Raw genomic sequence first — 115,343 nt, 5'->3', positions numbered from 1 at the left:
TCAAACACCAGCGCGTCGCGCTGAGTTCCCCACTCACCGCTACCCGGTAATGCCGCTGTAATCATCAATTCTTTGTCATCGACGCGACGCTGTAATTCAGTCTGTTCTTCCTGCGTGGCGACAAACCAGCTTCCGCGTCCCGACAATTGTAGCGCATCGCCGTCAACAACTTGATTAAAGTCTGTTTTTTTCAAGCGTTCACTGACGATCTGATTAAACAACGCGCTACGGGCCGCCGACAACCAAAAACTGCGTTTATTGCGATCGCGCACCGGCGCATCGCTTTGCGCCCAGCGCAGCGCCCCTTGCAGGTTGCTGCCGCCGATCCCAAAACGCTGAGCGCCAAAATAGTTCGGTACGCCGCGCTCGCTAATCGCCTGTAATCGCGCTTCAACATCATTTCGCTCGCTCACTTCACGCAACACCAGCGTAAATTCGTTGCCTTTCAGCGCCCCTAAACGCAGCTTACGCTTGTGGCGCGCGTACTCCAGCACTTTACAACCTTCGAGCTCAAATTTGCTTAAATCAGGCATTACATTGCCCGGCACGCGCGCGCACAGCCACTGTTCCGTGACCGCATGCTTATCTTTTTGCCCGGCAAAGCTCACTTCACGGGCGTGAATTTTCAGGAACTTCGCCAGCGCGTCAGCGACAAAACGGGTATTGCAGCCGTTTTTCAGGATGCGCACCAAAATGTGCTCGCCTTCGCCATCCGGTTCGAAGCCTAGATCTTCGACGACGACAAAGTCTTCCGGATTGGCTTTCAGGACGCCATGGCCCAGTGGTTTACCATGAAGATATGTCAGATTCTCAAACGCAGTCATTTCGTTGCCTTAATGAGTAACGCCACCGCTTCACAGGCAATCCCTTCCCCACGCCCGGTGAAACCGAGTTTTTCCGTGGTGGTCGCTTTCACGTTAACATCATCCATATGGCAGCCAAGATCTTCGGCAATAAATACGCGCATTTGCGGAATGTGCGGCAGCATCTTCGGCGCCTGAGCAATAATCGTCACATCCACATTACCAAGCGTATAGCCTTTCGCCTGAATACGCCGCCAGGCTTCACGCAATAATTCGCGGCTATCTGCACCTTTAAAGGCCGGGTCGGTATCCGGGAAGAGTTTACCGATGTCACCCAGCGCCGCCGCGCCCAGCAAGGCATCGGTTAGCGCATGTAACGCCACATCACCATCAGAATGCGCCAGCAGTCCTTTTTCATACGGGATGCGCACGCCGCCAATGATAATTGGGCCAACGCCGCCAAAAGCGTGTACGTCAAAACCGTGTCCGATTCGCATTATGCATTCTCCAAATGGATTGTTCGGGAGAGATAAAACTCCGCCAGCGCCAGGTCTTCCGGGCGGGTGACTTTGATGTTGTCAGCGCGTCCTTCGACCAGTTGCGGATGAAAGCCGCAATATTCCAGCGCCGAAGCTTCGTCCGTAATGGTTGCGCCTTCGTTGAGCGCACGGGTCAGGCAGTCGTGCAACAGCTCGCGAGGGAAAAACTGCGGCGTTAACGCATGCCATAAATCGGTACGATCGACCGTATGGGCAATGTCTGTGCGGCCCGGTTCAGCGCGTTTCATCGTATCGCGTACGGGTGCCGCCAGGATCCCGCCAGTGCGGCTGGTTTCACTGATTGCCAGCAAACGTGCTAAGTCATCCTGATGCAGACACGGACGCGCGGCGTCATGCACCAGCACCCAACGCGCATCTCCTGCGGCTTGCAAACCGGCAAGGACAGAATCGGCACGTTCGTTGCCACCATCCACTACGGTAATTTGCGGATGCGCGGCAAGTGGAAGTTGGGCAAAGCGGCTGTCGCCTGGGCTGATAGCGATGACGACTCGCGTCACCCGGGGATGGGCCAGTAGCGCATCAACCGAGTGTTCAAGAATGGTTTTATTGCCAATTGAGAGGTACTGCTTAGGACACTCTGTTTGCATTCGGCGGCCAAATCCGGCAGCCGGCACCACGGCGCAAACGTCCAATAAAGTGGCTGCCATGTTAGATCCCTGGACGATTTATCGATTGTTTTGCCCTGCAGTCTGGGCGCGTTTAGACGCGTCAGGCACCAGACGATAAAAAGTTTCGCCCGGCTTAGTCATGCTGAGTTCGTTGCGCGCGCGCTCCTCAATGGCCTCTTGTCCGCCATTGAGATCGTCAATTTCAGCAAAGAGCTGATCGTTACGCGCTTTAAGTTTCGCGTTTGTAGCCTGCTGCGCAGCAACATCATCGTTGACGCGACTATAGTCATGTATGCCGTTCTTACCGAACCACAGCGAATACTGTAGCCAGACTAATAAAGCCAGCAACAGCAGCGTAAGTTTACCCATCCTGCCCCCTGAAAAACGGCATTAACATCCCATAACTTCCGTAGACGACTTTACATCAACGGACGGGAATGCCGCGACAACGCGGGCAAATGTACCACATTTGCCCGTTGTTACGTATACCCCGTGTAAGGAGAACATAATCTCATTGTTGGTTACGGTTTGAATTATGACCAGACAGTGAACGACATCGGCGATCGTTTAAAACGCACTTAGCCTAGCCCAAAAGCCAAAAGAATAGCGCGCTAAACATTCCACCCACCACCAGTAGGGTGCTGGTAATGCTCAGCAGCAGCTTTCCTTTTAATAGCGAGTGCAGGGCAATACCCGCCACAATCGCCACGGGCAGCAACGCGAGGAAGAAAGGCCAGGTATAAAGGAAGAAAAACAGTGTGTTAGGGCCATACATCAGACATGGGAACCCCAGCGCCAGCAGCCACGCTACAAAACCGACCACGGCCCCTGGTAGGGACCAGGTGGTTTCGTCGTCGGTAGCGAAGGTCTCTGACTCTGTAATAGTAATGTTATGGCTGTTACGCATATCTAATCCTGTGACCGTGACTGACCGGGCATGTAAGCTCGGGTGTCTCAGGATCTGATAATATCTCCCTGCCTCAGCAGGTCTAATAATTGGGGAACCAAATTTGTTACCAATTGTTCACCATCCAGATGAATCTCTGGCGATTCAGGCGCTTCGTATACCGAATCAATTCCGGTGAAATTGCGCAACTCCCCCGACCTGGCTTTTTTATACAGCCCTTTTGGGTCGCGCGCTTCGCACGTTGCTAATGGCGTATCGACAAAAACCTCAATAAAACGCCCTGCGCCAACGCGCTCGCGGACCATTTTTCGCTCGGCGCGATGCGGAGAGATAAAGGCGGTCAGAACTACCAGACCGGCATCCACCATCAGGTTAGCCACCTCGCCAACCCGACGGATATTCTCCTTACGATCGGCATCGCTAAACCCCAGATCGCTGCACAGGCCGTGACGCACGTTATCGCCATCCAGCAGATAAGTGCTGACGCCCAGCTTGTGCAACGCTTCTTCCAGCGCTCCCGCTACGGTAGATTTACCGGAGCCAGACAGTCCGGTAAACCACAGCACAACACCACGGTGACCGTGGCGTTGCTCCCGCTGTTGCGGTGTAACAGGATGGGCATGCCAGACGACGTTTTCGTCATGCAGCGCCATTATTTGCCTCCCAGCAGATCGCGCGCACCCCAGTGTGGGAAGTGGCGACGCACCAGCGCATTCAGCTCCAGTTCAAACGCGCTGAACTGAGAAGCGGCGGCTTGCTCCTGGATGATAGGCTCACGCACCAGCCCCGCGCCGACGGTGACGTTAGTCAGGCGGTCAATGATAATCAACCCACCCGTAACCGGGTTCTGCTGATAGGTATCCAACACCAGCGGTTCATCAAACGTCAGATTAACCAGACCAATGCCGTTCAGCGGTAACGCGTCGACCTCACGCTGGGTCAGGTTGTTAATATCGACCTGGTACTGCACGGTATCCACGCGCGCGCGGGTCTTCTTGCCGGCAACTTTGATGTCGTAGCTCTGCCCCGGCGACAGCGGCTGTTCCGCCATCCACACCACATCAACGGCAGCGCTTTGTACCGCTGGCAACGCTTCACCTGCATCCAGCAGCAGGTCGCCCCGGCTGATATCAATCTCATCTTTCAGCACAAGGGTGATCGCTTCACCGGCATGCGCTTGCTGTAAATCACCATCAAAGGTAACGATCCGAGCCACGCTCGACTCAACGCCGGACGGTAACACCTTGACGCGTTGCCCTACCTGCACGCGACCGGAGGCCAGCGTTCCGGCATAACCACGAAAATCCAGATTTGGTCGGTTCACATACTGCACCGGGAAACGCATCGGCTGGGTATCGACAATGCGCTGGATCTCAACGGTTTCCAGCACTTCGAGCAGCGTCGGGCCGCTGTACCATGGCATGCTGACGCTTTGCGAAGCCACGTTATCGCCTTCCAGCGCGGAGAGCGGCACAAAACGGATATCCAGGTTGCCCGGCAGTTGTTCAGCAAACGTGAGATAGTCTTCGCGGATGCGGTTAAATGTCTCTTCGCTAAAGCTCACCAGATCCATTTTGTTGATCGCTACCACCAGGTGCTTGATCCCAAGCAGCGTGGAGATAAAGCTGTGACGACGGGTCTGATCGAGCACGCCTTTACGCGCATCGATCAACAGGATCGCCAGGTCGCAGGTCGACGCACCGGTCGCCATGTTGCGGGTGTACTGTTCGTGACCGGGGGTATCCGCAATAATAAATTTTCGCTTCTCGGTGGAGAAATAACGATAAGCCACGTCGATGGTGATGCCCTGCTCGCGCTCGGCCTGCAAGCCGTCAACCAATAGCGCCAGATCGAGTTTTTCGCCTTGGGTGCCGTGGCGTTTACTGTCGTTATGCAGCGATGAGAGCTGATCTTCATAGATCTGCCGGGTATCGTGCAGCAAGCGACCAATCAGGGTACTTTTCCCGTCATCCACGCTACCGCAGGTTAAAAAACGCAGCAGGCTTTTGTGTTGCTGAGCAACCATCCAGGCTTCAACGCCGCCTTCATTAGCAATTTGTTGTGCAAGTGTCGTATTCATGACGGCTCCTTAGAAATACCCCTGACGTTTCTTCAGCTCCATGGAGCCCGCCTGGTCGCGGTCAATCACGCGGCCCTGACGTTCACTGGTGGTTGAGACCAGCATCTCTTCAATAATTTCCGGCAGCGTCTGCGCGTTAGACTCCACCGCGCCGGTCAGCGGCCAGCAGCCAAGCGTGCGGAAACGCACCATGCGCTTTTTAATCACTTCGCCGGGTTGCAGATCGATTCTGTCGTCATCAATCATCATCAACATACCATCGCGCTCCAGCACCGGACGCTCAGCCGCCAGGTACAAAGGTACGATGTCGATATTTTCCAACCAGATGTACTGCCAGATATCCTGTTCGGTCCAGTTAGAGAGCGGGAATACGCGAATGCTTTCGCCTTTGTTAATTTGTCCGTTGTAGTTGTGCCACAGTTCCGGACGCTGATTTTTCGGGTCCCAGCGATGGAAGCGATCGCGGAAGGAGTAAATGCGCTCTTTGGCGCGCGATTTCTCCTCATCACGGCGTGCGCCGCCGAACGCGGCGTCAAAACCGTATTTGTTCAGCGCCTGCTTAAGCCCTTCGGTTTTCATAATATCGGTATGCTTAGCGCTGCCGTGGACAAAGGGGTTGATGCCCATCGCCACCCCTTCCGGGTTTTTATGCACCAGCAGTTCGCAGCCGTAGGCTTTCGCCGTACGGTCACGAAATTCATACATCTCGCTAAATTTCCAACCGGTATCAACGTGCAGCAAGGGGAACGGCAGCGTGCCAGGATAAAACGCTTTGCGCGCCAGATGCAGCATTACGCTGGAATCTTTGCCGATGGAATACATCATCACCGGATTAGAAAACTCGGCGGCCACCTCACGAATGATATGGATGCTTTCCGCTTCCAGTTGCCGCAGGTGGGTAAGTCGTTTTTGATCCATAACCGTTCCTATGTAATGCCGTTATTTTGCTAACGATGCTCAGATAACCTGACTATAGGGAGGGCAAGGAGGCGAATGAAATTACGAATTGGAATGAGTAGTTCCTCAAAGGAATAACGATCTGGAAAAGCAAATATCAAAAAGTGCTTAAGCCACCGGATTTCGGGCATTTAGGAGCAAATGAAATTGTTTTACCGCGATCACGGTTTCATACTAGCGGCTAAAAATTTCTGCTTGGTATTTAAGGACTCACTATGTTTTCCGCATTGCGCCACCTGACTACCGCCCTGGCGCTCGGCGCGTGCTTTATCCTTCCCGCACAGGCAACATCTTCGAAGCCCGGAGATATCGCAAATACCCAGGCACGCTACATCGCCACATTCTTCCCAGGCCGTGTGACGGGTTCTCCGGCAGAAATGTTATCTGCTGATTATATACGTCAGCAATTTCAGCAGATGGGCTATAGCAGTGATATTCGGACGTTTAACAGCCGCTATATTTATACCGCCAAAGATAATCGTAAAAACTGGCATAACGTAACGGGCAGTACCGTCATTGCAGCACATGAAGGCAAAGCGCCACAGCAGATTATTATCATGGCGCACCTCGACACCTACGCTGCGCAAAGCGACGCCGATTCCGATGCCAATCTGGGTGGATTAACCCTACAGGGTATCGACGACAACGCCGCAGGGGTGGGCGTGATGCTGGAGCTGGCTGAACGACTCAAAAATGTGCCGACGCAGTATGGTATTCGCTTTATCGCCACCAGCGGTGAAGAGGAAGGCAAACTCGGCGCAGAGAACATCCTGAAGCGAATGAGCGCCGCCGAGAAGAAAAATACGCTGCTGGTTATCAACCTCGATAACCTGATCGTTGGCGATAAGCTCTATTTCAACAGCGGGAAAAGAACCCCGGAAGCCGTACGAAAACTGACGCGCGACCGGGCGCTGGTCATCGCACGCAGCCGCGGTATTGTCGCCAGCACCAACCCCGGACTGAACAAAGACTATCCGAAAGGTACCGGCTGCTGTAACGACGCAGAGGTGTTCGATAACGCGGGAATTGCCGTCCTTTCCGTTGAAGCGACCAACTGGAACCTGGGCAAGAAAGATGGCTATCAACAACGCGCCAAAAGCCCTTCATTCCCGGATGGCAACAGCTGGCACGATGTGCGTCTGGATAACCAACAGCATATCGATAAAGCGTTACCTGGGCGAATCGAACACCGCAGCCGCGACGTGGTACGCATCATGCTGCCGCTGGTAAAAGAGCTGGCGAAGGCAGGGTAATCCTGAAAAAAAGAGCCCCGGTAATGCATAACGCTTACCGAGGCTCATATTACCCTTCGTGCAGCCCGCACTCGCGCTTCAGCCCGAAGAAGCGCGTCTCTTCTTCCGCCATGCCCGGCTCCCATTTGCGGGTAGTATGCGTATCACCCACCGACAGATAGCCCTGGTCCCACAGCGGGTGATATTTCAGCCCGTGCTTTTGCAGATACTGGTAAACGGTACGGTTATCCCAGTCGATGATCGGCAGCACTTTAAACACGCCGCGCTGAATTGCCAGTACCGGCAAATGCGCCCGGCTGCCTGACTGCTCGCGGCGCAGGCCCGCAAACCAGGTCTGTGCTTTCAGCTCTTTTAGCGCCCGGTTCATCGGCTCGACTTTGTTGATGTCATTGTATTTCTCGATGCCCTCAACGCCCTGCTCCCACAGTTTGCCATAGCGTGCTTCCTGCCAGGCAGCACTCTCCTTCGCCCGATAGACTTGCAGATTCAGCTTGAGTTTGTCCGTTAACTCGTCAACAAACTGGTAGGTTTCCGGGAACAGATAGCCGGTATCGGTCAGAATTACCGGGATATCCGGGCGGATCTGATTCACCAGATGCAGGCTTACTGCGGCCTGAATACCAAAGCTGGAAGAGAGCACGTATTCTCCCGGCAAATTCTCCAGTGCCCACGCCACGCGGCCTTCGGCGTCCAGCTTTTCCAGTTGGCTGTTAGTTTCCGCCAGCGCCATAACGCGTTCAACTTTCGGCAGGTCGTTCAATGCGTGTAGATCAAGTACTGACATGATTACCTCATCTTATGCCTGATGGCGCTACGCTTATCAGGCCTACAAAACCGTCGCGTCACCAGGCAAAGGGAACTTATTCCCAGAAATCACGCGCTGGATCGAGCACCGGGCGAATGATGCCCGCACGCACCGTAAAATCGCCGAAGCCTTCACCCGCTTCACGCTCTTTCGCCCAGCGCCCGACAAGCTCGTCAATGGAATCGAGAATTTCCGCTTCCGTAATGTTTTCGCGATACATGCGCGGAATACGTGTTCCCATGCGGTTGCCGCCCAGATGCACGTTGTAACGCCCCGGGGCTTTGCCCACCAGACCCAGCTCCGCCAGCATCGCGCGGCCGCAGCCGTTCGGGCAGCCGGTCACGCGCATCACGATATGCTCGTCCGGGATGCCGTGTTTTTCCAGAATCGCTTCCACTTTGTCCGTAAACGACGGCAGGAAACGCTCGGCCTCCGCCATCGCCAGCGGACAGGTCGGGAACGACACGCAGGCCATCGAGTTTTCACGCTGCGGTTTCACCGCATTCATCAACCCGTGGTCGCGCGCCAGCTTCTCGATCTTCGCTTTCTGGCTTTCCGGCACGCTGGCAATAATCAGGTTCTGGTTAGCGGTGATGCGGAAATCGCCTTTGTGGATCTTCGCGATCTCCAGTAAACCGGTTTTCAGCGGACGTCCAGGATAATCCAGGATACGACCGTTTTCGATAAACAGCGTCAGGTGCCAGTTGTTGTCGATCCCTTTCACCCAACCGATGCGATCGCCACGACCGGTAAATTCATACGGGCGGATCGGCTCAAACTTGATCCCCGCGCGGCGCTCAACCTCTTCCTTAAAGGTGTCGATACCGACGCGCTCCAGGGTATATTTGGTTTTCGCGTTTTTACGGTCGGTACGGTTACCCCAGTCACGCTGGGTCGTCACCACCGCTTCGGCCACGGCCAGGGTATGCTCCAGCGGCAGGAAGCCGAACTCGCTTGCCGTACGCGCGTAGGTTTTCTTATTACCGTGCTCAATAGACAGACCACCTCCGACCAACAGGTTAAAGCCCACCAGCTTGCCGTTTTCGGCAATCGCCACGAAGTTCATGTCGTTGGCGTGCAGATCGATATCATTCTGCGGCGGGATCACCACCGTGGTTTTAAATTTACGCGGCAGATAGGTTGCGCCGAGGATCGGTTCTTCGTCGGTGGTGGCGACCTTCTCCTGATCGAGCCAGATCTCCGCATAGGCGCGGGTGCGCGGCAGCAGATGTTCAGAGATCTTTTTCGCCCACTCGTAGGCCTCGGCGTGCAGCTCGGACTCATACGGGTTGGAGGTGCACAGCACGTTACGGTTCATGTCGTTGGCGGTCGCCAGCGCGTCCAGCCCGACGGAGTGCAACATCTGATGCACCGGCTTGACGTTCTTCTTCAGAATGCCGTGGAACTGGAAGGTCTGACGGTTGGTCAGACGGATGCTGCCGTAAATCGTGTTGTCAGCGGCGAATTTATCGATGGCCTTCCACTGGGTGGTGGTGATCACCCCGCCCGGCAGACGACAGCGCAGCAACATCGCATGGCGCGGCTCCAGCTTCTGCTCGGCGCGCTCGGCGCGAATGTCGCGGTCATCCTGCTGGTACATGCCGTGGAAACGAATCAGCAGGAAATTATCGCCGTGAAAACCGCCGGTCAGACCGTCATTCAGGTCTTCCGCGATGGTGCCGCGCAGGAAATTACTTTCACGCTTCATGCGCTCGGCGTCAGTCAGTTTGCCTTCGACCACTAAAGGCCCTGGGTATTTTTCGCTCATTAGTAGACATCTCGCTGATAACGGCGCTCAACGCGCAGCTCACTTAAAAATTCATCCGCCGCTTCGATGTCCATTGCACCGAACTCAGCAATCACTTCCAGCAATGCTTTTTCGACATCTGCGGCCATGCGCCTGGCGTCGCCGCAGACATAAATGTGGGCACCGTCATTAATCCAGCGCCACAGCTCCGCGCCCTGTTCGCGCAGTTTGTCTTGTACGTAGATTTTTTCTTTTTGATCGCGGGACCAGGCCAGATCGATACGGTTCAGCACGCCTTCTTTCACGTAGCGCTGCCATTCGACCTGGTAGAGGAAGTCTTCGGTGAAGTGCGGGTTACCGAAGAACAGCCAGTTCTTACCTTCCGCACCGTCGGCGGCGCGCTGCTGCATAAAGGCGCGGAACGGCGCGATACCGGTGCCCGGACCAATCATAATCACCGGGGTCTGCGGGTTCGCCGGCAGGCGGAAGTTGTCGTTGTGCTCAATGAACACGCGCACTTCGCCCTCTTCTTCCACGCGGTCGGCGAGGAAGCTGGAAGCACCACCGGCGCGGGCACGACCTTCGATGTCGTAACGCACGACGCCGACGGTCACGTGCACTTCGCTTTCAACTTCCGCCTGTGAAGAGGCGATAGAGTACAGGCGCGGCGTCAGTGGACGCAGCAGGCCGATTAATGCTTCGGCATCAAGCTGTGCCGGGGAGAAACGCACCATATCGACGATTGGCGTGGCAGCCGCATACTGCTGAAGCTGGGCTTTATCGCCCACCAGCGGCAGCAGCGATTCACTGCGCGTCAGCGTGGCGTAGTTTTCCACGATATTCGCGGTGTTGACCGTCAGCTCAAAATGCCACTCCAGCGCTTCGGCCAGCGGCAGGATTTTTCCTTCCACCGTAACCGGCTCATCCCCTTTCAGCCACAGCAGTTCAACCAGCTCTTTCACCAGTGCCGGATCGTTCTGATACCACACGCCCAGCGCGTCACCCGGCTGATAACGCAGGCCGGAATCACCGAGATCGATTTCGATATGGCGGACGTCTTTTTCCGAGTTACGACCGGTAATTTTCTGATTCACCGACAAGGACGCCGTCAGCGGCGCTTCTTTGGTGTAGGGGCTGGTATGTACTTCATTTACCGCACCGCTCGCTGCAACTTGTACAGACGGTGCTGCAGGCGCACGCGCTTTCAGTACATCAACCAACCGGACACGCCACTGCGCGGCAGCGGCCTGATATTCGACGTCGGCATCGACGCGATCGAGCAGGCGTTCACCGCCCAGCTCAGCCAGCTTGCTGTCGAAATCTTTACCGGCCTGACAGAAAAATTCGTAAGAGGTATCGCCGAGAGCAAACACGGCGAAAGCAGTGTTATCGAGTTTCGGCGCTTTTTTCGATAACAGGAATTTATGTAACGCCACAGCTTCTTCCGCTGGTTCTCCTTCTCCCTGAGTCGATGCCACCACAACCAGCAACTTTTCATTGGCGATTTGTTTGAATTTGTAGTCGCCGGCATTGATCAGAGTGACATTGAGCTTCGCGGCAATCAGATCATCGCGCAGGGCTTCCGCCACACGACGCGCATTGCCGGTTTGCGAGGCGGAGATAAGCGTAATCCCCGGCATTTCGGCAACAGGCGCAGGAGCCGCTGCATTCGCCCCCGGCTGCTGATTCAGCACGCCCCAAAAATAACCAGAAACCCACGCAAGCTGCGCGGGAGTGAAATCGGTCGTGGCCGCCTGAAGGCGAGCCAGTTGCTCCGGGTTTAGCGGTAGCAGAGCGGAAGGTGGGGCCTGTGTCGTCATGCGTTGTCATGTTCCAGTAAGCAAAGCTGTTTTTCGTGCCCAAATGGCACCAAAAAAAGAAATGAAAATACTCTAAATAATTCGAGTTGCATGAAGGCGGCAAGTGAACGAATCCCAGGAGCTTACTGAAGTAAGTGACTGGGATAAGAGAGTGAAGCCAACACACATGCAGCTCGAAGTATGACGAGTATTAGGTTAACGGCGGGCATAGTAACAATTAAAGAAGGGATAGAAATAACAAATAACCAAATGAACTAACCTGTTTTAGTTATAGTTATTAACAGCGAAATCGATTTAATAAGCATTTGATATATAAATAGTTATTGAACATTATCTTTATGAATGGATTGTTCTGATACTCTGCGCCCTTTTAACTAATGATAAAATTTGCTCTTTACGGTACCCTACGGCGGTTTTTCGCATTCTTGAGAGTAAAAAATGTCCACCACCTTGTTTAAAGATTTCACCTTCGAAGCCGCTCACCGCCTGCCGCATGTACCGGAAGGGCATAAGTGTGGTCGCCTGCATGGTCACTCATTTATGGTGCGTCTTGAAATTACCGGTGAAGTCGATCCGCATACCGGTTGGATCATGGATTTCGCAGAGTTAAAGGCGGCGTTTAAGCCGACTTATGACAGACTTGATCACTACTATCTGAACGATATTCCAGGCTTAGAAAACCCAACCAGCGAAGTGCTGGCAAAATGGATTTGGGATCAGGTAAAACCGGTTGTCCCTCTGCTGAGCGCAGTGATGGTAAAAGAGACCTGCACAGCGGGTTGCGTGTATCGCGGCGAGTGATTGTGACTTTGCCGGATGGCGATGCGAAGCCCACCCGGCAAAATTTATCAGGCAATATTCAGGTATTTATGGGTCTGCATCGACAGACGCCAGTTACGCGCGATACAGGTATCAATGCACAGACGCGTCGCGTCTTCTTTCTGGCTGATTGGCTGTAAGGCAATAATTCGCGGCTTATCATCGCTCAACGTTGCCAGCAGTTCATCCAGCGCTTCAATATCGCGAACGCGGCCGACCGGATGTTTGATTTCATTCGCGCGCTCCAGCGCCTGTGACAGCACATCATAACCACCGCGCATATTCACCTTCGGCGATACGGTCACCCAGGTATTCGGCGTACAGCGTACTTCGTGGGTACCGCTGGTTTCAATCTGGCAGCTAAAGCCGTTCTTTTCCAGCAGGTCAGTCAGCGGCATCAGGTCATGAATGCAGGGCTCACCGCCGGTGATCACCACGTGACGGGCGGTATAGCTCTGACGCTGAATAACAGCCAGCAAATCTTCGCTGCTCGCCGCGCCCCACTTATCGCTCTCTTTCGTTTTAGCCAGGATGCTGTACAGGGAGACTTCCCGATCCTCAAGCTTATCCCAGGTGTGTTTGGTATCGCACCAGGCACAGCCAACCGGGCATCCCTGTAAACGAATAAAAATGGCGGGGACGCCGGTAAAGTAACCCTCACCTTGCAGGGTCTGGAACATCTCGTTAATCGGGTACTGCATAGCGTTCTCAATATGGGGATAAACGCTAATTATCGCAGATCCCCGCCAAAGTATCATGCCCCATCGATGCTTTACGAGGCGATCGCCGCGACAAAGCGTGCCGTTATCTGCTGCGGACGCGTGATAGCGCCTCCAACAACCACGGTATGCGCGCCTAATGCCAGGCAACGTGCGGCGCGTTCCGGGGTATCGACGTTACCTTCCGCCACAACCGGTAAGGTGACCGCCGCCAACACCTCACGTAAAAAACCGCAGTCGTTTTCCGCCAGCACATGCCCGGCAGTGTCCGCAGTATAGCCATAGAGTGTAGTGCCTACGCAGTCAAAACCCAGCCGCTCGGCTGTTATCGCCTCATCGACGGTAGCGATATCCGCCATCAGCAGTACGGACGGGTAGCGGGCGCGGATTTGCGTGACCAGCTCTTCCAGCGTTTGCCCACCGGGGCGCGGTCGCGCTGTCGCATCCAGAGCAATAATTTCCGGCTCAACGGTCATCAGCTCATCCACTTCCTGCAGGGTGGCCGTGATAAATACATCGCAGCCCGGATAATCGCGCTTGATAATCCCTATTACCGGCAGGGAGACACTCTCTTTGATCGCGCGAATATCTACCACGCTGTTCGCACGGATACCTGCCGCACCGCCCTGCGCTGCCGCCAGCGCCATACGCGACATAATAAACGGGCTGTGCAGGGGTTCATTTTCCAGCGCCTGGCAGGAGACAATTAATTTACCTTTCAGGGAATCCAGTACAGTTTTCATCACGATAAGATCTCTTCGACTTCATTTTTAATGATGGTGACATGCGGGCCATAAATCACCTGAACACCGTTGCCGCGAATAATTACGCCGCGCGCTCCGGTCGCTTTCAGCGCAGCTTCATCAACCTTGCTGCTCTCTTTCACCGTCACGCGTAAGCGTGTGGCGCAACAGTCCACCTCTTCCAGATTCTCTTTGCCTCCCAGCCCGGCGATGACTGCCGCTGCGCGTTCGCTCTGAGGCAGACCGGACTCCACCTGGGCAGCGCTCTCACGCCCCGGCGTCAGCCAGTTAAAGCGGTTAATCAAATAACGGAAGGTGAAGTAGTAAAGAAAGAACCACGGCACCCCAACCTGGGGGACGTACATCCAGTTGGTTTTCGCTTCCCCCTGTAGCACGCCGAAGAGGAGGAAATCGATAAATCCCCCCGAAAAGGTTTGCCCAATAGTGATATGTAAAATATGCGCCATCATAAACGCCAGACCATCGAAGAAGGCGTGAATGACATATAACACCGGAGCCACAAACAGGAAGGAGAACTCAATAGGCTCAGTGATGCCGGTCAGGAAAGAGGTCAGAGCCGCCGATAGCAACAGTCCGGCGACAAGCTTCCTGTTCTCCGGTTTTGCCGTGTGGTACATCGCCAGGCATGCGCCAAGCAGGCCAAACATCATGGTGATAAAGCGCCCGGACATAAAGCGCGAGGTACCAGCATAAAACTGCTGCGTATTCGGATCGGCAAGTTGAGCAAAGAAAATACGCTGGGTGCCTTCGACCAGTTGACCGTTGACGATTTCGCTCCCGCCCAGCGCCGTTGTCCAGAACGGCAAATAAAAGATATGGTGTAAACCCAGTGGGCCAAGCATACGCAGAATGAAACCGTACAGTAGCGTCCCCAGATAGCCCGTCGCATCCACCAGACCGCCCAGTCCAAAAATGAGCTTCTGGAAATGCGGCCATACCACCGTCATGATCGCCCCCACCACAATCGCGGCAAGCGAGCTGATAATCGGTACAAAACGCGAACCACTGAAAAAGCCAAGAAACTGAGGGAGTGAGACTTTATTGAAACGGCTATGCAGCGCGCAGGTGACCAGACCAATCACGACCCCACCAAACACGCCCGTTTCCAGCGTCTGAATGCCCAGCGTCATTCCCTGGCCCACAGCACCTGGATTCTCGTGCGCCAGCGTTCCGTTGAGCGTTAACAAAGCATTGATGGTGGCATTCATCACCAGAAAAGCCAGCAATGCCGCAAGGCCCGCCGTGCCTTTATCCGTTTTCGCCAGTCCCACGGCAACACCAACCGCAAAAAGCACCGACAGGTTGGCAAACACGATAGAACCCGCACTGGTCATGATCGTGAAGATTGCCTGCAGCCAGTCGACATTCAAGAAAGGGTAGGCCGTCAGCGTATTGGGATTCGACAAAGCCCCACCAATCCCCAACAACAACCCCGCTGCGGGCAATACCGCAATCGGCAGCATGAACGATTTGCCGAACCGCTGCGCTTTTTCAAACCATGCGCCTGACGAAGCGCCGCTAAATATTTGCATCATTTTTTCATCTCCCCGATCATTGATGAAAATTTTTACCATAATTAATTTTAAAAATGAAAATTACCATCAAAAACCAGGACGCCGATCATACTTTTTTAAAATGACTGGCATCTCTCCCCTGCTTTCCGCCACACTATCGGCAGAGAAACGCATTAAGGATTTTGCATGTCAGAAAATGAAAACCTGCTGCTGAGATTGCGCCAGGGCGTTGATGGATATAGTCGAACTCAACAAAAGCTGGGAGAGTTTGTGCTTAGCGATCCGGCAAGAGTGGTCTATCTGACGATTACCGAACTGGCGCGTGAAAGCGACACCAGCGAGGCGAGCGTCACGCGTCTGTGCCGTACGCTGGGGTGTAAGGGCTATAACGAATTTAAGATGGCGCTGGCACTCGACCTCCGGCAAGGAGAGCCGGTAGAGCACAGCGGTGATGAGATTGACAATGTGGTCAATGAATCCGTGCAAGCGCTGCAGGACACGGCAAAATTACTCGACAGAACATTACTGGAAGCAGCCGCTCTGGCGCTGCATCAGGCTCAGTCGGTACAAATTTATGGCGTAGCGGCCAGCGCTATTCTGGGGGAATATTTACATTACAAACTCCTGCGCCTCGGCAAACCCGCGCAATTGTTCAGCGACATGCACCGTGCTGCTATGAACGCTACAACGCTAAGCAAAGATACGCTGGTAGTGGCGATATCCAGTTCGGGATCCACGCGCGATCTGCTGCATGTCGTAAAGCTGGCGCGTAAGCAAGGCGTGCGCGTACTGGCGCTAAGTAATACACCGCGTAGTCCACTGGCATCGCTGAGTGATATTCAACTGGTCGCAGCCAAACCAGAAGGTCCGTTGAGCGCCGGCGCGCTAAACGCCAAGGTGGGTGTCATGCTGTTGGTGGAACTGCTCACCACGTCGCTGATTGGACTGGATGAAAAGTACAGCGATGTGAGCCAGCAAACGGCGAGTGCAACCTTACCACTACTACTTTAAAGGCATAAAAAAACCCGCCGCAGCGGGTTTTTACGTTAAGAGTTAAAGAACAGGATTACGCCTGACCTTTGATCTCTTTACGACCGTTGTACGGAGCTTGTTCGCCCAGCGCTTCTTCAATACGAATCAGCTGGTTGTACTTAGCTACGCGGTCAGAACGGCTCATAGAACCGGTTTTGATCTGGCCTGCAGCGGTACCAACAGCCAGGTCAGCGATGGTAGCGTCTTCAGTTTCGCCAGAACGGTGAGAGATGACAGCGGTGTAGCCAGCGTCTTTCGCCATTTTGATCGCAGCCAGAGTTTCGGTCAGAGAACCGATCTGGTTGAATTTGATCAGGATGGAGTTAACGATGCCTTTTTCGATGCCTTCTTTCAGGATTTTGGTGTTGGTTACGAACAGATCGTCACCAACCAGCTGGATTTTGTCGCCCAGAACTTTAGTCTGGTATGCGAAACCGTCCCAGTCAGACTCGTCCAGACCATCTTCGATGGACACGATCGGGTACTGTTTGGTCAGTTCTTCCAAGAAGTGGGTGAATTCTTCGGAGGTGAACGCTTTGTTGCCTTCGCCAGCCAGAACGTATTTACCGTCTTTGTAGAATTCAGAAGCTGCACAGTCCATCGCCAGAGTGATGTCTTTGCCCAGCTCGTAGCCAGCTGCTTTAACCGCTTCAGCGATTACAGCCAGAGCTTCAGCGTTGGAGCCCAGGTTCGGCGCGTAGCCGCCTTCGTCACCAACTGCAGTGTTCATACCTTTAGCTTTCAGAACTTTAGCCAGGTTGTGGAACACTTCAGAACCCATACGTACGGCTTCTTTCAGAGTCTTAGCGCCAACCGGCTGAATCATGAACTCCTGGATGTCGACGTTGTTGTCAGCGTGCTCACCACCGTTGATGATGTTCATCATCGGAACCGGCATGGAGTATTTGCCCGGAGTACCGTTCAGTTCAGCGATGTGCGCATACAGCGGCAGGCCTTTAGCAGCAGCTGCTGCTTTGGCGTTCGCCAGGGACACAGCCAGGATGGCGTTTGCACCGAAGTTGGATTTGTTTTCAGTACCGTCCAGATCGATCATGATCTTGTCGATGCCAGCCTGATCTTTAGCATCTTTACCCAGCAGAGCCTGAGCAATTGGGCCGTTAACAGCTGCAACAGCTTTCAGTACACCTTTACCCATGAAACGGGATTTGTCGCCATCGCGCAGTTCCAGTGCTTCGCGGGAACCAGTAGAAGCACCTGACGGAGCTGCTGCCATACCAACGAAACCACCTTCCAGGTGTACTTCGGCTTCAACAGTCGGGTTACCACGGGAGTCGATGATTTCACGACCGATGATTTTAACGATTTTGGACATTAGGTTTTCCTCAGTACAAGTTAAACTAAAACTCCAGACAAACAATGCACCCGAATGGGTGCATTGCCGTTCTAACTTTTTACTTCTTACTTCGCCTGACGCTTCTGATGTTCACTGGCGGCTTTCACAAAGCCGGCAAACAGCGGGTGCCCATCACGTGGCGTGGAAGTAAATTCCGGGTGGAACTGACAGGCCACGAACCACGGATGATTCGGTACCTCGATGATCTCGACCAACTGATCATCACCGGAACGGCCTGCAACACGCAGACCAGCAGCTTCAATCTGTTTCAACAGCATATTGTTGACTTCGTAGCGGTGACGGTGGCGTTCAACGATTGTCGGCGTGCCGTACAGTTGACGGACCAGGCTTTCATCGCTCAGCTGACACTGCTGCGCGCCAAGACGCATGGTGCCACCCAGATCGCTCTTCTCGGTACGGACTTCGACGTTGCCGTCTTCGTCACGCCATTCGGTAATCAGAGCCACCACCGGGTACTTACAGTCTGGCACAAATTCCGTGGAGTTGGCGTTGTCCATACCCACTACGTTACGCGCAAACTCAATCAACGCAACCTGCATACCCAGGCAAATGCCCAGATAAGGAATATTGTTCTCACGCGCAAAGCGCGCCGTCGCGATTTTACCTTCAACACCACGGTAGCCGAAGCCGCCTGGGATCAGGATAGCATCAAGACCTTTCAGGATCTCAACGCCGCGCGTTTCGACATCCTGCGAATCGATCAGCTTGATGTTGACGGTGACACGATTCTTCAGACCACCGTGTTTCAGCGCTTCAATCACTGACTTATAGGCGTCCGGCAGTTCAATATACTTGCCGACCATACCGATAGTCACTTCACCTGCCGGATTCGCTTCTTCGTAGATAACCTGTTCCCATTCTGACAGATTAGCTTCCGGACAGTTCAAGCTGAATCGTTTACAAATATAATCGTCAAGGCCCTGGGATTTCAACAGGCCCGGAATTTTATAGATGGAATCGACATCTTTCAGAGAAATCACCGCTTTTTCCGGAACGTTACAGAACAATGCAATTTTCGCACGTTCATTCGCCGGAACTGCGCGATCGGAGCGGCAGATCAGGATATCTGGCTGAATACCGATAGAAAGCAGCTCTTTTACAGAGTGCTGAGTCGGTTTCGTTTTGACTTCACCTGCCGCCGCCATGTACGGAACCAGCGTCAGATGCATAAACAGCGTGTGCTCACGGCCAATTTCTACGGCCATCTGGCGAATCGCTTCAAGGAACGGCAGAGATTCGATATCCCCAACGGTTCCGCCGATTTCGACCAGAACAACATCATGACCTTCACCGCCTTCCAGAACGCGCTCTTTAATTGCGTTGGTGATATGCGGGATAACCTGAACAGTAGCGCCCAGATAGTCGCCACGGCGTTCTTTACGCAGAACGTCAGAGTAGATACGCCCCGTGGTGAAGTTGTTGCGGCGGCTCATTTTCGTACGGATGAAACGCTCATAGTGACCCAGGTCCAGGTCGGTTTCAGCGCCGTCTTCGGTAACGAACACTTCCCCGTGTTGGATTGGGCTCATAGTACCCGGATCGACGTTGATGTACGGATCCAGTTTCATCATGGTCACGTTGAGGCCACGGGCTTCAAGAATGGCTGCGAGGGAGGCTGCGGCAATGCCTTTTCCCAGAGAGGATACGACCCCGCCGGTCACAAAAATATAGTTCGTTGTCATGCTGGACCTGAGAAGTTAGGGTGAAACGATGGAATTACCAAGACGGGAAAGTAGTATACCCGAACATGACGAGCGCCACAAACTTTCATTATCCCTCCTCTTCACCAGGCTCACATTAACATCGGGAGTGAGAAAATAGCCCCTTTGGGGTAAATGTTTTTGACGTAAATCAAGCGCTTGTTATTTAAAAAATCACACAAAACGCCCTTGACCGACGAAATCCCTTAGAGATCAATTTCCTGCCGTTTTACCTGTTGCCAGACTTCTTCCATCGTTTCCAGATCAACACCCGTCATTTCCAGACCACGAGCAGCGACAATTCGCTCAACTTCACGAAAACGTCGTTCAAATTTCTCGTTCGCTTTTTGTAACGCAGTCTCGGCTTTTGTCCCCAGATGACGAGCCATGTTGACTGTGGCAAACAGCAGATCGCCCATTTCCTCCTCCAGTTTAGCCTGGTCGACAACAGCCTGCTTTGCCTCAAACATGACTTCGTCGATCTCTTCATAAACCTTGTCGACAACCGGTCCTAATGTTTTCCAATCGAAGCCAACATTAGAGCAGCGTTTCTGGATTTTCTGGGCGCGCATTAACGCCGGTAAACTGCGGGGAATATCGTCGAGTGCGGAATGCTGTGCTTTCCCGGCGCGTTCTTCGCTTTTAATTTGCTCCCAGCGGATTAGCACTTCAGTACTGTTGCTGGCAGAAACATCAGCGAATACATGCGGATGCCGGCGTTCAAGCTTATCGCTGATGGCGGCGCAGATATCATTGAAATCAAAACGGCCTTCTTCCTGCGCCATCTGGGCATAAAACACCACCTGGAACAGCAGGTCGCCGAGCTCTCCGCGCAGATCGTCGAAGTCTTCACGCGCAATCGCATCCAGTACTTCATAGGTTTCTTCGAGAGTGTAAGGGGCAATAGTGGCGAATGTCTGCTCTTTATCCCACGGACAGCCGTTTTCCGGGTCGCGCAAGCGCTGCATAATACCGAGCAGTCGATCGATTTGGTTCATGTGAAAATCCTGAAATTTCAATACGGTAGGCCGGATAAGGCGATAGCCGACATCCGGCAACATGGCAATGCCTGATGGCAACGCTAACGCGTTTTATCAGGCCTACAAGATTATCCGGCCTACAAAATAATTAATTACCGTGCAACCGCCGCGCGTCGATCACATCCGGCACCTGGTTCAGCTTGCCAAGCACGCGTCCGAGCACCTGCAGGTTATAGATTTCGATGGTCATATCGATGGTGGCCAACTGTTGTTTGGTATCGCTCCGGCTGGCAACCCCCAGCACGTTCACTTTCTCGTTGGCAAGAATGGTGGTGATATCACGCAATAAACCGCTGCGATCGTTGGCCTGTACGCGAACCACCAGCGAATATCCCGCCGAGTAGCTTTCGCCCCAAACCGCATCAACAATCCGCTCCGGCGCGTGTGAACGCAGCTCTGCCAACTGTTCGCAATCGGCCCGGTGCACGGAAATACCGCGCCCCTGGGTGATAAACCCAACGATTTCATCGCCAGGAATCGGCTGGCAGCAGCGCGCGATGTGGTGCATCAGGTTACCGACCCCTTCCACCACGACGCGACCATCGTCTTTACGGCGACTCTGCGGCGCCTGGGTTTTCTGCTGAAGCTGTTTCAGCGCGGCTGCATCCTGCTCGGCAGCGCTGGGCTTATTAAACTGCGCCTGCAGGAAGTTCACCATCTGGTTGAGACGGATGTCTCCTCCGCCAATCGCCGCCAGCAGTTCATCCAGTTCATTGAAGCTGTAGCGCGGCAGCAGATGTTTTTCCGCCTCTTTCAGGCTAATGCCCAGGTGCGCAAGCTCATCGTCGAGGATCTGGCGGCCCGCAAGGATGTTTTTGTCTCGATCCTGTTTACGGAACCAGGCGTGGATCTTCGAGCGACCACGGCTGGTGGTCACATAGCCAAGGTTAGGGTTCAACCAGTCACGGCTTGGGTTTGGCTGTTTCTGGGTGATAATTTCAATTTGATCACCCATCTGTAACTGGTAGGTAAACGGTACGATACGCCCACCAATTTTCGCGCCAATGCAACGATGCCCTACATCACTGTGAATGTGGTAAGCAAAGTCCAGCGGCGTGGAGCCTGCAGGTAAGTCAACAACGTCACCTTTTGGCGTAAAGACGTAAACCCGGTCATCGAAGACCTGGCTGCGCACTTCATCCAGCATTTCGCCGGAATCCGCCATTTCTTCCTGCCAGGCGATCAGCTTACGCAGCCACGCAATGCGGTCTTCATGCCCAGAACGCGCCGCGCCTGACGCAGTCCCTTCTTTGTACTTCCAGTGCGCCGCCACGCCCAGTTCGGCATCTTCATGCATCTGTTTAGTGCGGATCTGGATTTCAATGGTTTTTCCACCCGGCCCCAATACAACCGTATGGATCGACTGGTAGCCGTTGGGTTTCGGATTAGCGACGTAATCATCGAACTCATCCGGCAGATGGCGATAGTGAGTATGTACTATCCCGAGCGCGGCATAGCAGTCCTGTAGACGCTCCGCCACGATGCGCACCGCGCGCACATCGAACAGTTCATCGAAGGCTAACTGCTTTTTCTGCATTTTACGCCAGATGCTGTAGATATGCTTCGGACGCCCGTACACTTCGGCTTTGACGCCTTCCGTTTTCATTTCTGAGCGCAGATGACCAACGAACTCTTCAATATAGTGTTCGCGATCGATGCGACGCTCGTGCAGCAGCTTGGCAATGCGTTTGTATTCGGCCGGGTGCAGGTAGCGGAAGCAGTAATCTTCCAGCTCCCATTTTAATTGCCCGATGCCCAAACGGTTGGCCAGCGGCGCATAGATATTGGTGCACTCTTTTGCCGCCAGAACGCGTTCATCTTCCGGTGCGTCTTTCACTTCACGCAGATGCGCGATCCTCTCCGCCAGCTTGATGACCACGCAGCGGAAATCATCCACCATTGCCAGCAGCATACGGCGGACGTTATCGACCTGCTCGGAAGAGACTGAATCGGTATGCGTGGCTTTCAGTTGGCGTATCGCCGCCATATCGCGCACGCCATGGATAAGATGCACAATGGATTTACCCACGCTTTCGCGCAGGATGTCCTCACTGACCACGTTGGCATCCGCCAGAGGAAATAGCATTGCCGCACGCAGCGTGTCGATATCCATGCTCAACATAGAGAGTATTTCTACCATCTCCACGCCACGCCATAGCAGCAAATCCGCATCAGGATGTCCCTGTGTTTGCTGCTGGCAGTACGCCCAGGTTTCGGCTAAGCGTTCACACGACTGCTGGCTGGAGATCCCCAGACTCGCGATCCATTTCTTGGGATCAAACTCACCAGCTTTATTTATATGTGCACTTCTTACCGCAACCATTGTCCTCTCCTTTAGGGGCCTGGCCTGTCGAAGTCGACAAGCCATACCCATTGTCTTTCATGCTGCATTACAACCCGAAATCCAATGGGTACAAATTTCATTACAAACGCTCAAACAGGACCATCGATTCCAGGTGTCCAGTGTGCGGGAACATATCGAGCATTGCCAGTCGCCGTATGGCATATCCCGCGTTGAGCAAAGCGTCGCTGTCACGAGCCAGCGTTGCTGGGTTACAGGATACATAAACAACGCGACCAGGGCTTAATTTTATAATATGTTGCATCACACCGGCAGCCCCCGCACGCGCAGGATCGAGCAATACTTTGTCGAATCCGTTTTTCGCCCACGGCTGCTGGGTAACATCCTCCTCAAGGTTTTCATGAAAGAATGTCACGTTGTGTAATCCGTTATTCAGCGCGTTTTCCCGGGCTTTTTCGACCAGCGCCGGTACTCCTTCAACCCCCACCACGCTTGCTGCCCGCACAGCCAGCGGCAGAGTAAAATTCCCCATACCGCAGAACAGATCGAGCACGCGATCTTCAGGTCGCACATCCAGCCATTCCAGCGCACAGGCGACCATTTTTTGGTTTACCCCTGCATTGACCTGAATAAAATCACGCGGGCTGAAGCTTAACCGTAGTCCATTTGAGTCATACCAGGGCGATTCTTCTGATACTGATTCCAGTATCTCGCTTTGCGGGGCCAGAAACAAAGACAGCCCCTGAGAATGCGAAAAGCATTCCAGTTTTTCTTTATCCGCAGCACTTAATGGCGCCGTATGGCGCAAAATCATCAACGCGCCGCTCCCTGCCTGCACCAGCTCAACATGACCGAGATGACGTAACCCTTGCAAACTCTCCAGACACGCCCTGATGTGGGGCAACAGCGCTTCAAGTTGGGGCACCAGAATAGGGCATTGTTTGACATCAATAATGTCGCTGGAACCGGATTTGCGAAAACCCATCTGCAATTTTCGTTCTTTTGGCCGATAGTTCAGGCTCAAACGTGCGCGACGACGATAGCCCCACGGGGTATCAGCGATAACATCCGACACTTCACATTTCATTAAACGCGCTAACGCCGCGCTTTTGCTACGCTGCTGCAACGGGATGCTGGCGTGCTGCTGCTGGCAACCGCCACAGACGCCAAAATGCGGGCAACGTGGCACTTCACGTTGTGGACTGTCGTTTAAACGTCGTTTTACTTGCGCGCGGGCGAACTGTTTTTTATCTTCGGTAATCACCACCTCTGCGCTTTCCTGGGGTAGCAATTCCGGTATAAACAACGCCTTTCCGTTATGGCGAGCGACACCCTGACCAAAAGGATCGAGGTCATTGACGGTAACGGTTATGATCTGACGCGTCGTCACGCGTCGTTTTGCAGAGTAGAATTGCGCCATCGACGAGATATTTCTCTATTTAACAGTGTGACCCTAATTGTCCCATAACGGAACTCCATGACCAACTACAGCCTGCGCGCACGCATGATGATTCTGATCCTGGCCCCGACCGTCCTGATTGGTTTGCTGCTCAGTATCTTTTTTGTTGTGCATCGCTATAACGACTTGCAGCGTCAACTGGAAGATGCCGGCGCCAGTATCATAGAGCCACTGGCGGTCTCCAGCGAATATGGCATGAACCTGCAAAACAGGGAATCCATCGGCCAGCTCATCAGCGTGCTGCATCGCCGCCATTCCGATATCGTGCGGGCAATTTCTGTCTATGACGAGAACAACCGGCTGTTTGTCACCTCCAATTTTCATCTCGATCCGTCTGAAATGCAGCTGGCGACCGGTTCACCGTTTCCCCGTAAGCTGAGCGTCACCCGGCTCGGGGATATCATGATCCTGCGAACGCCAATTATATCGGAAAGCTATTCGCCGGATGAATCTGCCATAAGCGACGCCAAAAATACGCAAAATATGCTGGGGTATGTAGCGCTTGAACTGGACCTCAAGTCGGTTCGACTGCAGCAATATAAAGAGATCTTTATCTCCAGCGTAATGATGCTGTTTTGTATTGGTATTGCGTTAATTTTCGGCTGGCGTCTGATGCGCGACGTAACCGGCCCGATTCGCAACATGGTGAATACCGTTGACCGTATACGTAGAGGGCAGCTCGACAGCCGTGTGGAAGGTTTCATGCTGGGCGAGCTGGATATGCTCAAAAACGGTATCAACTCGATGGCGATGTCTCTTGCAGCCTACCATGAAGAGATGCAGCACAATATCGATCAGGCGACTTCCGACCTGCGTGAAACCCTGGAGCAGATGGAAATTCAGAACGTCGAACTGGATCTGGCGAAAAAACGCGCCCAGGAGGCGGCCCGAATTAAGTCTGAGTTTCTGGCTAACATGTCGCACGAGCTACGCACCCCGCTGAATGGCGTGATTGGCTTTACGCGCCTGACGCTGAAAACCGAGCTTAACACCACGCAACGCGATCACCTGAATACGATTGAGCGATCGGCCAACAATCTGCTGGCCATCATCAATGATGTGCTCGATTTCTCCAAACTGGAAGCGGGCAAGCTCATTCTGGAAAGCATTCCGTTCCCGCTACGCAGCACGCTGGATGACGTCGTCACGCTGTTAGCGCATTCGTCCCATGATAAAGGGCTTGAGCTGACGCTGAATATTAAGAATGATGTGCCGGACAACGTCATCGGCGACCCGCTGCGCTTACAGCAGGTCATTACCAATCTGGTCGGCAATGCCATCAAATTTACCGAAGGCGGTAATATCGACATTCTGGTCGAGAAACGCGCCCTCAGTAACACGAAAGTGCAAATTGAAGTGCAAATCCGTGATACCGGCATCGGTATCCCTGAGCGCGATCAGTCACGCCTGTTCCAGGCCTTCCGTCAGGCGGACGCCAGTATTTCCCGCCGCCACGGCGGTACCGGACTGGGTCTGGTCATTACGCAAAAACTGGTCAACGAAATGGGCGGGGATATCTCCTTCCATAGCCAGCCGAACCGCGGATCCACCTTCTGGTTCCATATTAGTCTCGATCTCAACCCTAACGTTCTCATCGATCGCTCGACAACCCGGTGCCTTGCTGGTAAACGACTGGCTTATGTCGAACCTAACGCCACTGCCGCGCAATGCACGTTAGATATATTAAGTGAAACGCCGCTGGAGGTGATTTACAGCCCTTCATTCTCCGGGCTGCCGAAGGATCACTACGATATTCTGCTGATTGGCATTCCGGTCACGTTGCGCGAACCGCTCACCATGCAACATGAGCGGCTGGCAAGCGCAGCGGCGATGACCGATTTCCTGTTATTAGCCCTGCCCTGTCACGCACAGATTAACGCCGAGAAATTGAAACAAGGCGGCGCGGCGGCGTGTCTGCTGAAGCCTCTCACCTCAACCCGACTGCTGCCTGCGCTGACAGAGTATTGCCAGTTGAACTACAGCGCGGATCAGCCATTGCCAGATGAAAGCAAAATCGCCATGACCGTTATGGCGGTTGACGACAACCCGGCGAACCTCAAGCTGATTGGCGCACTGCTGGAAGATAAGGTACAGCACGTCGTACTCTGCGACAGCGGGCACCAGGCGGTGGATCGCGCCAAACAGATGCCGTTTGATCTGATCCTGATGGATATTCAGATGCCCGACATGGACGGTATTCGCGCCTGCGAACTGATCCACCAGTTGCCTCATCAACAACAGACGCCAGTTATTGCGGTCACTGCGCATGCGATGGCCGGGCAAAAAGAGAAGCTGCTCAGCGCCGGGATGAATGATTACCTGGCGAAGCCTATCGAAGAAGATAAGCTGCACAATCTCCTGTTACGCTACAAACCCGGCGCGGCCACATCGCTTAGGGCGCTCGCGGTTGAACCTCCGGAGCCGGTCGTCAATCCGAATACCACGCTCGACTGGCAACTGGCATTAAGACAAGCCGCAGGGAAAAACGATCTGGCGCGGGATATGCTGCAAATGCTGCTCGATTTTCTACCCGAGGTGCGCAACAAAATTGAAGAACAACTGGTAGGCGAAAACCCTGAAGGGCTGGTGGATATGATTCATAAGCTGCACGGTAGTTGCGGCTATAGCGGCGTCCCGCGCATGAAAAACCTGTGCCAGCTCATTGAGCAACAATTACGTAGCGGGACCAAAGAAGAAGAGCTGGAGCCTGAGTTTTTAGAGCTGCTGGATGAAATGGACAACGTTGCCCGCGAAGCGAAGAAGTTGTTGGGCTGATATTCGCCGGATGGCGGCGTGACCGCCTTATCCGGCCTGTAACTCAGCGTAACTGTTGCCCCGCTTTCAGCGTCGCAGCCACGTTGCGCGCGGTCATGCGTACGTTCTCATTCGCATTCTTCAGCGCCTCATCCAGCGAACAAATGGTATAGATGACGCTGAAAACCGCATCCAGCCCATGCTGGTGCACAACACCGACATCCGCCGTCAGGCTACCGGCAATGCCGATCACCGGTTTGTTGTAACGCTTTGCGATCTTCGCCACGCCAACCGGAACCTTACCGTGAATAGTCTGGCTGTCGATACGCCCTTCACCTGTCACCACTAAGTCTGCATCCGCAACGCAGGCATCCAGGCGTAACGCATCCGTCACGATCTCAATACCGCGGCGTAGCTGTGCGCCGCAAAACGCATACAGCGCCGCCCCCATACCGCCAGCAGCGCCACCGCCGGCCAGCTCCAGCACATTGACGTCCAGATCGCGCGCGATCAGTTGCGCATAGTGCGTAAGCGCCCGATCAAGACGCGGAATCATCTCCGTCGTCGCCCCCTTTTGTGGGCCAAAGACCACTGAGGCTCCTTCTTTACCGGTCAACGGGTTAGTGACGTCGCAGGCCACTTCGATACGACATCCGGCAAGACGCGGGTCTAACTGCGAGATATCAATCCGGGTGAGCGATTCCAGGCCCATCGCGCCATGAGCAATATCTTCATCTTGCGCATCCAGCAACCTTGCACCCAGCACCTGCACCATACCAGCACCGCCATCATTGGTGGCGCTACCGCCAATCCCGATGATGATATGCTCCACGCCCGCATCCAGCGCATGCCGAATTAGCTCCCCGGTTCCCCAGGAGGTGGTTTTCAGCGGATCACGTAAATTAGCAGGAACCTGCTCCAGCCCGCTGGCGGCTGCCATTTCAATAAACGCCGTGCGCTCATCGCCGGATAAACCATAAAAAGCCTGAATTGTATTGCCCAAAGGGCCGGTAACATCAACATGCACAAGGTGGCCTTGCGTAGCGGCAACCATCGCTTCGACCGTTCCCTCACCGCCATCTGCGACCGGGATCTTCACGTAATCCGCCTCAGGCCAGATCTCGCGGAATCCCAGTTCAATCGCCGTTGCGACTTCAAGCGCACTCAAACTTTCCTTATAGGAATCCGGTGCGATCACTATTTTCATAAAGCATCCTTACGCATGTTGACTGTGTTAAGCATACACCAGGAGGAAAACCGCTCCATTCATGGGAGCGGTCCCAGTTCGCTTAGCGTACCATGCACGGGCGCTTATTATCAAATGTCCAGTTCGGGATCAGATACTGCATTCCCATCGCATCATCACGTGCACCCAGTCCATGTTGCTGATACAGCTCATGCGCTTTCATCACCTGATCCATATCCAGCTCCACGCCCAGGCCCGGTTTCGCCGGAACCTGCACCATACCGCCCTTGATTGCAAAAGGTTCTTTGGTCAGCCGCTGGTTACCTTCCTGCCAGATCCAATGGGTATCGATAGCGGTAATTTTCCCAGGCGCCGCCGCCGCGACATGAGTAAACATCGCCAGCGAAATATCAAAGTGGTTGTTAGAGTGCGAGCCCCAGGTCAGCCCGAACTCATGGCACATCTGCGCCACGCGAACAGAACCCTGCATCGTCCAGAAGTGCGGATCCGCCAGCGGGATATCCACGGACTGCAACGACAGGGTATGCCCCATCTGACGCCAGTCGGTAGCGATCATATTGGTCGCCGTCGGCAGCCCGGTAGCTCGACGGAATTCCGCCATCACTTCACGACCGGAGAAGCCCTGCTCTGCGCCGCACGGATCTTCCGCATAAGCCAGCGATCCTTTCAGGTACTTACCAATTTTAATCGCTTCATTCAGCGACCATGCGCCGTTGGGATCGAGCGTGACGCGCGCCTGTGGAAAGCGTTTCGCCAGCGCCACAATAGATTCCGCTTCTTCTTCCCCGGCCAGTACGCCGCCTTTCAGTTTGAAGTCGTTGAAACCATATTTCTCATACGCTGCTTCCGCCAGACGCACTACCGCATCCGGGGTCATCGCCTCTTCATGACGCAGGCGATACCAGTCGCATTTTTCATCCGGTTGGCTTTGATACGGCAGCGGCGTCGCTTTACGGTTACCAACGAAGAACAGATAGCCAAGCATTTCGACTTCGCTACGCTGCTGACCATCGCCCAGCAGAGATGCGACGTTGATGCCCAGATGCTGACCTAACAAATCCAACATCGCCGCTTCGATCCCGGTAACCACATGAATAGTGGTACGTAAATCGAAAGTCTGCAAACCACGGCCACCGGCATCACGATCGGCAAACGTATTACGTACCGCGTTCAGTACGTTTTTGTACTCACCCAGCGTTTTACCCACCACCAGCGGAATGGCATCTTCCAGGGTCTGACGAATTTTTTCGCCGCCAGGAATTTCCCCTACCCCGGTATGGCCAGAGTTATCTTTAATAATCACAATATTACGTGTAAAGAACGGGGCATGAGCACCGCTCAGGTTCATCAGCATGCTGTCATGGCCCGCAACCGGGATCACCTGCATAGAGGTCACGACGGGGGTAGTAAATTGTGCGCTCATATTTAAATCCTTATTCAAAATTAGTGGCGGCCGAAAACGGGACGTTTACGGTCAAAAGTCCATCCGGGAATCAGGTACTGCATCGGGCCTGCGTCATTACGCGCGCCGCCGGGCAGCGCCTTATAGGCCTCATGGGCTTTCTGTATCTGCTCCCAGTCCAGCTCCACGCCCAGACCGGGCGCATCGGGTACCGCAATTTTTCCGTTTTTAATCTCCAGCGGATTTTTGGTCAGACGGCAATCGCCCTCCTGCCAGATCCAGTGGGTGTCGATAGCCGTCGGGTTGCCCGGTGCCGCGGCGCCAACGTGGGTAAACATCGCCAACGAAATATCAAAATGGTTGTTGGAATGGCAGCCCCAGGTCAGGCCCCAGTCATCGCATAACTGTGCCACGCGCACCGCGCCGGAAAGGGTCCAGAAGTGCGGATCGGCCAGCGGAATATCTACTGAGTTCAGCATCACCGCATGCCCCATTTCACGCCAGTTGGTGGCGATCATATTGGTCGCCACCGGCAGACCGGTCGCACGGCGGAACTCGGCCATCACTTCGCGGCCTGAAAAACCCTGTTCGGCACCGCACGGATCTTCAGCATAAGTCAGAACATCGTTCAGCCCTTTACACAGGGAAATGGCTTCATCCAGCAGCCAGGCCCCGTTGGGATCAACCGTAATACGCGCCTCCGGGAAGCGTTTTTTCAGCGCACGAGCGGTGTCGATTTCTTGCTCGCCGGGCAGTACGCCCCCCTTGAGTTTGAAATCTTTAAAGCCGTAGCGATCTTGCGAAGCCTCTGCCAGGCGCACCACCGCTTCACTGTTCATCGCTTGCTGGTGACGCAGGTGATACCACTCATGGTGGCCCGGCGTGCTCTCCAGATACGGCAGATCGGTTTTGCTGCGATCGCCGACATAGAACAGATAGCCGAGCACAGTGACCGCATCGCGCTGCTTGCCTGGCCCTAACAGTTCACAAACCGGAACGTTCAGCGCCTTGCCCAGCAGATCGAGCAATGCGGCTTCAAGCGCGGCCACCGCATTAACCCGCAGTTCAAAGGTCCAGGCGCCTTTGCCGAAAGTGTCAAAGTCAGCGGCCTGGTTGCCTTTATGCACCTGCTGAACCACTTTATTCAGACGCGCGACTTCCTGTCCCAACACCTGTGGGATTGCATCCACCAGCGTCTGATAAATCACTTCACCGCCCGGCGCTTCACCAACCCCGGTATTGCCGGCGTTATCGGTGAGCACCACGATATTGCGGGTAAAATATGCGTTATGCGCACCGCCAATATTGAGCAGCATGCTGTCATGCCCGGCCACCGGGATGACCTTCATATCGGTAATAACGGGACTCGATTGTGTTGTCATCGTCATTGTCCTGCGACAGGTTTCAATTCAATACGTTTAATATCCCCCACCAGCACCAGATAACTGACGACAGCAATCAGCGCATGTACCCCTACGTAAATCAACGCGCCGTTAAACGAGCCGGTAGTGCCCACAATGTAGCCAATGGCAATTGGCGTGACGATGCCGGAAATGTTGCCAAACATATTGAACAGGCCGCCGCTCAGACCGCTGATCTCTTTTGGCGCGGTATCGGCCATCACAGCCCATCCCAACGCGCCGATGCCTTTGCCGAAGAAGGCCAGCGCCATAAAGCCGATGATCATCCACTCGACGTTGACGTAGTTACAGAACACCATCACCATCGATAACAGCATCCCCATGACGATTGGCGTTTTACGCGCGATATTCAGCGAACCGGTACGGCGCATCAGCCAGTCGGAAATAATGCCGCCGAGCACGCCGCCCGCAAATCCGCAAATGGCCGGGACCGAGGCAACAAAGCCGGCTTTCAGAATGGACATACCGCGCGCCTGCACCAGATAAACCGGGAACCAGGTGATAAAGAAGTAGGTCAGCGCATTAATGCAGTATTGGCCAATATAAATACCGATCATCATTCGCGAACCCAGCAGTTGTTTGATCTGCCCCCACTTCACGCTGAACGGTACTTTAGCTTTGGCTGCCGCCTGATCCATATTGATCAGCGCCCCGCCTTCGGCAATGTACTCCAGCTCTTTTTGGTTTACGCCCGGATGCTGGTTCGGTTCATGAATCACCTTCAACCAGATAAAGCTGATAACAATTCCGAGACCGCCCATAAAGAAGAACACGTGTGACCAACCCACTTCATGAGTCAGCCAACCCATGATTGGCGCGAAGATAACGGTGGCAAAGTATTGCGCCGAGTTAAAGATAGCGACCGCCGTGCCCCTTTCCTGCGCCGGGAACCACGCCGCCACAATACGACTGTTGCCGGGGAAAGAGGGGGCTTCGGCTAACCCTACGAGGAAGCGCAGGGTAAACAGCGCGACGATAATACCGAAGCCGCTAAAGATATCGACGAAGCCCTGCAGCAGGGTAAACATGGACCAGATAAAAATGGACCAGAAATAAACACGTTTGGAGCCGAAGCGATCGAGCAGCCAGCCGCCGGGGATCTGGCCGATGACATACGCCCATGAGAAAGCGGAGAATACATACCCCATGCCTACCGCATCCAGGCCAATGTCTTTGGCCATCTCCGAACCGGCAATGGATAAGGTGGCGCGATCGCCGTAGTTGAAGGATGTGACGATAAACAGCATCACCACTATCCAGTAGCGAGCGTTAGTGCGTTTTTCCGCGCTGCTCGCCGCCTGACTTAATGAACTCATTGTTGCACTCCTGAATCCTGGCTTGCGCCAGTTCATTCTGTACAGCACCTGTAGGGTGATCAGAATGAGAGGTTAGTGTGTGGCAGTTTTGGTACAGCTCAGGGCCGTTTTATTCTGACTCGCTGCCATTCCGGGAACTGACGGGAAAAGTATATGAAGGAGTGCCACTTCCCCTCACCGTGCATGAACACAACATTAGGGAGGCAGTGAGAAGTTGTTTGGGGCATAAGCCCAAAGCAATGGAAGTTAGTTCACGTAATTGGGGTTTTATTGCCGGGTGTCGGCTTCGCCTGACCCGGCCTACGGTTTTCTAATGGGGGTTGTATGCCCGTGCGGGCGAGGGATTATTTAAGCAAGGTGCCCCAGTTTTCTACCCAGGGATTAGATTCGCTTTCCGGTTCAGGATGCTCGCTGGCATCAATCAGCAGCATTTCACCTACGCGCTGCGCGCTTTGTTCCTGTAACAGCGCATCAAACTGCTTGCCGCCATTGCAAAAATTAACGTAGCTGCTGTCGCCAAGCGCAATGACGCCATAACGCAGATTCGGCTGGAAACCAAGACTATCTTTGATTCCCTGAAACAGCGGTACGATGCTATCCGGCAGATCGCCCTGCCCGGTCGTTGAGGTTACCACCAATGCATATTTATCCTGATATGCCTGCCAGTCGGTAAGCTCCGGGTCTTCAAATACCGTGGCTTTATGGCCCTGCGCAGTTAAAATCGCCTCGGCCTCTTCGGCAACCAGCAGCGCGTTTCCATACATCGTGCCGACAAAAATTCCAATTTCCGCCATAACCTTTATCTCCAGGGACTTAAGAATCTATCTGTTCATCCTGACCTGACAGCCCGCTGAACTCAACCCTTTCATTCTCCGGGAGAAGTCCGCGCCAGCCAAACTGTGACAGCGCCTGCATCCAGACCTCATCCAGCCCGGCGCGAATAATCAACGGCTCGCCAGTGAAAGGATGAGTCAACTCAAGCTGGCTGGCATGCAGCATCAAGCGCTGACAGCCGAAATGCTCTGCGGCGCTGCGGTTTTGCCGTAAATCACCATGCTTGCTGTCGCCAATAATCGGATGGCGCAAGTGAGCCAAATGGCGTCTGAGCTGGTGCTTACGACCGGTCTGAGGCTCCAGTTCCACCAGCCCGTAACGGGTAGTGGGATAGCGCCCGGTCGCCACCGGCATTTCTACCGTCGCCAGACCGCGATAATGGGTGACCGCAGGCTGCGGCTCTTTATCCTCGCGGGCAAATTTATCGGCTATCTTATCCAGCTCTTCCACCAGCGGGTAATCCAGCACGGCGTCGTCCATCAGCCAGCCACGCACAATCGCATGATAGCGTTTCTGCATTTGATGATGTTCAAACTGCTGAGACAGCAACCGCCCGGCTTCGCTGGACAGCCCCATCAGCAGCACGCCGGAGGTCGGTCTGTCGAGCCGGTGGGCGGTAAACACGTGCTGACCAATCTGGTCGCGCACCGTTTGCATCACCACCACTTTCTCATCGCGATCGAGCCAACTGCGGTGAACCAGCCAACCAGAAGGTTTATTGACCGCAACCAGCCATTCGTCCTGATAGAGGATCTCCAGCATCAGACGTTATCACTTGTAAATAGCGCATCCAGTTCCTGCAATGCCGTCAGGAGAATGTCGCGTTGCGGGTGATCGGCCGTCAGCGCCATTTCGTAATACGGTGCGATGGCAAAAGCCTGCGGCAACGGCTGCGCATTATCAAGCAGCGTATGCATACGGGGAATCAACACCCACTGCAGCCATTCGACCGGCTCCATGGTATCCATACAAAAAGGCTGCGTGCTGGCAAACAGATGCTCTGCTGGCTCGTCCATCCGCCAGTGATGATGTTCACGCAGTAGCGCTTCAAGCGCGTGTAACTGCTGGCGCACACGGTCATGAGTCGTCATGAAATTAACCTCAATGATGAAAAATCTGGCGCGAAGAATAGCATTAGTGAAAAGGAAATAAAAAAAGGGAGCACTGTAAAAACAGTGCTCCCGGTTCGTTTCGCAGCATTCCAGCTACTTTTGGTGCTCCCTGCTCATCCGTGACAACTTTTCCTGTGGTCTTGCGACCTTGTTCATCCTGAACTTTTGCATCCTGCTCACACCACCCCGATGTGAAAACTTCATCCTGAAGCGTCCTGGCCATCCTGACCCGCCGAACATCCTGACCGGCTCTCATTCTCCATCCTGGAGGTGTCCTTTAACGCATCCCGCGCTTTCCTCTTTGCTTCATCCTGAAGCCTGTCCTTGCAACACCATCCTGGTGTGTCCTGCCGAAGAGCCATCATCCTGATGTTCACTTCGTTGTGCGACTCCTTGTCGACGGATATAGAATCGCCTGTTTCGCTTTGTCTTACAAGATACCTACAGACATACCCTTAAGATAATTTTCATATGAAAGTTGACAATAAAATATTAACAAATTGAATTATAAGTAATTATTAGTTTTTCAATTCATTAAGTCTTCACTTATTACCTGGCAATGTCCTACAGGGTTTGTAAGAGATATCTCACACGATTGAGGGCAAACTGGATTACAGAACTGGCTTAAGTTGAGTGAGGAATTCCGCAAGCGAGGCCGCCAGCACCGTTCGTTGACGGGTTCCCAGCGTTTCTTTGCACACTTCACCGGACAGATTGCACACCGAGATGACATCAAGTTCGTTGTCCTGTGTGGCAATAAAAAGCGTAGGTGAGAGCTTGAGTCGCTTTTGCGTAACCAGGTGACCAATCAGGTTTTCCTGGACGCGCCTGAAGTCATCCTCACTCCAGGTTTGCAGCAACGTCAGCTTTTCATTCGCAAACTGCGCGTGCATATCCCCGGCAAACTGGGTGGTGTAAAAAGCATGAACGGCAGGTTGTATCACAATGTCAAAGGCACGTTCAACCGCATTGACGTTTTTTTCACCGACAAAAGGCTGAGGTTGCCAGTAAACCGCATCGTTAGCGGAAGAAATGATGCATGGTGAAGGTACGCCATACAGCTCTTCGCTGAGCGGCCAGCTGTTGTTTTTGTCATGCCACGCGTCGCAATAACGCGTCGTAAAGGCTGTCAACGCCTGCGCTGTCAATTCGTCCACTGATTTCTCTCTTCACAAAAGCCAGGATACACTTGTCGCATAGTGTATCTGGTTTATGACGGTGAAACATGTCTTCTTATGAAAATCATCGGGCGCTTGACGGCCTGACTCTCGGTAAATCAACGGATTACCGGGACAATTACGATGCCAGTTTGTTGCAGGGCGTTCCGCGCAGCCTCAACCGCGACCCGCTGGATTTAAAGGCCGATAATTTGCCTTTCCACGGTGCCGACATCTGGACGCTGTATGAACTGTCATGGCTGAATGCTAACGGCTTACCGCAGGTTGCGGTCGGTCATGTGGAGCTGGATTACACCAGCGTAAATCTGATTGAATCGAAAAGCTTTAAGCTGTACCTGAACAGTTTTAACCAGACGCGTTTTGACTCCTGGGAGGCGGTACGCCAGACGCTGGAAAACGATCTGCGCGCCTGCGCTCAGGGCGATGTCAGCGTGGCGCTATACCGCCTTGACGAACTGGAAGGACAACCGATCGCCCACTTTAACGGCACCTGTATCGATAATCAGGATATCGTCATTGATAACTACCAGTTCAGCACTGAATATCTGGAAAATGCCGTGAGCGGCGAAAAAGCGGTGGAAGAGACGCTGGTCAGCCATCTGCTGAAATCCAACTGTCTGATCACCCACCAGCCCGACTGGGGCTCCATACAAATTCAGTATCGCGGACGCAAAATCGACCGGGAGAAGCTGCTGCGTTATCTGGTCTCCTTCCGCCACCATAATGAATTTCACGAGCAGTGCGTGGAGCGTATTTTCAATGACATTCTGCGCTTCTGCCAGCCGGAGAAACTGAGCGTCTACGCGCGCTACACGCGGCGTGGCGGTCTGGACATTAACCCATGGCGCACCAATACCGATTTCACGCCAGCTACGGGCCGACTGGTACGTCAGTAATCTTTTTTCTCAATTTTGCGTGTCGGATTCCGCGCGCAAGGTTGTGAAAGGCCATCAGCCAGGGCTATTGTAACTACCAGGGAATGACGTTTTGCGTCCCATAAGGAGTCTACTTGATTACACATATTAGCCCACTTGGCTCAATGGACATGTTGTCGCAGTTGGAAGTCGAATTACTTAAACGCACGGCCAGCAGCGACCTGTATCAACTGTTTCGTAACTGTTCACTTGCCGTTCTGAACTCCGGTAGTCTGACCGACAACAGCAAAGAACTGCTGTCCCGCTTTGAAAATTTCGATATTAACGTGCTGCGCCGCGAACGGGGCGTGAAGCTGGAGCTGATTAACCCGCCTGAAGATGCGTTTGTTGATGGGCGCATCATTCGTGCGCTGCAGGCCAACCTGTTTGCCGTGCTGCGCGACATTCTGTTCGTCAATGCTCAGATCCATAACGCGGGTCGTTTTCAGCATCTGGATCTCGAAAGTTCAGTGCATATTACCAACCTGGTGTTCTCGATCCTGCGTAACGCCCGGGCGCTACATGTCGGTGAAGCGCCGAACATGGTCGTCTGCTGGGGCGGTCACTCAATCAACGAAAATGAATACCTGTATGCGCGTCGCGTCGGCACCCAGTTAGGCCTGCGTGAGTTGAACATCTGTACCGGCTGCGGTCCGGGAGCGATGGAAGCGCCAATGAAAGGCGCAGCGGTCGGTCACGCCCAGCAGCGTTACAAAGACAGCCGCTTTATTGGTATGACCGAACCGTCAATCATCGCCGCTGAGCCGCCTAACCCGCTGGTTAACGAACTGATCATCATGCCGGACATTGAAAAACGTCTGGAAGCGTTCGTGCGCATCGCCCACGGTATTATCATCTTCCCGGGTGGCGTCGGGACTGCGGAAGAGCTGTTGTATCTGCTGGGGATCCTGATGAACCCGGCTAATAAAGATCAGGTGCTACCGCTGATTTTGACCGGACCAAAAGAGAGCGCCGATTACTTCCGCGTGCTGGACGAGTTTATCGTGCACACGCTGGGGGAAGATGCCCGCCGACACTATCGCATTATCATTGACGATGCGGCTGAAGTTGCGCGCTTGATGAAAAAAGCGATGCCGTTGGTAAAAGAGAACCGTCGCGACACCGGAGACGCCTACAGCTTTAACTGGTCGATTCGTATCGCACCTGATTTACAGATGCCGTTCGAGCCGTCCCATGAAAACATGGCTAACCTGAAACTGTATCCGGATCAACCCGTTGAAGTTCTGGCGGCCGACCTGCGTCGTGCATTCTCGGGTATTGTGGCCGGTAACGTGAAGGAAGTCGGCATTCGCGCCATCGAAGAGTTTGGCCCGTACAAAATCCACGGTGACCGCGAAATGATGCGCCGCATGGACGATCTCCTGCAGGGATTCGTTGCGCAGCATCGTATGAAGTTGCCAGGCTCCGCGTACATCCCTTGCTACGAGATCTGCGCCTGACCTTCAACACCCGATAGCAGACGCTCTCGTGGTGACAGTTTTGTCCATATCAAAGCCGGGTTTGGCGCAGTCGCCTCCCGGCTTTTTTTAGTGATACCAGTCACATAGCTCAGACGATTATATAAATACCAATGATATGTCGTTAAAAATCACGCGCCACGCAAACGATTACCTCCAAAAACTAACCGTTATTTATCTTAGGAAATTATTATTAGTCGCCAAAATCCTCTAAAAACAACAGTTTTTACAGCGCAACGCTCGTATCTTCGCGCCTTCGCTTTCATGAGATATGTCGTTAATGTTAGCCTCTGCGCCCGTAAATTCGCTTTGACTATTTTTTAACAGATTAATGGTCCAAATTTATCCACATAAAAGGTGGATTATTGCATTTGGGATCGCGATCACTGATACATTCATTACTAAAATGTATCTTTCCGCCCGCAAATTATTACGGCGAAAAATTATATAAAAAATCGCTCAACGAATTTCGATTTACAGTCGGGTTCTTTCTCATTGGATTGACCCCAAACCCGACTTTTTAAGCTTCCTCCAGGAGAAATAGATGGAAAACACTCAAACCAGCACTATCGTTACGGGCCAGACCCGCAGCGCATGGCGCAAGACGGATACCATGTGGATGCTGGGCCTTTACGGCACGGCGATTGGCGCGGGTGTATTGTTCCTGCCGATTAACGCAGGTGTAGGCGGTATGATCCCGCTGATCATCATGGCAATCCTTGCCTTCCCAATGACCTTCTTTGCGCACCGTGGCCTGACCCGCTTCGTGTTGTCCGGTAAAAACCCGGGTGAAGACATTACTGAAGTTGTAGAAGAACACTTTGGCGTTGGCGCAGGTAAACTGATTACCCTGCTCTACTTCTTCGCAATCTACCCGATTCTGTTGGTTTACAGCGTAGCAATCACCAATACCGTTGAAAGCTTCCTGACCCACCAGCTGGCGATTACTCCGCCGCCGCGTGCCATCCTGTCTCTGATCCTGATTGTCGGCATGATGACCATCGTGCGCTTCGGTGAGCAGATGATCGTGAAGGCGATGAGCATCCTGGTATTCCCGTTTGTTGCTGCCCTGATGCTGCTGGCTCTGTACCTGATCCCTCAGTGGAGCGGCGCGGCGCTGGAAACACTCTCTTTTGACTCTGCGGCTTCTACCGGCAACGGTCTGTGGATGACTCTGTGGCTGGCGATTCCGGTAATGGTGTTCTCCTTCAACCACTCTCCGATCATCTCCTCCTTCGCCGTGGCGAAGCGTGAAGAGTACGGTGATGACGCTGAGAAGAAATGCTCCAAAATCCTGGCATTCGCTCACATCATGATGGTACTGACCGTTATGTTCTTCGTTTTCAGCTGTGTACTGAGCCTGACCCCGGCGGATCTGGCTGCAGCGAAAGAGCAGAACATCTCTATCCTGTCTTACCTGGCGAACCACTTCAACGCGCCGATTATCGCCTGGATGGCGCCAATCATCGCGATGATCGCTATCACCAAATCCTTCCTCGGCCACTACCTGGGCGCACGTGAAGGTTTCAACGGTATGGTGATTAAGTCTCTGCGCGGCAAAGGCAAAACCATCGAAATCAACAAACTGAACAAAATCACTGCGCTGTTCATGCTGGTCACCACCTGGATTGTGGCGACGCTGAACCCAAGCATCCTCGGTATGATTGAGACCCTGGGCGGCCCAATCATCGCGATGATTCTGTTCCTGATGCCGATGTATGCCATTCAGAAAGTACCGGCAATGCGTAAATACAGCGGCCATATCAGCAACGTCTTCGTTGTAATTATGGGCCTGATCGCTATCTCCGCAATTTCCTACTCTCTGTTCAGTTAATTCCCCTGCGCCGCTCCCCGGGGCGGCGCACCTCGATACACAATGGACGCCTCATGATTAGCGTATTCGATATTTTCAAAATCGGCATTGGCCCTTCCAGCTCCCATACTGTTGGCCCGATGAAAGCAGGCAAACAATTCACGGATGACCTGATTGCACGCGGAATTCTCACTGACGTAACCCGCGTAGTGGTTGATGTTTATGGTTCTTTGTCCCTGACGGGGAAAGGTCACCATACCGATATCGCAATTATTATGGGTCTGGCGGGTAATCTGCCGGATACCGTAGACATTGATGCCATCCCGGCCTTTATCCAGGATGTGAACACTCATGGGCGTTTGCTGTTGGCGGACGGTCAACATGAGGTCGAATTCCCGGTCGACAAGTGCATGAATTTCCATACGGACAATCTGTCCCTGCACGAAAACGGGATGCGTATTACTGCACTGGCGGGCGAAAAAGCCGTTTACAGCCAGACTTACTATTCCATTGGCGGTGGGTTCATCGTTGATGAAGAACACTTTGGTTTACCGAACAGCGCTCCGGTAAACGTACCGTATCCGTATAAATCTGCGGCGGATTTGCAACGTCATTGCCAGGAAACCGGCCTGTCGCTTTCCGGCCTGATGATGCAAAACGAACTGGCGCTGCACAGCAAAGAAGAGCTGGAACAGCACTTTGCCAACGTCTGGGAAGTGATGCGTAGCGGGATTGAGCGCGGTATCACCACCGAAGGCGTATTGCCGGGTAAACTGCGCGTTCCGCGTCGTGCGGCGGCGCTACGTCGTATGCTGGTAAGCCAGGACAAAACCACCACTGACCCGATGGCGGTTGTTGACTGGATCAACATGTTCGCGCTGGCCGTGAATGAAGAAAACGCTGCCGGTGGACGTGTGGTTACCGCGCCAACCAACGGCGCATGCGGGATTGTTCCTGCCGTGCTGGCTTACTACGACAAGTTTATCCGCGAAGTGAACGCTAACTCGCTGGCACGCTACATGCTGGTCGCGAGCGCCATCGGTTCACTGTACAAGATGAACGCCTCTATCTCTGGCGCCGAAGTCGGCTGTCAGGGAGAGGTTGGCGTAGCCTGCTCCATGGCAGCGGCCGGTCTGGCTGAACTGCTGGGCGGTAGCCCAACGCAGGTATGCATCGCGGCGGAAATCGGTATGGAACACAACCTGGGTCTGACCTGCGATCCGGTTGCCGGCCAGGTTCAGGTACCGTGCATTGAGCGTAATGCCATTGCTTCGGTCAAAGCGGTTAACGCCGCGCGTATGGCGCTGCGCCGTACCAGCGAACCGCGCGTGTGCCTCGATAAAGTCATCGAGACCATGTACGAAACCGGGAAAGACATGAATGCCAAATACCGCGAAACCTCTCGCGGCGGTCTGGCGATGAAGATTGTCTCCTGCGATTAATTCTCAGCACATTTTAGGATCTGTAGGCCGGATAAGGCGCTCGCCGCCATCCGGCTTTTATTGCCTGATGGCGCTTCGCTTATCAGGCCTACGGATAGCACTATTTCGCAATGCTCGCCTCCCCCCGCCGTGAATGTTACCCTACAGCCTGATTTGTTAGGGAGAACACCGTGGCCGTCCACTTACTTATTGTCGATGCACTGAATCTTATCCGCCGCATTCACGCCGTACAGGGATCTCCCTGCGTGGAGACGTGCCAGCACGCGCTCGATCAATTAATTGTGCACAGTCAGCCCACGCACGCCGTGGCGGTATTTGATGATGAAGCGCGCAATAGCGGTTGGCGTCACCAAAGACTGCCTGACTACAAAGCCGGTCGTCCACCGATGCCAGATGACTTGCATCAGGAAATGCCCGCCTTACGCGCCGCTTTTGAACAGCGCGGCGTCTGCTGCTGGGTCTCCAGCGGTAATGAAGCCGACGATTTAGCCGCTACGCTGGCGGTTAAAGTTTGCCAGGCGGGACATCAGGCCACCATCGTCTCCACCGATAAAGGCTACTGTCAGTTGCTCTCCCCGACGCTGCGTATTCGCGACTATTTTCAGAAGCGCTGGCTGGACGCACCGTTCATTGAGAAAGAATTTGGCGTGCTGCCGCAACAACTGCCCGATTACTGGGGGCTGGCCGGGATCGGTAGTTCAAAGGTTCCTGGCGTGGCAGGTATTGGCCCCAAAAGCGCCACACAATTGCTGACGCTGTTTCCAACGCTGGAAGGGATTTATGCGCATCTTGATGAGGTGCCGGAAAAGTGGCGCAAGAAGCTTGAGATGCATAAAGAAATGGCGTATCTGTGTCGCGATATCGCACGACTGCAAACGGACTTACATATCGACGGGAATTTACAGCAGCTACGGCTGGCTCGGTAATGTTATTGCCGGATGACGGTGTAAACACCTTATCCGGCCTACTTATCGTACAACCCTGTAGGCCGGATAAACGCCGGGTGATTACCAGGCGGTATGGTACAGCTCAACGATATCGCCCAGGCTCGCTTCACGCGGATTTCCCCCGGTACAGACATCATCAAATGCAGCCTGCGCCAGCGCAGGAATATCCTCTTTGCGTACGCCAACATCGCGCAGGTGCCGCGGGATCCCAACATCGTGGTTAAGGGCAAATACCGCATCCACTGCCGCTTTCCGTGCTTCTGCCAGCGTCAGTCCTTCAACCTTCACCCCCATTACCCGGGCGATATCGCGGAATTTCTCCCCGGTGTATTCGGCGTTATAGTGCATCACATGCGGCAGCAAAATGGCATTTGCGACGCCGTGCGGGGTGTTATAAAACGCGCCCAGCGGGTGCGCCATGCCATGTACTAATCCCAGACCAACGTTGGAAAAACCCATTCCCGCCACATACTGGCCCAGCGCCATCGCTTCCCCCGCCTGACTGTCGCCCGCGACCGATCCGCGTAAAGCCCCGGCAATAATTTCAATCGCTTTAATGTGCAGCGCATCGGTAAGCGCCCACGCCGCGCGCGTGATGTATCCTTCAATGGCATGGGTCAGGGCATCCACACCCGTGGCCGCTTTTAACGCCGCAGGCATGCCGTCCATCATGTCAGCATCGATAAACGCCACCTGCGGAATATCGTGTGGATCGACACAAACAAACTTACGCCGGTTTTCTTCATCCGTGATCACGTAGTTAATGGTCACTTCCGCCGCCGTCCCTGCTGTGGTTGGGATAGCCATAACCGGCACGCTCGGGCAGCGCGTCGGGGATAACCCTTCGAGGCTGCGTACATCCGCAAACTCAGGGTTATTGTTGATAATGCCAATCGCTTTACAGGTATCCTGCGGGGAGCCTCCGCCAATGGCTATAAGATAGTCTGCGCCACTTTGCTCAAAGACCTCCAATCCTTCCTGCACCACCGCAATGGTTGGGTTAGGAATAACGCCTGAATAGATGTCCCACGCCAGACCCGCGTCATCCATCCGGGACGTCACCTTCTCGACAACACCGCACCGCACCAGGTTTTCGTCGGTCACAATCAGCGCCTTGCGATAACCACGACGGATGACTTCATCGGTCAATGCACCAACAGCTCCCCGGCCAAACCATGCCGTTTCGTTCAGAATCATTCTGTTCGCCATCGTATTTCTCCTTTTCGCTATGCGAAATTACTCTTCAATTCGTAATCCGTAAGATTTGAATTTCTCCAGCACAACAGCGATCTCCTCATCGTCCAACACCGGAACCGGATCGACAATGGCCAGGGTGCTCAGATAAAGGCGCGCCAGAACTTCCACTTCATGCGCCAACCACAGTGCTTTTTCCAGATTCGCTTCACAAGCAATCAGCCCATGGTGCTGTAAAAGCGTTGCCTTACGGTTTTTCAGGGCGACGCTCACATGCTCTGACAGCTCTCGTGTACCAAACGTCGCATAAGGCGCACACGGAATAGAGTTTCCCCCCGCCGCCGCAATCATGTAATGGATTGCCGGAATTGGACGGTTGAGAATCGAAACGGCCGTACAATGCACAGCATGGTTATGGACGACCGCATTGGCGTCCGGACGCGTCTGGTAAGCCGCCAGGTGAAAACGCCATTCGCTGGAGGGTAACTGACCTTTATCATATTTTCCGTCGTTATCTACATACACGATCATGTTTTCAGTAAGTCTTTCATAAGGAATACCGCTGGGCGTGATCAACATCCCATTCTCATATCGCGCACTCACATTTCCCGCCGTCCCCTGATTTAATCCAAGGCTGGTCATTTCAAGACAGGTTTCAATGATTTCTCGTGACAAACGCATTCTTTCCATAATGATTCTCCGGGTACAGTTTCTCCTCGTCTTTAATTGCGAAAAATGTAGCCGCAGAGTAAGACGGGTCAGGTTTCAGATATGGGCAGCCACTGAATGTGTTTATTCAGATCCAGTTGGCCGATTTATTTATAGCAACGTATTATTGTTGTCTTACGCGCTTAATAAGTTTCATCGGTACTTTTACAGTTTCTTTAATAGGTTGGTCGTCTATGGCACTCATCATCATATCGAATGCTTTTTCCGCCCAAACATTTTCATCCTGCTGCATTGACCAGACATTATTGGCGAGGAATCCCAGCATCGGATGTTCATCGAATGTGCCAATATTAATATCAGGTGGAATTGTGCCGAAACGATGGCGAATAGCGTTAATAGCACCTTCCAGTACGGGTAATGATGAGGCTATAAACGCCTGTGGCCGCCCCTGTTCACCAATCAATCTATCCATCAGTTGAAAGCCACCTTCAGGAGTGTTGTCAGGACCTTCACGCACCCAATCACGGTGATGAATACCATTATTCTTCAAAGAATTAAGGTAACCTTGCAGACGATCGCCAATACTGGGTAATCCGGTATCTCCGACTAAAAACCAGATTGGAGCCTTTCCGGCATCAAACAAACTTTGCGTCAACTTTTCGCCACCTAAAATATTATGACTTTCAACCAATGCGTTATCGGTATACTTAAAATCACGGTCCAGTAACACCATCGGTTTTCTGACCTGGCGTAAATGGTGTTGCTGATTCTCCAATGTAGAGGGAACAATAAAAAGGCCATCAACATTGCGAGCGATTAACGCTTTGGTTAATTTATTTTCGTAATCAACATCATCATAGGTACAGCTAATCATTAACTGATAACCGGAGCGACGACAGCGTTGCTCAAGTTTCTCGGCGAGAGTGGCAAAAAAAACGTTGGAAATATTGGGAACAATCAGTCCCAATGTATCCGTTTTATTCAATTTCAGGCTACGGGCTGAATGGTTTATGACGTAACCATAGCGCTCAACATATTCATTAATACGCGTTTGGGTTTTGACACTGATTCGATATTGCTCTGCTTTCCCGTTCAGCACCAGTCGTACGGTCGTAACCGATAAATTCAGATCGCTGGCTATCTGTTCTACTGTTTTAGCCATTTATATGCCCCAGTCCACATCCAAAAACGTCAATCTCCAATCATAAAAGTATTTTAAACTTTTGTCTTACTGCATAAGTTGATTAATCGCCTGCTGCTGATCCCACATCATCAGATAAGCCTGGTATTTGCGGTCATAGAAGCCCCGCCGTGCCGGATTAGCCTTAATAATCTCGCCGGAGCGAACCATCGCCTGGCATGCAGATGGAATATTCGCCCACGCGCCGCTTGCTACCGCGCCGGTGATAGCTGCCCCTAACGTCACTGCATCTTCCTCCTGCATAAGATGAATATCGCATCCGGTAGCATCGGCATATTCCCGCATCCACAGCGGGTTATGCGTTGCGCCGCCGCACAGCGCCAGTCGGGAAATGGTATGGCCGTTTTCACGCATCACTTCCATAATGTGCCGCGTGCCGCAGGCAATCGCCTGTAACGTCGCCAGGTACAGGCGAGCCACCTGCATCTCGCCTCGCTCAAGAGTCAAGCCGCAGACGCTGCCCCGTGCATCGGGTCGCGCGCGGGGGGAGCGATTGCCATGGTGATCGGCCAGCACATGCAAATAACGACCAGGTTCAGACTCCTTCCTCTCAAGTTCCGCAACCCATTCGTTGACTAAAACGATCGGATGGCAGCCCCGCGCCTCGGCCTTATGAAATAGCTCGGCACTCGCGCCTGATTCCTGGAGCGTCCAGTCGACCAATGCCCCGGCAGCGCTTTGCCCTCCCTCCGTCAACCAGTAACCAGGCAGCATGGCAGACCAATACGGTCCCCATACGCCCGGCGTATAAATTTCCTGTTTGCTGCACAGCATATGGCAGTTTGACGTTCCGCTAATCAACGCTAACGTTCCCGCAGGCTCAACGCCAGCAAGCGCCAAACCGCCTGCATGGGCATCAATCATCCCACTGGCGACGACAACTGCCGTCGTCAGCCCCAGCGCCTGGGCCGCATCGGCGCTAAGCGTTCCCACGGCGGCGCCTGGCGGAAGAATATGCGACGGGATTTTGCCCGTTAAATCCGTTAACTCTACGGCGTCGAGCAGAGAGTGGCTAAAGCGTTGTTCATGGGCCAGATAGTTCCATTTACAGGTCAGCGTACACAGACCGGCAACGTCACTCCCGGTGGCTTTACAGACAAGATAGTCAGCCAAATCGTAAAAACGATGCGCACTGTGCCAGGTTGCAGGGAAGTGTTTTTTTAGCCACAGCACCTTGGGAATCTCCATTTCGACGCTGACTTCACCGCCAACGTAACGCAGAGCCGGATCCTGCGTAGCGTTAATATGCTGAGCTTCCTGCACCGCGCGATGATCCATCCACATGATGATGTTATGGTCTGATGGTTCGCCTGGTGAAACCGCCAGGCCCTGCCCCTGCTCGTCGAGAGCCACCAATGAACAAGTGGCATCGAATCCCAGTGAACGGATATCCTCAATGCAGATCCCGGATGACGATACTGCCCCCTTAACCGCATCGCAAACCTGCTGCCAGATTTCTGCAGATGACTGCTCAACCCGATCGGGGCCGGGTCGAAACTGCGAGATAGGGCGTGTCGCAAAGGCCAGACGTTTGCCGCTGGCATCGAACACACCCGCCCTGACACTGGCAGAGCCGACATCCACACCGAGGAAATATCCACTGCTCATAGTAACTCCCTGACGTTATCTAATAGTGGGGCGAGTACCTCGCCCCAACGCTCTTATTTTTTACCGAATGGGTGTAACAGCTTGTCAATTTCTGGGGTATCAATGTTCTTCGCACTAACGAATTTCACCGGAATATCAATCTCTTTTGGTACTGACTGACCGGATACCGCCGCATTCAGTGTCTTGATACCCTGATAGCCAATCTGGTAGGCGTCCTGCACAACAAAGCCCTGAATCACCCCGGACTTCAGGAAGGCAATAATGGCCTCGGTGCTGTCAAAACCAATCACCTTCACTTTGCCTTTCAGGTTTTGACTATCAATTGCGTTTGCTACGCCGAGCGTTGAGCCTTCATTCGTGCCATAAATCCCTGCAATATCCGGGTTGGCCTGAATCATATCGATGGTTTTATCCATCGCTTTTTGCGGATCGCCATCGCTATACTGGACCGGTAGCACCTGGATATCCGGATATTTCTCCTTCATGCGGGCAATAAACCCTTCTGAACGCTCAATCGCTGAGGAGGTCCCTGCTACGTGCGCAATAATGCCCACTTTTCCTTTGTTGCCCACTTCAGCTGCCAGCGCGTCTGCCGCTTCAGCCCCGGCTTTACAGTTATTCGTGGCGACAAAACTGACCGGAATATCAGAATTCACACCGGAGTCAAAGGTCACAACTTTAATGCCGCGTGAATTTGCGGTCTCAACTAATGGCGCCAGCGCATTGGCATCTAACGCGGCCAGTAATAGTCCATTAGGTTTTTGCGCCATCGCGTTTTCAACTAACTGAATCTGCTCGGCAATCTGAGTTTCATCCGCCGGGCCCACATAGCTGGTTTTGTCACCCAACTCTTTTGCTGCCGCTTCCGTCCCCATTTTTACGGTTTGCCAGAATTCATGCTGGAAACCTTTACTGACCACGGGAAGATTCATATCTTTAGCCAAAACGCTGGATGTCATACAGGCCAGCAGGGATAACGCATAGACAAAATTCCTGGTTCTCATTGTTTTACTCCGTTCTGAGTGAGTCACCCTAAACGTCAGGGTTATGATGTCCCGTGACTTCCGGGAGCGTAAATCAACGAATTTTTTTGCGTAATGTGTCGAGATAAACCGCAGCAATGACCACTATCCCCATGGCCACCATTTGCCAGAACTGGGAAACACCCATCAGGTTCAGACCATTTTTCAACACGCTCATAATGAATGCGCCAATGATAGTGCCGCCGATGGTGCCAATCCCGCCCATCAGACTGGTACCGCCAATAACGACCGCCGCGATGGCTTCCAGCTCATAACCCACACCGACCGTCGGCTGCCCGGAGTTTAAACGTGAGGCCAGAATGACCCCGGCAATCCCGGTCAGCAGACCACAAAAGGCGTAGACGAAAATTTTCACGCGCTGCACTTTAATCCCGGAAAGATGTGCCGCCACCTCATTACTGCCCACCGCGTAAACATAGCGGCCTATCACCGTTTTCTTCAGGATGTACGCGGCGATGAGCGCCACCACCACCAGGTAAAAAACGGGATAGGGCAGCACATCAAACAACCGTCCCTGGGCCAGCATTTTGAAGGTGGGGTAATCAGCGAAGTAAATCGCGCGGCCATCGGTCATCACCATATTGATACCTCTGACGGACATCATCAGACCCAGCGTGGCGATAAAAGGCGGGATGGTCATTTTGGTGACCAGCAGACCATTGATATAGCCGCATAATCCTCCAGCCAGTACACCCGCAAGAATACAGACGGGCAGAGGCAATCCCAGCGTGGCGCAGATACCTACCGCGACACCAGAAAATGCCACGACTGAACCGAGAGAAAGGTCGATCCCTGAAGTGATAATGACGAAGGTAACGCCAATCGCCATAATGCCAATCACCGAGGTTTGCAGGGCAATTGTCATAATGTTTTCAGTGTTAAAGAAAAATGGCGAACCAAAACTAAAAAATATTACCAAAATAATCAGACTTAAAAGTGGCGCAAGGCGCATTAAAAGTTCTTTGTTAATTTTTATTTTCTTATTATTGCTGTCTGAAGAGGTTACAGAGATAGTCATAAGTTAGTCCTCTAACGTCGCATATTGCATGATTTTTTCTTGTGTGGCGTCATCAGAAGCTAGCTCCCCGGTAATACGCCCATTACGCATCACTAAAATGCGATCGCACATACCCAGCACTTCCGGTAATTCAGAGGAGATCATGATAATTGATTTCCCTTTTGCCACCAGCCGATTCATTAATTCATAAATTTCAAGCTTGGCCCCCACATCAATCCCGCGAGTGGGTTCATCAAAGATGAGAATATCGGTGTCTTTACACACCCATCGGGCAATAATAATTTTCTGCTGATTACCACCACTTAAATTCAAGGCGGCTTGCTCTAAATGTGGTGTTTTAATACGTAGGGCTTTAACCTGTTCCTCGCTGGTTTTCTGGCAACGTTTGCTGTCCACATTGCCAAAACGATCGGAATACTCAGGGTAATTGCCCAACATAATATTGCGCTCAACGGACAGTCCTAATGCCAGTCCCTCTTTTTTCCGGTCCTCGGTTAAATAGCTGATACCCTGTTGGATAGCATCAGGAATATCTTTAATCACCGTAACTTTACCGTTCAGCTTAAGGGTTCCACCATCAATGGGATCCGCGCCAAAAATCGCCCGCGCCAGCTCAGTACGCCCTGCGCCCATCAGACCGGCGAAGCCCAGGATTTCTCCTTGGTAAAGCGTGAAATCAATATTGTTCAATACACCATTACGCGTCAGCCCACTCACTTCCAACACGGGCTTACGTTGAGCCAAAGGTTCACGGCGAGGATAAATATTACCGAGGTCACGCCCGACCATCATGGCAATCAGGTCGCTAATTTTGACCGCATCATAATCCACGGTGGCAATAAACTGCCCATCGCGCATTACCGTAGCGCGATCGGCTATCAGCGCCAGCTCCTCCAGTCGGTGCGAAATGTAAACAATGCCAGTCCCCTGTTCTTTCAATAAACGGGTTACCTGAAACAAGCTGTCGATTTCCGTTTCCGTCAGTGCCGCCGTAGGTTCATCCATAATAAGAATCTTGGCATTGACCGATATCGCTTTAGCTATCTCAACCATTTGTTGTTGAGCAACGGTCAGATCGGCAACCAGCGTGTCTGGGGCGATATTCAGGTTTAACTTTTGCAAAATATCGATCGCAGCCTGCCGCTGTTGTTTTTCGTCCAGACGCCAGCGATTATTTTTGCAAAACTCCCTGCCAATAAATATATTTTCTTCAACGGTGAGTTCAGGGAAGAGGTTAAATTCCTGATGAATAATCGTGATACCTGCACTTTGCGCACTTAACGGGTTAGCGAAAGTAACTGGCTGCCCCTCAAAAATAATCTCCCCTTCATCAGGCTGATAAACACCGGATAAGATCTTCATCAACGTAGATTTTCCTGCGCCATTCTCACCCAGCAGCGCATGAACCTCACCTTTGTGTAAAGCAAAATCCACATTACTCAACGCTAATACGCCGGGAAAACGTTTCGTAATATGACTCATCTGTAAAAATGTTTCAGACATTGCTGCTTTCCTCAATATACAGAAACTGCAGTCAGTGAATCAGGCGAAAACAAGATTCCAGAGGGCCATCGTCACCGTTAATGTGAATACTACTTACAAGTTCATATGCGTTTTATCAATTATGCTAACTCGAGTTAGCGAAGTGCCTTTTAAAGCTATTTTAGCTACTCAAATTAGCCAAATCATTTGGTTTAAAACTGTGATGCTGAACAGACAATTTATTATATATTTATGATTTAAAAGGCTTTTATTAAAAATCTGCGTATTTGTTTATTTGACGCAGATCGAATTTTAACCACTTCTCGTGAAGCCTCTCACAGTTCCATAACAAAAAAGTTGTGTAAAAAACTCTCCAATACCTAAGCTAACTCGAGTTAGCAAAAATGGGTAATTCAGCCAACTGCGACAGTGGTGTCCAACATCCGCTTTTGCAGCACGGCACAAAGTGAGATGAGGAACCTCGAATGAGAAAAAATAGCTTACCGAAGATTGGTATCCGCCCGGTTATTGATGGCCGTCGTATGGGGGTACGTGAGTCGCTTGAAGAGCAAACCATGAATATGGCGAAAGCCACCGCCGCGCTTATTACGGAAAAACTTCGCCATGCCTGTGGCGCACAAATTGAATGTGTAATTGCCGACACCTGTATTGCCGGTCTGGCGGAATCCGCAGCCTGTGAAGAAAAGTTCAGCAGCCAAAATGTTGGCGTAACGATTACCGTTACCCCTTGCTGGTGTTACGGCAGCGAAACCATCGACATGGATCCGATGCGTCCGAAAGCTATCTGGGGCTTTAACGGCACAGAACGCCCTGGCGCCGTTTATCTTGCTGCCGCGCTGGCTGCGCATAATCAAAAAGGTCTGCCCGCGTTCTCCATTTACGGTCACGACGTACAGGATGCCGGCGACACCACCATCCCCGCCGACGTCGAAGAAAAACTGCTGCGTTTCACCCGGGCGGGCTTAGCCGTTGCCAGTATGAAAGGTAAAAGCTATTTATCCGTAGGCGGCGTTTCTATGGGCATTGCCGGTTCTATTGTCGATCATAACTTCTTTGAATCCTGGCTGGGAATGAAGGTTCAACCTGTTGATATGACTGAACTTCGCCGTCGAATTGATCAGAAAATTTATGACGAAGCTGAACTGGATATCGCACTGGCGTGGGCAGACAAGCATTTCCGCTACGGCGAAGATCAGAACGCCCAACAGTATAAGCGTAACGAAGAGCAGAGCCGCGCGGTACTGAAAGAAAGCCTGCTGATGGCGATGTGCATCCGCGACATGATGCAAGGCAATCAGAAGTTAGCAGACAAAGGTCGTGTTGAAGAATCGCTGGGTTACAACGCGATTGCCGCGGGCTTCCAGGGACAGCGTCACTGGACGGATCAATATCCAAACGGCGACACTGCCGAAGCACTGCTGAACAGCTCCTTCGACTGGAATGGTGTGCGTGAGCCGTTCGTTGTCGCGACTGAAAACGACAGTCTCAACGGCGTAGCGATGCTGTTTGGTCACCAACTCACCGGTACAGCACAGGTTTTTGCTGATGTGCGCACCTACTGGTCGCCAGAGGCGGTGGAGCGTGTCACGGGTAAACCGCTGACCGGGCTGGCTGAGCACGGCATTATTCACCTGATCAACTCTGGATCGGCAGCCCTGGACGGCTCTGGCAAACAGCGAGATGGCGCAGGGAAACCAACCATGAAGCCGCACTGGGAAATTTCGCAGAAAGAGGCCGATGATTGTCTGGCGGCGACCGAATGGTGTCCGGCTATTCACGAATACTTCCGCGGCGGCGGTTACTCCTCTCGCTTCCTGACCGAGGGCGGTGTGCCATTCACCATGACTCGTATCAATATTATCAAAGGGTTAGGACCGGTGCTGCAAATCGCCGAAGGCTGGAGCGTGGAGTTACCAAAAGAGGTGCATGCTCAGCTTGATGCGCGTACCAACTCGACCTGGCCGACCACCTGGTTTGCGCCGCGCTTAACCGGTAAAGGTCCATTCAGCGATGTCTATTCCGTCATGGCTAACTGGGGCGCAAACCACGGTGTGCTGACGATAGGCCACGTCGGCGCGGATTTTATTACCCTTGCCGCCATGCTGCGTATTCCGGTTTGTATGCACAACGTGGAAGACGAAAAAATCTATCGTCCTTCAGCCTGGGCAGCCCACGGTATGGATAGCGAAGGCCAGGATTATCGTGCCTGCCAAAACTACGGCCCGCTGTATAAACGTTAATGTGGCTTTGCCCGGTGGCGCAAGCTTACCGGGCCTACGGACGAGTGAACCTTAGGCCGGATAAGCGCAGCGCCATCCGGTAGCGTTTCAGGAGTTGTTATGAAACAAGACGTTATCCTGGTACTCGACTGCGGCGCGACCAACGTGCGGGCCATTGCCGTTGACCGACAGGGAAAAATTATCGCCCGCGCCTCAACGCCCAACGCCAGTGATATTGCCGCAGAAAATAGTGCCTGGCATCAGTGGTCGCTGGAAGCCATTTTGCAACGCTTCGCCGACTGCTGTCAGCGGCTCTCTACGCAACTGGCCAATTGCCGTATCTGTGGGATCGCCGTCACCACCTTCGGCGTAGACGGTACGCTGGTCGATCAACACGGCAAACAGTTATATCCGGTAATCAGTTGGAAATGCCCGCGCACCGCAGCAGTGATGGAAAATATCCATCGCTACATGTCGCCGCAGCAACTGCAGGAAATCTCCGGCGTCGGCGCGTTCAGCTTCAATACGCTGTATAAACTGGTGTGGCTGAAAGAAAACCATCCACAACTGCTCGAACAGGCACACGCCTGGCTGTTTATTTCGTCGCTTATCAACCACCGTTTAACCGGCGAGTTCACCACAGATATCACTATGGCGGGCACCAGCCAGATGCTGAACATCCAGCAGCGCGATTTCAGTGATGACATTTTGCAGGCAACCGGCATACCGCGCCGACTGTTTCCACGTCTGGTGGAAGCGGGCGAACAGATTGGGGCACTGCAACACGAGGCCGCCAGCCTGCTCGGGCTGCCAGTGGGTATTCCGGTGATATCTGCCGGGCACGACACGCAGTTTGCGCTGTTTGGCGCGGGGGCTCAGCCAGACGAACCGGTGCTCTCTTCCGGTACATGGGAAATTCTGATGGTGCGCAGTGCGCAGGTGAACACCTCTCTGCTCAGCCGTTATGCGGGTTCCACTTGTGAATTAGACAGCCAGGCCGGACTGTACAATCCCGGCATGCAGTGGCTGGCCTCCGGCGTACTCGAATGGGTGCGTAAGCTGTTTTGGACTGCCGAAACGCCCTGGCAGACGCTGATTGACGAAGCCCGGTCCATTCCTGCTGGCGCAGAAGGCGTCAAGATGCACTGCAACCTGCTGGCCTCTCAGGATGCGGGCTGGCAAGGGGTTACGCTCAATACCACCCGCGGGCATTTTTATCGCGCCGCGCTGGAAGGACTGACAGAACAGTTGCAGCAGAATTTGCACACGCTGGAAAAAATCGGTCATTTCCAGGCCTCTGAATTGTTATTGGTTGGCGGGGGCAGCCGTAACGCATTGTGGAACCAGATTAAAGCTAACGTTCTCGGGATCCCTGTCAAAGTGCTGGATGACGCCGAAACCACCGTGGCAGGCGCCGCAATGTTTGCCTGGTCAGGTATGGGTGAATTTACCACCCCGGAACAGGCTCGTGCCCAGGTGAGCTACCAGTACCGTTACTTCTATCCGCAAACCGAATCTGAACTGACAGGAGTCGAGTAACATGCTCAAAACGATATCACCCTTAATTTCTCCCGACCTGCTGAAGGTGCTGGCTGAAATGGGTCACGGCGATGAGATTATCTTTTCCGATGCCCATTTTCCGGCTCACAGCATGGGACCGCAGGTGATTCGCGCCGACGGTCTGCTGGTCAGCGATCTGCTGCAGGCGATTATTCCGCTTTTTGAACTGGACAGCTACGCCCCGCCGCTGGTGATGATGGCGGCAGTAGAAGGCGACGCTCTCGATCCTGACGTCGAGGCTCGCTATCGCCAGGCGCTTTCCTTACAGACCCCCTGCCCAGACATCACGCGTATTGACCGTTATGCCTTTTACGAACGCGCGCAAAAGGCGTTTGCGATCGTTATCACAGGAGAACGGGCAAAGTACGGGAATATTCTTTTAAAAAAAGGGGTAACGCCATAATCTCTGGTCAGCATGCCCGTCTGGTACGGGCATTCTGCATAAAATAAGGATCAGAACATGAAAGCGGCGCGCCAGCAGGCCATCGTAGATCTGCTTACCCACCACAAAAGCCTGACAACCGAAGCCCTGTCATTGCAGCTTAACGTCAGCAAAGAGACCATCCGCCGCGATCTCAGTGAATTACAAACCCAGGGCAAAGTGCTACGCAATCACGGACGGGCCAAGGCCATTCACCGGAAAAATCAGGACAGTGGCGACCCGTTTCATATTCGACTCAAAAGCCACTATGCGCACAAAGCGGATATTGCGCGGGAAGCGCTGGCATGGATTGAAGAAGGAATGGTGATCGCCTTAGACGCCAGCTCAACCTGCTGGTATCTGGCGCGTCAGCTACCGGACATCGACATTCAGGTTTTTACCAACAGCCAACCCATTTGCCAGGAATTGGCAAAACGCGAACACATTCAGCTCATCAGCTCTGGCGGCCGCCTTGAACGTAAATACGGCTGTTATGTTAATCCCGCGCTCATCTCGCAGCTAAAATCCCTCGATATCGACCTGTTTATTTTTTCCTGCGAAGGGATCGACAGCGACGGCACGCTCTGGGACTCCAATGCCACCAACGCAGACTTCAAATCCATTCTGCTTAAGCGCGCATCGCAATCTTTATTGCTGATCGATAAAAGTAAGTTTAATCGTTCCGGGGAGGTCCGGATTGGGCGTCTGGATGATGTGACGCATATCGTGTCAGATACGCAACTGATTGAAACAACATAGACCGGATAAGACGTTTACGCCGCCATCCGGTCTATGTTTAGCGTTATCGCTCGTCCCGGCGACCGCCGACGGCCGCCCACAGACGACGCACGTGTACGGTCACTTCTTCCCGATCATGATACAACTGACGCGCCTGCATCTGGGCATTGACGCCATGCTCATCAAGCTGTGCCTGGATATAGGCCAGATTCTGCGATACCTCTTCATAACGTTTTTTCATCGGCAGCTTGAGGTTGAAGATCGTCTCGCGACACCAGCCGTTGACCAGCCACTGCGCCATCAGCGCGGCAACCTTCGCCGGTTTCTCCACCATGTCGCACACCATCCACGAGATGTTGTTACGATTCGGGCGATACTTAAATCCGTCTTCGCGCAGCCAGGTGACCTGCCCTGTATCCATCAGGCTTTGCGCCATCGGACCATTATCCACGGAATAAACCCACATGTTGCGTTTAACCAGTTGATAGGTCCAACCGCCCGGACATGCGCCTAAATCCACGGCATACATGCCATTGGCCAGACGCTCGTCCCACTCATCTTCTGGAATGAACACATGCAGCGCCTCTTCCAGCTTCAGCGTTGAGCGGCTCGGCGCATCGGCCGGGAACTTCAGGCGCGGAATACCCATGTAGAACGGGGAGTTATTGTCAGGCCAGGAATAACCGGTATAACAACAGCCAGGGGCGATAAAGAAAACATGAACCACTGGACGTTTCGGCGTTTCATATTTTGCCAGTACGCCCGCTTCGCGCAGCGCCGCGCGCAGCGGTACGGTAAATTTACGGCAGAACTTAACCAGCTCTTTGCTTTCATTGGTGTCGGCGACTTCGACCCGCAGATCGCCGCCTTTTTCCACCACGCCCTGCAACATGCCGACAATTGGCGTAATACGGTCTTCCGGCGGTAAATATTGCAGCAGTTCGCCCACCACAAACATCTGACGGGCAAAAATCAACGAGCTAAACGGCAGCTCTTTCACTAACTTTTCGGCATCGTCCTGCTGATAGCATTCGAAGATCACATAGCCCGCATTGTCTTTTACACGGGCGAAACCGAAGATTTCCCGACGTCCTGCTTTATCCGTAATTTCTGCGGCGCACTCTTTTTCAAAACCCGGGCGACACAACAATACAACCTTATTCATGGCTAACGCCCTTACGTTTCAATCGAATAGCGCCCACTAACATCAGCGCCCAGCCCACAAGGAAGCTGAAACCACCGACGGGGGTAACAAACGCCCACAGGCGTAAATGGGAGAGCGCGAGGCAATACAGGCTACCGCTAAACAGCACCGTTCCTAAGGCCAGAAACACGCTACTCCAGTAAAACCAAATGCTAATGCGTCGCTGCATGGCGACGGCCAGGCCGAAGATAGCCAGCGTATGAAACGCCTGATACTCAAGGCCAGTCTGGATCCAACCCATTTCTACGACACCCAGGGTTTTACTCAGAACATGTGCCCCAAAGGCGCCCAACGCCACAAAGATAAAACCACTTACGGCGGCAAAAATCAGCATAAAACGGCTGGTCATGTTAATACCCTACGTAATTTATTGTTCATAACGAAAGCGGAATTTTTCTTGTTCCGAGGCCGCTTTCGCCAGTATCCACTGACGGAAGGCGGCTATTTTACCCAGTTCTGCCTGACTGTCATGACAAACCAGATAAAACGCGTTTTTGCTGACCAGAACATCGTTAAACGGACAGACCAGACGTCCGGCTTCAATTTCGGACTGCGCCATAACGTTATTCGCCAGCGCAATCCCCTGTCCATGGATAGCAGCCTGTAGCACCATGGCGCTATGGCTGAAGATAGGTCCTTGCTGTACGTTGATATGATTCAGGCCAAGCTGGCGCGTATAGGCTTGCCAGTCACGCCGCGACGCATCGTGCAACAATGTGTGTTTTGCCAGATCATCCGGCGTCTTCAGCGGCTTATCACCGGTAAGTAGCAGCGGCGAGCAGACCGGCAATAAATATTCTGCGTACAATTTTTCAACGCGCAGACCCGGCCAGTTGCCGCGTCCGTAGAAAATCGCCACATCAACATCGTCAGCCAGTTTGTCTTCCTGACGGTCCACCGCCTGGATCCTGACATCGATTCCCGGATAAGCTGAGTTAAAGCTAGAGAGTCTGGGCACCAGCCATTGGATCGCGAAACTGGGCAATAAACTAACGGTAAGCGCACCTTTTGCACTGCGTGCCTGAAGTTTACGCGTCGCGTCAGTTAATTGCGAAAAAATCTCTTTGATGTCGAGGAAATAGCTTTGACCCTCTTCTGTTAACAGCAGAGATCGATTGCGTCGACGAAACAGCTTCAGCCCCAGAAAATCCTCAAGTGACTTGATTTGATGACTTACTGCGGCCTGCGTCACAAAAAGCTCTTCCGCTGCGCGGGTAAAGCTCAAATGGCGCGCTGCGGCATCAAAAACACGCAATGCATTTAGGGGTGGTAATCGTTTTGACATGACTTTTAGGCTTTGATGTTAAATGAATTTAACAATTATCTAACAGGATGTAACCTATTAGTTTTTTTTATCTGAGCCATTATAAATTGTCCGTTGAGGTTCTACCAGCAAATACCTATAGTGGCGGCACTTCCTGAAGCCGGAACGAAAAGTTTTATCGGAATGCGTGTTCTGGTGGGCTTTTGGCTTACGGTTGTGATGTTGTGTTGTTGTGTTTGCAATTGGTCTGCGATTCAGACCATGGTAGCAAAGCTACCCTTTTTCACTTCCTGTACATTTACCCTGTCTGTCCATAGTGATTAATGTAGCACCGCCAAATTGCGGTGCTTTTTTTTGTCCGACTTTCTGTCGATGGCGACCGGTTAGTTATCCAGTTCTACCATCTCTTTCACATCGGTACGGTTGATCTGCTGTTTGTTGCCGTTAGCGTCTTTATACGAAATCATTCCCGTTTCATTGTCGGTCTGTGGCTTGCCATCAGATACGATTGATCGACCATCGTTGGTGTGCATCACGTAATTCGATCCAGAACAGGCGCTCAGGGCAAAAGTCAGCATACAGGCAGAGATAATTGCGGCAGTCTTTTTCATCTTCTTCTCCTTAAAGCGATTTATGCTATTAAAAACACACTCCGTAACAGGCAAAATTGCTCGCCTAACGCTATTTAGCATAAGACACTGTGAGGACTTTGCCAGGATATCCAGAGTATTCCGATGGTTAGCACAACCCTTGTGTCAGCGCCTGTTTTGCGCGACGATCGGTTTATTGAACTGAGGATGACCATGAACGCATTTAATCCCGCGCAGTTTCGCGCGCAATTTCCCGCACTCAACGATGCCGGCGTCTACCTCGACAGCGCTGCTACTGCACTGAAGCCGCAGTCCGTGATTGAGGCGACCCAGCAATTTTATAGCCTGAGCGCCGGGAACGTGCATCGCAGCCAGTTTGCCGAAGCGCAACGCCTGACCGCGCGCTATGAGGCCGCACGGGAAAAGGCCGCGCGCCTGATCAACGCCCCGGATGACAAAACGATAGTCTGGACCCGTGGCACAACGGAAGCTGTCAACATGGTTGCCCAAAGCTATGCGCGTCCGCGCTTACGGCCGGGCGATGAGATTATCGTCAGCGTGGCGGAACATCATGCCAATCTCGTTCCGTGGCTGATGGTGGCAGAGCAAACGGGCGCTAAGGTAGTCAAACTCCCGCTCAACGCCCATTTGCTACCGGACGTCGAGCGTCTGGTTGAGCTCATCACTCCGCGCAGTCGCATTCTGGCGCTGGGGCAGATGTCGAACGTCACCGGCGGTTGCCCGGATTTAGCCCGCGCCATTACGCTCGCCCATGCGGCTGGCATGGTGGTAATGGTTGATGGCGCGCAGGGAATTGTGCATTTTCCCGCTGACGTGCAGCAGTTAGATATTGATTTCTATGCCTTCTCGGGCCACAAGTTGTATGGCCCAACCGGTATTGGCGTACTGTATGGTAAGCCAGAATTACTGGAAGCCATGTCACCGTGGCTCGGCGGCGGCAAGATGATTAGCGAAGTCAGCTTTGACGGTTTCACCACCCAGGCGGCCCCCTGGAAGCTGGAGGCCGGTACGCCTAACGTAGCTGGCGTCATCGGGCTAAGCGCGGCGCTCGAGTGGCTGGCGGACATTGATGTTGCGCAGGCCGAAAACTGGAGCCGGGGTCTGGCGACGCTGGCAGAAGACGCCCTGGCGAAACGTCCCGGTTTTCGTTCCTTCCGTTGTCAGGACTCCAGTCTGTTAGCCTTTGATTTCGCTGGCGTTCATCACAGTGATATGGTGACGCTGCTGGCCGAATATGGCATTGCGCTGCGCGCAGGGCAACACTGCGCACAACCACTGCTGGCGGAGCTGGGCGTATCCGGGACCCTACGCGCCTCTTTTGCGCCCTATAATACGCAAAGTGATGTGGATGCGTTGGTCGCAGCCGTTGACCGCGCGCTGGAAATATTGGTGGATTAATGACAAGCCCTTTATTCGCCGGACACCCGTTTGGCACAACCGTAACGGAAGAGACGTTGCGTACTACGTTTGCCCCGCTCAGCCAGTGGGAGGATAAATATCGTCAGCTAATTCTGCTGGGTAAGCAGCTTCCGGCGCTGCCGGAGGCGCTAAGGGCGCAGGCAAAAGAGATTGCGGGATGTGAAAACCGCGTCTGGCTGGGATATACCCTGCACGAGAATGGCACCCTGCATTTCTTCGGCGACAGCGAAGGCCGCATTGTGCGCGGGCTGTTGGCGGTATTGCTCACCGCCGTTGAAGGTAAAACCGCAGCCGAGTTACGGGCGCATTCACCCATGGCGCTATTTGACGAGTTAGGGTTAAGCGCGCAACTCAGCGCCTCGCGAAGCCAGGGCCTGCATGCGTTGAACGAGGCGATTCTTGAGGCTGCCCGGCAAGCCGGATGACGACGGCTGATGCGTCTTATCCGGCCTATAACACCGCACGAACTGTAGGTCGGATAAGCATAACACCATCCGACACAATCAACTCTGGCGCGCCGCTTTCGCCATCATCTTCTTCAGCGCATGGGAAACGGCTACAAAGCCAAAGGTAGCCGTCACCATGGTGGCGGCGCCAAACCCTGAGGCACAATCCATACGTTTTGGCCCTTCCGCCGTCGCCTTCATGGCACACACCGAGCCATCTGCCTGCGGGTAAACCAGCGCCTCGGTCGAGAACACGCAATCCACGCCCAGCTTGCCTTTACTGTTTTTCACCGCGCCAAAATCACTCTTCAGCCGCTCACGCAGCTTGGCCGCCAGCGGATCCTGAATGGTTTTTGCCAGATCAACCACCTGAATCTGCGTCGGATCGATCTGCCCGCCCGCACCGCCGGTGGTTACCAGCGGAATCTTATTACGCCGACAGTACGCAATGAGCGCCGCTTTCGGGCGCACGCTGTCAATCGCATCGATGACATACGAATAACCCGCATTCATATACTCCGCAACGTTATCTGGCGTAACAAAATCATCGACCACGTTCACCAGGCACTCCGGGTTAATCTGGCGGATACGTTCCGCCATCACCTCAGCTTTTGCTAAACCAACGTTATCGCGCAGCGCATGGATCTGACGGTTAGTATTGGTGACGCAAACATCATCCATATCGATGAGCGTAATCGCGCCAATGCCGGTACGCGCCAGCGCTTCCGCCGCCCACGATCCCACACCGCCAATCCCGACCACGCAAACATGCGCTCCGGCAAATAACTGCAGCGCATTTTCGCCATACAGCCGCGCCGTGCCGCCAAAACGCTGACGCCAGGCGTCACTGATAACCACAGACATAGAACCTCAAATATAGAAAACAAAAAGAGCGGACAAATACCGCCCTTGATGACTGCATCACTGCCTGATGGCGGCTACGCCTTATCAGGCCTACTCAGTAATGTAGGCCGGATAAGCGAAGCGCCATCCGGCAATTAACCGCTAAATACGTTACCCGCGTTGGCCGCTGTTTTCAGCACCCATACGCGACCGTAGTGATTATACCACCCGGCACGATGTCCGGCGTCAGCGCCAATACCCTGATAGATATCAAAGTGCTGGCCTTTAATCGCACCGCCCACATCCAGCGCCACCATCAGGCGCAGTTCATATTGACCGGTGAACTTACCGTTATTGTCCAGCAAGGGGACTTCCGCCAGTAACGTGGTGCCCGCAGGAATGATACTGCGGTCAGAAGCCACCGATGCGCGGCCAATCAGCGGTACCGCGCTGGCCCCTTTCACCGGCGCAAAAGATTGCGGCTTAAAGAAGACAAACGATGGGTTCTGCTCCAGCAGCTCACGCACTTCGGCCTCGCTGTGCGTCTCTCCCCAGTGGCGAATGGCCTGCATCGACATATCTTCTTTTTTCACTTCGCCACGATCAATCAACACCTTACCGATACTGCGATAGGCATGGCCGTTTTTCCCGGCATAGCTAAAGAAGTTTAGCGGGCTGCCGTCGCCAAAATCGATATAGCCACTGCCCTGAACATCCATAATAAAGTTGTCCATCAGGGAGTTGCTGTACGCCAGAATATAATTATCGCTTAGCGCGCCTGCGTAGATCTCGGCACGAGAGGGTAAACGTCCGCGTTTTGGCGGCATGCGATAGATAGGATACTGGAACTCGCCCTGACGCGTGTGGCGCGCCTGAATAACCGGCGTGTAATAACCCGTAAACTGGACGTTACCGTAGTTGTCCGCCCCTTCCATTTGCCACGCGTCAATACCAAACTGACGCATGCTGCGCGTATCACCGCCCGCACGTAACCATTGCTGGATAGCGTTGTAGACGTTGCTCTGGTTACCGTACAAACGCGGCGAAGCGCTGCGAATTTGATTAACCTGCTCGGCGAAATCACCGGCATTGATTGGCGCGCCAACCGCATCAGGCTGGTTCACCAGTGAGAAAGGCTGGGTAAATTTCCCGTCTTTATACTGCTGCCCACGATCGGTGGGTTTTGAGGAACACGCGGCGAGCATCGCAACGACTGCTCCCGCCAGAAGATATTTTGCCCAACGTCCTTTCATTGTTCTCGTCTTATGTTGCCTGAATGCGAGACGAAGATAACAAACCCCCGTACCTAATGAAATGCGAATGCATACCCGAACGCAAATTTTGCGCAAAAAATAATCCAGAATACGTTGTTTTTGTTCATTTTCACCCTTAAAACGTGATCAAGGTGAAAAAAGGGTTGCATGAAAATGCGAGCAGAGTATAGTGCGCATCCACGGACGCGGGGTGGAGCAGCCTGGTAGCTCGTCGGGCTCATAACCCGAAGGTCGTCAGTTCAAATCTGGCCCCCGCAACCAATTAAAATCAGAAGCAGTAACGTTACTCGATGGAAGAGTAATGACGGACGCGGGGTGGAGCAGCCTGGTAGCTCGTCGGGCTCATAACCCGAAGGTCGTCGGTTCAAATCCGGCCCCCGCAACCAATCATATTTGCTGCAATATTTTTGCAAAGTAGTTCGAATCACAGCAAGGCGGCGACGCAGTGAATCCTTAGGGGCTTACTCCAGTAAGTGACTGAGGTGAACGAGGAAAGCCAACGCAGATGTGGTTTGAAATACGAAGCAAAAAGACGGACGCGGGGTGGAGCAGCCTGGTAGCTCGTCGGGCTCATAACCCGAAGGTCGTCGGTTCAAATCCGGCCCCCGCAACCAACACATTAAGCACCTTAACGGGTGTTTTTTTGTATCTGTCGTTCGTAAAAAAAGCGCTTTTCAGCGCTTTTTTGTTATCCCCTTCTCGCCAGCGTCGCACCATCGGCAAAGTAGGCTTTAATCCCTGCCAGAATCGACTCCGCCACTTCCTGCTGGAAGGTCGCCGTCTTCAGCTTACGCTCTTCTTCGACGTTACTGATAAATGCCGTTTCCACGAGGATGGAGGGAATATCCGGCGCTTTCAGCACCGCGAACCCGGCTTGCTCAACCTGATTCTTATGCAGGTTGTTGATTTTACCAAGCTTATTCAGCACCGCTTTGCCAAACTTCAGGCTGTCGGCGATGGTCAGCGATTGCACCATATCGAACATGGTGTGGTCGACATAACGGTCACCGCTTTTGCTAACGCCACCGATGAGATCCGAGGCGTTCTGGGTTTGGGCCAGATATTTTGCCGCGGTACTGGTCGCCCCTTTAGTCGAGAGCGCAAACACCGATGAGCCGCTGGGTTGCCGGCTGGTAAAGGCATCGGCGTGAATAGAGACAAACAGGTCTGCACGCTGTTTCTGCGCTTTCGCCACACGCACTTTTAGCGGAATGAATATATCTTCATTACGCGTCATAAAGACCTTCATGTTGCCCTCTTTTTCAATAAGGGCTCGCAGGCGACGGGCAATTTGCAGTACCACATCTTTTTCACGCGTCTTGTATTTCCCCACCGCACCGGAGTCTTCTCCACCGTGCCCGGGGTCCAGCATAATGACAATCGGACGATCGCGCCCCGCTTTACCCGGCTGCGGACCACTTTGCGCAGGCGGCACCTGTTTATCCAGATCGCCCTTGTTGTAATCTTCAAGCAACGCCAGCAGCGGATCCTGAACATCCTGCGCATTAGCAGGATAAAGATCCATGACCAGACGCTCTTTAAAACCGGCGACGGGGGCCAGGGCAAAGAGTTGCGGCTTCACATTCTGTTTCAGCTCGAACACCATCCGCACGGTCTGCGGGTCAAATTGCCCGACTCTCGCCGACTTAATATAGGGATCGTCAGGACGAATCTGCGCGCCGATGCCCTTAAGCACCGAGTTCAAATTAACGCCTTCAATATCGACAACCACACGCTCAGGATTACTCAGGGCAAACTGTTTGTATTTCAGCAAACGGTTGGATTCCACCGTGACGCGGGTATAACTGGACGCAGGCCAGATACGAACGGCAACGACCTGACTCACGGCAGCCAGACCAACCTGACTGACGCTCAAAAGCCACATAGCACCCGCACCTTGCAGTAAACGACGGCGACTGATTGCTGAATTGGATCCCGACATGCTTCTCCCGAGCAAAAGAAATCTTTATTGAAGTAATACGTAAAACGTCCGAATTGACCGGAAACTTTAACGAATGACGCATAATCTGTCATCTATAAAAGGGTAAACATTCTTTTTATATTCACGACATTACTGAAAAAAATCTTCGGCATGAGTAAAAATTACGCTTGCGCACAGCACCAAAACAGAATAAAAATACATAAATTACGAATAATCATGCAATGAGGGTGTGCCGTGGTGAAGGAGCGTAGAACCGAACTGGTACAGGGATTCCGCCATTCTGTTCCCTATATCAATACCCATCGGGGAAAAACGTTTGTCATTATGCTGGGCGGCGAAGCCATCGAGCATGAAAACTTTTCCAGTATCGTCAATGACATTGGGCTTCTTCATAGCCTCGGCATCCGCCTTGTCGTAGTCTATGGCGCACGACCGCAGATTGATGCCAATCTTGCGGCGCATCATTATGAGCCGGTGTACCACAAAAATACGCGCGTCACCGACGCTAAAACCCTGGAGCTGGTCAAACAGGCTGCGGGATTGCTCCAGCTTGATATTACCGCCCGCCTGTCGATGAGCCTGAATAATACGCCATTGCAGGGTGCGCATATCAATGTGGTCAGCGGTAATTTTATTATCTCCCAACCGCTGGGCGTTGATGACGGCGTGGACTACTGCCATAGCGGGCGTATTCGTCGTATTGATGAAGAGGCCATTCACCGTCAACTGGACAGTGGCGCGATAGTCCTGATGGGGCCAGTCGCCGTTTCCGTTACCGGTGAGAGCTTTAATCTGACGTCAGAAGAGGTCGCCACGCAGTTGGCTATCAAACTGAAGGCGGAGAAAATGATTGGCTTTTGCTCGTCCCAAGGGGTCACCAACGATGATGGCGATATTATTTCCGAATTGTTCCCTAACGAAGCCCAGGCGCGCGTCGAGTCACAGGAAGAGAAAGGTGACTACAGCTCAGGTACGGTGCGCTTCCTGCGTGGTGCGGTGAAAGCTTGTCGCAGTGGCGTACGCCGCTGCCACCTGATCAGCTATCAGGAAGATGGCGCGTTGCTGCAGGAACTGTTCTCCCGCGATGGCATCGGTACGCAAATCGTGATGGAAAGCGCGGAGCAAATTCGCCGCGCCACCATTAACGATATCGGTGGCATTCTGGAGCTGATCCGTCCGCTGGAACAACAAGGCATTCTGGTCCGCCGCTCCCGCGAGCAACTGGAAATGGAGATCGACAAATTCACCATTATTCAGCGCGATAACCTGACCATCGCCTGCGCCGCACTGTATCCTTTCCCGGAAGAGAGGATTGGCGAAATGGCCTGCGTGGCGGTACACCCGGATTACCGTAGTTCGTCACGTGGGGAAGTATTGCTGGAGCGGATCGCCGCGCAGGCCCGGCAAATGGGGCTGAGTAAGCTGTTCGTACTGACCACCCGCAGCATCCACTGGTTCCAGGAGCGCGGCTTCACGCCGGTGGATATCGACCTGCTGCCGGAAAGCAAGAAAGAGATGTACAACTATCAGCGGCGATCAAAAGTGCTGATGGCTGATTTGGCCTAGGCGTGGCTGCCGGATGCGGCATAACAGCCTCATCCGGCCTACAGCTACATCATGCCGTCATTAAATAATGCTGATAGCCCGCTGCGGCGTTCGGTACGCATGACAATTGCCCCGCCCAATATTCGTTCATCGGCATACAGCGACAGACGGCGGCGCGCGCGGGTTACGGCGGTATAGACCAGCTCGCGGGTAACCACGGGGGAATGCTGGCTGGGTAAAATCAGCGCCGCATGGTCAAACTCAGAGCCCTGCGATTTATGTACCGTCATCGCCCAGGTGGTTTCATGCTCAGGCAAGCGGCTGGGTTGCACCGACTTAATCGAACCGTCCGGCAGCGCAAACCACACCCTCAGCCCTTGTCCGCGATCGAGGGCAATGCCAATATCACCGTTAAATAACCCCAGCGAACTGTCATTGCGCGAAATCATCACCGGTCTTCCCTCATACCAACGACTGTGCGTCGAACGGTGAATTTTACGTTTTTGCGCCATCACCTGCTCAATGCGCTCATTCAAACCGCCTACGCCAAACGGCCCTTCCCGCAAAGCGCATAGCAGCTGATACTCATTGAAGGCCTGAATGATGGCATCCGGCGCGGCGCCCTCATGCAGTAAATCCAGGTAGTGCCCATAACCTGCCAGCGCCTCATCCAGCATCGCGGCGTAATCTTCACTGCTGCGTAACGTGCGTTTTTCGATATCGCTGAATCCCTGCTGGAAAACCGTTTTTACCGCAGCTTTGTCACCGCAATTAATCGCAGCAGCCAATTGACCGATCCCAGAATCACTGCCGAAACGGTAGCTTTTTTGCAGCAGACACAAGCTGTCACGTAACGCCGCCGCCTGAGTACCCGTTCCCGCCGGAATAGCGCTACCGGTCAGGCGACTAAGCTGCCGGGCGCGTTCCGGGGTAAATCCTTCGCTGACAAAAGCACAAATATCCCCGAGCACCGCCCCCGCCTCGACGGAGGCGAGCTGGTCACGATCGCCGAGAAAAATCACCCGCCCGTGCGGCGGTAGGGCATCGATAAGGCGCGACATCATCGGCAAATCAATCATCGAGGCTTCATCCACCACCAGCACATCCACATGCAGCGGATTCCCCGCGTGATGACGCAAGCGCTGGCTGCCGGGCTGAGCGCCTAATAACCGATGCAGCGTACTGGCATCATCGGGAATGCGTTTCTTTTGCTCATCGGTAAGCGGCAGTTCTCGCAACGCCGCTCCCAGCGAGGCGGTCAGACGCGCAGCCGCTTTTCCCGTTGGCGCCGCCAGACGAATACGGCAGCGTTCACCGTCCGCCATCTGGATCAACGCCGCCAGAAGTCTCGCGACCGTTGTCGTTTTTCCGGTGCCCGGCCCGCCGGAGATCACTGATATACGGCGGGTCAGCGCCACAGCAGCGGCCACCTTTTGCCAGTTAACGCCTTCCGATGATGGAAACAGCGCCTCCAGCGTGTCAGTCAGCCGTTGTTCATCCACCTCAATGGCGTGGTTAACTTCACTGAAAAAACGCGCCACCGCGCGTTCGTTATGCCACATGCGGTTCAGATACAGGCGATCGCCGTACAGCACCAGCGGGGTCGGTTGCTCGCCATGGCTTACTGCCCCGGAGGCCAGCAAACATTCCGCCCAGTCTTCAGGCTCGCCCATCTCAGCAAGCCAGGCGCTTAACAAAGGATGAGCATCTTCGCGTAAGGATAATCGCGAAAGTGGTAAGCAGACGTGCCCTTCTCCCGCTTCGCGGCTGAGCAATGCCGCAGCCAGCGCAACCGCAGGATTACCATTTCCGGCCACTGCCAGCGCAAACTGGGCATCCAGAGGCCGGAGCTGTTTTTGTTCAACGGCTTCCAGTAATCGTTTCTGGATTGTCATGACATCTCCTCCAGCTCCGCACCGGCAAACATCTCATCCATCAAAGCGATCAATTCTCCGTCTGGTCGGGTGGCGTAAATTCCCTGCTGCGGATCCTCGCCATCAACGCCGCGCAGGAAAAGATAGATAACGCCGCCAAAATGGCGTTCATAGTCATAATCAGCAATGCGATGGCGTAAGTAGCGATGCAGCGCCAGGGTATAAAGTTGATATTGCAGGTCGTAGCGATGCGCCTGCATGGCTGAGGCCATCGCCTGCTGCGTGTAGGCTGCGCTGTCTTCACCCAGCCAGTTAGATTTGTAATCAAGCAGGTAATAACGCCCCTGATGACGAAACACCAGGTCAATAAACCCTTTTAGCATGCCGCGTACCTGCATAAAATCCAACGCAGAGCAGCCCGCTGAGAGCGGATCGTATTTACGGATCAACGCATCAAGTCGGCTGGCCATCAGCGGCTGTGAAATCGGCAGATAAAACTCCATCTCCACCTGTTTTTCACGGGCGGAAAGTTGGCTCAAACTGACGCCCGTCTCGTTAAGAGGCGCCTGCAAAATGACGTCCAGCCATGCGGTCAAAACCGGCGTCCAATGCGCGTCATAACCGCCCAAGGCCAGTTTTTCCTCGACCCAATGCGGATCTACCGGTTGGGTAAAATCAAGGTCCTCAAACAGGCTATGCAAAAACGTGCCCGGCGAGGCGCCGCGCGGAAATTGATGCGGGGTGAGTCCTGACTCCGCAATGACCTCGCCAACGCCTGCGGCATCAACATCCAGGCGCGGGATCAGATCCTGCGCGATTCCATGTCCGCGCTGTTGCAGGCCGGAATAACTGGTCACGCGCCAGCCATCGCCGGGGGTGCGTTGCAGTGTTCTCGCACTCAATGTGGCGCTGACCGGCTGCGCAACCTGCCAGCGCTCACCGTCAGGTTGACCTGGCGTCAGGCAGGCAATATCGTCGCAACCCAGCGCGTCAATCGCGCCACGCAGTCCCACGGCATCCATTGGCTCACCTTTTTGCAACAGACGACCAAGGGCGCTCTGATGCACATCGGTATCCCCCTTTTTATCGCCCCGACGACGTACCAACGGCGCAACGCCGAGGCTGCAGTGCCATACCGAACGGGTTAGCGCAACGTAGAGCAAGCGCAGGTCTTCCGCCAGGCGTTCAGCCTCTGCCAGCTCAACGCTCTCCCTGGCGTCACTGAGGTCCAGTACCGCTTCAAAGGAGCTGCGATCGTGGTAGAACGCCTGATCCTGGACGCGGAAATTCGTGATAAACGGCAGCCAGACCAGCGGGTATTCCAGCCCTTTCGATTTATGAATGGTCACGATTTGTACCAGATGCTTGTCGCTTTCCAGTCTGAGCTGCTGGCTGGACGCATTGCTGTCCGGTTCAAGAATATGCTGGGACAACCAGCGCACCAGCGCATGCTCGCTTTCCAGTTGCGATCCCGCTTCCTGGAGCAGTTCGCTGATATGTAAAATATCGGTTAGACGGCGTTCGCCCCCTGCCGTCGCCAGCAGGTTTTCCGCAATCTGGCGATTTGTCATCAGCGCACGCAGCATCGGCATGACGCCGCGTTTATGCCAGATTTGACGATAGCCGTCGAATTCTTCAACTACCGCATCCCAGGCATTCTCATCATTATTTAATGCTTCAATATCCTGCGCATTCAGCCCCATCATTGAGGTCGCCAGCGCGCTACGCAGTGTGTTTTCCCGTTCCGGCGTCATCACCGCTTGCAGCATCCACAGCAATTCCTGCGCTTCCAGCGTTTCAAATACGCTGTCACGGTTGGAAAGGTAGACGGAGGGAATCGCCAGTTGCGTCAGGGCATCGCGGACCAGCGCCGCCTCCTGGCGGCTACGAACCAGTACGCTGATGTCTGAGGCGCGTACCGGCCTGGATGCTTTACCGCTGACCAGTTGCGCATCACCAGAGTGTCCGGCCTTCAGCCAGTCGCGAATTTGCGTCGCGCACACCTGCGCCATGTAGTTCTGGTAGTCGCCTACGCCACAACTTTCCCCTTCCATCAGCCACATACTCATTGCGGGCTGCGTTTCACCATGTAAAACAAACCGCAGCGACTGGTTTTTCTCTGCAAATTTTACCGGGCTAAAGGGGATTTCGCGGAACATAAAGGCGTCGTCCATCTGGCTGAAAAGCGTATTCACGCTATTAACCATGCCGGGGGCAGAACGCCAGTTGGTATCGAGCGTATAGTGTGCGCTGACTTCGCTGCGCGCCTTCATATAGGTGAAAATATCCGCGCCGCGAAACGCATAAATAGCCTGTTTGGGATCGCCAATCAACAGCAGCGCGGTCTCTGGCTGATGCTGCCAGATCCGGCGGAATATGCGGTACTGCTGCGGATCGGTATCCTGAAATTCATCGATCATCGCGACCGGGAAACGGGTACGGATAGCCGCCGCCAGCGCATCGCCGCTGTCACTGCGCAACGCCGCATCCAGACGGCTGAGCATATCGTCAAAGCCAAGCTCGCCGCGTCGACGCTTCTCCTCAGCAACAGCGGAACGGATCTCCGCCAGCGCCCGGGTGATCACCAGATCGCGGAGAGTTAACGGTTCGCTAAGTAGTTCATCAATGGCGACGAAAAGCGGGTGCTGAGGCGTTACGCCCCCCGCTTTGGTGCGCTCTTGCAGAAAACGCTGTGAGAATTTCTCCAGCGCGTCAGGAAGCTGGTAACTCTGGGTTTCTTCCTGTGCCCATGCGCTGATCTTTTCGATCCACTTGCTCTGGTTACCGCGATTGAATTTACGTCGGTCGATCCCTGAGGCTTCCAGCAGCCCGTCCAGCTCATCAACAGAGCCGCGCCATTGCTGCTTAATCCGGTTAATGCGGGCGAGAATTTGTTCGTGTCGGGAGGCCAGCGTTTCGTCATCGGACGGGGGAGCCTTGATCACCGGCGCTTCGCCCTGAAGATAGCGATCGATATCCCTCAATAGCGCCTGAGGACCTTTCCACGTTTCAAAAATGACCTGCGCAATGTCGCGGGACAACGGATAGCAATGCCGCCGCCAGAAGTCCGCGCACGCCTGATAACGCAGCAGTGATTCGTCTTCAATCAGTTGCTGTTCAAACAGCATGCCTGACTCAAAGGCGTTGAGGCTCAGCATGCGCTGACAAAAACCATGAATGGTAAACACCGCCGCTTCATCCATCTGTCTTTCAGCCAATAGCAGCCACTGGGCGGCCTGTTTTTTATCGGCTATTTCGTCTAACAAACGGGCATATAGCGGGTTGTCGGTGGTTTCACGCAGGCAGGCAATGCGCAGCTCATGAATGTTGCTACGAATTCGGCCACGCAGTTCCTCTGTGGCCGCCTCGGTAAAGGTGACCACTAATAGTTCTTCAACGGTCAGAGGACGTGGAAAGGCGGCAGAGCCGCCCAGTCCAAGCAGTAAACGTAAATACAGGGCGGCGATGGTAAAAGTTTTACCGGTGCCCGCAGAGGCTTCAATCAGGCGCTCGCCCGTCAGGGGCAAGCGCAGTGGATCAAGGGACTCAGCGGCATCATTCATTCTTGTCACTCATCAGGGGTAAGGTTTGCTGCAACGCGCTGACGGTCTGCCACACTTTCCAGCCTTCCGGGCGCACGTATTCTGCTTTCCCGTTCTGACTGCCGGAAACCTGTGACAGTATCGCCATGCCTTGCGGCTCAACCACCGCCTGATGGAAGAAGTCGGCAAGTTTTTGCGGCGTCAGCAGTTTAATCTGAGCCACTATTTTATCACGTGAATCGAAGCGCATATTGCCGCGATCAAAATCTTTGCTTAACTGTGAGGCTTCTTCCCCCAGCGTTTGCGGCGCCTGTAGCATTTGCGCAATGATCGCCTGCTGAATTTGTGCAAACTCTTCTGGTTTCATTGCCCGCAGCTTCGCTTCCGCCGTCGGGAAAAATGCTTTATAACGCTCCCAGAGGTAAGACGGTTGCTTATCACTGCTTTGTAACAGGAACCCCATCCCCCACTGACGCCCAACGCTCATCGGGAAAGCAAATACGGCATAGCCTAACTGCTCTTCAGTACGCAATTGATTGTAAAACCACGGCTGAACAATTTGCCCTAACATGGCGCTGTAGGCTGAACTGCTGTATTCGTCATAGCCAGTTGGCACAAATACCGCCGCCAGCGCAGAATCCGTGCTACTACCCGCTTTCTCAAAGATGACGGACTGCTTCTTGTCCACGACCACTTCTTTGTTCCGGCACCACTGCGAGCCATTCGCGCCAAGCTGTTTCTGAATATCCTGCGCCATGGTTGTAGCCTGAGCTTTGCTCATATTACCCACCACCAGGAACTCAGGCCGCGCCCCCGCTTTTAACGCATCGCGGTAGGACATCACCTCTTGCAACGTAATGGATGGCAATAGCGCGCGACGTTCATCGCGTGAGAAATAGGGCACCTGAGACAGCATTTGCACCGGCATAATCGCCTGATCGTAGGCTTTACCTTTTTCCGCAGAGTCCATCATCTGGGCGTACCAGGATTTCGCCTGTGCCAGTTGTTCATCCGTTGAGGTGTAGCTGAAATAACCGCTTAATAACGCCTGAAAAAGCTGCGGCAGACGTTGAGTGTAACCGTTAGCGTTAAGCATCAGGCCATTGTTAGCGTTGGTCGAAAAACCTATTCCACCCACCGATGCCTGGTTGCTTAACTGATCGAGCGCGATTCCCGCCAGGTAATCGTTCAGGGCGAATAATACCTGGTTGCGCGCGCTGTCCATCGCTTTCGGGTTACGCAGGATCACGCTGACATCAGCCTTCGGCTCGCTGGCAAAATACAGGCTCGGCGCATACACCACGCGCAAATCCGGCTCATCGACGATCAGTTCCGGGTGAGCGTATTTTTTATCCGCTTTGATCAGCGTGAAATCATCCGGAATGTAGGGGTTCAGCTCTGGCAAAGACAGCGCAATGCCCTGTGCTTTTTGCTGCCAGTCAGCAAAGGTTTTGTCGCTGATTTTGTCCACCTGATAAGGCGCATCGACAAAATAAGCGGTTTTATTATGCGGTTCTTTCGCGCTGATATACCAGATACGCGCATTCTGCGGCGTCATCATTGCCAGACGTTGCGCAATGGCTTGCGCATCATATTGGTCGGCAATATTCACCGCATCCAACGTATGCTCGACGGGAACGCGGATCATGGTATCAGCCAGCCATTCCACGTAGTCCATATCACGAGTGATTGAAGGATAACGGAAATCGAGATCCAGCACGTGCGCCAGTTCGTTAAAGTAGCGTTTATCGACGCCTTTCTCACGTAACAGATTGAGATAGCTAAAGATGGCCGCAACAACTTCATCGCGGTTCGCCAACCCTTTGTCGGTTAACGTCGCAGAAATGGCTAATACCCCGCTGTTGCCATTAACCACCGGATCGGAATCGGCGCGAATGCCCTCCACCAGCCCCTGTTTTTGCAGCCAGTCGGACAGCGTACCAGGACTACGATTGCCAATCAGGTAGGTTATCAGTTCATCAGTTTTACTGCGGAACTTTACGCTGTTGTTATCGATACGAAACTCGACGCGCAGGACTTTGCGCGGCATTGCCGGCACATAGTGGATGATGATGCCTTTCTGTGCGTCGGTGACAACCGGTACGGTGATTTCCGGTTTTTCGATATTTCTGTTCGGTACGCGGCCGAAAGTATCAGCGGCTATCCGCGCCAACTCTGGCAGTGGTTTATTACTATAAATCACCGCCTTCATCAGGTTCGCGGAGTAGTACTTTTCATGAAATTTTTGTAATGCCAGCACCACCGGGTTACCCGGTTTATCGCTTAATGTCTCCAGATTTCCGCCGGAGAAACGCGAGCCAGGGTGCGCCGGGTTGATCGTCTCAGCGCTGACCTGCGCCATACGCATCCCATCCCGGGTACGCGCCAACGTCAGCTCAGAGTTCACCGCATTACGCTCGCGATCGGCATATTTTTTATCCAGCAACGGATCGGCGATCGCGTCCGCCAGTCTATCCACTGCCCCCACCAGCGCGTCGTTTTCGACTTCAAGATAAAAAGCCGTACGGTAAGGCGCTGTGCTGGCATTGTGGCTGCCGCCATGCATTTTCAGGAATTCAGCCAGGCTGTCGGGCTGCGGGTATTTTTTCGAGCCCATCAGACACATGTGTTCGAGATAATGCGCCAGCCCCTGATGATCGTCCGGATCTTCCAGCGAGCCAACAGGCACCACCAGTGCAGAAAGGGATTTCACGGCCTGCGGATCGGATACCAGCAACACGACCATGCCGTTATCAAGGCGCACGGCCTGATACTGGCGGGTATCTTTATCGCTTTTACGGATGGTTTCAGCTAAAGGCTGCCAACCGGTATCTGCCTGACTTACGGGAACCCAAAGGGCGACGAACAACAGTAATGCGCTGAACCAGGTGCTGCGGGGCATTCACAAACCTCATCATTAACGTATTCACCTGTTCACTGCAAACCACGTATCAATACGTGGCATGAACAGGGCAAGACTTCGTGCTGAACAAGTCAGCATCTTCTCTTTTTAAGAATCAGTCCGTGACAGAATGCGCATCATAGTGGAAGCCATCAAATTGCGCAATTTTTATACAACCATCAGGACTGGTTAAAGCGAAAAATCGGTAACAGATAGCGCTGTGACTGTAAAACAATGCGTTCCAGCGTCTCGGCATCCAGTTGACGCCACAGGCGTTGATACCAGATATCATCGCCTTCGCCACGAACCATCATGTTGCCTTCATAAGCCTGCAAAAACTTACTGCGCGCTTTTTGCAACGTATCGTCGTCCTCTAACATGGCATCATTTGCAGCGTCATAACAGGTTTTTATCCATGCGCCGCCGCTTTCCGGTAATACCAGCAATGGCGACGACATGCCTTCCCGATATCCCTCAATGAGCTGCGACAAATACAGCAGCGCCTGTTCTGCCGCCAGTGGAGGGAAACGCCATTCCCCGTCTTTGCGCAGGAATAACCGACTCTCTCCCGTACCGCCACTGGCACAATAGACAAGATGTTCCAGCCAAAGTTGCACCCCCTGGGCAATGCTTATCAAAGATGGGCGCCAGCGCAACAAACCGTCCTCTTGCACCTGCGGCAACCAACCGGTGATTTGCACACCGTTACAGATGAGATCAATCTCCATGCTCTGGCAAGGCTGACGACAGGCGATAATGCGTTCAGCCAGCGACTGCATCTCCTGACGCTGCGTATCCCACAGAATTTCGCCAAATGACCCATAGGGCAGCACGCCTGCCGCACGAAAACGGCGAAACAATCGTTCAGCATCGTTCTCTTCAACCAGCGTGTTAAGCAATTGCTGATTAAGCTGATAGCGAGTTAATCCTTCCAGAACAAAAGGTTCAGTTTCCGGGATCTCACTTTCTTCAGAACGAAAGTTGACCTGCAAACGCATCTGAAAAAAGGCCCGTACCGGATGAGCCCAAAATCGCTGTAACGTTTCCAGCGTTAACGTGGCTGGCATTTCAAAGGGGAGAGGCTGCACAAAATCCGTGTGCGCTTTTCCTGACAGGCTCGCCGCAGGCAGCCACTCCCGGGCGTAGCTTTGCTGTTCGCCGGGCTGATAGTTTTGTGCGTCAAAAGGCATGCGGGTATGCAGACGGGTAATGTGCGCTTTTACCCGGGCCTCGCTTTGATCGCAGGTCAACGATTCGTCGCCCGGCAAATAGTGGCTTTGCCCGATGTAATCCATCAGTTCCTGCACCAATACCGACGGGAAGCGTTCGCTGTTATCCTGAATTGAGCGGCCAATGTAGCTGATGTAGAGCGTTTGCTGCGCCGAAATTAATGCTTCGAGGAACAGATAACGGTCATCATCGCGACGGCTGCGATCGCCCCGCATCGGTTTTTGACTCATCAGATCAAAGCCCAGCGGCGCAAGCTGACGCGGATAAACGCCATCGTTCATGCCCAGCAGACATACAACCTTAAAAGGAATAGAGCGCATCGGCATCAGCGTACAAATGTTAACGGGCCCTGCCAGGAAGCGCTGGCTAATGCGTTCCTGGTCGAGACGTTGCGCCAGTTCATCACGTAGCAAGGAAAGCGGTACGGCATCGCCATACTCAGCCCCCAGTCCTTCAGTAATAATGGCCTGCCACTGCTGTTCAATCAGCGTCATCGCCGCTTCGGTATCCGCATCCGGCAGGAAGAAATCATTAAGCATATCCCGACAAACAGGCAGCCACTCTTCCAGCGGGCGCTCCTGCGCCAATCCTCGACGCCAGAGATTAAGCTGCATCAGCAACGAGGCCAGATGCCCTACCAGTTCGGCAATCAAACCGCTCGACTCATCATAGGGCAATACCGATTGCCACTCGCCCTGGGCGCTTTCCATCGCATAGCCGAGCAGCATGCGTGTTAAACCAAATTGCCAGGTATGCTGACCCGTTGGCGGAAGCTCCAGCTCACGCACGTTATCGTCGTCAATTCCCCAGCGAATACCTGATTCATTAACCCACAAACGAAGATAGCGCAGACCATCTTCATCAATATTGAAACGTGCCGCCAGCACGGGGACATCCAGTAATGCCAGCACATCCTCAGAGACAAAACGGCTATCCGGCAGCGACAGCAGACTGATAAAGGCCTGCAAGACGGGATGAGACTGACGCGCCCGACGGTCGGAAATCGCATAGGGTAAGTAACGGTCGGCTGGCGCGCTGCCAAAAACCGCCTGAATGAACGGGCTATAGCTGTCGATATCCGCCACCATCACGATAATGTCGCGCGGCGTCAGCGTGGGATCTGCTTCCAGCATTGCCAGCAGTCGGTCATGAAGAATTTCCACTTCACGCTGAGGGCTATGGCAGACATGGAAAGTCACGCTGGTGTCGTTCACATCAAGCAGTCGTTTGTTGTCGCTTCGGGAATACTCGTCCAGCGTAACGCCCGCCACGGCCCGGCTTTGTAACTCGAGAATATCCGACTGAATGTTATGCAAAAGATTGTCTGGGGTTATATCGACAAACGCATCCAGCTCCTGGCTGTTTTCCAGTTCTGAAAGCAGATAAATATAATCACGTCCCAACTTACCCCACGAGGCCAGCATCGGGTTGCCTACATCCTGCTCACCATCACTGTTAAACAATCCTGCCGCATTCTGAGTATCACGAAACAGCGGCAGGTGACGTTCTTCAAAACTGTGCCGACGCTGACGCGCCAACAGCTTTGCCAGCCAGGCGGGATCTTTAATGTCGCCCCAATAGTAGCGACAAGGGTTGGTAAACAGCAGATGAATATCAATGTGCTTACCCAACGCCTGCAACGCCTGCAGGTAAACCGGCGGTAGCGCCGAAATTCCGCAAATAAAGACGCGAGAAGGCAGCCCCTGCGGACATTCAGACGCATTTTCCAGGGTGTGAATAAATCGCTGATATAAATTGGCGCGATGCCAGCGCGGTTGACCCAGTTCAGCGGTGTATTCCACCAGCGCTTTCCACAACGGCGCCTGCCATGCCTGAGCCTCGCCGAGTCCTTCAATCTGGCGCCCCGCTTCCCACTGCGTTAACCAGTCAGGGCGATAAACTAAATACTGATCGAAAAGGTCCGCCGCGCGAGAGGAAAGCTGAAACAGCTTACGTTTATCGGTGTCGTCCGTCAGATAGTGTCGCAGCAGTGCGAAGTCATCGTTATCCAGCAATTGCGGCAGCAGAGTCATTAACTTCCAGCTCATGCTCTGTTTGCTGAACGCGCTCTCTTTCGGGATATCCGGCAGCACGCGCACAAACATATCCCAGATAAAACTCGCGGGTAGCGGGAAATCGATGTTGGCGGCGATACCAAATTTCTGTGCAAGGGTCATTTGTAGCCACTGCGCCATACCGGTGCTTTGCACCAGGATCATTTCCGGCTCAAAGGGATCGTCCAACCGCTCGCGCTCAACGATAAACTCCATTAACGCTTCCAGCACATCCAGACGATTGGAGTGGTAGACCCTTAACATAGCGGCTCCTGACTACTGACGGTTCGGGCAATGCAGACGTGTCATTTGACCTTGCCTGCCCAGAGGTGAAGAAATTTTAACGCTGATGCTGACACATCCTGCTTCCGTTGTCTGCATTCGGTTAACCTGCCAGTTCACAGGTGGTGAAAACGGATACAGCTGGGTTTGCTGCCAGGCGTGACGCCAGAGTTGCTGATACTGGTTTCTGACGATAAAACTGTTCATCAACGCCCGCTGGTATCCCGATAGCGCAGTCACAACCATGATCATCAGCACCATTGCCAGCATCACTTCCGGCAGGCTAAAACCACGTTGTCTGTTCAGGGAGTCTGACATAACGCTACCGCCTTTAACGGACAAAAATCGCTCCAGCCATGCGCCGAAAATTCGATATTGCCATCGATAATCGCTCCCCGACGCCATAGCGATACGCCTTCATAATGCGCAATAAGCAGCACGGAAGTCTCAGTAAGTCGTCGCAGGCAAACCGCGACATCCTGCCCGGTATAACGCCGACACTGTAAAGCCGGTTGTAAGCCCCAGGACTGCATGCGTCCCCATTCGATGGCGGATTGCACTACCGCCTGCCGTTGCAAAGACCGACTTTCCGTTGTAACACGCGATGCAAAACTCGTTTCTTGTCGGCTAACACCCTGCAATAACAGGCTGCCGAGCACCAGCAGTAGCAGGACCATCGCCAGGGACGAAACACCTCGCTCACTATTCACAGGTTGAAACCTGTCACACTGTAAAAGGCTTCAATGACTTTTTGCGGTTCGACGTTGCTCACTCCACGCAAACGCAACGTAAGGAGTGGTTGAAATCCGCGAATATTCAGGCGCTCAACCTTAAACGCCTGAATCTCTATCGTGGCTGGATCGGTCATTTTCTCCCACCCTTTGCCATTACAACTCGTTGCTCCTCGCTGGGTCTCCAGGACTTTGTCCTGTAAACGAAATCCGATGGTATCGGACTCTTTCGCGGGAACGCTCTCCCAAATGCCGTTACTGTTGGCATCCCAACGGGCAATGACACAGTCACCCTTAGCCGATATCACCAGTTCCTCTCCGACACAGGTTCCCCGGCAATACCCTGCCCGCTGAAGATGTTTTGCCACGGTATAGACCCGCTGCCATATTTCATCCTCCAGCGCTAGCTGGCGCGTATTGCGCAGGATCTCTCGCTGCAGAGCGGGTAAAAATCGCGCTGCGCTGAGCAGTAAAATACTGCTAATGACCATAGCAATGAGCACCTCCAGCAGTGAAAAACCCCGCTCGTTTACTGACATGACCTGGCCTCATCGCGCTCGCAAAGCCTGATCCGCCCCCAGCCTGACACCACCACGCGCCATTCGCCTGCCGCATTTTTCAGACGAATATGTCCAGCCCATGCCGTATTGCGCAGCCCAAAAAAGGCCAGTGAAGGCGTTATCTCTGCCATTTCGACATCGTCCCAGCGCGGTGCAAACACCAGGGGTGAAGTCGGTTTACACCCGTCTTGTAAAGCCGCAGAACTGACCAGACACCACGATGGCCCATCCTCCATCACGCTTACCACGTGATCGCGGTTACGCCAGTTAGCATCTTCACGTAGTTGCAGCAGGTAGTCCCGCACCTGACAGGCGGTCTGCCACAGGCGCTGTTGTTGTTGCCAGTACTGCCAGCCATACAACCCGGACGCGCCAAGCGCCGCGACAATCAGCATCGCAATCAGGGTTTCGAGAAACGTGTAGCCTTGTTGTTTTTTCATGCCGCCAGTATGGCGTGAGGAAAATGAATAACGAGCGGGAAATTCGGTTTCTACGACGAGCAACGGGGAATATTTGACGCGTTGCAGAGCGTTGCAATATTTCAGGAACCCGCGCCGAAGAATGAAATGACAGACAAAAAAAACCGACGCGCGAAGGCGTCGGTTGTGACAGCATCAAGCTCGGTTAGATAGCTACTGGCGCTTTAATACCGGGATGTGGATCGTAGCCTTCGATTTCGAAATCTTCGAAGCGATAATCAAAGATAGATTCAGGCTTACGTTTGATGATCAGCTTCGGCAGCGCGCGCGGTTCGCGGCTAAGCTGCAAATGCGTTTGATCCATATGGTTGCTGTACAGGTGCGTGTCGCCGCCGGTCCAGACAAAATCACCCACTTCAAGGTCGCACTGCTGCGCCATCATGTGTACCAGTAAGGCGTAGCTGGCAATGTTGAATGGCAGACCGAGGAACACATCGCACGAACGTTGATACAGCTGGCAAGAGAGCTTGCCATCCGCCACATAGAACTGGAAGAAAGCATGGCACGGCGCCAGCGCCATCTTATCCAGCTCACCGACGTTCCATGCGGAAACGATGATGCGTCGAGAGTCCGGGTCATTTTTCAGCTGGTTTAGCACCGTGGTGATCTGGTCAATATGGCGACCGTCCGGCGTTGGCCACGCGCGCCACTGTTTGCCATAAACCGGGCCTAAATTACCGTTTTCATCCGCCCATTCATCCCAGATTGAGACATTGTTTTCATGCAGGTAGGCAACGTTAGTGTCACCCTGCAAAAACCACAGCAGCTCATGAATGATCGAGCGTAAATGGCAGCGTTTAGTCGTAACCAGCGGGAACCCTTCCTGCAGATTAAAACGCATCTGATGACCAAAAATGGAAAGCGTTCCGGTTCCGGTACGGTCGTTTTTCTTTGTGCCTTCATCCAGCACTTTTTGCATCAGTTCTAAATACTGTTTCATGGTTCCTCAGGAAACGTGTTGCTGTGGGCTACGGCGGTACGCCCAAACCATCATAATAATGCCTGCGACAATCATCGGGATAGAGAGGATCTGTCCCATGCTGATGTACTGCACCCAAGTGCCGGTAAACTGTGCGTCCGGCTGGCGGAAGAATTCAACGATAATACGAAACGCGCCATAACCAATCAGGAACAGACCGGACACCGCACCCATAGGACGCGGCTTGCGAATGTACAGGTTCAGAATGATAAACAGTACAACCCCTTCCAGCGCCATCTCATAAAGCTGCGAGGCGTGACGCGGCAGCGAGCCGTAGGTATCAAAAATGGACTGCCACTGCGGGTTGGTTTGCAGCAGTAAAATATCTTCGGTACGGGAGCCCGGGAACAGCATGGCATACTTGAAGTTCGGGTCGACGCGTCCCCACAGTTCACCGTTGATAAAATTACCCAGACGCCCTGCGCCCAGACCAAACGGGATCAGCGGAGCGATGAAATCAGAAACCTGGAAGAACGAACGCTTGGTGCGTCTGGCGAAGATAATCATCACCAGAATCACACCGATAAGCCCGCCGTGGAAGGACATGCCGCCATCCCAGACGCGGAACAGATACAGCGGATTATCGAGGAACAATGGGAAGTTATAGAACAGTACGTAACCAATACGTCCGCCGAGGAAAACCCCGAGGAAGCCTGCATACAGTAAGTTTTCTACTTCATTTTTAGTCCAGCCACTGCCCGGACGATTAGCACGGCGCGTCGCCAGCCACATCGCGAAAATAAAACCCACCAAATACATCAAGCCGTACCAGTGAAGCGCGACGGGTCCGATTGAGAAAATGACCGGATCGAAATCCGGAAAATGCAGATAGCTACTGGTCATCTGTCACCACAAGTTCTTGTTATTTCGCTGAAGTCAGACAGCAATTGATAAGCGCGCCTGCATAAAGCAGGCGCTCCAAAGGTGCGAATGATAGCACAAGGGGATCGCAGCGGATGCCGGGAAGATGTAAAAGATCTGTATAGGTAATCTTTCCCCCGTAATGCCTGACAGCGTTACGCTTATCAGGCCTACAGTCCCCCGCGAATCAGCCCCCCCATACCGCGGCGCTCCATAAAGGCCGCCACCTGATGGCGTACTTCTGCCGCCATCTGCGCTTCCAGGCTGCGCTGAGCCAGCGTTTGCGCCTCGCCAAAATCGATATGGCGCAGCAGATATTTAACGCGAGCCACGGATCGACCGTTCATTGATAAATGACGGAAACCCAGGCCGATCAGAATGGCCACACACATCGGATCGCCCGCCATTTCACCGCATAAGCGCAAATCGATACCGCTTCTTTCGGCTTCTTGCGCAATCATCGCCAGCGCACGTAACATTCCCGGATGCAGGCTGTCATAAATGCTGGCCACCCGCGTATTGTTACGATCAACGGCCAGAATGTATTGGGTGAGATCGTTGGTTCCGACCGAGATAAAGTCTATCCGGTTAGCCAGATGCGGCAACATAAACACCATCGACGGAACTTCCAGCATGATGCCGATGCGCGGTTTCGGGATTGCGTAACCGATCATCTCTTCCACTTCGCGTCCGGCGCGTTCAATCAGGCGTCGCGCTTCGTCCACTTCATCAATACTGGTCACCATCGGCAGTAAAATGCTCAGGTTACCGGTTGCCGCGTTTGCACGCAGCATGGCCCGGACCTGGATCAAAAAGATCTCCGGTTGATCGAGCGTAATGCGGATCCCACGCCAGCCAAGGCATGGGTTCTCTTCACTGATCGGCATGTAGGGCAGCTGTTTATCGGCCCCGACATCCAGCGTCCGCAGAGTCACCGGCTTGTCGTTAAACATTTGCAGCATCCCTTGATACTGCGCAACCTGTTCTTCTTCCGAAGGAAAGCCGCTTTGCAGCATGAAAGGAATTTCTGTGCGATACAGACCAATGCCATCGATCCGACTGCCCAGCTTCTCTTCATGTTCCGGGCTGAGACCCGCATTGAGCATCACCTTCACGCGCTCGCCGCTTTTTAACTGCGCCGGTTGGTTAACGTCATCTTCCGCCAGGCGGCTCAGCTCGATCTCTTCGCTGATAAGGCGCTGGTATTCCTGGACCAATACCGGTTCCGGATCGACCAGCACTTCGCCACGATAACCATCCACCACCAACGTTCGACGGTGTAGTACTGACGGCTGGATATCAGCCCCCATGACGGTAGGAATACCCAGCGCACGCACCATAATCGCCGCATGAGAGTTGGCTGCGCCGTCCCGGACAACCACGCCGACTAACCGGTCCTGGGGAAGTTCCGCCAGCGTCGTAGCGGAAAGCTCATCCGCCACCAGCACAAAACGTTCCGGCCAGGCATTCGGTCCCTGGATCGAGTCGTCAAGATGGAACAGCAGACGCTGGCCCAGCGCGCGTAAATCTCCGGCCCGCTCTTTGAGATAGTTATCGCTCAGCGCGGCAAACTGTTCGGCAAATTTTTCGATGATCGTTTTAACGGCCCACTCAGCCACCGAGCCGTTATCCACTTCCGCAAACAGTTCGCGGCGCAGGCGGGTATCAGAAAGCAGGTGCGAGTAGAGATCAAAGATCGCCGCCGTTTCTTTCTGTGCCCCGGCGGTAAAGCGTTTGCTGTAACGGCGGAATTCGTTCGCCGCCTCTTCCAGCGCACCGGTCAGCCGCTCGCGCTCAAGCACCGGGTCCAGCGTTGAAGCCTGATAGACCTGCTCCATCAGCGGTAGCGTTGCATCCTGCCAGCCTTCGGCAATGGCTACGCCGGGAGCGGCAGGCAATGCACGGATACGCGTTTGCCGGTATTGGCCGAACAGTGCGTTCAGTTGCGACTGGGAAAGTATGGCCGCCATTTGCGTGGCGAGCGTCACCAGGAAAGACTCTTCGCTTTCGTCGTACTGACGTAATTCACGCTGCTGCACCACCAGCACACCTAACAGCTGACGACGCTGAATAATCGGTACGCCTAAGAACGCACGAAAGCGCTCTTCTTTTACCGAAGGGATGTATTTAAAGCTGGGATGTTTTTGCGCATCGGCGAGGTTGATAGGTTCCGCCAGCCTGCCAACCAGGCCAACGATACCTTCATCAAACGCGAGTGCGACGGTGCGACCACGTGGTTTTTTCAGACCTCGTGTCGCCATGAGGTAATAACAACGTCGGTCGTGATCGGCCAGATAGACCGAGCAGACCTCTGTATCCATCGCAAGACAGATGTCGGTAACCAGTATATTGAGCGCCTCATTAAGACGCGGAGCACTGGCCACCTTTTCGACTATTTCGCGCAGGCGGGTGAGCATAATTTGCGTAGCTTAACCTCTTTTACGTCTGTACGCAGGTGCGCTTTGCGGTTTAGGAGTGCTCTCCTGAAGCGCCATGACAACACTTGCGAATTCTTTCATCACCCTGCGATAGACATCGCGTTTAAATGACACCACCTGTCGAACCGGATACCAGTAACTCACCCAGCGCCAGCCGTCGAACTCAGGTGTACTGCTGGTTTGCATATTAATTTCAGCATCGCTGCTGACCAATTGCAGAAGAAACCATTTTTGTTTCTGGCCGATACAAACCGGCTTTGTGTCCCAACGCACCAAACGTTTCGGTAACTTGTAACGCAACCAGTTACGAGTAGAAGCAAGGATCCGTACATCTTTACGGCTGAGACCCACTTCTTCAAAGAGTTCCCGGTACATCGCCTGCTCTGCTGTCTCTCCTGCGTTTATCCCACCTTGTGGGAATTGCCAGGAGTGCTGACCAAATCGCCGGGCCCACATGACCTGCCCCTGGCGGTTACAAATTACTATCCCTACATTCGGGCGGTAGCCATCGTCATCAATCACCGGACTACCTCAACATAAACCTTATATACAAACGATTGTTTCACACTCCTGAGAGGCGGTAAACCACTCTGTTAAGGGTGCGATATTCTAATAACAATTGAATAACTCACAGCGAAGCCCAGAGTTATAAACAGAAGAAGGGCATTCAGGGCGATTTTATTCACCTTTTCTGTGGATATAGTTGTGAAGAAGTACGGAATTACTATGGGAAAACCCAGAACAGTCCGAATAAGACATTCGTCACATATAAAAAATAGTCTTATTTATTCATTAAGTTAAAAACGATCGGTACCAACGCACACACATAAATGTGATGTGTGTCACGCACACGATCTTCACGCTGATGAAAGATCGACCAGCGTTGGTTTTATCCACAGATTATGCCAATAAGTTAGGCACAATTTGTGTAAAAATTCGATTTTCGTCGCACGTCAAGGCTGTAAATTGAAACAGTAGTGGGGGTTTTTCACAGTTATCCCATCTTTCTGTGGATAACATGGTGTAAGATCCTGTTCATTGTCAGTGACCAGAATTGGAAAACCCGCATTGCTGTTGCGCAACTGCGCGCGTGTGAATATAAAAACCAATATAAATCATATAATTGAATAAAGCATGTGGAAAAAGATAAACTCTGTCCACACGGTATAAAATCATTGCTCATTTTTTCGCCTAAGGGTTAATCCGATGCCAGAACTCCATCCGCTACTTTCTCCACCTGACTCTGAAGCCCAATTGCTGACTCAGGCGCGGCAGCTTGCGGGCTACTCGTTGGGAGAATTGGCGACCATGGCGGGACTCGTCGCCCCCAGGGATCTCAAGCGTGATAAAGGCTGGATTGGCGTCCTACTGGAGATTTGGCTGGGTGCCAGCGCAGGCAGCAAGCCGGAGCAGGATTTTGCGGCGCTGGGCGTGGAGCTGAAAACGATCCCTGTGGACAGTCTTGGCAGACCGCTGGAAACCACCTTCGTATGCGTAGCGCCGTTAACTGGCAATACAGGCGTCACCTGGGAAACCAGCCATGTGCGGCACAAACTTAAACGCGTACTGTGGATCCCGGTAGAGGGTGAACGCAGTATTCCACTGGCTGAACGTCGCGTCGGCTCGCCCTTGCTCTGGAGCCCGAACGACGAAGAAGACCAGCAATTACGGTTGGACTGGGAAGAACTAATGGACATGATTGTGCTAGGCCACGTCGAACGCATCACCGCTCGCCATGGGGAAGTGTTACAACTGCGTCCCAAAGCCGCCAATGCCCGAGCGCTTACCGAAGCAATTGGCGCCCATGGCGAACCCATCCTGACCCTGCCGCGCGGGTTTTATCTGAAAAAGAACTTCACGCGCGCATTGCTTGAGCGGCATTTCTTATTCCAGCCGCAATAGGCACTGCCCGGCCTTTCACCTGCCGCGTTACGGGCCTATAATTACCGCTTCTTTTTTTTGGCAGGACTTTGCTCGATGTTATTTGCATGGATAACCGATCCTAACGCCTGGCTTGCGCTCGGTACGCTGACGCTGCTGGAGATCGTTCTTGGGATCGACAATATTATTTTCCTCTCTCTGGTTGTAGCCAAACTTCCGACAGCGCAACGCAATCATGCCCGACGTATTGGGCTGGCGGCAGCAATGATTATGCGTCTGGCGCTGCTGGCCTCTATCGCCTGGGTAACACGGCTGACAAACCCGTTGTTCGAGGTATTTGGCGAGGCGATTTCGGCGCGCGATCTGATCCTTCTGCTCGGCGGGTTGTTCCTGATCTGGAAAGCCAGTAAAGAGATCCACGAATCCATTGAAGGTGAGGAAGAGGGACTGAAAACCCGCGTCTCTTCATTCCTGGGCGCGATTGTGCAGATCATGTTGTTAGACATTATCTTCAGTCTGGATTCCGTAATTACAGCGGTAGGCTTGTCTGACCATCTGTTTATCATGATGGCGGCGGTGGTGATTGCCGTGGGCGTGATGATGTTTGCTGCTCGCCCAATTGGTGAGTTTGTCGATCGTCACCCTTCAGTGAAAATGCTGGCGCTCTCTTTCCTGATTCTGGTCGGTTTTACGCTAATTCTGGAAAGTTTCGACGTCCACGTTCCGAAAGGATACATCTATTTCGCCATGTTCTTCTCTATCGCGGTAGAGACACTGAACCTGTGGCGTAATAAAAAAAATCCGCTCTGATGAAATCTGTCGCTCCCCGCAAGGGGAGCGAATACCGCGCCGGACCTACCTCTTCTCACAGTTTAAGATTTTACTGCTTTCGTCATGCATAACTTCGCGTTATTACTAAACTATTGTCAGACGCAGGCCATGAGAGGATAAGCAGATGAAAAAATGGGCAGTTTTGATTTCCGCCGTAGGACTGGCTTTTGTAGTTTCTGGGTGCAGCAGCGATTATGTAATGGCGACAAAAGATGGCCGAATGATCCTGACCGACGGAAAACCAGAGATTGACGACGATACCGGTCTGGTGAGCTACCACGATCAGCAAGGCAATGCGATGCAGATCAACCGCGACGATGTATCTCAAATCATTGAACGCTGATGGTTGAGGTCAGCAGCGCGCTGGCCTTAACAATTTTACTTCCCTTTTTCTCTTCCCTCAGCCATTTTTATAATCCTTATGTTGTGATTATAAAAAGGAAACGGCTATGCAATATCACCGTATACCCCACAGCTCGCTGGAAGTCAGTACACTGGGGCTGGGCACAATGACGTTTGGTGAACAAAACAGCGAAGCCGACGCCCATGCACAGCTCGATTATGCCGTGGCACAAGGCATAAATTTGATCGACGTTGCCGAGATGTATCCGGTACCGCCGCGTCCTGAAACCCAGGGGCTCACCGAAACTTACGTGGGCAACTGGCTAGCCAAACACGGTAGCCGCGAAAAGCTAATCGTGGCGTCGAAGGTCAGTGGGCCATCACGTAACAACGACAGCGGCATTCGACCAAATCAGGCGCTGGACCGTAAAAATATCCGTGAAGCGCTGCACGACAGCCTGAAAAGACTGCAAACCGATTACCTGGATCTGTATCAGGTTCACTGGCCGCAGCGCCCCACCAACTGCTTTGGTAAGTTAGGCTACAGCTGGACGGACTCCGCGCCGGCCGTCTCCCTGCTGGATACGCTGGACGCGCTGGCTGAGTTTCAGCGCGCGGGAAAAATTCGCTACATCGGCGTTTCCAATGAAACCGCGTTTGGCGTGATGCGTTATCTGCATCTGGCGGACAAACACGATCTGCCGCGCATCGCCACTATCCAGAATCCCTACAGCCTGCTGAACCGTAGCTATGAAGTTGGACTGGCAGAAGTCAGCCAGTACGAAGGGGTTGAACTACTGGCCTATTCTTGCCTGGGCTTTGGTACGCTAACCGGTAAGTATCTGAACGGCGCGAAGCCTGCCGGCGCACGTAATACGTTGTTTAGCCGTTTCACACGCTACAGCGGTGAGCAAACGCAAAAGGCCGTTGCAGCCTATGTGGATATCGCGAAACGCCATAATCTGGATCCTGCGCAAATGGCGCTGGCATTCGTGCGTCGTCAGCCGTTTGTCGCCAGCACCCTGCTGGGAGCAACGACGATGGAGCAGTTAAAAACCAACGTTGAAAGCCTGCATCTGGCGTTGAGCGAAGAAGTTCTGGCCGAGATTGAAGCGGTGCATCAGGTGTATACCTATCCTGCACCATGACGGTTAGTGCCTGATGGCGCTACGCTTATCAGGCCTACAGAAAGCATTCCCTGTAGGCCCGATAAGGCAACTACACGTCACAGACTAATGGCGGCGCTGCCAAATCCATAGCGCCGCAATCGCCAGCGCAAACAGCGCGCCAAACCCTATACCAATCGCTACCGCCGGGATCCCCACCAGCACCGCCAGCGAGTAAATACCCAGCATCAGCAGCATCGCGCTGTTTTCACCCAGGTTTTGCACCGCAATCGCATTACCCGCACCGACGCTTTTCTTGCCCCGCTCCTGTAACAACGCATTCAGCGGCACCACAAAGAACCCGCCTGACACGCCGATAAGCATCAGCAACGCGTAGGCCGGAAGCAGCGCATGTTGCAGCGAGAAGATCAGCACCACGACGCCAATCAGGATCCCCGCAGGCATACAGCGCGACACGGTTTCCAGCGTCACCAGCTTCGCCGCCGCACCCGCGCCGACCACAATCCCAATCGCCACCATGGCATTCAGGTAAGTAGGTGTGGCGTTATCGGTGATGCCCAGCGCCACCGGCACCCACAGCACCAACAGAAAACGCAGCGTGACGCCAGCGCCCCAAAAGAGGCTGGTTCCCACCAATGAGAAACGCGTCTCACCGTTACGCCACAGCGAAGTGGCCGCACAGAAAAAACTGCGGGTCATTTTCCCCAAATGCCAGGACTGGCCAGGGCGAGCCGCGGCCAGCTTCGGGATAAACAGGTTAGCCACCACGGCACCCGCATAGGCCAGCGCACAGGCAGAAAGCGCAGCAATCACGTGCCAGTCGGCCAGCACGCCCCCCGCCACAGAACCAAGTAAAATCGCGGCAATGGTGGAGGCTTCCATCAGGCCGTTAGCTTTCACCAGTTTGTCGCCAGTGGTCAGTTCACCGAGAATGCCATACTTGGCTGGTGAATACGCCGCCGCGCCGATCCCCACCAGCGTATAGCCGAGAAACGGATTAACGCCGAAGCAAATACTCGCCGCGCCCAGCAGCTTCATGCCGTTAGCGAACATCATCACCCTGCCTTTGGCAAAGCTGTCCGCCACCTGCCCGACAAAGGGCGCAAACAGGATGTAAGCGCCCACAAACACCATTTGCAGGATCGGCTGACTCCAGTCCGGATAAAATTGTTCCTTAAGCAAAGCCAGCGTGGCGAACAGTAAGGCGTTATCGCCAAACGCCGACAGGAACTGCGCGGCGATAACGGACATCATCCCTTTGGACCAGATAGAAGTGTTAGTGTGCACTGACTCACTCATGTTGTTTTTCCGGCTCATCGACCCAGCTTTTCAGCGTGACAAAATCCGGCTTACCGCTGCCGAGTAATGGGAGTTGTTTCAGGTGGCGAATATCACGCGGCACGGCAAGTTCAGGCACGCCGTGCGCTCGCGCATACTGCTGCAGTTTTTCGCGCGTCAGTTCACTGTCGGTGGTGAACAGCACCAGCGCCTCGCCTTTGCTGGCATCGCTTTTGATCGCCGTGGCGTGCATTTTATCCGCAGATACCGCCAGCGCCAGTTGCTCAACCATTTCCAGCGAGACCATCTCTCCGGCAATTTTAGCAAAACGCTTGGCGCGTCCCTGGATCTGCACAAAGCCGTTTTCATCAAAGCGCACGATGTCTCCGGTGTCATACCAGCCGTGCTCAATCTCACCCTGCGCATTTTCTGCCGTCGGCACTTCCAGCACGCCGGGTTTTTCGACGCGCAAATAGCCGCTCATAATATTAGGGCCTTTTAGCTGTAAACGCCCTCCGTCCTCAATGCCTGGAACAGCTAACAGTCGGGCATCCATACCGGGCAAGATGCGCCCTACCGTTCCTGATTTCGCCGCCATCGGCACGTTGATCGACACCACTGGCGCACATTCCGTCACGCCATAGCCTTCAAGGACGCGCAGACCAAATTTCTCCTGCCACAGCTGTTTTGTGGTGTCTTGCAGTTTTTCCGCTCCCGCCACCACATAGCGCAGACGGTGAAAATCATAGGGATGCGCGAAACGCGCGTAGTTGCCAAGGAACGTTGACGTACCAAACAGTACGGTGCAGTTCCGGTCGTAGACCAGCTCCGGCACAATGCGGTAATGCAGCGGGCTGGGATAAAGAAACACTTCTGCGCCGGTCAGCAACGGCGTGAATAATCCCACCGTCAGACCAAAGGAGTGGAATAGCGGCAACGCAGACATAAAGCGGTCGTCGGCGGTGAAATCGGCGATGGTTTTAATCTGCTCGACGTTCGCCAGAATGCTCTTGTGGCTGTGTACCACACCTTTCGGATGACCTTCCGAGCCAGAGGTAAAGAGGATTACCGCGGCCTCTTCCGGCTGCTGTTTCACCTGCGCCAGATGCGGCGCCAGCAGGTGTGAGAAAATCCACAGCTTATCGCTAAACGTCACATCGGCTTTCAGGTCTTCCAGGTAAACCCAGCGCACCTGGGTGAGCTGCTCCGGTAAATGCCAAAGTTTGCCTTTATCGAGAAACTGTCGGGAAGTGAAGATAGTTTTGATTTCTGATGCAGTAATGGCGCTGGTTAGCCCTTTTACACCTGCTGTATAGTTCATCATCGCCGGAATACGTCGACGCGCAATAGCGCCAAAAATGACCGCCGCGCTGATCCCCGCGTTTGGCAGCATCAGGCCAATTTTTTCACCCTCAGAGGTATATTTTTCCAGAATACGGGCCACAAACAGCGTCTTAGTCAACAGTTTACGGTAGCTGTCCGGCGTAAAGTTAACATCTTCAATGCAGTTTTTGCCTGCGCCATAGCGATATTTCGCCGCCAGCAGAGACTCATAAAGCGTTTCACGCGGACGTACCGCCATGCGCGCTTCCATCATAATTTGATGCAGCATTTCGCCCGCGATTTTGCGGCGATCGCGAGCACGCGGCGCTTCCGGCATCGGCATATGGGTCGGCGGCAGGATGTGCAAGCGAATACGCGGGAAGAATCGCTGTTTAACCAGACCTTTCAGGCGACTAAAGCGTGACAGCTCCGCGCCTTCGATGCGCACAGGAACCACCGTGGCCCCTGACTTTGCCGCGACAAACCCGGCGCCGTCATAGATTTTCATCAATGAACCGGTAGTCGAAATACGCCCTTCCGGGAAAATAACCACCGGACGCCCCTGCTCGACCAGGCGAACCAGATGTTTAATCGACATCGGTTTGGTCGGGTCTAACGGCACGAAATCAATCAGCGGGGTCAGCCAGCGCATGTACCATTGCTGACTAATAGAGGTGTAAACAGCAAAAACGGGGCGGATCGGTAAAAAAAGCGCCAGCAGGATGCCGTCGATAAATGAGACATGGTTGGGAGTAATTAGAACGCGTTCTCCCTGTAGCGCGCTGATATCGCCCGTGACGCGAACGCGGAAAAGCACGCGAAACAGATTACGAAAAAAGCCAAATAGCATCTCAACTCCCTGTGCCATTAATTACATAAACATTAATGATGGGAGAGTATACGAGTTGGGGAATGGGCGCGACAGGTAACTGGTGAATTCAATCCGAAAAAAAACCTGCGCATCCGCGCAGGTCGGTGCAAGAGACAGGTACGAAGTGCGTACCGAATAATCTCACCAATCAATACCTCTGGGATCTTGATTGTGGTCGTCAGCAGCCAGATACGCCAGTGCGAAAACGCAAAGGAATGAACCCAAATGCAACGAGTTGTGTAAATTATCGGTTACTGTTACAGATAGGCCGAAGACAAAAAAAAACCTGCGCATCTGCGCAGGCTGGTGTAAATCTAGTGATCAACCCGAAAGTTGATTTCACCTATCAATACCTCTGGGATCCCAACTTTAGCAATCTGCTCAGTGCCCTCACCAGCAAACAATCGCAACAGCACATCGCAAAGTGTAAGTAAAAATTAGCGTTTTCTATTTTCTGTCTTACTTCGCTCGTGCGCGCTCACATTTGCGACGTCCTGACAGGCAATCTGCTTGAACAGCCAGCCGTTTTCCGTAACACTGACACAATGTAAGCGTTTACCCACAACAGGTACTATCATGGCGACCATAAAGGATGTAGCCCGACTAGCTGGTGTATCAGTCGCCACCGTTTCTCGAGTGATTAATGATTCCCCCAAAGCCAGCGAAGCATCGCGTCTGGCCGTAACGAGTGCAATGGAATCACTCAGCTACCACCCCAACGCCAACGCGCGTGCGCTGGCGCAACAATCTACCGAAACCGTCGGACTGGTGGTTGGTGATGTGTCAGATCCATTTTTTGGGGCAATGGTTAAAGCTGTCGAGCAGGTGGCCTATAACACCGGTAATTTTTTACTGATCGGCAACGGCTACCATAATGAACAGAAGGAACGTCAGGCGATTGAACAGCTTATTCGCCACCGCTGCGCTGCGCTTGTTGTCCACGCCAAAATCATCCCGGATGCAGATCTGGCTTCATTAATGAAGCAAATCCCCGGCATGGTATTAATCAACCGAATTCTGCCAGGATTCGAACAACGCTGCGTTGCCCTCGATGACCGCTTCGGCGCGTGGTTGGCTACCCGACACCTTATTCAGCAGGGCCATACGCGTATCGGTTATCTGTGCTCCAATCACACCATTTCAGATGCGGAGGATCGCCTGCAAGGCTATTACGATGCGCTGACGGAGAGCAATATACCAATTAACGATCGGCTGGTGACCTTTGGCGAGCCGGATGAGAGCGGCGGTGAGCAGGCCATGACCGAGTTGCTTGGCCGTGGTAAAAACTTCACGGCTGTAGCCTGCTATAACGACTCAATGGCGGCTGGCGCGATGGGCGTGTTAAATGATAACGGCATTGATGTACCGGGAGAAATTTCCCTGATCGGCTTCGATGATGTGCTGGTTTCCCGCTATGTGCGTCCACGTTTGACCACGGTACGCTATCCGATAGTGACGATGGCGACCCAGGCCGCTGAACTGGCGCTTGCGCTGGCGGAGAAGCGACCCGCGCCTGAAATCACCCACGTATTTAACCCAACTCTGGTGCGCCGCCACTCCGTTTCGACGCTGACAGAGCCGGGCAATTCTTCGTCAAACGATTAACCAGGATAGCGTCATGACCACGATGTTGGACGTTTCACGACACGCTGGCGTCTCAAAAGCGACCGTTTCGCGCGTGCTGAATGGTACGGGTCAGGTAAAAGAGAGCACGCGCCAGAAAGTGTTTAAGGCCATGCAGGCACTTGATTATCGACCCAATTTTTTAGCGCGTTCTTTAGCGAACCGAACCAGCAATAGCATTGGCCTGGTGGTTTCCACGTTTGATGGATTCTACTTTGGCCGCCTGCTGCAACAGGCTTCGCGCCAGACGGAATCTCACGGTAAGCAGTTGATCGTCACCGACGGTCACGACACGCCGGAGCGTGAACAGGAAGCCGTGCAAATGCTGGCCGACAGGCAGTGTGATGCCATTATTCTCTATACCCGTTATATGAGTGAGCAGGCGATTATGTCACTGATGAACAGCATTGCTATGCCGTTGCTGGTCATTAACCGTGATGTCAGTCAGGCCCGCGATCGCGCGATTTTCTTTGAACAGGAAGAAGCCGCGTTCCAGGCGGTCAATTATCTGATCTCCCAGGGGCATAGCGATATTGCCTGCATCACCGTGCCGGGCCATACCCCTACCGGTAAATCACGTTTGATGGGATATCGTAAAGCGCTGGAAAAAAACGGTATTCCCTGGGACCCCGGCAAGGTTAAATACGGCGATTCAACGATGACGCGTGGCTATGAAGCCTGTCGTGAGCTGCTGGAGGAAGGGGTGACATTCAGCGCCCTGTTCGCCTGTAACGATGACATGGCATTAGGTGCATCAAAAGCGTTGCATCAGGCTGGCCTGAAGATCCCGACGGACGTCTCGCTGTTTGGTTTTGACGATGCGCCCAGCGCTAAATGGCTGGAGCCGGGACTCTCTACCGTCTATCTGCCGATTGACGCCATGATAACAACGGCAATTGACCAGGCTATCCGTCTGGCCAACGGTGAGAGCGTAGAGCCGATCCCACCGTTTACCGGCAAACTGGTGTTGCGGGAATCGGTGACAACGGGGCCGTACTTTAAGTAATCAGATGCCGGATGGCGCTACACTTATCCGGCTTTTCACAACGCTGTATTCAGATTAATTCCAGCGCCAGTAGCTCATCAATAGTCTGACGACGACGGATCAGTCGCGCCACGCCGTGATCAAACAACACCTCCGGCAGCAGCGGGCGACTATTGTAGTTTGACGACATTGACGCGCCGTACGCCCCGGTATCATGCAGCACCAGATAATCCCCCGGCACCACCGCTGGCAGTAGACGGGTTTCCACATTTCCGCCTTCCTGCTGGGTAAAGACGTCGCCGGACTCACACAGCGGCCCGGCTACTACGGTTTCTATTTGCGCGGCTTGCTCCAGAGAACGGCCATCCCCCGCCAGTGCAGAGATATGGTGATAGCTACCGTACATCGCCGGGCGCATCAAATCGTTGAAGCCTGCGTCAATCAGCACAAAGTGACGGCTGCCCATCGCTTTTACGCTGCGCACCTGCGCCACCAGCACGCCGGATTCCGCCACCAGAAAACGGCCCGGTTCGATCTCCAATTTAACAGCGTGCCCCAGATGACGCGCAATTTGATCGCGCGCGGCGTTCCATAACCCAAAATAATGATCGGTGTTGATCGCCTCTTCGCCCTCACGATATGGGATCGACAGCCCGCCGCCCGCGGAGATCGCCTCCAGATCCTGACCAAACTCGACAACCTGACGCACCATCGCGCCGCATACCTGTTCCAGATGACCGTAGTCCACGCCGGATCCGATATGCATATGAATGCCCACCAGCTTCAACTGATAGCGCTGGATCACTTCCAGCGCCGCCGGTAGATCGCTGTACCAGATACCGTGTTTGCTGTTCTCGCCGCCGGTGTTGGTTTTCTGACTATGTCCATGACCAAAGCCAGGGTTCACGCGTAGCCACACGCGATGGCCCGGCGAAAGCTGACCCAGTTGCTCCAGCATATCCACTGAACCGGCATTAACCGGAATGCTCAATTCATGCACCCGGGCGAGCGTCGCGCCATCGATCATATCGGCGGTAAAGACAATCTCATCTTTTCCCGGCTCAAAACCCGCCGCCAGCGCGCGTTCAATTTCGCCCAGCGAGACGGAATCGACCTTCACGCCCTGCTCGCGCATCAGGCGCAGAATATGAATATTTGAGCATGCCTTCTGGGCAAAACGCACCACGTCAAACTGGCTCAGTTTGGCAATCTGCGCGCGGATAATCTGTTCATCATACACCCACACCGGGCAGCCAAATTCAGCGGGCAGGCGTAGCAGGTTGTCGGCGGTGAGATCGGTATCAGTGCTGTTGAGTGGGCGTGGCATGGTGTGCTCCGGTATTGGCTTTTTTATGATTACGCCACAGCCCGAAGAGAATAAAAAATATCGTTTTATCGTGAGTCTATGCAAAAATGATATGGATTACATCATTCGAGGATTCGCCATGCCCGCCGTTAACCTGCGCCATATTGAAATTTTTCACGCCATCATGACCGCAGGCAATCTGACGGAAGCCGCGCGGATGCTACATACCTCGCAGCCGACCGTCAGTCGGGAACTGGCCCGATTCGAGAAAGTGCTGGGATTAACGCTGTTCGAACGTTCGCGTGGCAGGCTGCATCCGACCGTGCAAGGGTTACGTCTGTTTGAAGAGGTGCAACGTTCCTGGTATGGTCTGGACAGGATTGTGAGCGCCGCTGAAAGCCTGCGCGAATTTCGTCAGGGCGAATTATCGATTGTCTGCCTGCCGGTATTCTCACAATCTTTTTTACCGCCGCTGCTGGAGCCATTCCTCACACGCTACCCGCAGGTCAATATTCAGATAGTGCCGCAGGAGTCACCGTTGCTGGAAGAGTGGCTGTCGGCGCAACGCCACGATCTGGGCATCACAGAAACTCTGCATACTCCCGCCGGCACTAAACGTACAGAATTGCTGGCGCTGGATGAAGTATGCGTGCTGCCACAGGAACATCCGCTGGCCGAGAAATCCGTGCTCACGCCGCAGGATTTTCAGGGCGAAAACTACATCAGCCTGTCGCGGACCGACAGCTACCGTCAGCTTCTGGATACCTTGTTTAATGAGCATCAGGTGAAACGCCGCATGGTAATAGAAACCCATAGCGCTGCTTCAATTTGTGCAATGGTGCGGGCGGGTGTGGGGATCTCGGTGGTCAATCCATTAACGGCGCTGGATTACGCCAGCAGCGGGATCGTTATCCGCCGCTTCAGTATTTCGGTACCGTTTACGGTCAGCCTGATTCACCCGCTTCATCGCCCCGCCTCGGCGCTGGTAGATGCTTTCACCGCACATCTGCAAGCCCATCTGCCGAAGCTAATCGATCCGCTGAACGCTATTTTGCATCGACAGACGAAAGCATAAACTCCACCGCATCTTGCGCATGGATAGCCGCAGTGTCGAAAACCGGTAGTGGGCTTAGCTCTGCTGGCACCAGCAGACCAATCTCGGTACAGCCAAAAATTACCCCTTGCGCGCCCTGCTTAGCCAGCTGAGCAATCACACTGAGGTAATAATCGCGGGACGTTTCATTGAATTCGCCGAGGCACAGCTCATCGAAAATAATCTGGTTTATTTTTTGCCGGTCGTTAGCGTCAGGGATAAGCGTACTAATGCCAAATTCAGCCTGTAAGCGCCCACGGTAAAAATCCTGCTCCATGGTGTAGCGCGTACCCAGCAGCGCCACGTTACTCATCTGCTGCTTTTGTATGGCGCGACCAGTGGCATCAGCAATATGCAGGAACGGTACATCACAGGCGGTTGCGATCGCCTCAGCAACCTTGTGCATCGTGTTGGTACACAACACGATGCCCTCAGCTCCCGCCTCCTGTAGCCCTCTGGCGGCCTGCGCGAGGATCTGCCCGGCCCGCTGCCAGTCGCCGCTGGACTGACAGGCTTCAATCTCATGAAAATCTACGCTGTGCAACAGAATCTGTGCCGAATGCAGGCCACCCAGACGCTGTTTTACCCCTTCATTAATGAGTCGATAATAAGGAATGGTGGATTCCCAGCTCATACCGCCTAACAGACCGATCGTTTTCATCGCTTCCCCTCATTTGTTGTTATCTCTTCAGTGAACCAAAGATGTGATCAACTTTCCACATCTGTTGGTGTGCATTTCTTTTTATACTTTGCTGATATAAATTTAATAAAACACCGTTTCACTAACTTACAGGAATGTCGGATGTTTATTTTTCATAAAGAGACCACGCTTGAAGATCTGGGCAATGGCGTTACCCGTCGCATTCTTGCTCACGACGGTAAAATGATGGCGGTTGAGGTGAACTTCGAGCAGGGCGCGATTGGTCAGTTGCACAACCACCCGCATGAACAGCTGACTTACGTTTTATCCGGTGAGTTTGAATTTACTATTGGGGAAGAAAAGCATGTCGTTTCCGCAGGTGACACCCTGTATAAACAGCCCAACATTATGCATGGCTGCGTCTGCTTAAAAGCAGGAACATTACTCGATACGTTCACTCCGGTGCGCGACGATTTTCTGCACGGGTAATTTCGCTGTTCTCAAACCATGCTACTGACCGGTCTGAGAACACGCTAAAATGCGTACTCAGTTCCCTAAAAATGCATACGATACAAGGTGGGGTATTTTCCTTCGATACCAGCTCGCATAAGCGTTAATTCCGGGATGCGCCCCGCCATGTGGGCGATTACAGTCACGTTAACTTAATTAACGGTGACGGATCGCCATGACAAAAATGACAACGGCCACTCCACATGACGCGGTCTTCAAACAGTTCTTGTACCATCCCGATACCGCAAGAGATTTTCTGGATATCTATCTTCCATCAACCTTGCGGGAGCTATGTGATCTGCAAACACTAAAACTGGAATCAGGCAGTTTTATTGAGGATAGCCTGCGAGCCAGCTACTCCGACGTGCTGTGGTCATTAAAAACAAACGAAGGCGTTGGATATATCTATGTTGTTATTGAGCATCAGAGTTCGCCAGACGCTCACATGGCATTTCGGCTAATGCGCTACGCCATGGCTGCAATGCAACGCCATCTGGATGCTGGCCATAAAACATTACCTTTGGTGATACCGATGCTGTTTTATCATGGCGCTCTCAGCCCCTACCCCTTTTCACTCTGCTGGCTGGATGAGTTTGACGATCCCGCATTGGCACGACAGTTATACTCAGCAACATTTCCGCTGGTAGATATCACCGTAATACCCGATGACGAAATTATGCAACATCGCCGTATAGCACTGCTGGAATTGATGCAAAAACATATCCGCAAGCGTGATTTAATGGGATTAGTGGAACAACTGGTCTCGTTGCTGGCTACGGGATACGCTAATGACAGCCAGCTCAAAACGCTATTTAATTACATGATGCAGTTTGGAAATACGCCTCACGTTGATAAATTTATCCGTGAGGTTGCCTATCGGGTACCACAGCAAAAGGAACGTCTGATGACTATCGCGGAAGTATTGCAACAGGAAGCCAAACAACAAGAGGCGTTACGCATTGCCCAGATGATGTTAGCGAATGGTATTAGTCATGAAATTATACTAAAGATAACCGGGCTGTCTGCTAAGGACATCCTCGCCAGGCAGGCCTCTCCACATTGAAACAGGTAGCAATGGGAGCCCGATAATGAGTTGATCTATCGGGCTCTCTGCTCACTTACACCCCAATATTTCTTAGCTTCTCACCCGACATCAGCTTGCGCTCGATGTGTTCCAGCGTGACGTTTTTGGTTTCCGGGATAAGCCAGAATGTAATACCGATAAAAGCGACGTTCAACGCGGTATACAGCCAGAATGTACCCGCCGCGCCGATGCTGTCGAGCAGCGTCAGGAACGTGGCGCCAATGATCATGTTCGACACCCAATTGGTGGTGGTCGAGCAGGTAATACCAAAATCGCGGCATTTCAGCGGCTGAATTTCCGAACACAGGATCCACACCACCGGCGCGGCGCTCATCGCGTAACCTGCAATGCACATCATGGTCATACCGACTGACAGCCAGGACAGACCACTGGAAGCCGTGCCGTTATCAAACTGCATCAGGCAATAGCCGAGTACCAGCGTCCCAATGGCCATCACGCTGAAACCAATTTTAAGCGCCGGTTTGCGTCCGGCTTTATCTACCGTAAAGACGGCAATAAATGTCGCGAACATGAACGTTAAGCCGACCACCAGCGTGGCAATCATCTGTTGTTCGGTGGTGGTAAAGCCCGCCATTTTAAAAATGCGCGGCGCGTAATACATAATGATGTTCATCCCGGTAAACTGCTGCATCGCCTGCAACAACATTCCGAGGAAAACCGCGCGACGCACGTTACGGTTAATTTTAAATAGCGCCCATCCGCCCTGCTTCAGCTTCAGGCTTTCACGGATTTCGTTCAGCTCATCGCGGGCTTTTTCTGACGTATCGCGCAGCATTCGCAATACTTCTTCGGCTTCGATGTGGCGACCTTTTTCCGCCAGCCAGCGCGGACTGTTCGGCAGGAAAACCACCAGGATAATCAGTAACACTGCCGGGAGCGCCAGCACCCCCAACATGGCGCGCCAGTTACCGCTGTAGCTAAATGCCGTATCAGATAAAAAGGCCAGCACAATACCCAGCGTAACCATCAACTGGTACATACTGATCATCTTACCGCGCACATTCTCACTGGCCATTTCGGAAAGATAGAGCGGCGCGGTGTAAGACGCGATACCCACCGCAACGCCCAGCACCACGCGGGCAAAAATAAGCATTTCAACGCTGGACGCAAACGCCGATCCCAGAGATCCGACGACAAAAAGGATCGCGCCCGCCATCAGGCTGTATTTACGTCCCAGGCGGAATGACAGCCAACCATTAAATAGTGCGCCAATTGCCGCACCCAGCATCATGCTGCTCACCACCCACTCCTGCAGACGGCTGGTCAGGACAAAATGATCGGTGATGAAAGGCAACGCGCCCGCTATCACGCCAATATCCAGGCCGAATAACAATCCTGCGACAGCCGCAGAGATAGAGACAAACATATTCATACGTCGCGTATCGCGCACAGGGCGCGGCGCTAAAGCAGCATCATTATTTATTGAGACCATTTTTTCCTGCCAGATACAGAGTAAACCATGTCCCTGAAAGTAAGGGATTCCTTACATGGAGCGTCAGGCGGGAAACGGCAAAAACATGGATGAAATAGCTACACCACCTCGTTATGTGATGGATATTCCAATTTTAAAATTTATCAGCAACCACTCAATTAAATTTAATTTATTGATATTAAAGAGGATTAAACATTACAAATTCATACATATATAATTATGTATGGATTAATTTATAGACAGAATATGGATTAAAATAACTTAAAACCAAAAAAAACCCTGCCAGATGACAGGGTTTGTTGTTCAGAGAATGTATTAACGTGCCAGCCAGCCGCCGTCTACCGCAACGGTATAGCCGTTAATATAGTCAGACGCGCTGGACGCCAGGAACACAACAGGCCCCATCAGGTCGCTCGGCAGTCCCCAACGTCCTGCCGGAATACGATCGAGGATTTCTGCGCTACGCTGCTCATCAGCACGCAGTTGCTGAGTGTTGTTGGTCGCCATATAACCCGGCGCAATCGCGTTGACGTTGATGTTATGTTTTGCCCACTCGTTCGCCATCAGACGGGTGACGCCCATTACGCCGCTTTTAGACGCAGTGTAAGACGGAACGCGGATACCGCCCTGGAAAGAGAGCATAGAGGCGATATTGATAATTTTGCCGCCGTTACCCTGAGCGATAAAGTGCTTCGCCGCGGCCTGAGACATAAAGAATACGCTCTTGATGTTCAGGTTCATCACGTCATCCCAGTCTTTTTCGCTGAAGTCGATCGCATCGTCACGACGGATAAGGCCCGCATTGTTGACGAGAATATCGATATGGCCGAATTCTGCCACTGCGCGCTCCAGCAGCGCTGGAATACCATCAATTTGGCGCAGGTCGGCGGTCAGACTCAAGAAACGGCGGCCCAGTGCGGTCACACGTTCGATGGTTTCCGTCGGTTCAACAATGTTGATACCGACAATATCGCAACCCGCTTCCGCCAGCCCCAGCGCCATACCCTGACCCAGGCCGGTGTCGCAACCGGTCACAACGGCGACTTTACCTTCAAGAGAGAATGCATTCAAAATCATTGTAAATCCTTAATTTTTTATAATGCCCGCCGCAGGCAGGCACGGCTGTCGCCCGCAACTAGCGCAGATCTTTGACGGCGACATGGTCCATATCATCAAAGACCTGGTTTTCACCCACCATGCCCCAAATGAACGTATAAGCTTTTGTGCCAACGCCTGAGTGAATAGACCAGCTCGGCGAAATCACCGCCTGCTCGTTGTGCATCACAATATGACGCGTTTCCTGGGGCTGTCCCATCATGTGGAAGACGCAGGTATCTTCTTCCATGTTGAAGTAGAAGTAGACTTCCATACGGCGTTCATGGGTATGGCACGGCATGGTGTTCCACAGGTTGCCCGGCGCCAGTTCAGTCAGGCCCATGCTCAACTGGCAGGTTTCCAGCACATCCGGCACAAAATATTTATTGATGGTGCGACGATTACTGGTGAGGTTGTCGCCCAGCGTCACTGGCGCAACGTCAGCAGGCGTGACTTTTTTGGTTGGATAAGTCGTGTGGGCCGGCGCGCAGTTGTAGTAAAACTTCGCCGGTTTCGCCGTATCAACGCTGGCAAACACGACTTCTTTTGCCCCTTTGCCGACGTACAGCGCATCACGATGACCAATTTCATAGCACTGACCGTCAACGGTAATCGTGCCCGGACCACCGATGTTAATCACACCCAGCTCACGGCGTTCGAGAAAATAGGTTACGCCCAGTTGTTTACCGACTTCGCCACCCACAGAGACGGTTTTGGCCACAGGCATAATACCGCCGACAATAATACGGTCGATGTGGCTGTAAACCATGGTGTATTCATCTGCGACAAATACTTCTTCGACCAAAAACTCATTACGCAGCCCCTGAGTGTCGAGGGTTTTTGCATGCGCACTATGGATGCTTTGTCTTACGTCCACATTTACCTCCAGTGATAAATTGACCGTGAATACTTTAACGAATAGCAAAACGCTGTTCCGTTTTATCTAATGCGCTCATGATAGCCCTCCCGGATAGGGTTTTCAATTACAAATGAAACGTTGTTTCACTTTTTCCGCATCTTATTATCAAAAGTGTAATTGCGATCACGCTCGGCAAATAAATCGCGGGAGAAATTCAAATAAAATCATTTAAAACAATCAGATAGATAAAATACAAAGGAGATAATCATGAGTGGCAGGGATAAGACATTGAAAATACAGCCGGGCACATACGATGTTCGCACACCTTTGCTGACAAAGTGCGCAGCCAATCACATGAAATGAAACAATGTTTTGATATATTGACGGCGTTTAGAGTGTATGTTTCTGTAACTGGCCTTGCCCTCCTGTTGGAGGGCTTTTTTATGGATGCCGGGGTAACACAAAAAAGGCGTTTAAGAAGGGAAATCTAAGATCGTTAGTCTCGTTCGATAGCGAGCGCCACGCCCTGACCACCACCAATACACAGTGTTGCCAGGCCCTTGTGCGCCCGACGTTTCACCATTTCATGCACCAGCGAAACCAGAATACGACAACCCGATGCGCCAATCGGATGGCCAAGCGCAATAGCACCGCCGTTCACATTTACCCGCCGCTCATCCCACTCCAGCATTTTCCCAACGGACAATGCCTGCGCGGCGAACGCTTCGTTGGCTTCGATCAGATCAACATCAGCCAGTTGCCAGCCCACACGCTCAAGGCAGCGGCGCGTAGCATAAACTGGCGCAATCCCCATCAGTGCGGGATCGACCCCGACGCTGGCGAACGCGCGAATGCGGGCCAGCACCGGCAAATTCAGCTCCTGCGCCTTGGCCTCGCTCATCATCATCACCGCGGCGGCGCCATCGTTGATGGATGAGGCGTTCCCTGCGGTGACCGAACCGAGCCGGTCGAAGGTAGGATCCAGACGCGCCAACCCTTCCGCACTGGCATCGGTACGCGGTTGCTCATCGGTATCCACTACGAATGATTGGCCATTACGCTGGGTCACCACCGGCACGATTTCATCTTTAAAGCGTCCGGCGTCGATGGCCATCCGAGCCTTGTGTTGCGAGTGCAGCGCGTAGGCATCCTGTAATTCACGGCTAATGCCATATTCCCGCGCCAGGTTTTCCGCAGTGACGCCCATATGATAATCGTTGAAAGCATCCCACAGACCGTCATGCACCAGGCTGTCGACCAGTTGACTGTTCCCCAGTTGTGCGCCAGTGCGGCTATCGGTAAGGACATGCGGCGCACGGCTCATATTCTCCTGCCCGCCGGCAATCACAATGTCAGCTTCACCGCACTGGATAGCCTGGGTCGCCAGATGCAGCGCTTTCAGCCCCGAACCGCAAACATCGTTGATGGTGATGGCGGAAACGGTATTAGGTAGCCCACCATTGATGGCGGACTGACGGGCCGGGTTCTGCCCGGCACCTGCGGTAAGCACCTGCCCGAGGATCACTTCATCCACGGCGTGAACATCCACGCCCGTGCGTTCCAGCAACGCTCTGACCACCATGCTGCCTAACTCAACGGCAGAGTGGCGCGCCAGCGTTCCCTGGAAGCAGCCAATCGGTGTCCTTAACGCCCCGACGATCACAACCTCTTTCATCACTACCTCAGCGCAAAATAACACCGCAATAGTAGATGATTGTTAAAAGTAGTTATCAAAGTTGTTTAAAAATGGTGATTTTTATCACAAAGGAATTTCGTATCATTTATTGGTCATCTGAACACCACTCTGCTGTAAATGGTCGCGCAGCCAACTTCCCGCCACGCCAGGCGGTGATTTCTTATTCCACAACAAATCGATAGAGATAGCCTTTGGCCAACCGGGCACCTGTAGCTGAACCAGCGGTTTTTCCGCGGCAAACTCCTCCACCAGCGCACAAGGGAGCGCGCACCAACCGAATCCCTGAACCGCCATACTCAGCAACAACAAATAGTTAGGCGCTGACCAGACCGGTCCGCGCGCCACGTTTGTACCGCTTTCCAGGTAGGTATTCAGGCGCAGTTCGCGCCAGGTGTGGAGTTGTTCCCATTGTAGTTTTTCCTGACTCGCCAGCGGATGCGAGTCCGCAACGTACAACCCCATCCAGGATTGCATCGGCAGCCGCGTCACGCCCATGTCGGTCGGGTAATCCTCTCTTGCCTCAATCAATCCGACCTGCGCGCGCCCTTTTTGCAGCAGATCGATCACGTCTTCATCTTCGCCAATCAGACATTCAAACTCGGTATGCGGAAACTTGCGGTCAAACTGCACCATCAGTTCTTCCAGCACATCCGGGTGCAGCGTGTCCGAAAGCACGAAGGTCAGGCGCGCTTCCGTCTCACCCGACAGCGAGATTGCCGCCTCATCGAGACGTTCGCTGGCCGTCAAAATTGCCTGCACATAGCCCAGCACCCGTTTACCTTCTTCGGTCAGCGTAGGGTGACGGGAGGATCGGTCAAACAACGCAAAACCGAGATCGGCTTCCAGATGCGCAATTGCCGTACTGATAGTGGACTGGCTTTTACGCAGCCGTCGGGCCGCCGCAGAAAATGAGCCGCAGGAAACGGTCTCTACAAATGCCGTTAACGCTTCAGGAGAGTAACGCATGAACTATCTCCTTTATCGATGGATACTATCTTTTAGATATCACATAAAACGATAAAATTGCCACCATTCCGTTATCCGGGCATCAAAGAAGGTTTTAGGTTATGCAACACGATACAGTCCAGCGCCGCTCGTTAGTAGAGCGAATTTTTCATGCCGTTTGTTTTGAAGGTATTGCCACCGCGATCCTTGCGCCGACTACCGCGTGGCTGATGCAGCGTTCGGTGCTGGAAATGGGCGGACTGACCATTATTCTGGCTACCACGGCGATGATCTGGAATATCATTTATAACGCCCTGTTTGACCGCTTATGGCCGTCGCATCGGGTAAAACGTACGGCTAAAGTTCGCGCCTTTCACGCCTTAGGCTTCGAGAGCGGGTTTATTGTGATCGGGGTGAGTATCGTGGCGTTCGTGCTGAACGTCAGTCTGCTTCAGGCATTCACGTTGGAAATAGGTTTCTTCCTGTTCTTCCTGCCGTACACCATGTTCTATAACTGGGCGTATGACACATTACGCGAGCGCATGATGAAGCGCCGCCAGCAGCACGTTACTGCCTGATAATTCAATAAATAGTCGGAATTATCTTGATTCCGGCTATTCATCCATTCACCAACCCGCTTGTTCACACTTCCCCCAGCTCCTCTCATTTGTGGTAAATTGCGCTTCTTTTTGTTTATTTTATAGTTGATACGTTCAAATAATGTCGAAAATTTGGTCAAAAGAAGAGACTCTCTGGAGCTTCGCACTATATGGGACTGCCGTCGGCGCAGGAACCCTCTTCCTCCCCATACAGCTGGGTTCTGCAGGCGCGGTGGTGCTGTTTATCACCGCCCTCGTGGCCTGGCCTTTAACCTACTGGCCACACAAGGCGCTGTGCCAGTTTATCCTGTCGTCAAAAACGTCAGCAGGCGAAGGCATCACCGGTGCAGTCACCCATTACTACGGCAAGAAGATCGGTAACCTGATCACCACTCTCTATTTTATTGCCTTCTTTGTCGTCGTGCTGATCTACGCCGTGGCGATAACCAATTCACTCACCGAACAGCTGGCAAAACATATCGCCATCGATTTGCGTGTTCGCGTGCTGGTGAGTCTCGGCGTGGTGCTGGTACTGAACCTGATTTTTCTGATGGGCCGACAAGCCACCATTCGGGTTATGGGCTTTCTGGTATTCCCGCTCATCGCGTACTTTTTGTTCCTTTCGCTCTACCTGACCGGAAGCTGGCAGCCAACGCTACTCACCGGCCAGATGTCTTTCGATCAGCACACGCTTCATCAGGTTTGGATCTCTATTCCCGTGATGGTTTTCGCTTTTAGCCATACGCCAATTATCTCAACGTTCGCCATTGACCGACGTGAGAAATACGGCGAGCAGGCCATGGGTAAATGCAAAAAAATCATGAAGGTCGCCTACGTCATCATCTGCCTGAGCGTACTGTTTTTCGTCTTCAGCTGTTTGCTTTCGATTCCGACAAACTATATCGAAGACGCGAAAAATGAAGGCGTGACCATTCTGTCAGCGTTATCGATGATGCCAAACGCACCGGCATGGCTGTCGATTTCCGGGATTATTGTCGCCGTTGTGGCGATGTCAAAATCATTCCTTGGCACCTACTTTGGCGTGATTGAAGGGGCAACAGAAGTGGTAAAAACGTCGCTGCATCAGGTGGGCGTGAAGAAAAGCCGGGCTTTTAACCGCGCCCTGTCCATTATGTTAGTGTCGGCCATTACGTTTATCGTCTGCTGTATTAATCCTAATGCGATTTCAATGATTTACGCCATTAGCGGGCCACTCATCGCCATGATTTTGTTTATCATGCCGACTCTCTCCACTTATCTGATTCCGGCGTTAAAGCCGTACCGTTCAGTGGGTAATCTGATCACTCTGATTGTCGGGTTGCTGTGTGTATCTGTGATGTTTTTTGGCTAGAACGTTAGTTAACGGCTCATTCTCCTGAAATTGGGTGCGATGCCGCTCATTTAACGACTCAGTTTCAGAAAGTATCAACCTGTGTTAGCGGAAGTAATGAACATGCTATCTCAGAGAAAGGGTTCCGTTCACCTCATGTTCATTGTTTCTCTGAAATACCGATTCCTGTGAACGTGCAAGGGAGGCTCACCGCCGCCTCCCTTGCAACCCAGGCTCCCGGCGGGATTGTAAAGGGCGTGGCGAAGAACGCCCTTTACACGTTCACGGGTATCGATGCTTCAGATAAATGACACTGCTGAGGTGAACGGAACCCTGAGCAAGAATCACATATTCACCCTACATGCTTAACTTGACGGTATTGAACGTGGATGAGCCGTTCAACTGACTTATTTGATATACGAATCCAGTACTTTCAGGACCACATCCAAATCTTCTTCGCGCTTTATTTCATCGCCCTGATGCACGATGTGCTCGGTCAGATGCCCCTTAATCACCTCACGCATTAACCCGTTTACCGCACCGCGGATCGCCGCGATTTGCTGCAATACTGCCGCGCATTCATGCGGTTCATCCAGCATGGTTTTCAACGCCGCTACCTGCCCCTGAATCTTGCTGGTTCGGGCTTTCAGCTTTTGTTTGTCGCGGATCGTATGTGACATAGCTTTACCTTTTTAACGTCTTGCCTTAGCGACAATACCATCGACATTCTACTGGGGGGTAGTATTTCATACTGGGGGGGAGTAGAATCGGGAAAAATTAAACAACTAAGAATCATTCTCATGGGTGAGTTTTCTACACTTCTTCAGCAAGGCAATGCCTGGTTTTTCATTCCCAGCGCGATTTTATTGGGTGTGTTACACGGTCTGGAACCGGGACATTCGAAAACGATGATGGCGGCCTTTATTATTGCCATTAAAGGCACCATCAAACAGGCGGTGATGCTGGGGCTGGCGGCTACACTCTCGCATACCGCCGTGGTGTGGTTGATAGCACTGGGCGGGATGTATATCAGCAAAGCGTTTACCGCCCAGGCCGTTGAGCCCTGGCTGCAGTTTGTCTCGGCGATTATTATTCTCGGCACTGCATTCTGGATGTTCTGGCGCACCTGGCAGGGAGAGCAGAACTGGCTGGCCCGGACGCATCACGAGCATCACCATGATCATGACGATCATCATCATCGCCACCACCATCATGACCACGATGATGATCATCACCATCATCACCACGAACACGATCATGACCATGCCGCGCTGGCAGGGCTGAGCGAGGGTTCAAAAGAGTATCAGGATGCCCACGAACGGGCGCATGCCACTGATATTCAGCGCCGCTTTGCGGGCAAAGAGGTCACCAACGGCCAAATATTACTGTTCGGCCTGACCGGCGGGCTTATCCCGTGCCCAGCCGCTATTACGGTGCTGCTGATATGCATCCAGCTCAAAGCCTTCACGCTGGGCGCGACTATGGTGCTGTGCTTCAGCCTAGGACTGGCGTTGACGCTGGTGACGGTGGGTGTGGGCGCAGCAATCAGCGTACAGCAGGCGGCCAAACGCTGGAGTGGATTTAATACGCTGGCACGCAAAGCGCCTTATTTTTCCAGTGCGCTCATTGCGATGGTCGGCTTATATATGGGGATCCACGGCTATATGGGGATCGTTGGTTAACGAGCAGAGTGCGCAGCAGCAGTTGCCGCTGCGCGTAAATCCAGACTAGCTTGCGACATTCCCCCACACCAGTTGTCCTTTATGGAAGGTCGCGGTGCGGGGGGAGATGCGGGCAACCGCTTCTGCCGAACAGGAGGCATCCACCAGCACAAAGCTGGCTTCATCCTGCGCTTTCGGCCACACGCGTTCACCTTTATCGTTTAGCGGCAGCACATCGCCGGTGGCAAGAAACAGCGCGCGCGACAGGTTAAGCTCGTTGGGGCGAATATAGAGCTGCGCGTACAGATTCGCCTTCTCCAGCATGTCTCCCAGCCCGTACGGCGACCAGTGGTCAATCACGCTGTCGGTCCCGGTAATCACCTCCACGCCTTTGTCACGCAGTTGTTTGAGCGGCATATGCAGCGTGCCAATCGGCACCGTCGAGGCAATGGTAATCTGCTGAGCCGCCATACGAGTCGCCAGCGCGTCAACCTGCTGTTCGTTCAGCGTTGCCAGCGCGAAAGCGTGGCTGATGGTCAGTTTGCCCTTCAACTGCGGCGTTTTCTCTACCGTTTCCACCATGTAATTCACCGCCGCCACGCCCGCCGGGCTGGTTTCGTGCAGATGAATATCCACGCCTTTATCGTAATCCAGCGCAATCTGGAACATAGTGTCGAGGGATTTTTCCATCGCCCCGTCCACGCTGGTTGGGTCCAGACCGCCAACGTAATGCGCCCCCGCTTGCATCGCTTCACGCATCAGCGGTTCAGATTTTGATAACAGCAGGCCATGCTGCGGAAATGCCACGATTTCACAGGCAAAACCCGGCTGACGACGCGCCAACACCGCCTGCAAGTTTTCCAGGTTTTTCAGCCCGGAAACCGGTTCGATGTTGCAATGGCTGCGGGCGATCGAGGTACCTTTGGATTGCAGCAAATCGATAAGCTTTTCCGCGCGCTCCTGGGTGTAAGGCTGGAGTTCAGGCAGCAGCTTTTGCTCCAGGCGGATCATATCCTGAATAGTGGTGCCAGCCGGACGGTTCAGTGAGCGCCACGGACCGCCATAAAAGGTTTTATCCAGGTGGATGTGCATGTCGCGCATAGCGGGCAGCATCAGCTTGCCGCCCGCATCGTAGTGCGGTAGCGTCGCATCCGGATGCTGCTTATTCTCGCGCAACGCAACGATTTTTCCGTCCTGGATTTCGATGGTTTGCAGCGTGGTACGGGTATGGACTGCCACCGCGTTTTCGTAATCAAACCCTGCTTCCAGCAGAACGTTGTCCAGGTAATAGTGTTTATCGTTAATCGTCATTGTGCTCTTCGACCCGCAGGTGTTCCCGACAGGATTAGCAGCATACGCGACTGGGGCCACCGCGCCAAACAGCGCGGCAGCGGTCACCATTTTTCCGCTCTGGCTTAAAAATTCGCGGCGGCTGTTACTTTCTTTCATTCGCATCTCCTCTCAGGAATGGACAATGTGGGTACCCGTTTCGCCGCGGAGTGCGGCGGGCAGACATTCCGGCGTGGTGATGATTACCCGCTTACCTCCGCGTGCCAGGAATGTCAGGCTGGCAACGATTTTGGGTAGCATGCTGCCCGGCGGGAAATGTCCTTCCTGCATATAGCGGGTCATCGTGGCGACATCCACCTTATCCAGCGCCTGCTGCTCAGGTTTGCCAAAGTGAATACACACTTTCTCAACGCCGGTGGTGATCACCAGAATGTCGGCGTGAATCTCCTGAGCCAGCAGCGCTGTGGAAAGATCTTTGTCAATCACCGCGTCCACGCTCTGGTAATCACCTTGCTCACCACGCACCACCGGGATCCCACCGCCGCCCGCGCCAATCACCACAAAGCCTTGCCGGGTTAGCGCCTTAATCGCCTCCGCTTCGACGATGCGCTTCGGCTCTGGCGAAGCGACCACCCGACGGTAGCCGCGCCCGGAATCCTCCACAAAGCGCCAGCCGGGATTGACCCGCAGTAGTTCATCGCGCTGGGCTGCGCTAAAGAACGCACCGATAGGTTTGGTTGGATTCGCGAAGCCCGGATCGTTTTTATCGACCTCCACCTGGGTCACCACGGTGACCGCTTTCTGCTCGCCGCGCCGCGCCAGACGATTGTTCAGCGCTTGTTGGATCAGATAACCGATGCCGCCCTGGGTATCGGCGACACAGTTTGCCAATGGGGTCAACGGCAAACCTTCACGCTCATGCGCGATTTCCGCCCGTCGCAGATCCAGCCCCACCTGCGGTCCGTTACCGTGCGTCAGCACAATGTTGTAGTCCGATGCCAGCATCTCCAGCACCGTATCCGCCACCGCTTTCACCGCTTCAGCCTGGTGCGCAATCGACTGGCTGGCGTTATCTTTGATAATGCTGTTGCCGCCAATGGCAACGACCACAAGTTCTTTCATAGTGTCATCTTCCGCTTGCAGGCGATTCAGGTGGATTTTGTCGGTTGCTGCTCAGGTGCAGTCACCGCTTCACGGCTGTCGAGCACGTGCTTGAGGACAAACATGCCGCTCATCATCAGGTAGGCCAGCACAAACATCATTGAGCTGCCCTCTGCAAAGCCGACCGCCGGGGAGTGGATCACGCCAAACAGCGACAGCAGTGCGCCAAAGGCGGCGGCAATCGCCCCACGCAGTGGCTTATTCATAATGGCGAAGATGGCGACACAGCCCCACAGCATGCTGGCCAGCGGCGCGCCGCTTCCCAGATGCACCAGCCCGTCGTAATAGACGCCTTTGCTGTGCAGCAGGTCGCTACCGAGCTTACCGGCTGACGTACCAGCCGCGCCCATCACGCTATTAACGATGGTTAGCGCCCAGTTAGCGATCCACGGGAACAGACAGATGAAGATAACGGGAACCTCGACTTTGGGCGTTTCTCGCACCACCTGGTTGGCGGTCACCACGCCGATAAACACCAAAATCGGCACTATCGCGGTCATCGGAATAATGGCGAGCATAAACGCCCCCAGACCAAACAGCGGTACCAGGAACATGGTGATGCCTGAAGCGAGGGTGTAACCAATGCTGGCGCCCATCGCCTTCCAGCCTGCATGGCCGACATACACGGTCACCGGGAACGGGTTGCCCAGCATGCAACCAAGCATGGAGGCAAAACCGTTCGCCATCATGACCTTACGGGTGTTGTACTCATCGCCTGCGGCGTGCGCGCTTTCTATGTTTTCGAGGTCAAAAATGTAGTTCGCCAGACCCAGAGGCACCGCAGACGCCAGATACGGCAGCGCGTGCGGCAGCCCTTGCAGGAAGCTGTCGACATGAATTTCCGGCGGGTTAAAGCCAAAAGAAGACATCGACGCTTTAATCGCTTCCGGGCTTTGCAAACCCGAGATCCACGCCAGGGCCGTCCCGGCAATCAGCAGCAGCAAACCGGTAGGAATGCGGGCAAAAATCGGCTTCTTACCGAACCAGTTAATAAAGATCAGCAGCAGGACGATGAAAGAAACGGTTGGCGCTTCAAATGCCTGCAGCATTGGGTTCATCGCCAACAGCAGCAGGCCCAGGCCGGATAAACAAGAGAGCAGTACCGTTCGTGGGATCATCTTGCGGATGGTCTCGCCCAGGAAGGAGCCGCCCACCAGGATTAACGCTTCCACAAAGCACCATACCAGCGCAATCTGGATGGCGAAGTTGGCATCTTTGGTTTGCTGATAAACCGGCATCAGCACCAGGAAGGTCACGGTAAAGATCGACGGTGCGCTCGGCCCGGACGGCAGCGCCGTTACGTCATTACGTCCGGTATGTTTTGCCATTTGCAGGCCAAACCAGGCGTAGCAGACGCTGGCCACCAGCACCGCCAGGCCAAAGGCAGGCGCAATGCGGCCATAGACTATTTCGGTTGGGATCCCGACGACAAAAATGAGCAGCCCCATCATTGTCAGCAGGTTCGTCAGGTTGTTGGTCATCAGCCCAAAGTAAGCCGCCCAGTCACCACGTTTCCATTCTAGTTTTATGCTGTTCATGGAATATCCTTAACAGGTTAAGCATCGTTTGCGATCGCGGAGATCGCCCAGCCCTGCAGGTAAGCAACGTTTTGCGCTTTGCTACTGTGGGGCTAACACCGTTAGCCCCGGTTGTTGTTATTTGCAGTAGCGGTCACGCCAGTTGAGGATCGCCTTTTCAAAACAGGCGAACGGCGGGTGAACGATTCCGGCGCCGATCATGCCGATCCCCGCATCTTTGTGCGCAATGGCGGTGTTGATCACTGGCAAAATGCCGGTGTTGCCCACGCGCGTAATGTCGATAGCAGTCGGTACGCCCATAAAACCGAGCAGCGGAATGGTAACGTTGGGGTTTTCACCGAGGGTGATTTCGCGCATCTGGCGAGAGAAATCGACTGCCTCCTCGACCGTACCGCCGACCAGCGCCACAATGGCAGGCGCCGTCGCCATGGCAAAACCGCCAATGCCATAGGTTTCGGTAATCGCGCTATCGCCAATATCGCGCCCGGAATCTTCCGGCTTATAGCCCGCGAACATTGGGCCAATCACCTGCTGCGCCGGACCGGTAAACCATTGCCCCGGCAACCCGCTGACGCGCAGACCGAACTCGACGCCGTTACGCGCCATCGTCGTGACCACGGTGCTGTATTCAATGCCGTGTGCAGCGTCCATCGCGGCTTTACACATCGCCATCCAGGTCGGCCCGGAGAAGTAATCACTGCTGAGGACGAACTCGAATACCTCGCGCTGCTGCTCAACCGGATAACCGGTCTGGATGATCCACGGCGTTAGCGCCTGAATCAGTAGCGCCGTCCCGGCGTTGTTACGGTTATGGCATTCATCGCCCATGTGCAACGCCTGCGCCAGCATCAGACGCAGATCGATTTCGCCCGCCAGTTTCATGGCATCACGCAGCATCGGTCCCATCACATCGCGCATCCAGTTCAGGCGATCGATAACGCTCTGATCGTTCGCCCCCATGCGCAGGATCTTCGCCATCTGCTCGCTCATATTGGTATATGCGCGGTTGCCGTAGGTTTTGTTCTCCACGATGTGCATAAACATCGACGCCGACGTCACACCCGCCATCGAGCCAACACAGTCATGCTCGTGGCACGGAGAGAAGATGATCTCCCCCGAGGCGGCCAGTTCGGCGGCTTCATCCAGATCTTTCGCCAGCCCTTCAAACACCAGCGCCCCGGTTACCGCGCCCTTCATCGCGCCGCACATTTTTTCCCAGCGGATCGGCGGGCCGGCGTGCAAAATGGTGTTGCGGGTCATGCCCGGCACCACGTTGATGGCCTGGTCATAACCAATCAGCACCGGATGTGACTGGATGATGCGCTCCAGCGCCTGCTGGTTAGCGGCCGCGATTTTGTCCGCCAGCGGCGAATCAGCAATGTCGTCCAGCGCCGCGACCACCTGCATGTTGCCTTGGCCCGGCGGCGTCCAGTCAAGCTGGGTTACCGGTACGTTCTGTTTTTTCAGGTCATCGCTGAACATCGCGATGCCGACGTTAATCACGTTCAGAGGCTGGTTAAACAGTGTCTGGCTCATCAGGCTTCCTCCCCTTTACAGATAAATTCACGCGCCAGCAATCCGGTGTTGGTACTACTGCTCGCCCAGATAACCCCGGCATCGGTCAGCATCTGGCACTGTTTTTCCAGCGAGGGCGTATCGAGATCGGTTCCCAGCACATAGCCGAGGATTTCCAGAGGACGACCCTCTGCGGCGGCGATCGCTTTGGCTTCAACGATCGCGTCCAGCATCACCCCGACCGGATCTTCATGCGATCCAAATCCAAGCACGAAATCCATCACGATCACGCCCACTTCAGGATCGCGCGCCTCCTGCAACAGACGACTGATACGGTTGGTGGGATCGATCATCGGGTGTGGTTTACCGTTGGTAAAATCGTCATCACCGAAATCAAGGAAGGTATGCGCCACGCTGCGGTTGAGATCTTTCAGGCGGAACGCCGGATCGGGGTGAATGTTGCTGTAAACCTGCGCGTGTTTTTCCATGGCGGCAAACATCGCCTCATCACACAACGTGCCGCCGCAGAATAAGCCACGGATGTACTTTTGCTGCGGGGTCAGGCGGGCGCGGACCTCTTCAATCAGCGGCCAGTTGAGCGGATGCAGGTCCAGGCTCTCTTTTTTCACGCCGGTCAGCAGCACCGCTTTCAGCGCCGCTTCTTTGGTACCGCGTGCAAACTGCAGACCTTGTTCATCCGCAGGCGCGGCTTCGCGTCCGAGGAAGCACACCACGACTGGCTTTTGGCAGGCGCGCGCACGCTCCAGCACCTTGCGCGCCACCGCTGGGGCAGGAGGTTTAGAGATAAGCGCAATGATTTCGGTTTGCGGATCGGCTTCCAGCATGCCAATCGCATCAAGCATCATCAGGCCGCCAATCTTCTCACTCAGATCGCGACCACCGGTGCCAATCAGTTGGGAAATCCCGCCGCCAAATTCATGAATGCGCACGCTCAGTTCCTGGCTGCCGGTGCCGGATGCGCCCACAATCCCAATGTTGCCGCGACGTACCGCGTTGCCAAAGCACAGCGCCGCGCCGTTAATAATGGCGGTTCCGCAGTCTGGCCCCATCATCAACAGACCCTTTTCGTGCGCCAGCTGTTTTAGCGCCAGTTCATCCTCAAGAGAAACGTTGTCAGAGAACAGCATCACATTGAGGTTATTTTGCAGCGCCTGACGCGCTTCACGCGCCGCAAACAAACCGTTGACTGAGATCACCGCCAGATTGCTGTCAGGAACATGCTTTTTCGCGCTGGCGAGCGTGGCATAGCGCGCTTCATGCTGGCCGCCCTGCTCTTTATGCGTAAACAGATCTTCAATTGCGACCAATGTCTGGTCGTTCGCCGCCTCGCTGGCGCCTTTAATGACAATCATCAGGTCGCCACTTTTCGCCTCTTCCAGTTCAGGCGTCAGCAGGCCGAGATTCTTCAGAACGCCCTTGTTCATTTCCGTAGCCATCGCCACGAATGCCTGCTCAACGCCATCGAGCTTATTGGCGCGTGTGGAGATAGACATCAGTGAAACGGAATCAAAATACGTGTTCTTTTTAACAACTATCCTGATCGACATAAT

General features: G+C 53.5%; 97 protein-coding genes and 3 tRNA genes (2 of these 100 cut by a window edge). 31 read left to right on the top strand and 69 right to left on the bottom strand.

Annotation, left to right across the window (positions count from 1 at the left end; genetic code table 11):
• The 8 genes from truD to cysD form a co-directional block, all read right to left on the bottom strand.
• On the bottom strand, window positions 1-824 hold the 5' portion of the coding sequence (truD, locus tag FDX09_RS15950; protein ID WP_038633155.1) for a tRNA pseudouridine(13) synthase TruD. The gene continues 226 nt to the left of window position 1, outside the view; only the first 824 of its 1,050 coding nucleotides appear in the window; its start codon is at window positions 822-824; the stop codon falls past the left edge of the window.
• Window positions 821-1,300 (bottom strand): 2-C-methyl-D-erythritol 2,4-cyclodiphosphate synthase, encoded by a 480-nt coding sequence (gene ispF / locus FDX09_RS15945; protein ID WP_003034167.1) that lies wholly within the window; start codon window positions 1,298-1,300, stop codon window positions 821-823. The genes truD and ispF overlap by 4 nt, the downstream gene beginning before the upstream one ends.
• Complete coding sequence (gene ispD, locus FDX09_RS15940) at window positions 1,300-2,010, bottom strand: 2-C-methyl-D-erythritol 4-phosphate cytidylyltransferase (RefSeq protein WP_038633159.1); 711 nt, start codon at window positions 2,008-2,010, stop codon at window positions 1,300-1,302. Before ispD ends, ispF begins: the two co-directional genes overlap by 1 nt.
• 18 nt (window positions 2,011-2,028) lie before the next feature.
• On the bottom strand, window positions 2,029-2,340 hold the full coding sequence (ftsB, locus tag FDX09_RS15935; RefSeq protein ID WP_003034163.1) for a cell division protein FtsB: 312 nt from the start codon (window positions 2,338-2,340) through the stop codon (window positions 2,029-2,031).
• A 214-nt stretch (window positions 2,341-2,554) separates the two neighbouring features.
• Window positions 2,555-2,878 (bottom strand): DUF3561 family protein, encoded by a 324-nt coding sequence (locus tag FDX09_RS15930; RefSeq protein WP_038633162.1) that lies wholly within the window; start codon window positions 2,876-2,878, stop codon window positions 2,555-2,557.
• Window positions 2,879-2,925: 47 nt separating this feature from the next.
• Entirely contained in the window at window positions 2,926-3,531 is a 606-nt protein-coding gene (gene cysC / locus FDX09_RS15925) for an adenylyl-sulfate kinase (RefSeq protein ID WP_069324554.1), read from the bottom strand.
• The gene (gene cysN / locus FDX09_RS15920; RefSeq protein WP_137347495.1) at window positions 3,531-4,958 is read right to left on the bottom strand and encodes a sulfate adenylyltransferase subunit CysN; all 1,428 of its coding nucleotides are present in this window, start codon (window positions 4,956-4,958) and stop codon (window positions 3,531-3,533) included. The genes cysC and cysN overlap by 1 nt, the downstream gene beginning before the upstream one ends.
• 9 nt (window positions 4,959-4,967) lie before the next feature.
• On the bottom strand, window positions 4,968-5,876 hold the full coding sequence (gene cysD / locus FDX09_RS15915) for a sulfate adenylyltransferase subunit CysD (RefSeq protein WP_003034152.1): 909 nt from the start codon (window positions 5,874-5,876) through the stop codon (window positions 4,968-4,970).
• 254 nt (window positions 5,877-6,130) lie between these two features.
• Between cysD and FDX09_RS15910 the strand changes: the two genes are divergently transcribed.
• Window positions 6,131-7,168 carry an aminopeptidase gene (locus FDX09_RS15910; protein ID WP_038633171.1) on the top strand — a complete coding sequence of 346 codons (1,038 nt, stop codon included), beginning with the start codon at window positions 6,131-6,133 and terminating at the stop codon, window positions 7,166-7,168.
• Between the two features lie 49 nt (window positions 7,169-7,217).
• Here the strand turns inward: FDX09_RS15910 and cysH are convergent, their stop codons facing one another.
• From cysH to cysJ, 3 genes are all read right to left on the bottom strand, one after another.
• Entirely contained in the window at window positions 7,218-7,952 is a 735-nt protein-coding gene (gene cysH, locus FDX09_RS15905; protein ID WP_137347494.1) for a phosphoadenosine phosphosulfate reductase, read from the bottom strand.
• Window positions 7,953-8,028: 76 nt separating this feature from the next.
• Window positions 8,029-9,741: an assimilatory sulfite reductase (NADPH) hemoprotein subunit gene (gene cysI, locus FDX09_RS15900; protein WP_069324551.1), complete on the bottom strand. Its 1,713-nt coding sequence runs from the start codon at window positions 9,739-9,741 to the stop codon at window positions 8,029-8,031.
• Complete coding sequence (gene cysJ / locus FDX09_RS15895; protein WP_137347493.1) at window positions 9,741-11,540, bottom strand: NADPH-dependent assimilatory sulfite reductase flavoprotein subunit; 1,800 nt, start codon at window positions 11,538-11,540, stop codon at window positions 9,741-9,743. Before cysJ ends, cysI begins: the two co-directional genes overlap by 1 nt.
• A 438-nt stretch (window positions 11,541-11,978) precedes the next feature.
• Here cysJ and queD point away from each other — a divergent pair, with 438 nt between their 5' ends.
• The gene (gene queD / locus FDX09_RS15890; protein WP_006687049.1) at window positions 11,979-12,341 is read left to right on the top strand and encodes a 6-carboxytetrahydropterin synthase QueD; all 363 of its coding nucleotides are present in this window, start codon (window positions 11,979-11,981) and stop codon (window positions 12,339-12,341) included.
• A gap of 47 nt (window positions 12,342-12,388) precedes the next feature.
• On the opposite strand, the gene queE is transcribed toward queD, so the two are convergent.
• From queE to FDX09_RS15875, 3 genes are all read right to left on the bottom strand, one after another.
• The gene (gene queE / locus FDX09_RS15885) at window positions 12,389-13,060 is read right to left on the bottom strand and encodes a 7-carboxy-7-deazaguanine synthase QueE (RefSeq protein ID WP_038633185.1); all 672 of its coding nucleotides are present in this window, start codon (window positions 13,058-13,060) and stop codon (window positions 12,389-12,391) included.
• 71 nt (window positions 13,061-13,131) lie between these two features.
• Window positions 13,132-13,821: an N-acetylmannosamine-6-phosphate 2-epimerase gene (locus FDX09_RS15880; protein WP_137347587.1), complete on the bottom strand. Its 690-nt coding sequence runs from the start codon at window positions 13,819-13,821 to the stop codon at window positions 13,132-13,134.
• Window positions 13,821-15,377: a maltose/glucose-specific PTS transporter subunit IIC gene (locus FDX09_RS15875; RefSeq protein ID WP_137347492.1), complete on the bottom strand. Its 1,557-nt coding sequence runs from the start codon at window positions 15,375-15,377 to the stop codon at window positions 13,821-13,823. The genes FDX09_RS15880 and FDX09_RS15875 overlap by 1 nt, the downstream gene beginning before the upstream one ends.
• 165 nt (window positions 15,378-15,542) lie before the next feature.
• On the opposite strand from FDX09_RS15875, the gene FDX09_RS15870 reads away from it, so the two are divergent.
• Window positions 15,543-16,367, top strand: coding sequence for a MurR/RpiR family transcriptional regulator (locus FDX09_RS15870; protein ID WP_087856940.1), 825 nt, complete (start codon window positions 15,543-15,545; stop codon window positions 16,365-16,367).
• A gap of 55 nt (window positions 16,368-16,422) precedes the next feature.
• Here FDX09_RS15870 and eno read toward each other — a convergent pair whose 3' ends face one another.
• The 5 genes from eno to rlmD form a co-directional block, all read right to left on the bottom strand.
• Window positions 16,423-17,721, bottom strand: a complete 1,299-nt coding sequence (gene eno / locus FDX09_RS15865) for a phosphopyruvate hydratase (RefSeq protein ID WP_003034129.1) — start codon at window positions 17,719-17,721, stop codon at window positions 16,423-16,425.
• A gap of 86 nt (window positions 17,722-17,807) precedes the next feature.
• A complete protein-coding gene (gene pyrG / locus FDX09_RS15860) occupies window positions 17,808-19,445 on the bottom strand; it encodes a glutamine hydrolyzing CTP synthase (protein ID WP_005130912.1) in 1,638 nt (545 codons plus the stop codon).
• A 224-nt stretch (window positions 19,446-19,669) separates the two neighbouring features.
• Window positions 19,670-20,461 carry a nucleoside triphosphate pyrophosphohydrolase gene (mazG, locus tag FDX09_RS15855; RefSeq protein WP_137347491.1) on the bottom strand — a complete coding sequence of 264 codons (792 nt, stop codon included), beginning with the start codon at window positions 20,459-20,461 and terminating at the stop codon, window positions 19,670-19,672.
• Window positions 20,462-20,591: 130 nt separating this feature from the next.
• Entirely contained in the window at window positions 20,592-22,826 is a 2,235-nt protein-coding gene (gene relA / locus FDX09_RS15850; protein WP_042310708.1) for a GTP diphosphokinase, read from the bottom strand.
• Between the two features lie 100 nt (window positions 22,827-22,926).
• Entirely contained in the window at window positions 22,927-24,225 is a 1,299-nt protein-coding gene (gene rlmD, locus FDX09_RS15845; RefSeq protein ID WP_137347490.1) for a 23S rRNA (uracil(1939)-C(5))-methyltransferase RlmD, read from the bottom strand.
• 57 nt (window positions 24,226-24,282) lie between these two features.
• On the opposite strand from rlmD, the gene barA reads away from it, so the two are divergent.
• Complete coding sequence (gene barA / locus FDX09_RS15840; RefSeq protein ID WP_038633206.1) at window positions 24,283-27,039, top strand: two-component sensor histidine kinase BarA; 2,757 nt, start codon at window positions 24,283-24,285, stop codon at window positions 27,037-27,039.
• A gap of 43 nt (window positions 27,040-27,082) precedes the next feature.
• On the opposite strand, the gene FDX09_RS15835 is transcribed toward barA, so the two are convergent.
• The 8 genes from FDX09_RS15835 to syd form a co-directional block, all read right to left on the bottom strand.
• Window positions 27,083-28,225 carry a glycerate kinase gene (locus tag FDX09_RS15835; protein ID WP_137347489.1) on the bottom strand — a complete coding sequence of 381 codons (1,143 nt, stop codon included), beginning with the start codon at window positions 28,223-28,225 and terminating at the stop codon, window positions 27,083-27,085.
• 82 nt (window positions 28,226-28,307) lie between these two features.
• Complete coding sequence (gudD, locus tag FDX09_RS15830; protein ID WP_137347488.1) at window positions 28,308-29,648, bottom strand: glucarate dehydratase; 1,341 nt, start codon at window positions 29,646-29,648, stop codon at window positions 28,308-28,310.
• Window positions 29,649-29,668: 20 nt separating this feature from the next.
• Window positions 29,669-31,009 carry an enolase C-terminal domain-like protein gene (locus tag FDX09_RS15825; RefSeq protein ID WP_038633213.1) on the bottom strand — a complete coding sequence of 447 codons (1,341 nt, stop codon included), beginning with the start codon at window positions 31,007-31,009 and terminating at the stop codon, window positions 29,669-29,671.
• Window positions 31,010-31,011: 2 nt separating this feature from the next.
• Window positions 31,012-32,364, bottom strand: a complete 1,353-nt coding sequence (gene gudP / locus FDX09_RS15820) for a galactarate/glucarate/glycerate transporter GudP (RefSeq protein WP_061382367.1) — start codon at window positions 32,362-32,364, stop codon at window positions 31,012-31,014.
• Between the two features lie 344 nt (window positions 32,365-32,708).
• The gene (locus FDX09_RS15810) at window positions 32,709-33,158 is read right to left on the bottom strand and encodes a flavodoxin (protein WP_038633219.1); all 450 of its coding nucleotides are present in this window, start codon (window positions 33,156-33,158) and stop codon (window positions 32,709-32,711) included.
• 19 nt (window positions 33,159-33,177) lie between these two features.
• A complete protein-coding gene (gene truC / locus FDX09_RS15805; RefSeq protein ID WP_085048814.1) occupies window positions 33,178-33,960 on the bottom strand; it encodes a tRNA pseudouridine(65) synthase TruC in 783 nt (260 codons plus the stop codon).
• The gene (locus tag FDX09_RS15800) at window positions 33,960-34,289 is read right to left on the bottom strand and encodes a YqcC family protein (protein WP_137347487.1); all 330 of its coding nucleotides are present in this window, start codon (window positions 34,287-34,289) and stop codon (window positions 33,960-33,962) included. Before FDX09_RS15800 ends, truC begins: the two co-directional genes overlap by 1 nt.
• 632 nt (window positions 34,290-34,921) lie before the next feature.
• Complete coding sequence (gene syd, locus FDX09_RS15790; RefSeq protein WP_069324540.1) at window positions 34,922-35,467, bottom strand: SecY-interacting protein; 546 nt, start codon at window positions 35,465-35,467, stop codon at window positions 34,922-34,924.
• 68 nt (window positions 35,468-35,535) lie between these two features.
• On the opposite strand from syd, the gene queF reads away from it, so the two are divergent.
• From queF to xni, 5 genes are all read left to right on the top strand, one after another.
• Window positions 35,536-36,384: an NADPH-dependent 7-cyano-7-deazaguanine reductase QueF gene (queF, locus tag FDX09_RS15785; protein ID WP_038633229.1), complete on the top strand. Its 849-nt coding sequence runs from the start codon at window positions 35,536-35,538 to the stop codon at window positions 36,382-36,384.
• 113 nt (window positions 36,385-36,497) lie between these two features.
• Window positions 36,498-37,862 (top strand): nucleotide 5'-monophosphate nucleosidase PpnN, encoded by a 1,365-nt coding sequence (gene ppnN / locus FDX09_RS15780; protein WP_038633231.1) that lies wholly within the window; start codon window positions 36,498-36,500, stop codon window positions 37,860-37,862.
• A gap of 562 nt (window positions 37,863-38,424) precedes the next feature.
• Window positions 38,425-39,714, top strand: coding sequence for an HAAAP family serine/threonine permease (locus FDX09_RS15775; RefSeq protein WP_006687002.1), 1,290 nt, complete (start codon window positions 38,425-38,427; stop codon window positions 39,712-39,714).
• A gap of 53 nt (window positions 39,715-39,767) precedes the next feature.
• On the top strand, window positions 39,768-41,135 hold the full coding sequence (locus FDX09_RS15770; RefSeq protein WP_085048811.1) for an L-serine ammonia-lyase: 1,368 nt from the start codon (window positions 39,768-39,770) through the stop codon (window positions 41,133-41,135).
• Between the two features lie 170 nt (window positions 41,136-41,305).
• On the top strand, window positions 41,306-42,061 hold the full coding sequence (gene xni, locus FDX09_RS15765) for a flap endonuclease Xni (protein WP_085048810.1): 756 nt from the start codon (window positions 41,306-41,308) through the stop codon (window positions 42,059-42,061).
• Between the two features lie 81 nt (window positions 42,062-42,142).
• Here the strand turns inward: xni and fucO are convergent, their stop codons facing one another.
• The 7 genes from fucO to FDX09_RS15730 form a co-directional block, all read right to left on the bottom strand.
• Window positions 42,143-43,291, bottom strand: a complete 1,149-nt coding sequence (gene fucO, locus FDX09_RS15760; RefSeq protein ID WP_085048809.1) for a lactaldehyde reductase — start codon at window positions 43,289-43,291, stop codon at window positions 42,143-42,145.
• A gap of 27 nt (window positions 43,292-43,318) precedes the next feature.
• Complete coding sequence (gene fucA / locus FDX09_RS15755) at window positions 43,319-43,966, bottom strand: L-fuculose-phosphate aldolase (RefSeq protein ID WP_085048808.1); 648 nt, start codon at window positions 43,964-43,966, stop codon at window positions 43,319-43,321.
• Window positions 43,967-44,108: 142 nt separating this feature from the next.
• Window positions 44,109-45,107 carry a LacI family DNA-binding transcriptional regulator gene (locus FDX09_RS15750; protein WP_038633242.1) on the bottom strand — a complete coding sequence of 333 codons (999 nt, stop codon included), beginning with the start codon at window positions 45,105-45,107 and terminating at the stop codon, window positions 44,109-44,111.
• Window positions 45,108-45,173: 66 nt separating this feature from the next.
• Window positions 45,174-46,754, bottom strand: coding sequence for an FGGY-family carbohydrate kinase (locus tag FDX09_RS15745; protein ID WP_137347486.1), 1,581 nt, complete (start codon window positions 46,752-46,754; stop codon window positions 45,174-45,176).
• A 53-nt stretch (window positions 46,755-46,807) separates the two neighbouring features.
• On the bottom strand, window positions 46,808-47,758 hold the full coding sequence (locus FDX09_RS15740) for an ABC transporter substrate-binding protein (protein WP_137347485.1): 951 nt from the start codon (window positions 47,756-47,758) through the stop codon (window positions 46,808-46,810).
• A 73-nt stretch (window positions 47,759-47,831) separates the two neighbouring features.
• Window positions 47,832-48,815, bottom strand: coding sequence for an ABC transporter permease (locus tag FDX09_RS15735; protein ID WP_038633251.1), 984 nt, complete (start codon window positions 48,813-48,815; stop codon window positions 47,832-47,834).
• 3 nt (window positions 48,816-48,818) lie between these two features.
• A complete protein-coding gene (locus FDX09_RS15730) occupies window positions 48,819-50,318 on the bottom strand; it encodes a sugar ABC transporter ATP-binding protein (protein ID WP_069324532.1) in 1,500 nt (499 codons plus the stop codon).
• A gap of 464 nt (window positions 50,319-50,782) precedes the next feature.
• Between FDX09_RS15730 and fucI the strand changes: the two genes are divergently transcribed.
• From fucI to fucR, 4 genes are all read left to right on the top strand, one after another.
• On the top strand, window positions 50,783-52,558 hold the full coding sequence (gene fucI / locus FDX09_RS15725) for an L-fucose isomerase (protein WP_137347484.1): 1,776 nt from the start codon (window positions 50,783-50,785) through the stop codon (window positions 52,556-52,558).
• A 99-nt stretch (window positions 52,559-52,657) separates the two neighbouring features.
• Window positions 52,658-54,076: an L-fuculokinase gene (fucK, locus tag FDX09_RS15720; RefSeq protein WP_137347483.1), complete on the top strand. Its 1,419-nt coding sequence runs from the start codon at window positions 52,658-52,660 to the stop codon at window positions 54,074-54,076.
• A 1-nt stretch (window position 54,077) separates the two neighbouring features.
• The gene (gene fucU / locus FDX09_RS15715; protein WP_006686989.1) at window positions 54,078-54,500 is read left to right on the top strand and encodes an L-fucose mutarotase; all 423 of its coding nucleotides are present in this window, start codon (window positions 54,078-54,080) and stop codon (window positions 54,498-54,500) included.
• 57 nt (window positions 54,501-54,557) lie between these two features.
• Window positions 54,558-55,277: an L-fucose operon activator gene (gene fucR / locus FDX09_RS15710; protein ID WP_137347482.1), complete on the top strand. Its 720-nt coding sequence runs from the start codon at window positions 54,558-54,560 to the stop codon at window positions 55,275-55,277.
• 43 nt (window positions 55,278-55,320) lie between these two features.
• Here the strand turns inward: fucR and rlmM are convergent, their stop codons facing one another.
• The 4 genes from rlmM to FDX09_RS15690 all read right to left on the bottom strand — a co-directional run bounded on the left by rlmM (window position 55,321) and on the right by FDX09_RS15690 (window position 58,335).
• Window positions 55,321-56,421 carry a 23S rRNA (cytidine(2498)-2'-O)-methyltransferase RlmM gene (gene rlmM, locus FDX09_RS15705; RefSeq protein ID WP_038633266.1) on the bottom strand — a complete coding sequence of 367 codons (1,101 nt, stop codon included), beginning with the start codon at window positions 56,419-56,421 and terminating at the stop codon, window positions 55,321-55,323.
• Window positions 56,414-56,809, bottom strand: coding sequence for a DUF423 domain-containing protein (locus FDX09_RS15700; protein WP_003034037.1), 396 nt, complete (start codon window positions 56,807-56,809; stop codon window positions 56,414-56,416). The genes rlmM and FDX09_RS15700 overlap by 8 nt, the downstream gene beginning before the upstream one ends.
• Before the next feature lie 18 nt (window positions 56,810-56,827).
• On the bottom strand, window positions 56,828-57,745 hold the full coding sequence (gcvA, locus tag FDX09_RS15695) for a glycine cleavage system transcriptional regulator GcvA (RefSeq protein WP_038633269.1): 918 nt from the start codon (window positions 57,743-57,745) through the stop codon (window positions 56,828-56,830).
• A 362-nt stretch (window positions 57,746-58,107) separates the two neighbouring features.
• Window positions 58,108-58,335: a YgdI/YgdR family lipoprotein gene (locus FDX09_RS15690; RefSeq protein ID WP_016154261.1), complete on the bottom strand. Its 228-nt coding sequence runs from the start codon at window positions 58,333-58,335 to the stop codon at window positions 58,108-58,110.
• Window positions 58,336-58,527: 192 nt separating this feature from the next.
• Between FDX09_RS15690 and csdA the strand changes: the two genes are divergently transcribed.
• Window positions 58,528-59,733 carry a cysteine desulfurase CsdA gene (csdA, locus tag FDX09_RS15685; RefSeq protein WP_038642847.1) on the top strand — a complete coding sequence of 402 codons (1,206 nt, stop codon included), beginning with the start codon at window positions 58,528-58,530 and terminating at the stop codon, window positions 59,731-59,733.
• Window positions 59,733-60,179, top strand: coding sequence for a cysteine desulfurase sulfur acceptor subunit CsdE (csdE, locus tag FDX09_RS15680; protein WP_069324527.1), 447 nt, complete (start codon window positions 59,733-59,735; stop codon window positions 60,177-60,179). The genes csdA and csdE overlap by 1 nt, the downstream gene beginning before the upstream one ends.
• A 78-nt stretch (window positions 60,180-60,257) precedes the next feature.
• Here the strand turns inward: csdE and tcdA are convergent, their stop codons facing one another.
• Together tcdA and mltA are read right to left on the bottom strand one after the other, a co-directional pair.
• The gene (tcdA, locus tag FDX09_RS15675; protein ID WP_137347481.1) at window positions 60,258-61,064 is read right to left on the bottom strand and encodes a tRNA cyclic N6-threonylcarbamoyladenosine(37) synthase TcdA; all 807 of its coding nucleotides are present in this window, start codon (window positions 61,062-61,064) and stop codon (window positions 60,258-60,260) included.
• A 134-nt stretch (window positions 61,065-61,198) separates the two neighbouring features.
• On the bottom strand, window positions 61,199-62,296 hold the full coding sequence (gene mltA, locus FDX09_RS15670; protein ID WP_042310759.1) for a murein transglycosylase A: 1,098 nt from the start codon (window positions 62,294-62,296) through the stop codon (window positions 61,199-61,201).
• 205 nt (window positions 62,297-62,501) lie between these two features.
• Between mltA and FDX09_RS15665 the strand changes: the two genes are divergently transcribed.
• From FDX09_RS15665 to FDX09_RS15655, 3 genes are all read left to right on the top strand, one after another.
• A tRNA-Met gene (locus FDX09_RS15665) sits at window positions 62,502-62,578 on the top strand.
• Window positions 62,579-62,626: 48 nt separating this feature from the next.
• Window positions 62,627-62,703 (top strand) — tRNA-Met (locus tag FDX09_RS15660).
• Between the two features lie 151 nt (window positions 62,704-62,854).
• Window positions 62,855-62,931 (top strand) — tRNA-Met (locus FDX09_RS15655).
• 74 nt (window positions 62,932-63,005) lie between these two features.
• Here the strand turns inward: FDX09_RS15655 and amiC are convergent.
• Complete coding sequence (gene amiC / locus FDX09_RS15650) at window positions 63,006-64,259, bottom strand: N-acetylmuramoyl-L-alanine amidase AmiC (protein ID WP_042310761.1); 1,254 nt, start codon at window positions 64,257-64,259, stop codon at window positions 63,006-63,008.
• 234 nt (window positions 64,260-64,493) lie between these two features.
• Here amiC and argA point away from each other — a divergent pair, with 234 nt between their 5' ends.
• Complete coding sequence (gene argA, locus FDX09_RS15645) at window positions 64,494-65,825, top strand: amino-acid N-acetyltransferase (protein WP_038633289.1); 1,332 nt, start codon at window positions 64,494-64,496, stop codon at window positions 65,823-65,825.
• 44 nt (window positions 65,826-65,869) lie between these two features.
• Here the strand turns inward: argA and recD are convergent, their stop codons facing one another.
• The 12 genes from recD to rppH form a co-directional block, all read right to left on the bottom strand.
• Window positions 65,870-67,699, bottom strand: coding sequence for an exodeoxyribonuclease V subunit alpha (gene recD, locus FDX09_RS15640; RefSeq protein ID WP_137347480.1), 1,830 nt, complete (start codon window positions 67,697-67,699; stop codon window positions 65,870-65,872).
• The gene (gene recB / locus FDX09_RS15635) at window positions 67,696-71,241 is read right to left on the bottom strand and encodes an exodeoxyribonuclease V subunit beta (protein WP_137347479.1); all 3,546 of its coding nucleotides are present in this window, start codon (window positions 71,239-71,241) and stop codon (window positions 67,696-67,698) included. Before recB ends, recD begins: the two co-directional genes overlap by 4 nt.
• Complete coding sequence (gene ptrA, locus FDX09_RS15630; RefSeq protein ID WP_137347478.1) at window positions 71,234-74,122, bottom strand: pitrilysin; 2,889 nt, start codon at window positions 74,120-74,122, stop codon at window positions 71,234-71,236. Before ptrA ends, recB begins: the two co-directional genes overlap by 8 nt.
• A 179-nt stretch (window positions 74,123-74,301) precedes the next feature.
• Entirely contained in the window at window positions 74,302-77,670 is a 3,369-nt protein-coding gene (gene recC, locus FDX09_RS15625; RefSeq protein WP_121529508.1) for an exodeoxyribonuclease V subunit gamma, read from the bottom strand.
• A 12-nt stretch (window positions 77,671-77,682) separates the two neighbouring features.
• Window positions 77,683-78,006 carry a prepilin-type N-terminal cleavage/methylation domain-containing protein gene (locus FDX09_RS15620; RefSeq protein WP_038633302.1) on the bottom strand — a complete coding sequence of 108 codons (324 nt, stop codon included), beginning with the start codon at window positions 78,004-78,006 and terminating at the stop codon, window positions 77,683-77,685.
• Window positions 77,991-78,398 (bottom strand): DUF2509 family protein, encoded by a 408-nt coding sequence (locus FDX09_RS15615; protein ID WP_137347477.1) that lies wholly within the window; start codon window positions 78,396-78,398, stop codon window positions 77,991-77,993. Before FDX09_RS15615 ends, FDX09_RS15620 begins: the two co-directional genes overlap by 16 nt.
• Complete coding sequence (locus FDX09_RS15610) at window positions 78,395-78,958, bottom strand: prepilin peptidase-dependent protein (RefSeq protein WP_087856756.1); 564 nt, start codon at window positions 78,956-78,958, stop codon at window positions 78,395-78,397. Before FDX09_RS15610 ends, FDX09_RS15615 begins: the two co-directional genes overlap by 4 nt.
• Window positions 78,949-79,419, bottom strand: coding sequence for a prepilin peptidase-dependent protein (locus FDX09_RS15605; protein ID WP_137347476.1), 471 nt, complete (start codon window positions 79,417-79,419; stop codon window positions 78,949-78,951). The genes FDX09_RS15610 and FDX09_RS15605 overlap by 10 nt, the downstream gene beginning before the upstream one ends.
• 184 nt (window positions 79,420-79,603) lie before the next feature.
• Window positions 79,604-80,398 (bottom strand): thymidylate synthase, encoded by a 795-nt coding sequence (gene thyA / locus FDX09_RS15600; RefSeq protein ID WP_038633316.1) that lies wholly within the window; start codon window positions 80,396-80,398, stop codon window positions 79,604-79,606.
• Window positions 80,399-80,404: 6 nt separating this feature from the next.
• Window positions 80,405-81,280, bottom strand: a complete 876-nt coding sequence (gene lgt, locus FDX09_RS15595) for a prolipoprotein diacylglyceryl transferase (protein ID WP_038633319.1) — start codon at window positions 81,278-81,280, stop codon at window positions 80,405-80,407.
• A 188-nt stretch (window positions 81,281-81,468) separates the two neighbouring features.
• On the bottom strand, window positions 81,469-83,715 hold the full coding sequence (gene ptsP / locus FDX09_RS15590; RefSeq protein ID WP_038633322.1) for a phosphoenolpyruvate--protein phosphotransferase: 2,247 nt from the start codon (window positions 83,713-83,715) through the stop codon (window positions 81,469-81,471).
• Window positions 83,716-83,727: 12 nt separating this feature from the next.
• Entirely contained in the window at window positions 83,728-84,258 is a 531-nt protein-coding gene (rppH, locus tag FDX09_RS15585; protein WP_003825602.1) for an RNA pyrophosphohydrolase, read from the bottom strand.
• A gap of 684 nt (window positions 84,259-84,942) precedes the next feature.
• Here rppH and mutH point away from each other — a divergent pair.
• The 4 genes from mutH to FDX09_RS15565 all read left to right on the top strand — a co-directional run bounded on the left by mutH (window position 84,943) and on the right by FDX09_RS15565 (window position 87,938).
• Window positions 84,943-85,638, top strand: coding sequence for a DNA mismatch repair endonuclease MutH (gene mutH / locus FDX09_RS15580; RefSeq protein WP_085048795.1), 696 nt, complete (start codon window positions 84,943-84,945; stop codon window positions 85,636-85,638).
• 75 nt (window positions 85,639-85,713) lie between these two features.
• On the top strand, window positions 85,714-86,427 hold the full coding sequence (locus FDX09_RS15575; protein ID WP_038633330.1) for a TerC family protein: 714 nt from the start codon (window positions 85,714-85,716) through the stop codon (window positions 86,425-86,427).
• A gap of 145 nt (window positions 86,428-86,572) precedes the next feature.
• The gene (ygdR, locus tag FDX09_RS15570) at window positions 86,573-86,791 is read left to right on the top strand and encodes a lipoprotein YgdR (RefSeq protein WP_038633333.1); all 219 of its coding nucleotides are present in this window, start codon (window positions 86,573-86,575) and stop codon (window positions 86,789-86,791) included.
• 106 nt (window positions 86,792-86,897) lie between these two features.
• Window positions 86,898-87,938, top strand: coding sequence for an NADP(H)-dependent aldo-keto reductase (locus tag FDX09_RS15565; protein WP_137347475.1), 1,041 nt, complete (start codon window positions 86,898-86,900; stop codon window positions 87,936-87,938).
• Between the two features lie 84 nt (window positions 87,939-88,022).
• Here the strand turns inward: FDX09_RS15565 and lplT are convergent, their stop codons facing one another.
• Complete coding sequence (gene lplT, locus FDX09_RS15560) at window positions 88,023-89,216, bottom strand: lysophospholipid transporter LplT (protein WP_038633338.1); 1,194 nt, start codon at window positions 89,214-89,216, stop codon at window positions 88,023-88,025.
• Complete coding sequence (gene aas, locus FDX09_RS15555) at window positions 89,209-91,368, bottom strand: bifunctional acyl-ACP--phospholipid O-acyltransferase/long-chain-fatty-acid--ACP ligase (protein WP_087856759.1); 2,160 nt, start codon at window positions 91,366-91,368, stop codon at window positions 89,209-89,211. The genes lplT and aas overlap by 8 nt, the downstream gene beginning before the upstream one ends.
• Before the next feature lie 597 nt (window positions 91,369-91,965).
• On the opposite strand from aas, the gene galR reads away from it, so the two are divergent.
• Window positions 91,966-92,994 carry an HTH-type transcriptional regulator GalR gene (gene galR / locus FDX09_RS15545; protein WP_038633343.1) on the top strand — a complete coding sequence of 343 codons (1,029 nt, stop codon included), beginning with the start codon at window positions 91,966-91,968 and terminating at the stop codon, window positions 92,992-92,994.
• 13 nt (window positions 92,995-93,007) lie between these two features.
• Window positions 93,008-94,018 (top strand): LacI family DNA-binding transcriptional regulator, encoded by a 1,011-nt coding sequence (locus FDX09_RS15540; RefSeq protein ID WP_038633346.1) that lies wholly within the window; start codon window positions 93,008-93,010, stop codon window positions 94,016-94,018.
• Window positions 94,019-94,067: 49 nt separating this feature from the next.
• On the opposite strand, the gene lysA is transcribed toward FDX09_RS15540, so the two are convergent.
• Window positions 94,068-95,324, bottom strand: a complete 1,257-nt coding sequence (gene lysA, locus FDX09_RS15535; protein ID WP_137347474.1) for a diaminopimelate decarboxylase — start codon at window positions 95,322-95,324, stop codon at window positions 94,068-94,070.
• 118 nt (window positions 95,325-95,442) lie between these two features.
• Between lysA and FDX09_RS15530 the strand changes: the two genes are divergently transcribed.
• Window positions 95,443-96,378: a LysR family transcriptional regulator gene (locus FDX09_RS15530; RefSeq protein WP_137347586.1), complete on the top strand. Its 936-nt coding sequence runs from the start codon at window positions 95,443-95,445 to the stop codon at window positions 96,376-96,378.
• Here the strand turns inward: FDX09_RS15530 and FDX09_RS15525 are convergent.
• Window positions 96,350-97,057, bottom strand: coding sequence for an aspartate/glutamate racemase (locus FDX09_RS15525; protein WP_137347473.1), 708 nt, complete (start codon window positions 97,055-97,057; stop codon window positions 96,350-96,352). The genes FDX09_RS15530 and FDX09_RS15525 overlap by 29 nt on opposite strands.
• A 141-nt stretch (window positions 97,058-97,198) precedes the next feature.
• Between FDX09_RS15525 and FDX09_RS15520 the strand changes: the two genes are divergently transcribed.
• Together FDX09_RS15520 and FDX09_RS15515 are read left to right on the top strand one after the other, a co-directional pair.
• Entirely contained in the window at window positions 97,199-97,525 is a 327-nt protein-coding gene (locus FDX09_RS15520; protein ID WP_137347472.1) for a cupin domain-containing protein, read from the top strand.
• A 196-nt stretch (window positions 97,526-97,721) separates the two neighbouring features.
• On the top strand, window positions 97,722-98,609 hold the full coding sequence (locus FDX09_RS15515) for an Rpn family recombination-promoting nuclease/putative transposase (RefSeq protein WP_038633357.1): 888 nt from the start codon (window positions 97,722-97,724) through the stop codon (window positions 98,607-98,609).
• 55 nt (window positions 98,610-98,664) lie between these two features.
• On the opposite strand, the gene araE is transcribed toward FDX09_RS15515, so the two are convergent.
• The 5 genes from araE to FDX09_RS15490 form a co-directional block, all read right to left on the bottom strand.
• Window positions 98,665-100,083 carry an arabinose-proton symporter AraE gene (gene araE / locus FDX09_RS15510; protein ID WP_038633360.1) on the bottom strand — a complete coding sequence of 473 codons (1,419 nt, stop codon included), beginning with the start codon at window positions 100,081-100,083 and terminating at the stop codon, window positions 98,665-98,667.
• Between the two features lie 315 nt (window positions 100,084-100,398).
• The gene (kduD, locus tag FDX09_RS15505; protein WP_003033923.1) at window positions 100,399-101,160 is read right to left on the bottom strand and encodes a 2-dehydro-3-deoxy-D-gluconate 5-dehydrogenase KduD; all 762 of its coding nucleotides are present in this window, start codon (window positions 101,158-101,160) and stop codon (window positions 100,399-100,401) included.
• Window positions 101,161-101,218: 58 nt separating this feature from the next.
• Entirely contained in the window at window positions 101,219-102,055 is an 837-nt protein-coding gene (kduI, locus tag FDX09_RS15500; protein ID WP_042310807.1) for a 5-dehydro-4-deoxy-D-glucuronate isomerase, read from the bottom strand.
• 478 nt (window positions 102,056-102,533) lie between these two features.
• Complete coding sequence (locus FDX09_RS15495) at window positions 102,534-103,712, bottom strand: acetyl-CoA C-acetyltransferase (protein WP_006686936.1); 1,179 nt, start codon at window positions 103,710-103,712, stop codon at window positions 102,534-102,536.
• A gap of 102 nt (window positions 103,713-103,814) precedes the next feature.
• Window positions 103,815-104,699, bottom strand: a complete 885-nt coding sequence (locus FDX09_RS15490) for a LysR family transcriptional regulator (protein WP_137347471.1) — start codon at window positions 104,697-104,699, stop codon at window positions 103,815-103,817.
• 101 nt (window positions 104,700-104,800) lie between these two features.
• On the opposite strand from FDX09_RS15490, the gene FDX09_RS15485 reads away from it, so the two are divergent.
• Window positions 104,801-105,256: a multidrug/biocide efflux PACE transporter gene (locus tag FDX09_RS15485; protein WP_137347470.1), complete on the top strand. Its 456-nt coding sequence runs from the start codon at window positions 104,801-104,803 to the stop codon at window positions 105,254-105,256.
• 142 nt (window positions 105,257-105,398) lie between these two features.
• A complete protein-coding gene (locus tag FDX09_RS15480) occupies window positions 105,399-106,628 on the top strand; it encodes an amino acid permease (protein ID WP_038633372.1) in 1,230 nt (409 codons plus the stop codon).
• A 386-nt stretch (window positions 106,629-107,014) separates the two neighbouring features.
• On the opposite strand, the gene rcnR is transcribed toward FDX09_RS15480, so the two are convergent.
• Window positions 107,015-107,287 (bottom strand): Ni(II)/Co(II)-binding transcriptional repressor RcnR, encoded by a 273-nt coding sequence (gene rcnR, locus FDX09_RS15475; RefSeq protein WP_003825567.1) that lies wholly within the window; start codon window positions 107,285-107,287, stop codon window positions 107,015-107,017.
• Between the two features lie 120 nt (window positions 107,288-107,407).
• Here rcnR and FDX09_RS15470 point away from each other — a divergent pair, with 120 nt between their 5' ends.
• Window positions 107,408-108,289, top strand: a complete 882-nt coding sequence (locus FDX09_RS15470) for a nickel/cobalt efflux protein RcnA (protein ID WP_085048787.1) — start codon at window positions 107,408-107,410, stop codon at window positions 108,287-108,289.
• Window positions 108,290-108,334: 45 nt separating this feature from the next.
• Here FDX09_RS15470 and FDX09_RS15465 read toward each other — a convergent pair whose 3' ends face one another.
• From FDX09_RS15465 to FDX09_RS15440, 6 genes are all read right to left on the bottom strand, one after another.
• Window positions 108,335-109,717, bottom strand: a complete 1,383-nt coding sequence (locus FDX09_RS15465) for an amidohydrolase family protein (RefSeq protein ID WP_137347469.1) — start codon at window positions 109,715-109,717, stop codon at window positions 108,335-108,337.
• 12 nt (window positions 109,718-109,729) lie between these two features.
• Window positions 109,730-110,680 carry a carbamate kinase family protein gene (locus FDX09_RS15460; protein ID WP_137347468.1) on the bottom strand — a complete coding sequence of 317 codons (951 nt, stop codon included), beginning with the start codon at window positions 110,678-110,680 and terminating at the stop codon, window positions 109,730-109,732.
• A gap of 26 nt (window positions 110,681-110,706) precedes the next feature.
• Window positions 110,707-112,257: a hypothetical protein gene (locus FDX09_RS15455; RefSeq protein ID WP_038633383.1), complete on the bottom strand. Its 1,551-nt coding sequence runs from the start codon at window positions 112,255-112,257 to the stop codon at window positions 110,707-110,709.
• Window positions 112,258-112,374: 117 nt separating this feature from the next.
• Entirely contained in the window at window positions 112,375-113,793 is a 1,419-nt protein-coding gene (locus FDX09_RS15450) for a DUF1116 domain-containing protein (protein ID WP_137347467.1), read from the bottom strand.
• On the bottom strand, window positions 113,793-115,340 hold the full coding sequence (gene fdrA / locus FDX09_RS15445; protein ID WP_085048783.1) for an acyl-CoA synthetase FdrA: 1,548 nt from the start codon (window positions 115,338-115,340) through the stop codon (window positions 113,793-113,795). The genes FDX09_RS15450 and fdrA overlap by 1 nt, the downstream gene beginning before the upstream one ends.
• Window positions 115,318-115,343: the end of a DUF2877 domain-containing protein gene (locus FDX09_RS15440; RefSeq protein WP_069324845.1), read on the bottom strand. 763 nt of this gene lie beyond the right edge of the window; only the last 26 of its 789 coding nucleotides appear in the window; the start codon falls outside the window, past its right edge — the gene reads right to left on this strand; its stop codon occupies window positions 115,318-115,320. The genes fdrA and FDX09_RS15440 overlap by 23 nt, the downstream gene beginning before the upstream one ends.

Source organism: Citrobacter sp. wls717 (genome assembly GCF_005280955.1).
GTDB lineage: Bacteria > Pseudomonadota > Gammaproteobacteria > Enterobacterales > Enterobacteriaceae > Citrobacter > Citrobacter werkmanii.
The sequence above is the reverse complement of the archived record's forward strand: the minus strand, read 5'-3'. Positions and strand labels throughout refer to the sequence as shown.

Bases quoted from the DNA above. Each gene is read 5' to 3' on its own strand.
- ispF (WP_003034167.1), bottom strand. From the start codon at position 1,300: ATGCGAATCGGACACGGTTTTGACGTACACGCTTTTGGCGGCGTTGGC.
- ispD (WP_038633159.1), bottom strand. From the start codon at position 2,010: ATGGCAGCCACTTTATTGGACGTTTGCGCCGTGGTGCCGGCTGCCGGA.
- ftsB (WP_003034163.1), bottom strand. From the start codon at position 2,340: ATGGGTAAACTTACGCTGCTGTTGCTGGCTTTATTAGTCTGGCTACAG.
- FDX09_RS15930 (WP_038633162.1), bottom strand. From the start codon at position 2,878: ATGCGTAACAGCCATAACATTACTATTACAGAGTCAGAGACCTTCGCT.
- cysC (WP_069324554.1), bottom strand. From the start codon at position 3,531: ATGGCGCTGCATGACGAAAACGTCGTCTGGCATGCCCATCCTGTTACA.
- cysN (WP_137347495.1), bottom strand. From the start codon at position 4,958: ATGAATACGACACTTGCACAACAAATTGCTAATGAAGGCGGCGTTGAA.
- cysD (WP_003034152.1), bottom strand. From the start codon at position 5,876: ATGGATCAAAAACGACTTACCCACCTGCGGCAACTGGAAGCGGAAAGC.
- FDX09_RS15910 (WP_038633171.1), top strand. From the start codon at position 6,131: ATGTTTTCCGCATTGCGCCACCTGACTACCGCCCTGGCGCTCGGCGCG.
- cysH (WP_137347494.1), bottom strand. From the start codon at position 7,952: ATGTCAGTACTTGATCTACACGCATTGAACGACCTGCCGAAAGTTGAA.
- cysI (WP_069324551.1), bottom strand. From the start codon at position 9,741: ATGAGCGAAAAATACCCAGGGCCTTTAGTGGTCGAAGGCAAACTGACT.
- cysJ (WP_137347493.1), bottom strand. From the start codon at position 11,540: ATGACGACACAGGCCCCACCTTCCGCTCTGCTACCGCTAAACCCGGAG.
- queD (WP_006687049.1), top strand. From the start codon at position 11,979: ATGTCCACCACCTTGTTTAAAGATTTCACCTTCGAAGCCGCTCACCGC.
- queE (WP_038633185.1), bottom strand. From the start codon at position 13,060: ATGCAGTACCCGATTAACGAGATGTTCCAGACCCTGCAAGGTGAGGGT.
- FDX09_RS15880 (WP_137347587.1), bottom strand. From the start codon at position 13,821: ATGAAAACTGTACTGGATTCCCTGAAAGGTAAATTAATTGTCTCCTGC.
- FDX09_RS15875 (WP_137347492.1), bottom strand. From the start codon at position 15,377: ATGATGCAAATATTTAGCGGCGCTTCGTCAGGCGCATGGTTTGAAAAA.
- FDX09_RS15870 (WP_087856940.1), top strand. From the start codon at position 15,543: ATGTCAGAAAATGAAAACCTGCTGCTGAGATTGCGCCAGGGCGTTGAT.
- eno (WP_003034129.1), bottom strand. From the start codon at position 17,721: ATGTCCAAAATCGTTAAAATCATCGGTCGTGAAATCATCGACTCCCGT.
- pyrG (WP_005130912.1), bottom strand. From the start codon at position 19,445: ATGACAACGAACTATATTTTTGTGACCGGCGGGGTCGTATCCTCTCTG.
- mazG (WP_137347491.1), bottom strand. From the start codon at position 20,461: ATGAACCAAATCGATCGACTGCTCGGTATTATGCAGCGCTTGCGCGAC.
- relA (WP_042310708.1), bottom strand. From the start codon at position 22,826: ATGGTTGCGGTAAGAAGTGCACATATAAATAAAGCTGGTGAGTTTGAT.
- rlmD (WP_137347490.1), bottom strand. From the start codon at position 24,225: ATGGCGCAATTCTACTCTGCAAAACGACGCGTGACGACGCGTCAGATC.
- barA (WP_038633206.1), top strand. From the start codon at position 24,283: ATGACCAACTACAGCCTGCGCGCACGCATGATGATTCTGATCCTGGCC.
- FDX09_RS15835 (WP_137347489.1), bottom strand. From the start codon at position 28,225: ATGAAAATAGTGATCGCACCGGATTCCTATAAGGAAAGTTTGAGTGCG.
- gudD (WP_137347488.1), bottom strand. From the start codon at position 29,648: ATGAGCGCACAATTTACTACCCCCGTCGTGACCTCTATGCAGGTGATC.
- FDX09_RS15825 (WP_038633213.1), bottom strand. From the start codon at position 31,009: ATGACAACACAATCGAGTCCCGTTATTACCGATATGAAGGTCATCCCG.
- gudP (WP_061382367.1), bottom strand. From the start codon at position 32,364: ATGAGTTCATTAAGTCAGGCGGCGAGCAGCGCGGAAAAACGCACTAAC.
- FDX09_RS15810 (WP_038633219.1), bottom strand. From the start codon at position 33,158: ATGGCGGAAATTGGAATTTTTGTCGGCACGATGTATGGAAACGCGCTG.
- truC (WP_085048814.1), bottom strand. From the start codon at position 33,960: ATGCTGGAGATCCTCTATCAGGACGAATGGCTGGTTGCGGTCAATAAA.
- FDX09_RS15800 (WP_137347487.1), bottom strand. From the start codon at position 34,289: ATGACGACTCATGACCGTGTGCGCCAGCAGTTACACGCGCTTGAAGCG.
- queF (WP_038633229.1), top strand. From the start codon at position 35,536: ATGTCTTCTTATGAAAATCATCGGGCGCTTGACGGCCTGACTCTCGGT.
- FDX09_RS15775 (WP_006687002.1), top strand. From the start codon at position 38,425: ATGGAAAACACTCAAACCAGCACTATCGTTACGGGCCAGACCCGCAGC.
- FDX09_RS15770 (WP_085048811.1), top strand. From the start codon at position 39,768: ATGATTAGCGTATTCGATATTTTCAAAATCGGCATTGGCCCTTCCAGC.
- fucO (WP_085048809.1), bottom strand. From the start codon at position 43,291: ATGGCGAACAGAATGATTCTGAACGAAACGGCATGGTTTGGCCGGGGA.
- fucA (WP_085048808.1), bottom strand. From the start codon at position 43,966: ATGGAAAGAATGCGTTTGTCACGAGAAATCATTGAAACCTGTCTTGAA.
- FDX09_RS15750 (WP_038633242.1), bottom strand. From the start codon at position 45,107: ATGGCTAAAACAGTAGAACAGATAGCCAGCGATCTGAATTTATCGGTT.
- FDX09_RS15745 (WP_137347486.1), bottom strand. From the start codon at position 46,754: ATGAGCAGTGGATATTTCCTCGGTGTGGATGTCGGCTCTGCCAGTGTC.
- FDX09_RS15740 (WP_137347485.1), bottom strand. From the start codon at position 47,758: ATGAGAACCAGGAATTTTGTCTATGCGTTATCCCTGCTGGCCTGTATG.
- FDX09_RS15735 (WP_038633251.1), bottom strand. From the start codon at position 48,815: ATGACTATCTCTGTAACCTCTTCAGACAGCAATAATAAGAAAATAAAA.
- FDX09_RS15730 (WP_069324532.1), bottom strand. From the start codon at position 50,318: ATGTCTGAAACATTTTTACAGATGAGTCATATTACGAAACGTTTTCCC.
- fucI (WP_137347484.1), top strand. From the start codon at position 50,783: ATGAGAAAAAATAGCTTACCGAAGATTGGTATCCGCCCGGTTATTGAT.
- fucK (WP_137347483.1), top strand. From the start codon at position 52,658: ATGAAACAAGACGTTATCCTGGTACTCGACTGCGGCGCGACCAACGTG.
- fucU (WP_006686989.1), top strand. From the start codon at position 54,078: ATGCTCAAAACGATATCACCCTTAATTTCTCCCGACCTGCTGAAGGTG.
- fucR (WP_137347482.1), top strand. From the start codon at position 54,558: ATGAAAGCGGCGCGCCAGCAGGCCATCGTAGATCTGCTTACCCACCAC.
- rlmM (WP_038633266.1), bottom strand. From the start codon at position 56,421: ATGAATAAGGTTGTATTGTTGTGTCGCCCGGGTTTTGAAAAAGAGTGC.
- FDX09_RS15700 (WP_003034037.1), bottom strand. From the start codon at position 56,809: ATGACCAGCCGTTTTATGCTGATTTTTGCCGCCGTAAGTGGTTTTATC.
- gcvA (WP_038633269.1), bottom strand. From the start codon at position 57,745: ATGTCAAAACGATTACCACCCCTAAATGCATTGCGTGTTTTTGATGCC.
- FDX09_RS15690 (WP_016154261.1), bottom strand. From the start codon at position 58,335: ATGAAAAAGACTGCCGCAATTATCTCTGCCTGTATGCTGACTTTTGCC.
- csdA (WP_038642847.1), top strand. From the start codon at position 58,528: ATGAACGCATTTAATCCCGCGCAGTTTCGCGCGCAATTTCCCGCACTC.
- csdE (WP_069324527.1), top strand. From the start codon at position 59,733: ATGACAAGCCCTTTATTCGCCGGACACCCGTTTGGCACAACCGTAACG.
- tcdA (WP_137347481.1), bottom strand. From the start codon at position 61,064: ATGTCTGTGGTTATCAGTGACGCCTGGCGTCAGCGTTTTGGCGGCACG.
- mltA (WP_042310759.1), bottom strand. From the start codon at position 62,296: ATGAAAGGACGTTGGGCAAAATATCTTCTGGCGGGAGCAGTCGTTGCG.
- amiC (WP_042310761.1), bottom strand. From the start codon at position 64,259: ATGTCGGGATCCAATTCAGCAATCAGTCGCCGTCGTTTACTGCAAGGT.
- recD (WP_137347480.1), bottom strand. From the start codon at position 67,699: ATGACAATCCAGAAACGATTACTGGAAGCCGTTGAACAAAAACAGCTC.
- recB (WP_137347479.1), bottom strand. From the start codon at position 71,241: ATGAATGATGCCGCTGAGTCCCTTGATCCACTGCGCTTGCCCCTGACG.
- ptrA (WP_137347478.1), bottom strand. From the start codon at position 74,122: ATGCCCCGCAGCACCTGGTTCAGCGCATTACTGTTGTTCGTCGCCCTT.
- recC (WP_121529508.1), bottom strand. From the start codon at position 77,670: ATGTTAAGGGTCTACCACTCCAATCGTCTGGATGTGCTGGAAGCGTTA.
- FDX09_RS15620 (WP_038633302.1), bottom strand. From the start codon at position 78,006: ATGTCAGACTCCCTGAACAGACAACGTGGTTTTAGCCTGCCGGAAGTG.
- FDX09_RS15610 (WP_087856756.1), bottom strand. From the start codon at position 78,958: ATGTCAGTAAACGAGCGGGGTTTTTCACTGCTGGAGGTGCTCATTGCT.
- FDX09_RS15605 (WP_137347476.1), bottom strand. From the start codon at position 79,419: ATGAAAAAACAACAAGGCTACACGTTTCTCGAAACCCTGATTGCGATG.
- thyA (WP_038633316.1), bottom strand. From the start codon at position 80,398: ATGAAACAGTATTTAGAACTGATGCAAAAAGTGCTGGATGAAGGCACA.
- lgt (WP_038633319.1), bottom strand. From the start codon at position 81,280: ATGACCAGTAGCTATCTGCATTTTCCGGATTTCGATCCGGTCATTTTC.
- ptsP (WP_038633322.1), bottom strand. From the start codon at position 83,715: ATGCTCACCCGCCTGCGCGAAATAGTCGAAAAGGTGGCCAGTGCTCCG.
- mutH (WP_085048795.1), top strand. From the start codon at position 84,943: ATGCCAGAACTCCATCCGCTACTTTCTCCACCTGACTCTGAAGCCCAA.
- FDX09_RS15575 (WP_038633330.1), top strand. From the start codon at position 85,714: ATGTTATTTGCATGGATAACCGATCCTAACGCCTGGCTTGCGCTCGGT.
- ygdR (WP_038633333.1), top strand. From the start codon at position 86,573: ATGAAAAAATGGGCAGTTTTGATTTCCGCCGTAGGACTGGCTTTTGTA.
- FDX09_RS15565 (WP_137347475.1), top strand. From the start codon at position 86,898: ATGCAATATCACCGTATACCCCACAGCTCGCTGGAAGTCAGTACACTG.
- lplT (WP_038633338.1), bottom strand. From the start codon at position 89,216: ATGAGTGAGTCAGTGCACACTAACACTTCTATCTGGTCCAAAGGGATG.
- aas (WP_087856759.1), bottom strand. From the start codon at position 91,368: ATGCTATTTGGCTTTTTTCGTAATCTGTTTCGCGTGCTTTTCCGCGTT.
- galR (WP_038633343.1), top strand. From the start codon at position 91,966: ATGGCGACCATAAAGGATGTAGCCCGACTAGCTGGTGTATCAGTCGCC.
- FDX09_RS15540 (WP_038633346.1), top strand. From the start codon at position 93,008: ATGACCACGATGTTGGACGTTTCACGACACGCTGGCGTCTCAAAAGCG.
- lysA (WP_137347474.1), bottom strand. From the start codon at position 95,324: ATGCCACGCCCACTCAACAGCACTGATACCGATCTCACCGCCGACAAC.
- FDX09_RS15530 (WP_137347586.1), top strand. From the start codon at position 95,443: ATGCCCGCCGTTAACCTGCGCCATATTGAAATTTTTCACGCCATCATG.
- FDX09_RS15525 (WP_137347473.1), bottom strand. From the start codon at position 97,057: ATGAAAACGATCGGTCTGTTAGGCGGTATGAGCTGGGAATCCACCATT.
- FDX09_RS15520 (WP_137347472.1), top strand. From the start codon at position 97,199: ATGTTTATTTTTCATAAAGAGACCACGCTTGAAGATCTGGGCAATGGC.
- FDX09_RS15515 (WP_038633357.1), top strand. From the start codon at position 97,722: ATGACAAAAATGACAACGGCCACTCCACATGACGCGGTCTTCAAACAG.
- araE (WP_038633360.1), bottom strand. From the start codon at position 100,083: ATGGTCTCAATAAATAATGATGCTGCTTTAGCGCCGCGCCCTGTGCGC.
- kduD (WP_003033923.1), bottom strand. From the start codon at position 101,160: ATGATTTTGAATGCATTCTCTCTTGAAGGTAAAGTCGCCGTTGTGACC.
- FDX09_RS15495 (WP_006686936.1), bottom strand. From the start codon at position 103,712: ATGAAAGAGGTTGTGATCGTCGGGGCGTTAAGGACACCGATTGGCTGC.
- FDX09_RS15490 (WP_137347471.1), bottom strand. From the start codon at position 104,699: ATGCGTTACTCTCCTGAAGCGTTAACGGCATTTGTAGAGACCGTTTCC.
- FDX09_RS15485 (WP_137347470.1), top strand. From the start codon at position 104,801: ATGCAACACGATACAGTCCAGCGCCGCTCGTTAGTAGAGCGAATTTTT.
- FDX09_RS15480 (WP_038633372.1), top strand. From the start codon at position 105,399: ATGTCGAAAATTTGGTCAAAAGAAGAGACTCTCTGGAGCTTCGCACTA.
- rcnR (WP_003825567.1), bottom strand. From the start codon at position 107,287: ATGTCACATACGATCCGCGACAAACAAAAGCTGAAAGCCCGAACCAGC.
- FDX09_RS15470 (WP_085048787.1), top strand. From the start codon at position 107,408: ATGGGTGAGTTTTCTACACTTCTTCAGCAAGGCAATGCCTGGTTTTTC.
- FDX09_RS15465 (WP_137347469.1), bottom strand. From the start codon at position 109,717: ATGAAAGAAAGTAACAGCCGCCGCGAATTTTTAAGCCAGAGCGGAAAA.
- FDX09_RS15460 (WP_137347468.1), bottom strand. From the start codon at position 110,680: ATGAAAGAACTTGTGGTCGTTGCCATTGGCGGCAACAGCATTATCAAA.
- FDX09_RS15455 (WP_038633383.1), bottom strand. From the start codon at position 112,257: ATGAACAGCATAAAACTAGAATGGAAACGTGGTGACTGGGCGGCTTAC.
- FDX09_RS15450 (WP_137347467.1), bottom strand. From the start codon at position 113,793: ATGAGCCAGACACTGTTTAACCAGCCTCTGAACGTGATTAACGTCGGC.
- fdrA (WP_085048783.1), bottom strand. From the start codon at position 115,340: ATGTCGATCAGGATAGTTGTTAAAAAGAACACGTATTTTGATTCCGTT.